98 protein-coding genes, 3 tRNA genes and 2 pseudogenes (2 of these 103 only partly in view) are annotated in these 115,343 nt (G+C 59.4%); 22 read left to right on the forward strand and 81 right to left on the reverse strand.

What is annotated here, in order from left to right:
- From RHM62_RS15050 to RHM62_RS15145, 20 genes and pseudogenes are all read right to left on the reverse strand, one after another.
- Window positions 1-244, reverse strand: partial view of an alpha/beta hydrolase gene (locus tag RHM62_RS15050; RefSeq protein ID WP_322122885.1) — the beginning only. The gene continues 710 nt to the left of window position 1, outside the view; only the first 244 of its 954 coding nucleotides appear in the window; its start codon is at window positions 242-244; the stop codon falls past the left edge of the window.
- A gap of 101 nt (window positions 245-345) precedes the next feature.
- Window positions 346-1,560 carry an EAL and HDOD domain-containing protein gene (locus tag RHM62_RS15055; protein ID WP_322122886.1) on the reverse strand — a complete coding sequence of 405 codons (1,215 nt, stop codon included), beginning with the start codon at window positions 1,558-1,560 and terminating at the stop codon, window positions 346-348.
- 75 nt (window positions 1,561-1,635) lie between these two features.
- On the reverse strand, window positions 1,636-2,274 hold the full coding sequence (gene cheZ / locus RHM62_RS15060; protein ID WP_322125421.1) for a protein phosphatase CheZ: 639 nt from the start codon (window positions 2,272-2,274) through the stop codon (window positions 1,636-1,638).
- 16 nt (window positions 2,275-2,290) lie between these two features.
- Window positions 2,291-2,689 (reverse strand): chemotaxis response regulator CheY, encoded by a 399-nt coding sequence (cheY, locus tag RHM62_RS15065; protein WP_322122887.1) that lies wholly within the window; start codon window positions 2,687-2,689, stop codon window positions 2,291-2,293.
- Window positions 2,690-2,788: 99 nt separating this feature from the next.
- Window positions 2,789-3,865, reverse strand: a complete 1,077-nt coding sequence (locus tag RHM62_RS15070; RefSeq protein WP_322122888.1) for a chemotaxis response regulator protein-glutamate methylesterase — start codon at window positions 3,863-3,865, stop codon at window positions 2,789-2,791.
- 28 nt (window positions 3,866-3,893) lie between these two features.
- On the reverse strand, window positions 3,894-4,502 hold the full coding sequence (cheD, locus tag RHM62_RS15075; protein ID WP_322122889.1) for a chemoreceptor glutamine deamidase CheD: 609 nt from the start codon (window positions 4,500-4,502) through the stop codon (window positions 3,894-3,896).
- A 6-nt stretch (window positions 4,503-4,508) separates the two neighbouring features.
- A complete protein-coding gene (locus RHM62_RS15080) occupies window positions 4,509-5,390 on the reverse strand; it encodes a CheR family methyltransferase (protein WP_322122890.1) in 882 nt (293 codons plus the stop codon).
- Between the two features lie 20 nt (window positions 5,391-5,410).
- Entirely contained in the window at window positions 5,411-6,967 is a 1,557-nt protein-coding gene (locus RHM62_RS15085; protein WP_322122891.1) for a methyl-accepting chemotaxis protein, read from the reverse strand.
- 28 nt (window positions 6,968-6,995) lie between these two features.
- Entirely contained in the window at window positions 6,996-8,669 is a 1,674-nt protein-coding gene (locus RHM62_RS15090) for a methyl-accepting chemotaxis protein (protein ID WP_322122892.1), read from the reverse strand.
- A gap of 37 nt (window positions 8,670-8,706) precedes the next feature.
- Complete coding sequence (locus tag RHM62_RS15095; protein WP_322122893.1) at window positions 8,707-10,374, reverse strand: methyl-accepting chemotaxis protein; 1,668 nt, start codon at window positions 10,372-10,374, stop codon at window positions 8,707-8,709.
- A 67-nt stretch (window positions 10,375-10,441) separates the two neighbouring features.
- Window positions 10,442-10,954, reverse strand: a complete 513-nt coding sequence (locus RHM62_RS15100) for a chemotaxis protein CheW (RefSeq protein WP_009665203.1) — start codon at window positions 10,952-10,954, stop codon at window positions 10,442-10,444.
- Window positions 10,955-10,965: 11 nt separating this feature from the next.
- Window positions 10,966-13,134, reverse strand: a complete 2,169-nt coding sequence (gene cheA / locus RHM62_RS15105) for a chemotaxis protein CheA (RefSeq protein ID WP_322122894.1) — start codon at window positions 13,132-13,134, stop codon at window positions 10,966-10,968.
- 79 nt (window positions 13,135-13,213) lie between these two features.
- Window positions 13,214-13,579: a response regulator gene (locus RHM62_RS15110; protein ID WP_040725988.1), complete on the reverse strand. Its 366-nt coding sequence runs from the start codon at window positions 13,577-13,579 to the stop codon at window positions 13,214-13,216.
- Between the two features lie 77 nt (window positions 13,580-13,656).
- Window positions 13,657-14,241 (reverse strand): chemotaxis protein, encoded by a 585-nt coding sequence (locus tag RHM62_RS15115; RefSeq protein WP_322122895.1) that lies wholly within the window; start codon window positions 14,239-14,241, stop codon window positions 13,657-13,659.
- Window positions 14,238-15,256: pseudogene (gene motB, locus RHM62_RS15120) on the reverse strand (flagellar motor protein MotB). The gene RHM62_RS15115 and the pseudogene motB overlap by 4 nt, the downstream one beginning before the upstream one ends.
- Window positions 15,257-15,292: 36 nt before the next feature.
- Window positions 15,293-16,153 carry a flagellar motor stator protein MotA gene (gene motA, locus RHM62_RS15125; protein WP_322122896.1) on the reverse strand — a complete coding sequence of 287 codons (861 nt, stop codon included), beginning with the start codon at window positions 16,151-16,153 and terminating at the stop codon, window positions 15,293-15,295.
- A gap of 303 nt (window positions 16,154-16,456) precedes the next feature.
- Window positions 16,457-17,101: a class I SAM-dependent methyltransferase gene (locus RHM62_RS15130; RefSeq protein ID WP_416172333.1), complete on the reverse strand. Its 645-nt coding sequence runs from the start codon at window positions 17,099-17,101 to the stop codon at window positions 16,457-16,459.
- A gap of 189 nt (window positions 17,102-17,290) precedes the next feature.
- Window positions 17,291-17,845 carry a flagellar transcriptional regulator FlhC gene (gene flhC, locus RHM62_RS15135; protein WP_322122898.1) on the reverse strand — a complete coding sequence of 185 codons (555 nt, stop codon included), beginning with the start codon at window positions 17,843-17,845 and terminating at the stop codon, window positions 17,291-17,293.
- 61 nt (window positions 17,846-17,906) lie between these two features.
- Window positions 17,907-18,224, reverse strand: a complete 318-nt coding sequence (gene flhD / locus RHM62_RS15140; RefSeq protein ID WP_322122899.1) for a flagellar transcriptional regulator FlhD — start codon at window positions 18,222-18,224, stop codon at window positions 17,907-17,909.
- A 573-nt stretch (window positions 18,225-18,797) separates the two neighbouring features.
- Window positions 18,798-19,382, reverse strand: coding sequence for a hypothetical protein (locus tag RHM62_RS15145; RefSeq protein WP_322122900.1), 585 nt, complete (start codon window positions 19,380-19,382; stop codon window positions 18,798-18,800).
- A gap of 184 nt (window positions 19,383-19,566) precedes the next feature.
- Between RHM62_RS15145 and RHM62_RS15150 the strand changes: the two genes are divergently transcribed.
- Window positions 19,567-19,797: a hypothetical protein gene (locus tag RHM62_RS15150; protein WP_322122901.1), complete on the forward strand. Its 231-nt coding sequence runs from the start codon at window positions 19,567-19,569 to the stop codon at window positions 19,795-19,797.
- Between the two features lie 14 nt (window positions 19,798-19,811).
- Here RHM62_RS15150 and RHM62_RS15155 read toward each other — a convergent pair whose 3' ends face one another.
- From RHM62_RS15155 to cysS, 9 genes and pseudogenes are all read right to left on the reverse strand, one after another.
- Window positions 19,812-20,663, reverse strand: a complete 852-nt coding sequence (locus RHM62_RS15155; protein WP_322122902.1) for a PA4780 family RIO1-like protein kinase — start codon at window positions 20,661-20,663, stop codon at window positions 19,812-19,814.
- A gap of 312 nt (window positions 20,664-20,975) precedes the next feature.
- Window positions 20,976-22,676: pseudogene (locus RHM62_RS15165) on the reverse strand (methyl-accepting chemotaxis protein).
- 226 nt (window positions 22,677-22,902) lie between these two features.
- Window positions 22,903-22,995: transfer RNA gene (locus RHM62_RS15170), tRNA-Ser, on the reverse strand.
- Window positions 22,996-23,074: 79 nt separating this feature from the next.
- Window positions 23,075-24,325, reverse strand: a complete 1,251-nt coding sequence (locus RHM62_RS15175; protein ID WP_322122905.1) for an aspartate kinase — start codon at window positions 24,323-24,325, stop codon at window positions 23,075-23,077.
- A 100-nt stretch (window positions 24,326-24,425) separates the two neighbouring features.
- Window positions 24,426-25,649, reverse strand: coding sequence for a tRNA lysidine(34) synthetase TilS (gene tilS / locus RHM62_RS15180; protein ID WP_416172334.1), 1,224 nt, complete (start codon window positions 25,647-25,649; stop codon window positions 24,426-24,428).
- Window positions 25,553-25,828, reverse strand: a complete 276-nt coding sequence (locus RHM62_RS19095) for a hypothetical protein (RefSeq protein ID WP_416172267.1) — start codon at window positions 25,826-25,828, stop codon at window positions 25,553-25,555. The genes tilS and RHM62_RS19095 overlap by 97 nt, the downstream gene beginning before the upstream one ends.
- Before the next feature lie 14 nt (window positions 25,829-25,842).
- Complete coding sequence (locus RHM62_RS15185; protein WP_322122906.1) at window positions 25,843-26,817, reverse strand: acetyl-CoA carboxylase carboxyltransferase subunit alpha; 975 nt, start codon at window positions 26,815-26,817, stop codon at window positions 25,843-25,845.
- A 52-nt stretch (window positions 26,818-26,869) separates the two neighbouring features.
- Entirely contained in the window at window positions 26,870-27,520 is a 651-nt protein-coding gene (locus RHM62_RS15190; protein ID WP_322122907.1) for a DNA-3-methyladenine glycosylase, read from the reverse strand.
- A 5-nt stretch (window positions 27,521-27,525) separates the two neighbouring features.
- Window positions 27,526-28,920, reverse strand: a complete 1,395-nt coding sequence (cysS, locus tag RHM62_RS15195) for a cysteine--tRNA ligase (RefSeq protein WP_322122908.1) — start codon at window positions 28,918-28,920, stop codon at window positions 27,526-27,528.
- A gap of 285 nt (window positions 28,921-29,205) precedes the next feature.
- On the opposite strand from cysS, the gene RHM62_RS15200 reads away from it, so the two are divergent.
- The 5 genes from RHM62_RS15200 to RHM62_RS15220 are packed head-to-tail and all read left to right on the forward strand — an operon-like array spanning window position 29,206 to window position 33,407.
- Window positions 29,206-30,228 (forward strand): tetratricopeptide repeat protein, encoded by a 1,023-nt coding sequence (locus tag RHM62_RS15200; RefSeq protein WP_322122909.1) that lies wholly within the window; start codon window positions 29,206-29,208, stop codon window positions 30,226-30,228.
- An 11-nt stretch (window positions 30,229-30,239) separates the two neighbouring features.
- Window positions 30,240-31,478, forward strand: coding sequence for a L,D-transpeptidase family protein (locus tag RHM62_RS15205; protein WP_322122910.1), 1,239 nt, complete (start codon window positions 30,240-30,242; stop codon window positions 31,476-31,478).
- A 10-nt stretch (window positions 31,479-31,488) separates the two neighbouring features.
- On the forward strand, window positions 31,489-32,067 hold the full coding sequence (locus RHM62_RS15210) for a peptidylprolyl isomerase (RefSeq protein ID WP_322122911.1): 579 nt from the start codon (window positions 31,489-31,491) through the stop codon (window positions 32,065-32,067).
- A gap of 46 nt (window positions 32,068-32,113) precedes the next feature.
- On the forward strand, window positions 32,114-32,602 hold the full coding sequence (locus RHM62_RS15215) for a peptidylprolyl isomerase (RefSeq protein WP_009666103.1): 489 nt from the start codon (window positions 32,114-32,116) through the stop codon (window positions 32,600-32,602).
- Window positions 32,603-32,618: 16 nt separating this feature from the next.
- On the forward strand, window positions 32,619-33,407 hold the full coding sequence (locus RHM62_RS15220) for a UDP-2,3-diacylglucosamine diphosphatase (protein WP_322122912.1): 789 nt from the start codon (window positions 32,619-32,621) through the stop codon (window positions 33,405-33,407).
- On the opposite strand, the gene RHM62_RS15225 is transcribed toward RHM62_RS15220, so the two are convergent.
- From RHM62_RS15225 to rnr, 4 genes are read right to left on the reverse strand one after another with little or no spacing between them, the layout of a single operon-like run.
- Window positions 33,404-34,060, reverse strand: coding sequence for a YceH family protein (locus tag RHM62_RS15225; protein ID WP_322122913.1), 657 nt, complete (start codon window positions 34,058-34,060; stop codon window positions 33,404-33,406). The two genes, RHM62_RS15220 and RHM62_RS15225, sit on opposite strands and share 4 nt — an antisense overlap.
- 11 nt (window positions 34,061-34,071) lie before the next feature.
- Entirely contained in the window at window positions 34,072-34,866 is a 795-nt protein-coding gene (gene cysE / locus RHM62_RS15230) for a serine O-acetyltransferase (RefSeq protein ID WP_322122914.1), read from the reverse strand.
- 57 nt (window positions 34,867-34,923) lie between these two features.
- Entirely contained in the window at window positions 34,924-35,652 is a 729-nt protein-coding gene (rlmB, locus tag RHM62_RS15235; RefSeq protein ID WP_009667889.1) for a 23S rRNA (guanosine(2251)-2'-O)-methyltransferase RlmB, read from the reverse strand.
- Between the two features lie 14 nt (window positions 35,653-35,666).
- The gene (gene rnr, locus RHM62_RS15240; RefSeq protein ID WP_322122915.1) at window positions 35,667-38,039 is read right to left on the reverse strand and encodes a ribonuclease R; all 2,373 of its coding nucleotides are present in this window, start codon (window positions 38,037-38,039) and stop codon (window positions 35,667-35,669) included.
- 268 nt (window positions 38,040-38,307) lie between these two features.
- Between rnr and RHM62_RS15245 the strand changes: the two genes are divergently transcribed.
- A tRNA-Leu gene (locus RHM62_RS15245) sits at window positions 38,308-38,392 on the forward strand.
- A 140-nt stretch (window positions 38,393-38,532) separates the two neighbouring features.
- On the opposite strand, the gene RHM62_RS15250 is transcribed toward RHM62_RS15245, so the two are convergent.
- The 16 genes from RHM62_RS15250 to ndk all read right to left on the reverse strand — a co-directional run bounded on the left by RHM62_RS15250 (window position 38,533) and on the right by ndk (window position 54,983).
- On the reverse strand, window positions 38,533-39,075 hold the full coding sequence (locus tag RHM62_RS15250; protein WP_322122916.1) for a phosphoribosyltransferase: 543 nt from the start codon (window positions 39,073-39,075) through the stop codon (window positions 38,533-38,535).
- 14 nt (window positions 39,076-39,089) lie between these two features.
- A complete protein-coding gene (locus tag RHM62_RS15255) occupies window positions 39,090-40,403 on the reverse strand; it encodes an adenylosuccinate synthase (RefSeq protein ID WP_322122917.1) in 1,314 nt (437 codons plus the stop codon).
- A 3-nt stretch (window positions 40,404-40,406) separates the two neighbouring features.
- Window positions 40,407-41,558 (reverse strand): ATP phosphoribosyltransferase regulatory subunit, encoded by a 1,152-nt coding sequence (locus tag RHM62_RS15260; protein ID WP_322122918.1) that lies wholly within the window; start codon window positions 41,556-41,558, stop codon window positions 40,407-40,409.
- 175 nt (window positions 41,559-41,733) lie between these two features.
- Window positions 41,734-42,624, reverse strand: coding sequence for a protease modulator HflC (gene hflC / locus RHM62_RS15265; RefSeq protein ID WP_322122919.1), 891 nt, complete (start codon window positions 42,622-42,624; stop codon window positions 41,734-41,736).
- On the reverse strand, window positions 42,624-43,910 hold the full coding sequence (gene hflK, locus RHM62_RS15270) for an FtsH protease activity modulator HflK (RefSeq protein WP_322122920.1): 1,287 nt from the start codon (window positions 43,908-43,910) through the stop codon (window positions 42,624-42,626). The genes hflC and hflK overlap by 1 nt, the downstream gene beginning before the upstream one ends.
- Before the next feature lie 59 nt (window positions 43,911-43,969).
- Window positions 43,970-45,091: a GTPase HflX gene (gene hflX / locus RHM62_RS15275; protein WP_322122921.1), complete on the reverse strand. Its 1,122-nt coding sequence runs from the start codon at window positions 45,089-45,091 to the stop codon at window positions 43,970-43,972.
- A 38-nt stretch (window positions 45,092-45,129) separates the two neighbouring features.
- Window positions 45,130-45,366 (reverse strand): RNA chaperone Hfq, encoded by a 237-nt coding sequence (gene hfq / locus RHM62_RS15280; protein WP_009665448.1) that lies wholly within the window; start codon window positions 45,364-45,366, stop codon window positions 45,130-45,132.
- A gap of 178 nt (window positions 45,367-45,544) precedes the next feature.
- Window positions 45,545-46,888, reverse strand: a complete 1,344-nt coding sequence (gene der, locus RHM62_RS15285) for a ribosome biogenesis GTPase Der (protein WP_322122922.1) — start codon at window positions 46,886-46,888, stop codon at window positions 45,545-45,547.
- Window positions 46,889-46,897: 9 nt separating this feature from the next.
- On the reverse strand, window positions 46,898-48,043 hold the full coding sequence (bamB, locus tag RHM62_RS15290; protein WP_322122923.1) for an outer membrane protein assembly factor BamB: 1,146 nt from the start codon (window positions 48,041-48,043) through the stop codon (window positions 46,898-46,900).
- Window positions 48,044-48,093: 50 nt separating this feature from the next.
- Window positions 48,094-48,744 carry a tetratricopeptide repeat protein gene (locus RHM62_RS15295; protein WP_322122924.1) on the reverse strand — a complete coding sequence of 217 codons (651 nt, stop codon included), beginning with the start codon at window positions 48,742-48,744 and terminating at the stop codon, window positions 48,094-48,096.
- Window positions 48,745-48,789: 45 nt separating this feature from the next.
- Window positions 48,790-50,184, reverse strand: a complete 1,395-nt coding sequence (gene hisS, locus RHM62_RS15300; protein ID WP_322122925.1) for a histidine--tRNA ligase — start codon at window positions 50,182-50,184, stop codon at window positions 48,790-48,792.
- Between the two features lie 23 nt (window positions 50,185-50,207).
- Window positions 50,208-51,512, reverse strand: a complete 1,305-nt coding sequence (gene ispG / locus RHM62_RS15305) for a flavodoxin-dependent (E)-4-hydroxy-3-methylbut-2-enyl-diphosphate synthase (RefSeq protein ID WP_322122926.1) — start codon at window positions 51,510-51,512, stop codon at window positions 50,208-50,210.
- A gap of 3 nt (window positions 51,513-51,515) precedes the next feature.
- A complete protein-coding gene (locus RHM62_RS15310; protein ID WP_322122927.1) occupies window positions 51,516-52,529 on the reverse strand; it encodes a RodZ domain-containing protein in 1,014 nt (337 codons plus the stop codon).
- Between the two features lie 16 nt (window positions 52,530-52,545).
- Window positions 52,546-53,346, reverse strand: coding sequence for a type IV pilus biogenesis/stability protein PilW (gene pilW / locus RHM62_RS15315; protein ID WP_322122928.1), 801 nt, complete (start codon window positions 53,344-53,346; stop codon window positions 52,546-52,548).
- The gene (rlmN, locus tag RHM62_RS15320; RefSeq protein ID WP_009667472.1) at window positions 53,343-54,509 is read right to left on the reverse strand and encodes a 23S rRNA (adenine(2503)-C(2))-methyltransferase RlmN; all 1,167 of its coding nucleotides are present in this window, start codon (window positions 54,507-54,509) and stop codon (window positions 53,343-53,345) included. The genes pilW and rlmN overlap by 4 nt, the downstream gene beginning before the upstream one ends.
- Window positions 54,510-54,557: 48 nt before the next feature.
- Window positions 54,558-54,983, reverse strand: coding sequence for a nucleoside-diphosphate kinase (gene ndk, locus RHM62_RS15325; RefSeq protein ID WP_322122929.1), 426 nt, complete (start codon window positions 54,981-54,983; stop codon window positions 54,558-54,560).
- A 148-nt stretch (window positions 54,984-55,131) separates the two neighbouring features.
- Between ndk and RHM62_RS15330 the strand changes: the two genes are divergently transcribed.
- Complete coding sequence (locus RHM62_RS15330; RefSeq protein ID WP_322122930.1) at window positions 55,132-55,824, forward strand: Bax inhibitor-1/YccA family protein; 693 nt, start codon at window positions 55,132-55,134, stop codon at window positions 55,822-55,824.
- A 178-nt stretch (window positions 55,825-56,002) separates the two neighbouring features.
- On the opposite strand, the gene rlmD is transcribed toward RHM62_RS15330, so the two are convergent.
- Genes rlmD through surE form a run of 5 tightly spaced genes read right to left on the reverse strand, consistent with a single transcriptional unit; the run spans window position 56,003 to window position 60,890 of the window.
- The gene (gene rlmD, locus RHM62_RS15335; RefSeq protein ID WP_322122931.1) at window positions 56,003-57,343 is read right to left on the reverse strand and encodes a 23S rRNA (uracil(1939)-C(5))-methyltransferase RlmD; all 1,341 of its coding nucleotides are present in this window, start codon (window positions 57,341-57,343) and stop codon (window positions 56,003-56,005) included.
- A gap of 51 nt (window positions 57,344-57,394) precedes the next feature.
- Window positions 57,395-58,399, reverse strand: a complete 1,005-nt coding sequence (gene rpoS / locus RHM62_RS15340) for an RNA polymerase sigma factor RpoS (RefSeq protein ID WP_322122932.1) — start codon at window positions 58,397-58,399, stop codon at window positions 57,395-57,397.
- Complete coding sequence (locus RHM62_RS15345) at window positions 58,400-59,281, reverse strand: peptidoglycan DD-metalloendopeptidase family protein (RefSeq protein ID WP_322122933.1); 882 nt, start codon at window positions 59,279-59,281, stop codon at window positions 58,400-58,402.
- 38 nt (window positions 59,282-59,319) lie between these two features.
- Entirely contained in the window at window positions 59,320-60,156 is an 837-nt protein-coding gene (locus RHM62_RS15350) for a protein-L-isoaspartate(D-aspartate) O-methyltransferase (RefSeq protein ID WP_322122934.1), read from the reverse strand.
- On the reverse strand, window positions 60,153-60,890 hold the full coding sequence (gene surE, locus RHM62_RS15355) for a 5'/3'-nucleotidase SurE (RefSeq protein WP_322122935.1): 738 nt from the start codon (window positions 60,888-60,890) through the stop codon (window positions 60,153-60,155). The genes RHM62_RS15350 and surE overlap by 4 nt, the downstream gene beginning before the upstream one ends.
- A 123-nt stretch (window positions 60,891-61,013) precedes the next feature.
- Here surE and RHM62_RS15360 point away from each other — a divergent pair, with 123 nt between their 5' ends.
- The gene (locus tag RHM62_RS15360; RefSeq protein ID WP_009664908.1) at window positions 61,014-61,994 is read left to right on the forward strand and encodes an NADPH:quinone oxidoreductase family protein; all 981 of its coding nucleotides are present in this window, start codon (window positions 61,014-61,016) and stop codon (window positions 61,992-61,994) included.
- Between the two features lie 76 nt (window positions 61,995-62,070).
- On the opposite strand, the gene yjjJ is transcribed toward RHM62_RS15360, so the two are convergent.
- A complete protein-coding gene (yjjJ, locus tag RHM62_RS15365) occupies window positions 62,071-63,429 on the reverse strand; it encodes a type II toxin-antitoxin system HipA family toxin YjjJ (protein WP_322122936.1) in 1,359 nt (452 codons plus the stop codon).
- Window positions 63,430-63,757: 328 nt separating this feature from the next.
- Between yjjJ and RHM62_RS15370 the strand changes: the two genes are divergently transcribed.
- The gene (locus RHM62_RS15370) at window positions 63,758-64,360 is read left to right on the forward strand and encodes a hypothetical protein (RefSeq protein ID WP_322122937.1); all 603 of its coding nucleotides are present in this window, start codon (window positions 63,758-63,760) and stop codon (window positions 64,358-64,360) included.
- Between the two features lie 73 nt (window positions 64,361-64,433).
- On the opposite strand, the gene pelG is transcribed toward RHM62_RS15370, so the two are convergent.
- The 10 genes from pelG to RHM62_RS15420 all read right to left on the reverse strand — a co-directional run bounded on the left by pelG (window position 64,434) and on the right by RHM62_RS15420 (window position 80,905).
- Complete coding sequence (gene pelG / locus RHM62_RS15375) at window positions 64,434-65,804, reverse strand: exopolysaccharide Pel transporter PelG (protein WP_322122938.1); 1,371 nt, start codon at window positions 65,802-65,804, stop codon at window positions 64,434-64,436.
- A gap of 13 nt (window positions 65,805-65,817) precedes the next feature.
- Complete coding sequence (gene pelF / locus RHM62_RS15380; RefSeq protein ID WP_322125422.1) at window positions 65,818-67,377, reverse strand: GT4 family glycosyltransferase PelF; 1,560 nt, start codon at window positions 67,375-67,377, stop codon at window positions 65,818-65,820.
- Window positions 67,378-67,421: 44 nt separating this feature from the next.
- Window positions 67,422-68,459, reverse strand: coding sequence for a hypothetical protein (locus RHM62_RS15385; protein WP_322122939.1), 1,038 nt, complete (start codon window positions 68,457-68,459; stop codon window positions 67,422-67,424).
- The gene (locus RHM62_RS15390; protein ID WP_322122940.1) at window positions 68,449-69,864 is read right to left on the reverse strand and encodes a PelD GGDEF domain-containing protein; all 1,416 of its coding nucleotides are present in this window, start codon (window positions 69,862-69,864) and stop codon (window positions 68,449-68,451) included. The genes RHM62_RS15385 and RHM62_RS15390 overlap by 11 nt, the downstream gene beginning before the upstream one ends.
- A 3-nt stretch (window positions 69,865-69,867) precedes the next feature.
- On the reverse strand, window positions 69,868-70,413 hold the full coding sequence (locus tag RHM62_RS15395; protein WP_322122941.1) for a penicillin-binding protein activator LpoB: 546 nt from the start codon (window positions 70,411-70,413) through the stop codon (window positions 69,868-69,870).
- Window positions 70,414-70,421: 8 nt separating this feature from the next.
- Window positions 70,422-74,411, reverse strand: coding sequence for a tetratricopeptide repeat protein (locus tag RHM62_RS15400; protein WP_322122942.1), 3,990 nt, complete (start codon window positions 74,409-74,411; stop codon window positions 70,422-70,424).
- Window positions 74,408-77,197, reverse strand: a complete 2,790-nt coding sequence (locus RHM62_RS15405; RefSeq protein WP_322122943.1) for a bifunctional glycoside hydrolase 114/ polysaccharide deacetylase family protein — start codon at window positions 77,195-77,197, stop codon at window positions 74,408-74,410. The genes RHM62_RS15400 and RHM62_RS15405 overlap by 4 nt, the downstream gene beginning before the upstream one ends.
- A gap of 392 nt (window positions 77,198-77,589) precedes the next feature.
- Window positions 77,590-78,510: a flagellar brake protein gene (locus tag RHM62_RS15410; protein ID WP_322122944.1), complete on the reverse strand. Its 921-nt coding sequence runs from the start codon at window positions 78,508-78,510 to the stop codon at window positions 77,590-77,592.
- A gap of 138 nt (window positions 78,511-78,648) precedes the next feature.
- Window positions 78,649-80,670 (reverse strand): ATP-dependent DNA helicase, encoded by a 2,022-nt coding sequence (locus RHM62_RS15415; RefSeq protein WP_322122945.1) that lies wholly within the window; start codon window positions 80,668-80,670, stop codon window positions 78,649-78,651.
- Between the two features lie 28 nt (window positions 80,671-80,698).
- A complete protein-coding gene (locus RHM62_RS15420) occupies window positions 80,699-80,905 on the reverse strand; it encodes a YdcH family protein (protein ID WP_322122946.1) in 207 nt (68 codons plus the stop codon).
- Between the two features lie 149 nt (window positions 80,906-81,054).
- On the opposite strand from RHM62_RS15420, the gene RHM62_RS15425 reads away from it, so the two are divergent.
- Entirely contained in the window at window positions 81,055-81,813 is a 759-nt protein-coding gene (locus tag RHM62_RS15425; RefSeq protein ID WP_322122947.1) for a PP2C family protein-serine/threonine phosphatase, read from the forward strand.
- A gap of 78 nt (window positions 81,814-81,891) precedes the next feature.
- Here RHM62_RS15425 and RHM62_RS15430 read toward each other — a convergent pair whose 3' ends face one another.
- The 6 genes from RHM62_RS15430 to RHM62_RS15455 form a co-directional block, all read right to left on the reverse strand.
- Window positions 81,892-82,695 (reverse strand): hypothetical protein, encoded by an 804-nt coding sequence (locus tag RHM62_RS15430; RefSeq protein WP_322122948.1) that lies wholly within the window; start codon window positions 82,693-82,695, stop codon window positions 81,892-81,894.
- 19 nt (window positions 82,696-82,714) lie between these two features.
- Window positions 82,715-83,812 carry a cell division protein ZapE gene (gene zapE, locus RHM62_RS15435; RefSeq protein WP_322125423.1) on the reverse strand — a complete coding sequence of 366 codons (1,098 nt, stop codon included), beginning with the start codon at window positions 83,810-83,812 and terminating at the stop codon, window positions 82,715-82,717.
- A gap of 216 nt (window positions 83,813-84,028) precedes the next feature.
- A complete protein-coding gene (lpdA, locus tag RHM62_RS15440) occupies window positions 84,029-85,456 on the reverse strand; it encodes a dihydrolipoyl dehydrogenase (protein WP_322122949.1) in 1,428 nt (475 codons plus the stop codon).
- A gap of 77 nt (window positions 85,457-85,533) precedes the next feature.
- The gene (gene odhB / locus RHM62_RS15445) at window positions 85,534-86,829 is read right to left on the reverse strand and encodes a 2-oxoglutarate dehydrogenase complex dihydrolipoyllysine-residue succinyltransferase (RefSeq protein WP_322122950.1); all 1,296 of its coding nucleotides are present in this window, start codon (window positions 86,827-86,829) and stop codon (window positions 85,534-85,536) included.
- Window positions 86,830-86,890: 61 nt separating this feature from the next.
- Window positions 86,891-89,746 carry a 2-oxoglutarate dehydrogenase E1 component gene (locus RHM62_RS15450; RefSeq protein WP_322122951.1) on the reverse strand — a complete coding sequence of 952 codons (2,856 nt, stop codon included), beginning with the start codon at window positions 89,744-89,746 and terminating at the stop codon, window positions 86,891-86,893.
- Window positions 89,747-89,972: 226 nt separating this feature from the next.
- Window positions 89,973-91,100, reverse strand: a complete 1,128-nt coding sequence (locus tag RHM62_RS15455; RefSeq protein WP_322122952.1) for a mechanosensitive ion channel family protein — start codon at window positions 91,098-91,100, stop codon at window positions 89,973-89,975.
- A gap of 137 nt (window positions 91,101-91,237) precedes the next feature.
- Here RHM62_RS15455 and RHM62_RS15460 point away from each other — a divergent pair, with 137 nt between their 5' ends.
- Window positions 91,238-92,038, forward strand: coding sequence for an alpha/beta hydrolase (locus RHM62_RS15460; protein WP_322122953.1), 801 nt, complete (start codon window positions 91,238-91,240; stop codon window positions 92,036-92,038).
- Window positions 92,039-92,119: 81 nt separating this feature from the next.
- On the opposite strand, the gene gltA is transcribed toward RHM62_RS15460, so the two are convergent.
- From gltA to RHM62_RS15495, 7 genes are all read right to left on the reverse strand, one after another.
- Window positions 92,120-93,424, reverse strand: coding sequence for a citrate synthase (gene gltA, locus RHM62_RS15465; protein WP_322122954.1), 1,305 nt, complete (start codon window positions 93,422-93,424; stop codon window positions 92,120-92,122).
- A 75-nt stretch (window positions 93,425-93,499) separates the two neighbouring features.
- Window positions 93,500-93,769, reverse strand: a complete 270-nt coding sequence (locus tag RHM62_RS15470) for a succinate dehydrogenase assembly factor 2 (protein ID WP_009665251.1) — start codon at window positions 93,767-93,769, stop codon at window positions 93,500-93,502.
- A 74-nt stretch (window positions 93,770-93,843) separates the two neighbouring features.
- Window positions 93,844-94,554, reverse strand: a complete 711-nt coding sequence (locus RHM62_RS15475; protein WP_009665250.1) for a succinate dehydrogenase iron-sulfur subunit — start codon at window positions 94,552-94,554, stop codon at window positions 93,844-93,846.
- A 108-nt stretch (window positions 94,555-94,662) separates the two neighbouring features.
- Window positions 94,663-96,441 (reverse strand): succinate dehydrogenase flavoprotein subunit, encoded by a 1,779-nt coding sequence (sdhA, locus tag RHM62_RS15480; RefSeq protein ID WP_322122955.1) that lies wholly within the window; start codon window positions 96,439-96,441, stop codon window positions 94,663-94,665.
- Between the two features lie 2 nt (window positions 96,442-96,443).
- Entirely contained in the window at window positions 96,444-96,809 is a 366-nt protein-coding gene (gene sdhD, locus RHM62_RS15485; protein WP_322122956.1) for a succinate dehydrogenase, hydrophobic membrane anchor protein, read from the reverse strand.
- Window positions 96,809-97,219 carry a succinate dehydrogenase, cytochrome b556 subunit gene (sdhC, locus tag RHM62_RS15490; protein ID WP_322122957.1) on the reverse strand — a complete coding sequence of 137 codons (411 nt, stop codon included), beginning with the start codon at window positions 97,217-97,219 and terminating at the stop codon, window positions 96,809-96,811. Before sdhC ends, sdhD begins: the two co-directional genes overlap by 1 nt.
- 123 nt (window positions 97,220-97,342) lie before the next feature.
- The gene (locus RHM62_RS15495; RefSeq protein WP_322122958.1) at window positions 97,343-98,107 is read right to left on the reverse strand and encodes a GntR family transcriptional regulator; all 765 of its coding nucleotides are present in this window, start codon (window positions 98,105-98,107) and stop codon (window positions 97,343-97,345) included.
- Between the two features lie 313 nt (window positions 98,108-98,420).
- Here RHM62_RS15495 and RHM62_RS15500 point away from each other — a divergent pair, with 313 nt between their 5' ends.
- The 8 genes from RHM62_RS15500 to RHM62_RS15535 all read left to right on the forward strand — a co-directional run bounded on the left by RHM62_RS15500 (window position 98,421) and on the right by RHM62_RS15535 (window position 110,685).
- Entirely contained in the window at window positions 98,421-99,410 is a 990-nt protein-coding gene (locus tag RHM62_RS15500) for a malate dehydrogenase (RefSeq protein WP_040723083.1), read from the forward strand.
- A 100-nt stretch (window positions 99,411-99,510) separates the two neighbouring features.
- A complete protein-coding gene (locus RHM62_RS15505; RefSeq protein WP_322125424.1) occupies window positions 99,511-100,488 on the forward strand; it encodes a CoA ester lyase in 978 nt (325 codons plus the stop codon).
- A gap of 16 nt (window positions 100,489-100,504) precedes the next feature.
- Entirely contained in the window at window positions 100,505-101,020 is a 516-nt protein-coding gene (locus tag RHM62_RS15510) for a hypothetical protein (RefSeq protein ID WP_322122959.1), read from the forward strand.
- 86 nt (window positions 101,021-101,106) lie between these two features.
- Window positions 101,107-103,818, forward strand: coding sequence for an aconitate hydratase AcnA (acnA, locus tag RHM62_RS15515; RefSeq protein WP_322122960.1), 2,712 nt, complete (start codon window positions 101,107-101,109; stop codon window positions 103,816-103,818).
- A gap of 224 nt (window positions 103,819-104,042) precedes the next feature.
- The gene (locus tag RHM62_RS15520; RefSeq protein WP_322122961.1) at window positions 104,043-105,290 is read left to right on the forward strand and encodes a DUF2863 family protein; all 1,248 of its coding nucleotides are present in this window, start codon (window positions 104,043-104,045) and stop codon (window positions 105,288-105,290) included.
- A gap of 30 nt (window positions 105,291-105,320) precedes the next feature.
- Window positions 105,321-107,747 (forward strand): DUF1631 family protein, encoded by a 2,427-nt coding sequence (locus RHM62_RS15525; RefSeq protein WP_322122962.1) that lies wholly within the window; start codon window positions 105,321-105,323, stop codon window positions 107,745-107,747.
- A gap of 111 nt (window positions 107,748-107,858) precedes the next feature.
- On the forward strand, window positions 107,859-109,466 hold the full coding sequence (locus RHM62_RS15530; RefSeq protein ID WP_322122963.1) for a methyl-accepting chemotaxis protein: 1,608 nt from the start codon (window positions 107,859-107,861) through the stop codon (window positions 109,464-109,466).
- 205 nt (window positions 109,467-109,671) lie between these two features.
- Window positions 109,672-110,685, forward strand: coding sequence for a J domain-containing protein (locus RHM62_RS15535; RefSeq protein WP_322122964.1), 1,014 nt, complete (start codon window positions 109,672-109,674; stop codon window positions 110,683-110,685).
- Window positions 110,686-110,712: 27 nt separating this feature from the next.
- Here the strand turns inward: RHM62_RS15535 and RHM62_RS15540 are convergent, their stop codons facing one another.
- Entirely contained in the window at window positions 110,713-111,831 is a 1,119-nt protein-coding gene (locus tag RHM62_RS15540; protein WP_322122965.1) for a M14-type cytosolic carboxypeptidase, read from the reverse strand.
- A 172-nt stretch (window positions 111,832-112,003) separates the two neighbouring features.
- Between RHM62_RS15540 and RHM62_RS15545 the strand changes: the two genes are divergently transcribed.
- A tRNA-Pro gene (locus RHM62_RS15545) sits at window positions 112,004-112,080 on the forward strand.
- A 592-nt stretch (window positions 112,081-112,672) separates the two neighbouring features.
- A complete protein-coding gene (locus RHM62_RS15550) occupies window positions 112,673-113,470 on the forward strand; it encodes an HNH endonuclease signature motif containing protein (RefSeq protein ID WP_322122966.1) in 798 nt (265 codons plus the stop codon).
- A gap of 171 nt (window positions 113,471-113,641) precedes the next feature.
- On the opposite strand, the gene RHM62_RS15555 is transcribed toward RHM62_RS15550, so the two are convergent.
- Complete coding sequence (locus RHM62_RS15555; RefSeq protein ID WP_416172268.1) at window positions 113,642-114,202, reverse strand: response regulator transcription factor; 561 nt, start codon at window positions 114,200-114,202, stop codon at window positions 113,642-113,644.
- Window positions 114,195-115,343, reverse strand: the 3' portion of a protein-coding gene (locus RHM62_RS15560) for an ATP-binding protein (protein WP_322122967.1). It continues 177 nt past the right edge of the window; only the last 1,149 of its 1,326 coding nucleotides appear in the window; its start codon lies off the right edge, out of view — the gene reads right to left on this strand; its stop codon occupies window positions 114,195-114,197. Before RHM62_RS15560 ends, RHM62_RS15555 begins: the two co-directional genes overlap by 8 nt.

Below are 115,343 nucleotides of genomic sequence, written 5' to 3' on the forward strand. Positions count from 1 at the left end.
ATAGCAGGCACGGCAGCTGCGCGTCGACTCCGGTGCCGCTACCGCGATAGATCCGTAGCACCAGTCCATCGGGCAAAGTCACATCACGCACTACGGCAACATCCTCGGCCGGCAACTGCATCACGTCGCGATTACCGGTGTACGCAATGCGGGCTGCCTCGGGGGTCATGGTCTGGAAGGGCTGACGACCGGTTTTGCGGATCATGTCGAGCAGATGGATGACTTGCGGATCGAGCTCGGGCATGCGAAACATCCTTGCGTAGAGGCGGATAAAACTTGAGGGAAAATGTCCGGCGGCCACGCGCGGGCGCGGTGAGACCGTGCCCACCTGCCCCACACGGTCTTCTACAACTTCAGACTTTGCGCCCAGACCAGCGCCGACAAATGCGCTTCGTTGACCTGGCTCGCACTGATGAACAGCGACTCGGCCAGCGCACCCACGGTGCCGTTATCCTTTTCGCAGGCTTCTGCCAGCGCCAGGAACGGACCGAAGATGCCTTCGCGTGTCAGCAGCGCCTGGGTCACTGCTTCGGACAGCTGGATGCTGTCGAGGACTTCGGCCATCGGAATACCGAGCAGCCGGTCGAGCAGTGAAAACATGCCTGCAACGAACAGATTCTCGGCTTCGGCACGCGGTAAAAAACTTTGCCCGAGCAGTTCTGCAAAGCGGCCACGTACGATCGCGGTCTGCATCAGCACCGGCGATTGCGTGCCACTGCCGGCTGCAGCCAGCAACACCGACAGCCAGCGATACAGCGGCGAATAACCCAACATCGTCACCGCATGACGCAGCGACTGGATTTCGGTACCCAACCCGAAACCGGCCGAGTTGATGTAACGCAGCAACTTGTACGACAAGGCTGCATCGCGCTTGAGCACGCCCTCGAGCTGGCGCACGTCGGCGTTCTTGCGCACCATATCCATTAATTGCAGGATCATCGCTTGCGCCGGATTGAGCTTGCCGATGACCGCACCGGGACGTTCACTTAGGCAGAGGCTGCCAACGAAGGCGTCCATGCCAAGCGACGAGCTGGCCTGGAAATCCGACCAGGTGCGCACGCCGCGCGCCACCATGCGGATCGACGATTGCTTGAGCGACGCATACAGCCGCGCCTGCGCCGGAAAATCCGGACTGCCAAAACGGATTTCGATATGCGTCACCAGCGGCAGAAAATTCCTGTCCTGGCCAGCCAGGTCGACATTGCACAACATGATGCCGAAGCCGGCCACGCGCGCCGCTTTGATGTCATCAAGCGCCGATGCGTCACCCAGGTCGACCCGGTCGATCATCAATATTGTGTCTTTCGGTGACAGCGAGCTCAGCACGCCGGAACGCAAGGTTTCGGGTGTGGCCTCCAGGAACAGCAAAGAACCGGCCATCAGATAACCGCGTTCCGCATGCGTGAAGCGCTCGCCGGCAAATGCCGCCAGCGCCTGCAGATCGGGCTCGCCAGGTTGCGACAGATAGCCGTCCGGCCCCTGCCAGCTCAACGCATAACCGAGCACCTTCAGGGTCGGATCGAGCAATGGTTCACGGACGATGAAATTGACGTCTTGCATGGAATGGCTTCAAGGGTAAAGAACAGCTACATGAACAATAAAAACCGGCATCGAGCGGACCGCAAGCGCAATCCGTCAGAAGCCGAGACTGTCGAGCAAATCATCCACCTGGCTCTGATCGGCCACGACATCATGACCGACGGGATTGATCTGCGGACCATTGAGTAGACTGTTGTCGGCATCGCGTTTGACATCGGCGGGTGAATAATCGACCAGCAATTGCACCAGTTGCTGCTCCAATCCATGCGCCAGTTCAGTGACTTTCTTGATCACCTGTCCGGTCAGATCCTGAAAATCCTGCGCCATCATGATCTCGAGCAGATGCGCATGCGTTGTGGTGGTGGCGATCTGCGTAGCAGCCAGGTACGCCATCGTTCGGGCTGCCTCTTCGCGATAACGGATCTCCGAAAAAGGCGCGTCCAGCGTGGCTTGCCACTGTACAGCCAGACCCTTGGCACCATCACCGATCTGGTCTTGCAGCGGATTGGCCGCATCGGTTGCATTGAGTACTTTTTGCGCCGCCTGTTCGGTCATCCGGGCGACGTAATCGAGCCGGTCGCGGGCGTCCGGAATGTCGTGCGTGGCACGCTCCATCAGCTTGTCGAAACCCAGTCCGCGCAGGCTGTCATGCAGACTGCGCGTCATCTGGCCGACACGCATCAGCACTTCATCGTGCTGGATTGCCGTCGTTGCTGTTGATACGGGTGCCTGCATGTCGGGCGCGCTCAAATCAGGCTCCTACCTTTTCAAGCTTTTCGAAAATTTTCTTGAGTTTTTCATCCAGGGTCGCCGCCGTGAATGGCTTGACGACATAGCCGTTGGCACCGGCCTGGGCTGCAGCAATGATGTTTTCTTTTTTAGCTTCGGCTGTGACCATCAGGACCGGCAGTTTTGCGAGGGCCGGATCAGCGCGAATACTCTGCAGCATCGTCAGGCCATCCATGACCGGCATGTTCCAGTCCGAGACCACAAAATCGAACTGCCCGGCACGCAGTTTGGCCAGTGCCATCGCGCCATCTTCGGCTTCATCGACATTGGTATAGCCAAGTTCCTTGAGGAGATTGCGCACGATGCGGCGCATGGTGGAAAAATCGTCGACGACGAGAAATCGGGTATTGGGACCGGCCATAAGTTACTCCATCAATTCTTGTCTATGTTGGGATCCGTGACTGACCCTAGCGTGCATTATGCACGGATCCATCTTGGCTTTCACCTGCGAACTGCACTATCAGACCCGTAATGCACGGCTACTGTGGGTTGCCAGATAACCCAGCACTTTGGCCGGCAACTCCAGCAACGGCGCGACCTCGTCGGCAGCGCCGACGGCAATGGCTTCGCGCGGCATGCCGAAGACCACGCAACTGGCTTCATCCTGCGCAAAATTGTGCGCGCCCGCCTGCTTCATCTCCAGCATGCCGAGCGCGCCATCCTTGCCCATGCCGGTGAGGATCACACCGACGGCGTTCTTGCCGGCACCGGTGGCCGCCGACCGGAACAAAACATCAACCGATGGCCGGTGGCGGTTCACCGGTGGACCCTGGTCCAGTTTGGTCATGTAATTGGCCCCGCTGCGCGCCAGCGACAGATGCGAATGGCCCGGTGCGATGTAGGCATGGCCAGGCAGGATCCGCTCGCCGCCGGCGGCTTCGACGACCGAGATTTTGCACAGGCCATCGAGCCGCTGCGCGAACGAACGCGTGAATCCTTCGGGCATGTGCTGTGTGATCAGGATGCCGGGACAATCCGAAGGCATGCGCAACAGGAATTCCTTGATCGCTTCGGTGCCGCCGGTGGAGGCACCGATGATGATCAGTTTTTCGCTACTGATGAAGGTATTACCGACCTGCGGCAGCGGCCGCCCGGCCTGGCTCTCGGCGCCGGCCACCGGCACTACGCGCGCCTTGATGCGGGCTTTCGAGGCAGCACGAATCTTATCGGCAATCATCTCGGTGTAATCCCGCATGCCGTCGAGGATGGCCAGCTTGGGCTTGGTGACAAAATCGACTGCACCCAATTCAAGTGCACGCAAGGTAATCTCAGAACCGCGCTCGGTCAGCGACGACACCATCAGTACCGGCATCGGTCGCAAACGCATCAGCTTTTCGAGGAAGTCGAGGCCATCCATGCGCGGCATTTCGACGTCCAGCGTGAGCACGTCCGGATTGGTCTGCTTGATCAGGTCGCGCGCGACGATCGGGTCGGGCGCGACGCCGACGACTTCCATGTCCGGCTGGCTATTGATGATTTCTTTCATGACGCTGCGTATCAATGCCGAATCATCGACGATCAGTACCTTGATTTTCATATTGTCCCTTTCGGTCTGCACTGTTCAATTAAAACAAATCGACATCCCCCGACACCGGCGCGGATTGCAACCGGGTGGCGTAGTCCTGTTCACGATTGACCAACGTATTGTTATTGAGCTGCTTGAGCTTCTTGACCAGCACCTTGCCGCTGCGCGGAAAGTAGTAGACCTTGCGCGGATGGATGTCGTTGAGGTCTTCGGCGAGGACGCGGATGTTTTCCATCTTCAGATACTCACGTACGAATTGCGCATTGCGCTCGCCGACATTGATGGCAATGAAGCCGCGCAGCACGTTGCCGCCGCCGAATACCTTGGCCTCCAGATTTTCGCGTCGCGCCCCGGCCTTGAGCAATTCATTGATCAGCACTTCCATCGCGTAGGTGCCATAGCGCATCGAGGCCGACACCGGACTGTCGATATCGGTGCCGCCATACGGCAGCATGAAATGGTTCATGCCGCCGATGCCGCTGACGCGGTCGCGGATGCAGGCCGACACGCATGAACCGAGCACGGTCACGATCAGCATGTCCTTGGGAGTAAAAAAATACTCCCCCGGCAGAATCTTTGCCGCATCGCAGTCGAAGGTGCGGTCGTAATACACATTGGTCGCGAATTGCTCTTCGTTGACTTTTGCCATGGGATTTTACGCGTGGCGCAGGGCGCTGCGTCCTTTCAGTCCGGGTTGGTCATCAAGTTCATAGACGGTTTTACCGCGCAGCTTGAACGCATCCGACACGTACAGGAAGTTTTCCGAGTGACCGGCAAACAGCAAGGCATCCGGTTTCATCAGCGGCGCGAAGCGGGTCAGTATTTTGCCTTGCGTCGGCTTATCAAAATAGATCATCACGTTGCGGCAGAAAATCGCATCGAAGGGCCCGGACAACGCCCAGTCGGCCGCCAGCAAATTGAGCTTCTTGAACGTCACCAGCTGGCGCAATTCCTGGCGCACCCGTACCAGGCCGTCCTGCTCGCCCTTGCCACGCTGAAAAAAACGCCTGGCCCGCTCGGGTGACATCTTGTCGAGCCGGTCAGCGGTGTACACCCCGCTGGCAGCCGTGTTCAGCACATTCGTGTCGATGTCGGTGGCGACGATGCGTACCGGCGGCGTCAGGGTATTGAACACTTCGCACGCCGTCATCGCCATCGAGTAAGGCTCTTCGCCGGTCGAACTGGCCGAACACCACAGGTCGATCTGGCCACTGCGCCCTTTCAGGTGATCGGCCAGGATCGGAAAGTGATGCGCCTCACGGAAAAACGAGGTCAGGTTGGTTGTCAGCGCATTCGTGAAGGCTTCCCACTCGTCGGTATCGCGGCCCGATTCGAGGCCATCCAGATAGGCCGCAAACGACGTGATACCGGTCGCCCGCAGACGACGGGCGAGCCGGCTATAGACCATTTCCTGCTTGCTCTCGGCCAGCGCAATGCCGGCCTTCTGATAAATCAGCGCGCGCACGCGTTCAAAATCACGGGCCGTGAAATCGAATTCCTTGCTGGAGTCTTGCCTGCTTCCCGGAGCGGTTTTCAATGGAATTTTTTCCGTTAATTTTAGTTATTCTGGTCCGACCGGTAACCGATCCGGAAGCCACCCCAATGCTTGCCGCCCACCAGAATGGGCACCGACAAGTCGTGCATGACTTCGCCGGTATCACGCTTATAGGTCTGCAACAGGAAGGCACTGGTGCTGGCACCGCAACGCTTGCCGGTACGGTCGGTAAAGATGCGCTTGGTACGATTGTTGACCAGGTCGACGTCGTAGTCGCCCGTCAGGGCTTGCGAAAATTTCTTGTTGTGGGTCGGGAAGTAGCCGCTGGTATCGACGGCCCCGGCATAGGCCAGCTGCGGCATCGCTTGCAGCAATGCTTCCTGGATGGCCGGAAAAGCGCGGTCGGTATAGGTATCAAAAGCGCTGCTGTGTTTGGGCGGATTGGTGCGCGCGATGGCGACATAGCGGCGATCGAACAGCGCTTCGCGCGTGATCTGTCCCTGCGCAATGGCGTTGTCCATCAAGGCACCGATCTGGCCGGCGGCAATTTGTGCGGCTTCGCGGATCGCGTCATGCCGGGTCACCGCCTGCGACTGCGACAGCGCATCGAAAATGGATTCGCCACGTTCCGACAAACGCATCGCTGCCGCTGCGGCTGCCGGCAAATCGGTCTCGGTTGCCATCATGCTGTCACGGATGTCGGCGATCGCGCTGCTGACTTCGCGGCTGGTACCGACCTGTTCGCGCGAAGCCGCCGCGATCTGCCGTACTTCTTCTTCGGCGGTGGTGGCGGCACGTTCAATATTGACCAGCGACAGCTTGACCACGTCGACCTCGCTGGCGGCACCGCTGACGCGCCGGTTCAGCGCGGTCATGCCGTTGGCAGCTAATAGCGCCTGCTGATTAATCTCGCGCACCATGGTGCCGATTTCACCGGTGGCCAGATGGGTGCGCTGCGCCAGCTGCCGGACCTCGCCGGCGACTACCGCAAAACCGCGCCCGTGCTCACCCGCGCGGGCGGCTTCGATGGCGGCATTGAGCGCCAGCAAATTGGTCTGAGCGGCGATCTGGTTGATGACTTCGGTGATGGTCGAAATCTGGCTGGATTTTTTTTGCAGGATGGCCATCAGTTCGGAAGCCGCCAGCGCATCGTTTTCAGCGCGGTGGATTTCGAGCAGCACTTTCTCGGTGGCGGCGCGGGCCAGCACGCTTTCGCCATGCACTTCGCCGGCGACCTGAAAAGCCCGCTCGGCATTGGCGGCAATCTGTTCGGTGGCACTGGCGCTCTGGCCTGCGCTGACGGCAATCGCATCGGTGCTGGCGACATCGGCATCGATTTTTTTCTTGATCGATTCAATGAAAAACGCGGCCTCGGCAGCACCGATCATGATGTGGTCGATCTCGTCGCCCACACGCTGCGAAAATAACCCGCTGCTGTCGCGCTGAACGCCCATCACCGCCACCACGGCAACCCCGATTGCCGCGGCCAACACCGCCACAACAACCGGGCCCAGCAACGCACCGGCCAGCCATTGCAACAGCCATGCCGTGGCTCCGCTCACTACCAGCGCGACGGCCAGTCCTACCGACAGGGCGCGGACTTGCATAGGGGTCATCATGACAATTCCTTGTTAGGCGCTGAATGGATCAAAACTGTTCCCACTGGTCGTCTGTTGCGGTCCTGCTCCTGCCCGGTAAAGCGGCCACAGCACGCGGACGCGCCGGCACGGACAAAGGCCGCAATGTCGGCTGCATGGCCGGCGGGCTGTCACCTTTCGTCAGACGAAACAGTGCGACGGCCTGCATCAGTTCGACCGATTGCTGCTGCATGCTTTCGGCGGCTGCCGCTGCTTGCTCGACCAGGGCCGAGTTTTGCTGCGTCATCTCATCCATCTGCGAGATAGCCTGATTGACTTCAGCAATACCGGCGCTCTGCTCCTGACTGGCCGACGTAATCTCGGCCATGATATCGGCCACCTGCCGCACCGAGCCGACGATCTGCTGCATCGATTGGCCAGCCTCATCGACCAGCCGGCTGCCGGCTTCGACCTTGCCGACCGAGTCGCCGATGAGGCTCTTGATTTCTTTTGCGGCTGCCGCCGAGCGCTGTGCCAGGCTGCGCACTTCCGACGCGACCACGGCAAATCCGCGTCCCTGCTCGCCGGCCCGGGCAGCTTCGACGGCGGCATTCAAGGCCAGGATATTGGTCTGGAAAGCGATGCCATCAATGACGCCGATGATGTCGACGATCTTGCGCGAACTCTCCGTAATCGAACCCATCGTAGCGACCACCTGACCAACCACGCTGCCACCGTTGAGTGCGAAATCAGACGCAGCGATGACGAGCTGGTTAGCCTGGCGCGCATTGTCGGCATTCTGGCGCACGGTCGAGGTCAGCGTTTCCATGGATGCTGCGGTCTGCTCCAGCGAACTGGCTTGCGATTCGGTGCGGGCGGACAAGTCGGCATTACCCGAGGCGATCTCGCGCGAGGCGAGCGTGATGGTGTCGGTGCCCTGCTTGATGCGGTTGACGGTATCGATCAGGCGCGACTGCATCGTGCGCAGCGAATTGATCAGCTGGCCGGCTTCGTCCGGGCCACCGGCTGCGATCACGGCACTGAGGTCACCGGCGGCGATGGTGTCGGCGATCTGGCCGGCACGCTGCATCGGCCGCGTGATGCTGCGCGTGATCAGCACCGCAATCCCGGCACCGAGCAACAGCGTGATGATGCCGATGGCAAGCATGCCGATACGGGCGCGGTTGTAATTATCCTGCGAGGCGGCGATAGATTGACGCAGATCAGCCTGCTCGGCCTCGACCAGCCGCGACAGACCGGCACTCCATTTGTCATGCAGCGGCATCAGGTCGGTTTTCAGCAGCGCCGAACCGTCATAGTAATTGCCGGCACCGATCAGTTCGCGCGCTTTCGCAATGAGCGGCAGGATAGGTGCTTTGAGCAACAGGATCTGCTGCTGCTCGGCCTTGCTGGCTGCACTGGACGAGACGGTAGCGAGCAATTTCTCTGCGGTGGCATAGGTCGCGAGGATGGTGGTGGCGCGCTGGCTTTCGCGCTCGCCCTCGTTGCGGTCGGTCGGGGTGGCAACCTTGCGCAAGGCCAGCGCAAGACTGGCACTGGCTTCGCGCATACCGATCGCGCTGGTCAGGCTGACCACTTTGGTATCGACCACAGCGACCGCCTCGGCACGCAGTTCACCCATGCGCCACAGCCCCAATGCCAGCAGTGCCAGCGCACCCAGCAGTACCAGTCCGAAGCCCAGCGCCAGCCGGGACCCTATCCGCAAATTCGTCATTACTGCCATCAGTTATTTCCTTACTTGGTGTGTTAGCTCAGTGAAGTTAAAACGCTTCCCAGTCATCGCCGCCGGCAGCGCTCTTTTGCGCTGGTAGCCGTTGGGGGGCGACTGTTACCGGTCTTGTCCTGCGCGGCGCAATCATCAGGTCGGAAGCGTGGCCATCGTGCCCGAGCTTAAATTGGGCAACCGCTTCCAGCAGTACGACTGCCTGCTGCTGCATGCTCTCGGCCGCCGCCGAGGCTTGCTCGACGAGGGCCGAATTCTGCTGCGTCATTTCGTCCATCTGTGCAATCGCCTGATTGACTTCGGCAATACCGGCGCTCTGCTCCTGGCTCGCGGCGGTGATCTCGCCCATGATGCTGGCGACATGCTGGACCGAACTGACGATGTCCTGCATGGTCCGGCCGGCTTCATCGGCCAGCCGGCTGCCGGCCTCGACCTTGCCGACCGAGTCGCCGATCAGGCTCTTGATTTCTTTTGCCGCTGCCGCCGAACGCTGCGCCAGGCTGCGCACTTCCGATGCGACCACGGCGAACCCGCGCCCCTGCTCGCCGGCGCGGGCGGCTTCGACCGCGGCATTCAAAGCGAGGATATTGGTTTGGAATGCGATGCCATCGATGACGCCGATGATGTCGACGATCTTGCGCGAGCTGTCGGTAATCGAGCTCATCGTGCTGACCACTTGCCCGACTACGGTGCCGCCACGCCGTGCCACGGTCGACGCCGACATCACCAGTTCGTTAGCCTGTTGCGCATTGTTGGCATTCTGGCGCACGGTCCCGGTGAGCGCTTCCATCGAGGATGCGGTCTGTTCGAGCGAACTGGCTTGCGACTCGGTGCGCGAGGACAGGTCGGCATTGCCCGAGGCGATTTCACGCGAGGCGACCCCGATGGTTTCGGTGCCGCTGCGCACCTGTGCGACGATGCGCAGCAGGTTGCTGCTCATCGCCTGCAGCGCCTGCAGCAGATCGGTAATTTCATCCCGTCCGGTCAGGCTGACGTGCCCGGAATCGAGCTCGCCATCGGCCACCCGACGGGCAATCATCACCGCTTGCTGCAAGGGTGCGGTAATGCTGCGGGTAATAAGCCATGCCAGCAGCACGCCGATGGCTAGCGCAATGGCACCGCTGAGAAGCTGTAATTGCAGCAGGCGCGTGTCGCCAATGACGGCATCAGCCATGACCTGGCGCGTGGCGTTTTGCTGCAGCTCGACCAGCTTGTTGATCTCGACCAGCGTGCGACGGTTGATCGGATCGATGCTGCCGTTGATGACCTTGATCGCTTCTTCGCTGTTGAATGCCATTGCCTGACGCAAGACTGTCTTCAGCGGCGCATCGAGTTCGGCATCAATGCGGGCGATATCGGCAACCAGTTTGTTCTCGACCCCGGTCAGGCCCAGTGCCGACAGCCCATCCCGCGCCTGCGCATAGCGCTGGCGCCCGTCCTTGACCGCCTGGCTATCTTTTTGCATCGCGGCCAGGTCTGACTGCAAACCGATGTCGCGCATCGCGATGCCACCTTCGAGCAGCGCGTTCTTCATCGCTCCCGCCAGCTCCAGCTTATGATTGGCCGTGGCCAAACCCTCAACGAGTTGTCGCTTGTTGCTCGCATTTACGATACTGCCCGATACCAGGGCCAGCGCAAGAATCATCAGAATGCTACCGAAGCCAATCCCTAACCGGCTTCCGATCCGCAAGTTGCGCAAGTTCATTTCACGACTCCGGTTCAAGGTTGCCGTGCAGCGACGGGGTCACCGCGCTGCACTGGCGGGGTGCTGATCAGGCAGCGATTTTTTCGATCAGACCCATTTCGGCCGACGACATCAGCTTGTCGATATCGATCAGGATCAGCATCCGCTCATCGAGCGTACCGAGACCGATCAGGTAATCCGTGTTGAACGCGGTGCCCATCTCGGGGGCCGGCTTGATCTGCTCGGCCGACAGCGTGATCACATCCGACACGCTATCGACGACCATGCCCATGACGCGGCCACCGATGTTGAGAATGATGACGACGGTGAACTGGTCATAGGTCGGCTCGCCCAAGTTGAACTTGATGCGCATGTCGACAATCGGCACGATGATGCCGCGCAGATTGACGACGCCCTTCACAAATTCAGGCGCGTTGGCGATGCGGGTGACGGCTTCGTAGCCGCGGATTTCCTGCACTTTCAGGATATCGATGCCGTACTCTTCCTTGCCCAGCGTGAAGGCGAGGAATTCGTTACCGGCGATCTCGGCAGTGGCTTTTGCGCCGAGGACCTGGGCGTTGATTTGGGCGGCTTCTGACATGGTGGTGTCCTTTAAGAAAAAATGGTTTCGTCGATACTCTGACGGCTGGAACGTAACAGGGCGGCGACATCAACGATCAGCGATACGCCGCCGTCGCCCAGGATGGTGGCTCCTGAAATGCCTGCCACCTTGCGGTAATTTGATTCGAGATTCTTGACAACGACTTGCTGCTGACCGACCAGATCATCAACAAACAACCCGGCCTTGCGACCTTCCGATTCGAGGATGACGACGATGCCTTCGGACGGATGGGTGTAACGCGGCGCGATGCCGAACATCTGGTGCAAGGGAATGAGCGGCAGATATTCGCCGCGGACCTTGATGACCTGGCCCTGACCGCTGATCTCTTTGACGTCGGCCAGTCGCGGCTGCAACGATTCGACCACGTATCCGAGCGGCAGAATGTAGACCTCGTCGCCGACCCGGATTGACATGCCATCAAGGATGGCCAGCGTCAGCGGCAGCGCAATCGAAATCGTGGTGCCGAAACCCTTGGCTGAACGGATGTCGACCACGCCGCCCATCGCCGTGATGTTGCGCTTGACGACATCCATGCCGACGCCACGACCGGACACATCGGTGACGATGTCGGCAGTCGAAAAGCCCGGTGCAAAAATGAGTTGCCAGACTTCCGGATCGGTCATGTCGTCCGACACGACCAGACCGTTTTCGGCGGCCTTTTGCAAAATGCGTTCGCGATTCAGACCACCGCCGTCGTCGCTGACTTCGATGACAATGTTGCCGCCCTGATGACCGGCCGAGAGCGACAAGCGACCGGTTTCATTCTTGCCGCCAGCCAGCCGGATAGCCGGTGTCTCGATGCCATGGTCGATGCTGTTGCGAACCAGATGCGTGAGCGGATCGACGATGCGTTCGATCAGCCCTTTGTCGAGTTCGGTGGCAGCGCCGACAGTGACGAAGTCAACTTTTTTGCCGAGCTTGGTTGCCAGGTCGCGCACCATGCGCGGAAAACGGGCAAACACGTAGTCCATCTGCATCATGCGGATCGACATCACGGCTTCCTGCAGATCGCGGGTATTACGGGTCAGTTGCGAGACGCTGTCGAGCAGGCGCTCATGCTTCATCGGGTCTAGCGTATCGGTGCGCTGCTCGATCATGGCCTGCGTGATCACGAGTTCGCCCACCAGATTGATCAGCTGGTCGACTTTTTCGATACTGACGCGGATTGAACTGGCTTCGGCCGATGCGGCCTTGTCGGTCTCGCGGCGCTGATGCGCACGCTTGTCGGCCTCGCCGGCCCCATGCGCGGCACCCGCATCCAGATGCGATTCGGTCACTGCCAGCGCGGCCGCCTCGTGTTCGATAGCAACTTCCGGCGGTGCATCAGTTTTACCCAGAGGTACAAACGGGGCGAAGAAGCCATAGCCCTGTTGTGTTTCCTGATCCTGTTCCTGCCGGGTGCCGGCCGCAGCCGGTGTCAGATTGCCGAACCGGCTGTCGGTCGGCTCGAAAAAGCCATAGCCGAGTGCGGCATCACTAGCGCTGGCCGGTGCCGGCAGCAAGGTGATGATCAGTGCATCGGGATCGAGCACAAAGGAACACAGCGCAATGATGTCGGCAGCCGATTCATTGGTGGCCAGTTCGAAGACGGCGCGCTGGTCGGGCAGGCGCGAACGCACGATGGTGCCGAGCAAACCGAGCTCGCTGGCCAGCGCATCGATATCGCTTTCGCTGGTCACCGGCAATTCGATATGAAAGCGATGCGCGAAGACGCCACCGTCGGCCGGACTCTCCGGCGCAACCGCGACCACCGCTACCGGCATCGGCACATGCGCTTCCGACAGCGACTGCAACAGCATGCGGATATCACCGACCTCTTCCAGGTCGACCGCGGTGCCGAGACGATGACCGTCGAGCTGCATCTTGAGCACATCTTTAGCCGCCAGGAAGGCTTCGACATGGTCTGCCGTGAGTGCGGTTTCGCCCTTGCGGATGCGGTCGAGCAAGGTTTCGAGGACGTGCGTGACTTCTCCCAGGTCCGTGATGCCGAAGGTCGAGGAGCCACCCTTGATCGAATGTGCGGCGCGGAAAATTGCGTTCAGGTCTTCCGGATCCGGATTGCTCACGTCGACCGCGAGCAACAACTTTTCCATTTCCGCCAGCAGTTCTTCCGTCTCTTCGAAGAACACCTGGAAAAATTGACTCATGTCGATCGTCATTGCAGTGCTCCGTAAAACCGTGATGTTTGCGCCAGCGGCATGACTGCCCACCCGCGCCACTGTGAGGACAACGGCATGGTCAGCCGATCACCTTCTTGACCACTTCGGTGAGGCGTTGCGGATCGAATGGTTTGACCAGCCAGCCGTTGGCACCTGCGGCCCGACCCTTGGCTTTCATTTCATCGCTGGCTTCGGTAGTGAGCATCAGGATGGGTACGCGCTGGTAACTCGGCAGCGCGCGCAGCGAGCGGATCAAGGTCAGGCCATCCATGCGCGGCATGTTCTGATCGGTCAGCACCAGGTCGAAGGCTTGCAGCCGCGCCTTGTCGAGTCCGTCCTGGCCATCAACCGCTTCAGTCACCAAATACCCGGCGGCCTTGAGACTGAACACCACCATTTGCCTGAGTGAACCTGAGTCGTCCACCGCGAGTATCGATTTTGCCATGTGTGCTCCGCTATGCTGTTGATCTGTTCGTTGTTCGAAATGTCGCTACGCCACCGTCTACCGGAAGGTCAGCGTGCTTAAAATAATTCGATATCGCCTGATTCCATATGCGTCTGACTGACGGCCTTGCTTGACTGCGCGCCGTCGAGTAGAACGCGGCTACTGGCTATCCCGCCGCTGGCAAGCGCCAGTTGCGCGACCACCTGATCAACAGGAGCATCCGGACCGATCGCTGCAGCCGTCGTACCGAGCACCTGGATCATGCCGCGCAGGCTGTCGACATGGCCCAGCGAGCGTTGCAGCAACTGGCTCGTCATATCCTGGAACTGCAAACCGGTCATGGCCGCATTGACGTGCCGGTCGATGTCGTGTTTCATCACTTGCCAATGCGCACGTTGATCCTTGTCAGCCGCCTCCCCTTCCAGCAAGCGCGCGATGGCCTCCTGCTGAGCGCTGATAACCGCATGGATGGACATGAAACTCGCACCCAGTTTGTCGATTGCTTCAGTCAGCAGCAACGCGGTTTGGGTGAGGTCAGTTTCGACTTCGGCAAGGTGACTGGTGCCCTGCCCGGCCACCGCGCCAAACAGCTGGCGGATATGGCATGCCAGCGGATTGTCCGGCGACATCAGGGGATCCGTTCCGGATTCGAGCGGGTTCATCGCGGCACCGCGACGGCGGGGACGGGGGCGCGCACTGGTGCCGCTGCCGGTGCCGGTGCGGGTGTACCGGTCACGCTGGCGGGACCCACGCTTACTTCGGCACCGTCTTCGTCGCCGGTGACGATATTGACCGCACGCGCGCCTTCGCGCGACGCGGCGTCCTCGGCTTTCTTGTTCATGACGATAATGCTGATGCGACGATTAACCGGGTTGTACGGATTTTCCTTGTCATACAACACCGCCGAGGCAAGCCCGACCACGCGCAAAACCTTACTTTCGTTCATGCCGCCATAGATCAGTTCCTTGCGCGACGCATTGGCCCGGTCGGCCGATAGTTCCCAGTTGCTGTAGCCCTTTTCACCGCTCGAATAAGCCGAGGCATCGGTGTGGCCGGACAGGCTGATCTTGTTGGGCACGTCGTTGAGTGAGAAGCCGATTTCGCGCAGGATATCTTTGGTGTAAGGCTGCAACTCGGCCTTGGCTGAAGCGAACATGGGCCGGTTCTGCTCGTCGATGATCTGAATGCGCAAGCCTTCACTGGTGATATCGAGCAGTAGCTGATTCTTGAATTTATGGAGCGTCGGATTCGATTCGATCAAGGCCTCGATCTTCACTTTCAGCGCTTTGAGCTGACCGGCCTCGGCTTTCTCCAATGCTTTCTCAAGGTCAGACTGCGATGCCTTGATGTTGTAAGTTTTTTCGGCGCAACGGTCTCACCGCGCTTGACCTGGCCATCTTTGCGCGTCAGATCCTGACCGCCGCCTTGAATAACACTAGAACTATCGCCGGAACCCGAACCACCGCCCATCGCCACTAGCAACGGCGTTTGAAAGTATTCGGCGATACCACTGAGGCTACCCTTCGCCGTCGATCCCAGCAGCCACATCAGCAGGAAGAAGGCCATCATTGCGGTGACGAAGTCGGCGTACGCAATTTTCCAGGCTCCGCCGTGATGTCCGCCGGCGACCTTCTTGATGCGTTTGACAATGATGGGGCGGGTGCCTTCGTCAGCCATGATGTGCCCTGCTACGTGGTTTCATTGCTCGCCCGATTACTTGGATTTTGATTGCTTGATGTGTTCTTCGAGCTCGCCAAAGGTCGGCCGCTCCGTCGAGAACAACACTTTGCGGCCGAACTCGATCGCCAGCGCCGGAGCATAGCCGTTCAAGCTAGCTAGCAAAGTCACCTTGATACATTGGTAAATCTTGGTGGATTCGTCGAGCTTTTGCTCGAGCAGACTAGCCAGCGGGCCGACGAAACCATAGGCCAGCAAGATGCCAAGAAAGGTTCCCACCAGCGCATTGGCGATAAGAATGCCGAGCTCAGCGGGTGGCAGCCCGACCGATGCCATGGTATGCACCACGCCCATTACTGCCGCGACAATACCGAACGCCGGCAAGCCATCACCAAGCTTGGCGATGCAATGGACAGGAACCTCACCTTCGTGATGATGCGTTTCGATTTCATTGTCCATCAGGTTCTCGATCTGGAATGCGTCCATGTTTCCGGACACCATCAAGCGCAAATAATCGGTAATAAATTCGACGACGTGATGGTCGTGCATGATGCTCGGGTACTTGCTGAAAATCGGACTTTCTTCCGGTTTCTCCACATCACCCTCGATCGACATCAATCCTTCTTTACGCACTTTTGTCAGGATCTCGAACATCAACGACATCAAATCCATATAAAGCGACTTGGTGAATTTCGACCCCTTCAACAAAGTTGGCAAGGCCTGCATTGTTGCCTTCATCGCCTTGCCGTTATTGCCGACAAAAAAAGCGCCTAGCGCGCCGCCGCCAATCATCAATAGCTCAATTGGTTGCCATAGCGAAGCAAGATGGCCGCCCGCCATGGCGAAACCGCCAAACACCGACAACATGACAACGATATATCCAATGATGACTAACAAGCAGTTACTCCGGTCAACACCGACGGCAGCCGCCGTCCGGCGGTTAAAAATTCACTCTTGGTAATCCGTGCAGCCTTTCTTGGCGGCATCAAATCACGAAAAAAATGATCGCGCATTTACCCTTTGGTCCCGAACCAAAATCCCAATATAGCGCCTGTGGAATTTACCACAGGTAACACTTTAGCTGAAAGAAGGTGCTCGATTTTAAGTGCTAAATGGCAGAAACAAAATGGATTGTTAATTGAATGTTATTGAAGTGGGGCTCTCAGGACACAAACCCGGCTATTTGTCTTTCAGGCGAAATCAGTGCTTGTGCCAGACATACAAATACGGCCCTTCCTTGATCGGCTGATGGATTTCATCGGCAGGCTGCCCTTCAATGGCGAACTCATAGCTCACCAGCAGCGCACCGACGGGCATTTCATTCTGAAACTTGGCCCAGAGCGGTGGCATGGCCACCGGCGACAAGTAAGCAAACACCACATCAAAGCCCGAAAAGTCCAGTGCCTGGTAATCACCGCGTAAAAAACAGGCGGAACTGCCATGCACGCGTGCGCGCAGCCAGCTGAACAGCCACGGTAACGGTGCCAGTTCGATGCCAAAAAAATGGCTGTCGGGCCGGCGGTCAGCCAGATCGAGCACCAGACCACCCAGCCCGCTGCCGATGTCGATCCCACGTAATGGTCGCACCGGCAGCAATTGGTTCACCGTATGCCAGACACGCGGACCGGACAAGTACAAGGGAACCTGCGTGCGATAAGTACTCCAGTAGAGTCCCAGCATCAACAAAAAAGCCAACAAAAAAATCCAGGAAGGCAGTTGCCATCCGAATACCAGCACCAGCGCCGGCGCAAATAGCAACTGGATTGGTAGCCACCAGCTGGCCATCGCCCGCCAACGCGTCAGTGCCGCGGCGATGCATCCTTGCAGGACCGCGAGCAGCCACAGAGGCAGGACTTGGCCGGCAGCTCTCCAGAATACGAGCACACCAGCGACCACGATGACAAAGGAAAGTAATTGCAGCAGAAGCGCACGGACTGCAGGCGATTTCAAGGAAACAGGAAGAGGGAGCGACAGGAATGGCACGGCAAGGACTCTTTAACGGAACATGCAGGCTGCGACATCATGCCCACTTGATCATGTGCTGGCAACTGCTGCCTGTGCTGCTTCCTTCGCTTTGCGGGTTTTACCGGCGCGTGACGGCATGTGGCACAAGCCGCAGACATAACCGTTGTTGAGGTCGAGCTGGTGCACGACGAAATGGCCGTTACATTCGGTACAACAAGCTGTGCTCAGCATCTTGCTGTCAAAAAAACGCACCATCGTCCAGGCGCGAGTCAGTGACAGGACTGGCTCTTCATCGCCTTCCGGGCCCATTTGTTCCAGATACAACTTGTAGGCCTTGACCACCGCCACGATGCCGGTGATGTGGGCGTGTTCTTGCAGAAATTTATAAATATTGATGAACAGTGACGAGTGCACGTTCGGTTGCCACGTAATAAACCAGTCGGTCGAAAACGGCAACATGCCCTTCGGTGGCGAGACACCCTTGAGTTCCTTGTACAACTTCAGCAAGCGCTCTCGTGACAACGAGGTTTCCGACTCCAGCAACTGCAACCGGGCTCCCAGCTTGATCAACTCGATCGCCAGCTGGATTTCATGGGATTCTGTAACGACACTTTTTTTAGCCATGATGTCACCTCGATTTGCTGCTTGTTTGATGTACTGCGCGGAATCGCCTGCGATGAATGGATTAAACGATTTCTTCGACGCCCTGGCTGGCCATCAGGATAGCGGCATGGGACTGCGACAAGGCGCGATCCTTGTTGTAGTTGGTCAGCATGCCGAGGATGGCGCCGTCTTCAAAGCGGAAGCGGGCCAGCATCATGCTAGTACCGGATAATTTTAGAATCTGGGCGTTATTGAGGCCGGCGATCAGGTCGGCGATTTCGCTACTGACACCAAGCCTGTAAATCGCAGTCGCCTTGTCGGCACGAATCATTTGCTGCGCAAGCATTAGATAACCCAGATTTGCATCACGGATCTCAGCCATCATCCCAGTCGTATCCATTGTTTTGCCCCTCAGCATGTGGTCCGGTAAGCGTTTTGCTCAGCCAGTGAATGCATTCTGATCGGACGGACATAGGGGGGGAATAGGCACTAACCGGTATTTCTTGACGGAAATTAGGAGGGCTTGCATGACGGAGTTTGACCTACACGGGCGACGCGCTATCTTGCACGCTCTGTTTTAAAGAGGTGCCAAGTGGCTCTGGGCCTTGATCCAGCGACATTTTCTTAAAAATTGACGCACTGAACATGGGCCTGATATGACATAACTTTGGGCAACTTTTTGAACGAAACCAATTCAATTAATTAACCAATTTCGACTCAATAATTAAATTTGTTGCTCAATCACATCATCTGCTTATCATTAACGGCAACGAAATCGTGAACTTTAGGGCTGAGGGGCAAATAAGTCCGATGTGTTAATTACCTTGCTTGAATGTAGTTATCGGCAGAGCAGCGACAAACTTTAGGGCGAGTAAGGACTTTATTTTTATTCGATCGACATTGCCCGCCGCTGAAGGCCAGACCACAAGAGCACGCAAGCGGGAGGAAGGCAGACAGCCTTCAGCGGGGAAAGTTAGTTGATATAGTCAGACGGAGCACGGCGCTCGTGCATCTCGATACAAAATGGCAAGTTGAGACGCTCAGATTTTTCGCACTCGTAGGCCTCGCAAATACCGCGACTAATGAAATTGGGCCGATCAGCACAAACTTGTTGCGGCGATTTTTGCTCGGCTGCGGTGGCTTTCTGCTGGCGGGTTAATTCATCCTGACGCTGGCGCAGCTCGGCCTCTTCGGTGCGCGCCCGGTCCTGGGCCTGGCGCACGTCATCAGGCGCTTTGCGGCGGGCATCATGATCGGCTTGCTTGTGGTTGTTGGCATCAGGTTGCAACTGAAGTCGTTCGTCCATTTGCGCCCGCCCGGCTTTGCGCCTGGCGAGCAACTCGGGCGGCGTCGCAAAGGAAGCGCCACTGACCGACGGCGAAAACTCTGTTGCGACGGGCTCCGATGGCGGCACCAGCATCGCTCCCGTGGCCGGCGCAGGTAGCTTACTCACCAAAGATTCCGATGCTGTCGGCCTGACTTCGCGCGCAATTTGCCAGAACACCGCGAGAGCCAGCAACGTGGCTCCTACGACGACCCCGTAATGACGATGCTTCAATCACTTCTCCTTGATAGGCCTGCAGCTTGATAGTTTTCTGCATGATGATCTGCCAACGGATTATGCCCGTTACGAATACCAAAACCAACCTCGCACCGACAGTCGCGAACATATCGGCAGGACTCGCGTTGCAGTAATATCAATGCCTTGATACCGCGACGCTCCTGACCACTACGGATTGACCATGGCTACTCTGATCGTGCACCACACCATACGCATCCTCACACTGGATTCAGAAGAAGCTCTATCGGGCCAGGGCCGCGAGGGCGATATCGTGCTTCAAGAATTGGCAGATGGCTGGTGGGTTCATTTTATTGGCGAGGACAGTGTTATCGATAGCTATGACGCGCCGTTTGCCAGTTACCGGCAAGCACTGGGCACGGCCAGGGCCGCAGCCGAGTTTTCCGCAGAATAGCCGACACCGGCGAATCAGGATTGTGATTCGGCCAGGCGACGTTGCCGCTCTTCTTCCTCCTCGCGTGCCAGCGCAATTTCGCGGATTACTGCGCCGACGTCGGCGTCGTGTACCGGCGCGGCGACTACACCGGTCAACGGCGTATCCGGGGTCAGCAAGCCATCTTTGTACAGATTCCAAATTTCCTTACCGTACTGACTGCTGAGCAACTCCGGTACGACAACACCAAAAAAATTGGCCAGATTGGTCACGTCGCGATCGAGCATGTCAGCCGCGACGCTACTGCCGGCAGCATCAATGGCTTGCGGCAAGTCGATGATGACCGGACCTTGCGCATCCACCAGAATGTTGTATTCGGACAGATCGCCATGAATCACTCCGGCGCACAGCATCAGTACAACCTGATGCAACAGCACGGCATGGTATTGAAGTGCCAGTTCACGGGTCAGCTCGACATCATTGAGCCGCGGCGCGGCATTGCCGTCCGCTGCGGTAACCAGTTCCATCAGCAGCACACCTTCAAAGCAGATGTAAGGCACCGGCACGCGCACGCCTGCGGCGGCTAGCTTGTAGAGCGCGTCGACTTCAGCGTTTTGCCAGACTTCCTCAGCCATCTTGCGGCCGTAGCGGGTTCCTTTTTCCATCGCACGGGCCTGGCGGCTGTTTTTGACGCGACGACCTTCCTGATAGGCAACCGCCTGATGAAAGCTGCGCTCGTTGGCCTCCTTGTAGACTTTTGCGCAGCGCACATCGTCGCCGCAACGCACTACGTAGACGGTGGCTTCCTTGCCGCTCATCAGCTGACGCATCACTTCATCGATCAGGCCTTCTTCAACCAGTGGCTGGATTCTTTTTGGGGTTTTCATGGGTAGTGCCGAATGGGATGTTGGCCCGCGTATCACCTCGCGCAGGCAAAGAATCGGCTAACAGCATCGGCGGATCCCGTCGGCAAATAACGGCTGCTGCGACACTACAACGGGAGGTGGTGCGCTGATGGGCTATACGGTTTATCCAGCAACAACATGCTGTGATTTGCCCGCAGTGTACCCTGCCCGCTCGCGCCAGCGGGACTTCAGGTGAGTAAATAGTAATAACGATACTAAGCAAACCTGTAGGCCGCCGGGATTTATCCGATCGGCCCCGAATCCGCCGACAACGATTCTGCCCGTTGTTATGGATTAGAATTCTTGCCAACCGGCATTGGCACCACCTTCTGCCACCGAGACAAGTTTTTTCGGCGCAATTTTCTTTACAGCGTTGGGCTTGGCGATGCTCCTTGCGGGCGCTGCCGGCCGGGATACTGACTGACGGTTCGCAACTCGGCTCGACTGGACTGTCATCGCTGCCGCGCCTGCGAACTTGAAGTGCCCGACCACGACGGCCAGCATGGCGGCCTGATCCTGCAGCGATTCAGCTGCGGCAGAGGCTTCTTCGACTAGCGCCGAGTTCTGTTGGGTGACGCTATCCATCTAGATGATGGCCTGATTGATCTGCTCGATGCCAACGGTCTGCTCCTGACTGGCAGCCATAATTTCGGCCATGATGTCGGTCACATGCCGGGCGCTGCTGACAACCTCGTCCATCGTGCTGCCGGCCTGCCCGGCCAACCGCGAACCGGCATCGACTTTTTCGGCGGAATCGTTGATCAAAGCCTTGATTTCTTTTGCCGCGCTGGCTGAGCGCTGCGCCAGATTACGCACTTCACTGGCGACTACCGCAAAACCACGCCCCTGCTCGCCGGCACGGGCGGCTTCCACCGCCGCGTTCAGCGCCAGGATATTGGTCTGGAAGGCGATACCGTCGATGACGCTGATGATGTCGGCAATTTTCTTGGATGAATCGTTGATCGAATTCATCGTCTCGACCACTTGCGCCACGACGCTACTGCCCTTGCTGGCGATATCAGACGCCGACGAGGCAAGGCTATTTGCCTGACGCGCGTTATCGGCATTTTGCCGTACGGTCGATGTCAATTCTTCCATCGACGAGGCAGTTTCTTCGAGGGATGCAGCTTGCTCTTCAGTACGACTGGATAAATCATGATTGCCACTGGCGATCTGGCCCGATGCCGTCGCCACGGTCTCGGTGCCGGCACGGACTTGACCGACAATATCCGTCAGGCTGTCGTTCATCGACTTAAGCGCAATCAGCAATTGGCCAATTTCATCTTTCGACCGTATATCGATTTCCGAGGTCAGGTCGCCGGCAGCGACGGTCTGCGCAATCCGTATCGCTTGTGCAAATGACTGCGACAGTTTCCTCACCAGCAGTAATCCAGTAACCGCCGTGGCCAAGCTCACCAGAGTAGCGATCAAGATCAACTGCCAGGTTGCGTGTGATACCAGCGATGCGGCCTCGTCTGCCCCCTTTTTACCAAGCGCAGCGTTATACGCAAGGTGGGCCTCAAATCCTTTTTGAACCGACACGTACAGACCTTGATTGGCCAATGCCAGATCACGCGCTTCCTCGTTTTTATCGTCATTAGCCAGCGCGATTGCTTTTAGGCGCATGGTTTCGTAAGTAAGCACATGGGCAAGACTTGCTTGCAACAACTGACGATCTTTGTCATCAGAAATAAAGTCTCGTTCATAAGTAGCAAAAGCATCAGCTGCTTTGGCATGAAGTCCGGTCATACGCGCTGCCATTTCATTGCGCTGAACGGGATCCCTCAGAGCAAGATATTGCCAAAACTTCGTTCGCAACTCCGATACGTCCACATAAGCAGAATCGATCAGCCTGAAGCTCGGTATCGTATTGACGTTGGAATAATTGGCTGCCGTATAGACGCTCTGTAGCTGATAGAGACCAACACAGCTAATTCCCACCAGGCCAGCGACGGCGCCAAAAATCAATGCATACAAACGTTGTGCGATAGACATTTGATCTCCTGTTATTCAAAGAAGCAAGTCATACGAATACGGACTGCACGCCTTAGATACTACCAACCACTTTAACGAATAACATATTATTTTTATTAAAAATAATATTCACTATATTTCATATATAAAAATACTATTATCGAATAATCTACTACTATTTGATGGTGTCAGAGAAATCAGCACGCAAAAAAAAGCCCTTGTTTCCAAGGGCTTTTTCTTTTCAATCTGGCGGAGACGGTGAGATTCGAACTCACGATACAGGTATAAGCCGTATGCATCCTTAGCAGGGATGTGCCTTCGGCCACTCGGCCACGTCTCCACGCTTTAACAAGTCGCATGACTCATTTCAGCAAGCCTCGAATCATAGCTATTCGAGCCTGCTTGGTCAATCAAACATTTCAGGCGCTTTCGAGTTCGAAGGCCTTGTGGAGCGCACGTACGGCAAGCTCCATGTATTTTTCATCGATCAGTACCGAGATCTTGATTTCAGACGTCGAGATCATCAGGATATTGATGCCCTCTTCCGACAAGGTCCGGAACATTTGGGAGGCAATACCAACATGACTGCGCATGCCGACGCCAACTACCGATACTTTCGAAACTTTGGCATCGCCAGCGATACTACCGGCACCGATATGTTCCTTGACGCTGCCGTTGAGCACTTCCATCGAACGCTGGTATTCGCCGCGCGCCACGGTGAACGTGAAGTCGGTCTTGCCGGCGACCGACTGGTTCTGGATGATCATGTCGACTTCGATGTTCGCATCGGCAACAGGACCTAGGATCTGGTAGGCAATACCCGGACGATCCGGGACACCCAGCACGGTGATCTTGGCTTCGTCGCGGTTGAAGGCGATACCGGTGATGGCGGCGTGTTCCATATTTGTGTCTTCCTCAAACGAAATCAGGGTGCCGGAGCGGGCTTCGATCTCCAGCGGCAGCATCGGGTCAGTCATCGACGACAGTACCCGGGTTGGCATCTTGTAATTACCGGCAAATTCGACCGATCGGATCTGTAATACCTTCGATCCTAGCGAGGCCATTTCCAGCATCTCTTCGAAAGTTACGGTCTTGAGCCGGCGCGCGTCAGTAACAACGCGCGGATCGGTCGTATAAACCCCATCGACATCCGTAAAAATCAAGCACTCTTCCGCTTTCATGGCCACCGCCACCGCGACCGCCGACGTGTCCGAACCACCGCGACCCAAGGTGGCGATATTGCCGTCGGCATCGACGCCCTGAAAGCCGGTGATGATCACGATACGACCGGCATCAAGATCATTGCGTACCTTGGCATCATCGATCGACTGGATGCGGGCCTTGGTGAAGGCCGAGTCGGTCTTGATCGCGACTTGCCAGCCGGCATACGAGACAGCGTCCTTGCCGATGGCCTTCAAGGCCATCGCCAGCAACGCTACCGATACCTGCTCGCCAGTCGACGCGAGCATATCCATTTCGCGCGGATCAGGTTGCGCCATCAGCTCTTTGGCCATGCCCAGCAAACGATTGGTTTCGCCGGACATTGCCGACGGAACCACGACGATCTGGTAACCCGCGTCATGCCATTTGGCAACTCGTAAGGCTACATTCTTGATGCGCTCGGTCGAGCCCATCGATGTGCCACCGTATTTATGAACGATCAAAGCCATAGGAATAGTAGAAAAAACTGCTTGCGTTAAAAAAACAAACCAAAAAACGAGTCGCCGACTGTACCCGCTACGAGGTGAAATGACAAGCCTTGCAGCGGCATCAATCTGCTGCGAAGACCCAGCGCAAGGCAATACGCGGCCCGTCAGCGCTACTGAAATGGTGGCAGTCCATGCCGACGCCGGCTGCGAACAGCAGCTTTTTTCCGACCCGTACGACCGGCAATCGCTCGCGCTCCCAGGCCGGAACATTGCCCGCCTGATAGTGATATTTCAGGGCACGGGTCGAGCGGTTCGGTGCCGGCTTGAGTCGCTCGCCGCCGCTGCGCAAACTGATCGCCAGGGCCTGCCCGGTCAACCAGTCCGACGCGACGCCCTGCTCTGCAGCATCGAACATCAGCGAACCATTTAGAGCAGGAAAATCCAGCTGCGCCTCGCCGCTCCAGCGAAAGCCGATCACCGGCAATTCCTCGGGATCGAACTCGATCCGGTGCGGGGTGATGAAGACGTGATCACGATGACGCCGGATATGACAATCGGCGTGCGTGACGCACAGTTGCGCGTCAGGCTTGGCCTCGAACAACTGGGTGCGCATCTCATGCAACCACGATGTCGACGGCATGCGCACACCGCGCGAACCGAACCAGTAACGCAGCAGATTGTCTGCCCGATCGGGACTGAGCAGGCGCAGGCAGCTGATGTCGAGCGCCTCTCCGGCAGCGCACAACGCGAGATCCTGCGTGGCCAACTCAATAAGCAGCCGTTGCGCTGATTGCGCATGGTTGGCGGTCCGCGCCAGCCGATGCTGAAAACCCGGAAAAAATCTTGCCAGCGCCGGCATCACTTCGTGACGCAGGGCATTGCGGGCGTAGCGCGTGTCGAGATTGGAAGCGTCATCGACATGCGTGATGCCTTCTTTGGCGACGAGCGCAGCGAGCTGCATCCGCGACAACGACAGCAGCGGACGCGCCATGACCAGCTCCGCATCGCCGAGCAGATCAGGCGCACAGTTGGCAGTATCCATGCCCGACAAGCCAGCAACGCCGGAACCGCGCAGCAACTGCAGCAAGACGGTTTCGGCCTGGTCATCCTGATGATGGGCTGTGAGCAATAACGGCAAATCGTGATCGCGACACATCTTGCCCAGCGCGGCGTAGCGACTGCTACGGGCGGCGGCCTCGATGCCACTGGCACCTGCATCGGCAAGTTGCACGCGCTGTGCGGCAAACGTCACGTCGAGACGCGCGCACTCGCTGGCGCAATGCTGGAGCCAGTCATCGGCGTCAGCACTGAGACCATGATGGACGTGGAAGGCGAAGAGACGGATGCCGTTTTTTTTGCATGCCGGTGCGCCAGATACAGCAGCGCCGATGAGTCAAGGCCGCCGCTGTACGCGATCGCCAGTGCCCCACCGGCCGCCGGTACAGAGACGGCTATGCGCTCCCGGATTACGGCGAGGGCACGGTCAAAGACATCATCGATGCCAGGTGTTTGCTGATTTTTCAAGACGAATTACACCCTCATTCCGGCGCAGCGATTTCCTTGAACTTGCCATAGCTCATCAACTTGTCATGGCGCGCCGCGATCAGGTCCTTGGTTTTGATCCCGGTGAACTGGCGCAATGTATCGGCCAGTGCGCGCTTGAGCATCGACGCCATCAGCTTCGGATCACGATGTGCACCGCCCAGAGGTTCGTTGACAATCTTGTCGATCAAGTTGATGGCTTTGAGGCGATGTGCGGTCAGCCCAAGTGCTTCGGCAGCATCGGACGCCCGCTCGGCCGTCTTCCATAAAATCGACGCACAGCCTTCGGGCGAAATCACCGAATACGTCGCATATTGCAACATCAGCACCGCATCGCCAACGGCAATTGCCAGCGCGCCGCCGGAGCCGCCTTCGCCAATGATGGTAGCAATCAGTGGCACTTTCAGCTCGGCCATCGCGTACAGGTTGTGGCCGATCGCTTCGGATTGGCCACGCTCTTCTGCATCGATACCGGGAAACGCACCTGGCGTGTCAACGAAGGTAAAGATCGGCAGGCCAAATTTCTCGGCGACTTTCATCAGACGCAGCGCCTTGCGATAACCCTCGGGCTTCGGCATTCCGAAGTTACGCAGCGCGCGCTCCTTGGTGTCACGGCCCTTCTGATGACCAATCACCATGCAGGCCTGCCCATTGAAACGGGCCAGACCACCCACAATCGACAGGTCATCGGCGTAGCTGCGATCGCCATGCAGTTCATGGAAGTCGGTGAAGATTTCATTAACGTAGTCCATCGTGTACGGTCGCTGCGGATGGCGGGCGATCTGTGACACTTGCCATGGCGTCAGCTTGGCGTAGATATCCTTGGTCAGTTGCTGGCTCTTCTTGGCCAGACGGTCGATTTCTTCTGAAATATCGACAGCAGAATCATCCTGCACGAAACGCAGTTCGTCGATCTTCGAATCCAGTTCGGCGATCGGTGTTTCAAATGACAGGAAAGTTGTTTTTGTCATCGTGCTCCCCTTTTATTACGGCATGCAGAAAATTGGAAAATCCAGCGAAGCATTAGTAGACGACCGGCACCGGTTCGAGGCTGCGCCACAAGTACCAGGTAGCGACCGTGCGCCACGGCTCCCAGTTGGCTGACACCTCACGAGCGTCGCTGCGCGACACGGGTTCTCCGGAAAAATAATTCAGGCTGATACCGTTGAGCAAGCCAACGTCATCCAGCGGCAGGATATTGGGGCGCAGCAGGTTAAAGATCAAGAACATTTCGGCCGTCCAGCGACCGATGCCGCGGATCTGGATCAGTTCGGCGATAACTGCCTCGTCGTCCATTTCAGCCCATTTGTCGGCGTGGACACGCTTGGCCTTGAAGTGTTCGGCGAGATCGAGAATATAGTCAGCCTTGCGCTTGGACAAGCCGCACCCGGCCAAGTCCGCAGCGCCGGCTTTGACCACCTGAGCCGGCGTCGACTTCGGACACACCAGCAGGAAGCGCTGCCATGCTGCTTCGGCCGACTTGACCGAAATCTGCTGGCCGATGATAGAGCGCGCCAGTGTGACGAACGGCTCGCCGCGTCCGGTCAGATGCACGTCGCCGAATTGCGGAATCAATCTACGCATGATGCGGTCACGCTTCATCAGCTCGATCTTGGCGTCTTCCCAATAGCTTGGCGCGCCAAGCTGGCCGACCATTTCCATCAAATTTGCCATGCCGCTTAAGCCCTTCGCCATTCGGTAATGTTGCCCGGTTTATCTTCCAGCAGGATACCGGCAGCCAGCAGTTCATCGCGCAAACGATCCGCCGTTGCGTAGTCCCGGGCAATCTTGGCAGCAATACGCGCGGCAATTTTTTCTGCGATCAGCGCGTTGTCTTCGTCACTGGCGCCAGTACCGTGGGCACCCTGGAGGAATTCCATCGGGCTGCGTTCGAGCAAACCCAGCACTGCAGCCAGGGCGCGCAATTGCGCAGCCAGCGCAGGGTCGCGACTGCGATTAATGTCAGTGGCCAGATCGAACAGAACAGCCAGCGCCAGCGGCGTATTGAAGTCATCATCCATCGCTTCGGCAAAACGCTGCGGATAAGGCGATGCCCAATCCAGCGCATCCGGCGACGGCGCAACATCCTTAAGCGCGGTGTACAAGCGGGTCAGTGCCACACGGGCATCATCAAGATGCGTATCGGAGTAGTTCAACGGACTGCGGTAGTGTGCGCGCAGGATAAAGAAGCGCAAGACTTCAGCATCGTATTTGGCCAGCACGTCACGGATCAGGAAGAAGTTATCCAGCGACTTCGACATTTTTTCATTGTCGATACGCACATGACCGTTATGCAACCAATAATTGGCAAATGGTTTTTCGTTCGCGCCCTCGGATTGGGCGATTTCGTTTTCGTGGTGAGGAAATTGCAGGTCGGTACCACCGCCATGAATGTCGAATTGCTCGCCTAACAAGGCGCACGCCATTGCCGAGCATTCGATATGCCAACCGGGACGGCCGCGGCCCCACGGTGAGGCCCATTTGGCATCGTCGGGCTCGCTATCCTTGGCCGCTTTCCAGAGTACGAAATCAAGCGGATCGCGCTTACCCGTATTGACATCCACCCGCTCGCCGGCGCGCAGATCGTCTAGCGACTTGCCGGATAATTTCCCGTAGCCGGGGAAATCGCGAACCGAATAATTGACGTCGCCATCGTCACCCTGGTAGGCCAGACCTTTTTCCTGCAAACGCGTAATCATATTCAGCATCTGCGGCACGTAGTGGGTAGCGCGTGGTGCATGCGTGGGCGGCAGAATCCCGAGCGCGCCGGTGTCATCGGCCATCGCGTCGATGAAACGATCAGTCAGCGACGAAATCGATTCGTTATTTTGGACCGCACGACGGATGATTTTGTCGTCGATATCGGTGATATTGCGCACATAGGTCACGCTATAGCCGGACACCTGCAACCAGCGGTAGACCACATCGAACGCCATCATCATGCGGCCGTGGCCGATGTGGCAGTAGTCGTAGATGGTCATGCCGCAGACATACATCCGCGCCTCGCCAGGCACCATCGGCGTAAACAACTGCTTTTCACGCGCGAGCGTGTTGTAGATTTTCAGGGAAGTCATAGGGAATTTCAGGGTTCGGAAGCACAGGTTGCATGGCGAACGTCGGTTCAACAATCGAGCCGATAACGTTGCTCGAGATGAATAAACAACGCGCTCACCAAAACCCTTTTAGTTGGCTAATTTTGATAGTATGTTGCTTTCCGCCGAAGTATATCACCTAAAAAAACCATGCCACTCACGCCCCGACAGTACTTTCCGCCGCGCCTGACCTCATGCTTCGGCAAAATCCTAGCCGCCTCAGCACTTTCTGCAGCACTCTTCGCCCCCCCTGCTTTTGCCGACAACATGGCCGATATCAGCACCCTCATCCGGGCTGGACAGTTCGGCGAGGCGCTCACCAAAGTGGACGCCGCGTTGATACAAACACCGCGAGACAAACAGTTGCGCTTCATGAAGGGTGTGATCCTGACGGAGCAAAACAAACCCGGCGAAGCCATTGTCATATTTACCAAACTAACTGAAGATTTCCCGGAACTGCCGGAGCCGTATAACAACCTTGCCGTCCTGTTTGCTGCCGGCGGGCAATACGACAAGGCACGTGCCTCGCTGGAAATGGCGATTCGCACCAATCCGACCTACTCTACCGCCCACGAAAACCTGGGGGATGTCTATGCCAAGCTGGCCAGCCAGGCCTACGACAAGGCATTGCAACTCGATTCCGCCAACACCACGGCAAAGACCAAACTGACCATGGTCCGCACGCTGGTAGGCAACAACACCGGCGGCACGAATCCGAAAACCGGCGTCGCAGTTGCCGCTCCGGTGCCAACTGCCACAGTTGTGACGAAACCGGCACCTGCACCCGTTGTTGTTGCCAAACTCGAGCCCAAGCCCGAACCCAAAATAGACGCCAAGCCGGAGCCGAAGCCAGCGCCGAAAGTGGAAGTCGCCAAGGTTGAAGTAGCGAAAGTCGAGCCAAAGCCAAAACCTGAACCCAAACCAGTCGCCAAGGCACCCGTTGTCAGTGCTGACCAGGAAGAAATTACCAACGTGATCACTAGCTGGGCCAAGGCTTGGGCAGCCGAGGATGTCCAGGCATACCTTGGCTATTACGCCAGTGATTTCGAGCCGGCCAATGGGCTGTCGCGCAAAGCCTGGGTCCAGCAACGCCAGGATCGCATCAAAGGCAATGACAACATCACCATCAAGATCGAGACCCCGAAAGTGACTGTCAACGGATCGACGGCAACCGCAAAGTTCCAGCAGGCCTACACCTCGAAGCAGGTCCGTTCGAATGCGCCAAAAACGATGGTCATGACAAAGCAAGGCGGCAAATGGCTGATCAAGCAGGAGCGCACAGGTAGCTGATGGTTGGTTCGATGAACTACGTGAATGTACTGAAGAATCTGCTTAGCCGTTCCCTGATCCCCGCGCTGATGGCGACACTGTGTCTGGCAGCCGTGCCGGTTGCACAGGCAGCAGCGCGCGTGCCAGACCTGCTGCAACCGGCGGGCAAGCCCGACCCCGATTCGCAGCTGATTGCCATCTATAAAGACCTGAGTGCCAATAACTTGCGCCAGGCTCAGCTCAGGGCCGATGCGCTGGTCACCGCCTATCCCAATTTCCTGTTGGCGCAGCTGGTACGTGGCGATTTGCTGATGATGCACACGCGCCCGGTTACCGGTCTGGGGACACTCTCCAAAGGCGATCACGACAAGCTCAATGACTTGCGTGAAGAAGCGATGGTGCGGCTGAACTCGCTGCGCGAGCGCCCCGATCCGGAACTGGTGCCCCGAGCGTTACTGAAGCTGCGCGACGACCAGCGCTTTGCCTTTGTCGTCGACACCAAACGCTCCCGGCTTTACGTGTATCAAAACACGCGGGGCCAACTCAAGCTGCTATCCGATTACTACATCACGCAAGGCAAGCTGGGCAGCAACAAGCTCACGGAAGGCGACCAGAAAACGCCGCTCGGGGTTTATTACATTACCGGCCGATTGGGCCGCAACCGCCTGCCCGATTTCTACGGTGCCGGCGCGCTCCCGATCAATTACCCAAACGAGTGGGACCGCATGAAAGGCCGCAGTGGCTCCGGCATCTGGTTGCATGGCACGCCATCAACTAGCTACAGCCGGCCACCGCTGGCGTCGGACGGTTGCGTGGTGCTGACCAACCCCGACCTCGAAAAGCTGTTTCGCTCGGTCGAACCGGGCAAGACGCCTGTCGTCATCAGCGAACAGGTAGAATTCGTCAGCAGAAAAGCGCTCACGGTAGAACGCGACAGTGCCGATGGCTTGCTGGACGAATGGCGGCGCGATCTCGAAAGCCTGAACACCACACGATTCATGAATAATTATTCGGCGCAATTCAAGTCAGCGCTAGGTGAAGATTTAGCCGTTTGGTCGGGCAAGCATTTGCAAGCAATGGCAGGCATCAAGGACATGACCATCAAGCTGCAGGATGTGACGATGTTCGCGTATCCGGGCCACAAGGATCTGATTGTCAGCACCTTTACGCAAGCGTCCACGTCGGGCAAGCGGCATACCTCGCAACGTAAGCGCCAGTACTGGGCCAAGGAAGGCCGTCACTGGAAAATCGTCTATGAAGGCATACTTTAAGGGAGTCCCGATGCACAATACACGCAGGCAATTGACCGGCCTGATCGCCGCACTGGTGCTAAGTACCGGCACATTGATAGCCCACGCTGCCGAAGCACCGCGGGTCATACTCAAAACCAGCATGGGCGACATCGTGCTCGAGCTCAATGCCGAGAAAGCGCCGGTGTCAGTCGATAACTTCCTGAAATACGTCAAGAACGGCCACTACAAGGGCACGATTTTTCATCGTGTCATTGATGGCTTCATGATTCAGGGTGGTGGCTTCGACAAGAGCATGAATCAGAAGCAGACCAGCGCGCCGATCAAGAACGAAGGCAGCAATGGCTTGAAAAACGAAGCCTACACGGTAGCAATGGCACGCACCGGTGACCCGGATTCGGCGACTGCGCAATTTTTTATCAATGTAAGCAACAATGGCATGCTCGATTACCCGGGCCGTGACGGTTACGGCTATGCGGTCTTCGGCAAGGTCGTTGCAGGCCAGGACGTGGTCGACAAGATCCGTCGCGTGCCGACCAAAGATGCGGCGATGTACCAGAACGTGCCGCAAACACCCATCGTGATCGAAAGTGCGACGCTTGCCAAATAAGCGCACTGATCTCCACCCACCCATTCAGACCACAAAGAGGTAATCCATGGCAGTCATCATCACCACCAACCACGGCGACATCAAGCTGGAACTCGATGCAGAGAAAGCACCGAAGACCGTCGAGAATTTCCTCGCCTACGTCAACGCAGGCCATTACTCGAACACAATTTTCCATCGCGTCATCGATGGCTTCATGATCCAGGGCGGCGGTTTCGAGCCAGGCATGAAACAGAAATCGACCAATGCACCGGTCGAGAACGAAGCCAAGAATGGCTTGAAAAATGTCGAGTACAGCGTCGCGATGGCACGTACCTCAGACCCGCATTCCGCATCAGCGCAGTTCTTCATCAACATCAAGAACAATAGCTTCCTCGACTATCCAGGCCAGGACGGCTGGGGTTATTGCGTCTTCGGCAAAGTCGTTGAAGGTGCCGATGTCGTCGACAAGATCAAGGCCGTCAAGACCAGCCGCTCAGGCATGTCTGCCGACGTCCCTGTTGAAGACGTCGTGATCGAAAAAGTCACCGTGGTCTGATGCGCCATTGCAAAGCGTGACCACCACTGACACAGTGAACAAGGCGCAACCGGAAACGGTTGCGCTTTTTGTTTCCGACATCCATTTGCAAGAGACAATGCCAGCGACGGTGACGGCATTCATCGACTTCCTGCAGCGCCACGCGTCACAAGCCCGCCGGCTCTATCTGCTGGGTGATCTGTTCGAATATTGGGCGGGGGATGATGACATCGCCTCGCCGCTGCACCAACGCATTGTCACCGAACTGCGGGCTCTCAGCGATGGTGGCACCGCGCTGTTCTGGATGGCGGGCAACCGCGATTTCCTGGTCGGTCCCGGATTTGCCAGCGCCACCGGCATGACCTTGCTGCCTGACGGTACCGTCATCAACGTCGCCGGAAAATCGATCGTGCTGGCACACGGTGATGCCCAGTGCACGGACGACATCGATTACATCGCATTTCGTCATCAAGTCCGGCAACCGCAGTGGCAACAGGACTTCCTGGCGATGCCGCTGGCGCGCCGCAAGGCCATCATTACCGGCATGCGTACTCAAAGCCGTGATGCACAGAGCACCAAAAGTGCCGAGATCATGGATGTCAATCCGGCAGCCATTGACGCGCTCTTTGAGGCGACAAGTACGACGCTGATGATTCACGGTCACACGCACCGTCCTGCCGCGCATCTGGATGCGCAAGGACGGACAAGACACGTGCTGCCTGACTGGGATGTGGATGCCGAACCAGCGCGCGGTGGCTGGATGGGTATTGATACAACAGGTGAACTGAGCCGTTACGACACCGCCGGCAACACTATCCGGCGTTAATCGAACTGCTGCTTGAACAGCGCAAACTGCGCCGACAAGTCATCGAACCCGGCACGCAACTGAAGCACCTCGGCTTCCAGTTGTGCAAGCCGGTCGACGCCGCTATCTGCCCTGACCTTGCCCGAAAAAGTACCGGCAATTTCCTGCTGCTCGACGAAAGACTCGCCGGCCAGCAACTGGGCAAAACGTCCGCGTGCCAGCCTCGCCACCAGCGGTGGATATTTATCGATCAGAAATTGCAGGCACACCTCGACCTGTTCGATAGACCCGAACGCATGTAGGCGTTCACAGCGCGCGCGCAGTTCGCCAGCGGTCTGAAATCCGCGCAGCATCAGCACCGTCAGCACCGCCAGCTTGTCCGGTTCCAGCGTCCACTTGATCCGCATCCGGTGCTCGAACTTGGCGACGCGCGCCCCGGCCTGACTGACTTCGGCCACCAGTTTGCGCTGCATCAGTCGCTGCAACACGTCATGAACGCCCGCATCAGTCAGCGTCATCACCGGATCACGGCTAGACAATTGATTACAGCCGTTCGTCAGCGCATTGAGCGAGAGCGGATAAGCGTCCGGCGTCGTTGCTTCCTTTTCGGCCAGCACCGCCAGCACGCGGATTTCGAGCTGGTCGAGGATGTCCGGATTGTCTTCGGTAGTCATCAGGTGATGCCTTATTCGACCATGCGGTTGAGCGATGCGGGATCGAACTTATCGAGCTCGGGCATGGTTTCGCAGCCGATGCCGGCACATTTGAGCGCGGCGAGAATCTTGCTGATCTGGTGCTCCTGGGTGGCGGCGTTATCGATCAGGCCATGCAACGCCTTGGAAAGCGGATCGTCACCGTTGGGCGAGACGCCGTAAGCGGCAAACATGCGCGCCGCGGCGTCTTCCTGTGGACTGCGCGCCTGCTTGAGGATGATGCGCGCCGGATTGCCGACCGCAGTCGCGCCGGCCGGCACTTCCTTGACCACGACCGCATTTGATCCGACCTTGGCACCCGCCCCGACCGTGAAGCCGCCCAGCACTTGCGCTCCGGCCCCGACAATGACGCCCGCCTCCAGTGTCGGATGCCGCTTGGCACCCTTGTTGAGGGACGTGCCGCCCAACGTCACGCCTTGATAGATGGTGCAATCGTCACCCACGTCGGCCGTCTCGCCGATGACGACGCCGAAGCCATGATCGATGAATACCCGCCGGCCTATCGATGCGCCGGGATGGATTTCAATGCCAGTGAGTATGCGTGCCAGATAGGCAATGAAGCGACCAAACCACTTGAGTCCATGCCACCAGCACCAACCGGCAGCACGATGCAACATGATCGCGTGCAGACCCGGATAACAAGTCAGCACCTCCCACGCATTGCGCGCGGCAGGGTCACGATCGATGATGCTGGCGATGTCTTCACGGAGGCGGTTGAACATGGATGGCTTGTGCTGTTGAAAAGGACGCCTATGGTAACCGCTCAAGCAGCTTCGGGTAGTCGTGGCCGAACCGCACCAGTGAGCACACCCGTACAGGAATGGCTACCCTTTGACCAGACGCTGGCGACGCGCTTCGAACAGGCACACGCCCGAGGCGACCGACACGTTCAGGCTCTCGACCGCACCGAACATCGGGATGTGCACGAGGAAGTCGCACGTCTCGGTGGTCAGGCGACGCATGCCCTCGCCTTCCGAGCCCATGATCAGCGCAGTCGGTCCGGTGAAGTCACCCTGATACAGCGTTTGCTCGGCGTCTTCAGTAGTACCGATGAGCCAGATGCCGCGGTCTTTCAGGTCACGCAAGGTGCGCGCCAGATTGGTCACGGTGATGTAGGGCACGCTTTCGGCGGCGCCACTGGCGACCTTGGCGGCCGTCGCATTGAGGCCAACTGCGCGGTCCTTCGGCGCAATCACGGCATGCGCACCGGCACCGTCGGCCACGCGCAGGCAGGCACCGAGGTTATGCGGATCAGTGATGCCATCGAGGACCAGCAACAGCGGCGGTCCATCGATTGCATCGAGCAATTCATCGAGGTTGCGGGCCAGCGAGACTTCACCGGCCTTGGCCACCACACCCTGATGGCGGCGTGTACCAACCATGTTCGACAGGCGCTGGTCGTCGGCCTGAATGACGCGTACCTTGACAGCCGCGGCGGCTTTGAGCATGTCTTTCATGCGCTGGTCGTGGCGCGCCGTATCGACATAGATTTCTTCGACGGTCGAGGCTTCGTGGCGCAAGCGCGCGGTCACGGCATGGAAGCCGAATATCATTTTGCTCATAGTTCTTATCGTTTCTTCTTGCCTGCTTTCGGAGACGCTTTTTGCGCACCCGAACGGTCTGCTGGTGAGGTGGAGGAATTGCGGCGACCGGATGGATCGCGCTCCTGATGTTCTTCGTCGGCGCGGCGCGCCTCGTTCTTGAGCAGGGTCTTGATACCCGGCTCGGTCACCAGTTTCAGGTCGATCTTGCGCGCATCGAGATCGACGCGTGCGACCTGCACCGTGACCCGATCGGTCAGCTGGTAGCGCATGCCGCTGCGCTCGCCGCGCAACTCATGCCGTGCTTCATCGAACTGGAAGTAATCGGCACCCAGGTCCGTGACATGTACCAGACCTTCGATAAACAACGAGTCGAGCTGCACGAAAATGCCGAAGGTGGCGACGCCGCAAATGGTACCGGTGAATTCTTCGCCGAGCTTGTCGCGGATGAAGTAACACTTCAGCCAGGCTTCGACATCGCGCGAGGCTTCATCAGCACGCCGCTCGTTAGCCGAACAATGCACGCCCAGCGCATCCCAGATGGTCAGGTCGGCGGCGTTCTTTTGCTTGCCATCGGCCTTGTCCTTGACAGCTTGCTTGCGCGCCGCGTTCGACACCGTCGTATTGAGCACGGTCGTGTCGATGCCCTTCGGGTCATAGCGCTTGCCGAGCAAAATGGCCTTGATCGCACGGTGTGTCAGCAGATCGGGATAGCGCCGGATCGGGCTGGTGAAATGGGCATAGGCTTCGTACGACAGGCCGAAGTGGCCGATGTTTTCCGGGCTGTAGACTGCTTGCTGCATCGAGCGCAACAGCATCGTTTGCAACAGTGCTGCATCGGGCCGTGCCTTAATCTTCGGCATCAGCTCGGCATAGTCGGATGCTGATGGCTTGTCGCCGCCACCGAGGTTCAAACCGACCTGCTTGAGGAAGGTGCGGACCTGGTTGAGCTTTTCCTTGGTCGGTGTCGCATGGATGCGGTACAAGCTGGGCTGCTTGTGGCGCTCGAGGATATCGGCGGCGCAGACGTTGGCTGCCAGCATGCACTCTTCGATCAGCCTGTGCGCATCGTTGCGGGTGCGCGGCAGGATCGATTCGATCTTGCCGTTGGCATTGGAAACGATATAGGTTTCGGTGGTCTCGAAATCGATTGCGCCACGCAGATGGCGCGCTTTCAGCAACGCGTGATAAACCGCATGCAGGTTCAGCAAATGCGGCACCAGCGCCGGCCGCTTGGCCGCATCCGTGCCCTTGGTATTGGCAAGGATAACCGCGACTTCGTCGTAAGTCAGGCGCGCTGCCGAATGGATCACGGCCGGATAAAACTGGTAGGCCTTGATCTCGCCTTTAGCGGTAATCACCGCATCGCACACCAGCGTCAGCCGGTCGACACCCGGGTTCAAGGAACACAAACCGTTCGAGAGTTTTTCCGGCAGCATCGGAATTACCCGGCGCGGGAAATACACCGACGTGCTGCGCTCGAGCGCATCGACATCAAGCGGCTCGTTGGGCTTGACGTAATGGCTGACATCGGCGATCGCCACGATCAGGCGGAAACCATCAGCGCGGCCGATCTTGATCGGCTCGCAATACACCGCGTCATCGAAATCGCGGGCATCGGCACCATCGATGGTCACCAGCGGCACATCGCGCAAATCGACGCGATCGGTCAGGTCGCTCTCGCGCACTTCACTTGGCAATTTGGCGGCAGCTTTTTGGGCTGCGTCGGAAAAAATATGCGGCACACCGAACTTGCGCACGGCAATTTCGATTTCCATGCCGGGATCATCGATCTCGCCGAGCACTTCGACGATACGGCCGACCGGTTGTTTGAAGCGCGATGGCTGTTCGGTCAGTTCGACACTGACGACCTGGCCGGTCTTGGCGTGGCCCGGGGACCCGGACAACGCAATATCCTGACCGATGCGCTGGTCTTCAGGAGCGACCAGCCAGACGCCGTTTTCATTGAGCAAGCGACCGATGACATGGGTATTGGCACGTGACACGACTTCGACGATAGTGCCTTCCGGACGACCGCGACGGTCGGTGCCGATGATGCGGGCCTTGACGCGGTCGCCGTGCAAGACTTTCTGCATTTCTTTTTCGGACAGGAACAGGTCGTCGCCGCCGTCATCCGGGACCAGAAAACCGAAGCCCTCACGATGACTGCTGACGCGGCCATCGATGAAACCGGTACTACTGGAAAGATGATAGAGACCTTCGGCGTCGGGCTTGAGCTGGCCATCACGCTCCATCGCGTTCAGACGGCGCATCAGCACTTCGAATTCGTCACCGTGGACGTTGAGAGCAGCGGCGATTGCCTCTACGTTGAGCGCGTCGGTTGACGTGCGCAGGATGCCGAGAATTTCCTCGCGGCTGGGAATTGTGTATTGGCTCAAATGTGGGTCAGTTAGTTGTTATTGGTAAGAATTCGGAAAAACCGGAAAACATCTTGGCGCGTTCGCGGCGAGTTGATCAGCGTGCGGCCATGATGGTCGACTTGCTTCGGACTCGGCAGGCTCTGCAACAGCAACTTCGCGAAACTGCGCGCCCGCGTAGTGTAACGGACTGCGCGAGTTTAACCTATCACACCAGTTATTTGCAGACCGGCATGAAACGCTATTTGACAGGGGGAGGTTTTCCTTTATACTTCGGTTTCTTTGGAAGGCCCACGTGGCGGAATTGGTAGACGCGCATGGTTCAGGTCCATGTGTCTTCGGATGTGGGGGTTCGAGTCCCTCCGTGGGCACCAAGCCTTTCATTAAAAAACCCATTGTTTCGACAGTGGGTTTTTTTTCGCCTGCCGATTCATTACCGGTAAGCACGACCCCCTTCACAACCACGTCGACGTCAATAAAAAAGCCACGCATCGCATGGCTTTTTTAAACGCTGTTACTGCGGCTCGCCCTTCTTAAGCCACGCATGCAACTGATGGGCACGCAGGCCGTCGTATTCTTCGAACGGCTGATGAATCCACGGATTCGATTCCAGATAATCCAGATAGAAATCCGGCCGGATCGACGAGCAGGCCTTGCACCAGATCACCGCCGATTTGACTTCGGTCACGGCGGGGAAATTGGTCTTCAGGTGATGCTGGACTTTTTCCAGCGTCACGCCCGAATCGACCAGATCATCGAGCAGCAGCACGCGCCCGCCCAACGAGCCGCGTGTCATCGTGATGAATTTGCCGATGTCGAGGTCGCCGCGCTTGGTGCCGGTTTCCTCGCGATACGAACTGGTCGACAGGATCGCCAGTGGCACATCAAAAATGCGAGAAAAAACATCGCCCGGCCGCAAACCACCGCGCGCCAGGCACAACACCTGGTCGAACTTCCAGCCGGAATCATGGACCATCATCGCCAGGCGTTCGATCGCCCGATGATAGTCATCCCACGAGACCCAGAGATCTTTGTCATTCGATGCAGGTAGCGACATGATGAGCCCGATCCTTACTTGAACGGATGACGCAGGACGATGGTTTCTTCGCGGTCGGGACCGGTCGAGACCATGTCGATCGGCACGCCGACCAGCTCTTCGATGCGCTTGATGTAGGCGCGCGCATTGGCTGGCAACGCCGCCATCGACTTCGCACCGACGGTGGTGTCCGTCCAGCCAGGCATTTCTTCGTAGACCGGTTCGCAACGACCGGCATCTTCGGCGCCGACCGGAAAAATATCGACGTGCTTGCCATCGATCAGATAACCGGTACACAGTTTGAGTGACTCAAGACCATCGAGCACATCGAGCTTGGTCAGGCACATGCCCGAGACGCCATTGATCTGCACCGAGCGACGCAGCAACGCCGCATCGAACCAGCCGCACCGGCGCGGACGACCGGTGACGGTACCGAACTCGTGACCGACGCTCGACAGATGCAAGCCAACGCCGGCATCGGTGGGCAGTTCGGACGGAAACGGACCACTGCCGACACGGGTCGTGTAAGCCTTCGTGATACCGAGGATGTAATGCAGCATGTTCGGACCAACACCACTGCCGGCGGCGGCATTACCGGCCACGCAGTTGCTGGAAGTGACGAACGGATAGGTACCGTGATCGACGTCGAGCAAACTGCCCTGTGCGCCTTCGAACAGCAGATTCGCGCCGCCTTTGTAGGCCGCGTGCAGGGCGCTGGAGACATCACTTGCCATCGGTGCCAGGCGCGGCACGTCGGCCAGCGCGTTGTCAAAGGTTTGCTGGAAATCGACCGCCGGTGCTTTCAGATATTCGGTCAGCACGAAGTTATGGAAGTCGAGATTCTCGCGCAGCTTTTCGCCGAAGCGTTTTTCATTGAGCAGGTCGGCAACACGAATGGCGCGACGCGCAACCTTGTCTTCGTAGGCCGGGCCGATGCCCTTGCCGGTGGTACCGATCTTGGCCGCGCCACGGGCCGCTTCACGCGCGCCATCAAGGGCGGTGTGATACGGCAGGATGATCGGGCAGGCTTCCGATACTTTCAGGCGCGATTCGACTTCGACGCCCACCGCTTGCAGCTTGTCGATTTCACGCAGCAGATCAGGGACCGACAGCACGACGCCGTTGCCGATGTAGCAGGCCACGCCGGCGCGCATGATGCCTGACGGAATCAGCTGCAACGCGGTTTTCTTGCCACCGATGACCAGCGTATGGCCGGCATTGTGGCCACCCTGAAAACGCACCACGCCTTGCGCGTGATCGGTCAGCCAATCGACGATCTTGCCCTTGCCTTCATCGCCCCACTGGGTCCCGATTACCACCACGTTTTTTGCCATCTTTGTCTGAGTCATCACTTAACCTAAATTTTTGAGTTGCCAATTGCCATTGTCGAGAACCAGTGCGCGATCGCAGTCGAACTCTTCCTGATCATTTTCGTGGCCAGGCAGATTTTGAATTACCACCTCACCGGCTTGCCGCAAGACGGCGATTTCTGCGCGCAATGTCGCGTCGGTGCCCCACGGTGCACGAATCGCACTAAGCCGTTGTGCTGCCGGCAGCAAACGCGCCAGCTCACGCAAATCCATCGAAAAACCTGTCGCCGGCCTTGCCCGACCGAAGGCTTCGCCGACATGGTCATAGCGGCCACCGCGCGCCACCGGATTCGGCAAGCCTGGCACGTAGGCCGCAAACGTCGCCCCGCTTTCATAGTGATAACCGCGCAGGTCAGCCAGATCGATGATGATCTGCGCAGCACCCGCCAGCTGCACGAGGGCGTCGAGATCGTCGAGCGCCGCCGCAATACCCGGCAATGCGGGCAGCACCGCACGGGCGCGCACCAGCGTGGTGGCATCGCCGTACAAATCCGGTAATGCGAGGATCGCATCACGCGCGATGGCGCCGAAACCAGCGGTCAGCAAACGCAGGCCAGGCGCATCCTTGGCCTTGAGCAGCGCGAACAGAGCGGCTTCATTGGCACGCGCTACCGCATCCTGCGCCATGATCGCGCGCACGATGCCAACGTGGCACAGATCCAGTCGTACGGTACGGATACCCGCCAGTGCCAGCGACGCCAGTACCAGTTGCTGGATCTCTGCATCGGCTTCGAGGCCGGCATGACCGTAAATTTCAGCACCGATCTGGAATGGCTCGCGAGTAGCGTGCAAGCCGGACGGTCGGGTGTGCAGCACGCTGCCGGCATAGCACAAGCGCGTCACGGATGACCGGTTAAGCAGGTGTGCGTCGATGCGCGCCACCTGGGTCGTCATGTCGGAACGCACGCCCATGGTTCGACCGGATAGCTGGTCGACCAGCTTGAAGGTGCGCAAATCGGTATCGGCACCGGCACCGGTAAGCAACGACTCGAGATACTCGAGCATGGGCGGCATCACCAGTTCATAGCCGTAGTGACGGAAATTATCCAGCAGTTGACGGCGCAACTCTTCGATCTTGCGTGCCTCGGAAGGCAGCACATCGGCAATATTTTCAGGGAGTAGCCAGTTGGGCATGACAGGAGCAGTGTGGGTAAAAAAAAGGCAAGTCGCGTCGCAAGCTCACGCAACTGAGCGCCGCAGCGGCTGTTCCGGTTGAACTATCCAACGGGACAACAGCAGGCACGGCGCCATTATGGGGAAGAGCACACGCCGGACGCAGAATACGCTGCAACCGGCCCTGCCCGCAATGTTATTTCTTCGGGCTGGCGGCAGTCGCGCCGGGGCTCTTGAAATATTTGAAGAACTCCGAGCTTGGATCGAGCACCATCAGGTCACTGCGGCTCTTGAAGCTGCTGCGATAGGCTTCCAGGCTACGATAAAACTTGTAGAACTCGGGGCTCTTGCCAAAGGCTTCGGCATAAATCTGGGAAGCCTTGGCGTCGCCTTCACCGCGCAGCATTTCGGCATCGCGGTAGGCATCCGCCAGCAACACGGTACGCTGACGATCTGCATCGGCACGGATTTTTTCGGATTCGGCGGCGCCGGTTGAACGCAGCTCATTGGCCACGCGGGTCCGTTCTGCCTTCATCCGTTCGTAGACCGAGATGTTGATCTGCTCGACGTAGTCGACCCGCTTCAGGCGCACATCGACGATTTCGACACCGATCTCCTTGGCTTCATCAGCGACCTTTTTCTGGATCGCATCCATCACGCTGCCACGCTCGCCGGAAATCACTTCCCGCACGGTGCGCTTGGTGATTTCTTCGTTCAGTGCGGCCTTGACGATTTGTGCCATCCGGTCCAGTGCACGTCGCTCGTCACCGCCAAAGCTGACGAAGTACAAGGTCGGGGCAATGATGCGCCATTTGACGAATGCATCGACCAGGATGTTTTTCTTTTCGGCCGTGATGAAACGGTCGGCATCCGGTGTGTCGAGGGTCAAAATGCGCTTGTCAAGGAACAGCACATTTTGAAACGGCTGCGGCAGTTTGAAATGCAAGCCGGGTTCACTGATGACCTGCTTGACCTCACCGAGGGCAAACACGATCGCGTATTGACGCTGGTTGACCACGAAGATCGACGAGGTCAGCAGGTATAAGGCAATCAGCGCGAGTACGACAGCAGAAACAATGCGGTTCATTAGCGCACCTCCCGATCACGACCACGCGATTCGCGTTGTCGTTGCAACTCGACGGACTCGGCCGGAGCCGCTGCGGCCGGTGTCATTGCCGGCGTTACCGCCTTGGCTGCCGGATCGCTCGCTACCGATTGCGAAATCAGCTTGTCGAGTGGCAGATACAGTAGGTTGCTGCCGGATTTAGCGTCAACCATCACCTTGCTGGTGTTCGTGAATATTTGTTGCATGGTTTCCAGATAGATTCGATCGCGGGTAACCGCAGGAGCTTTCTCGTATTCGACCAGTACTTGCTTGAAGCGCGACGCATCACCTTCGGAGGTCGACACAACACGCGACTTGTAGCCTTCGGCTTCCTGCAGCAAGCGCGACACCGCACCACGGGCTTTCGGAATCACGTCATTGGCGTAAGCCTGACCTTCGTTCTTGGCACGTTCGCGGTCCTGACCTGCCTTGACGGCGTCATCGAACGCGGCTTGCACTTGCTCCGGCGGCTGCACACCCTGCATCGTGACGTTGGCAACTTGCACGCCCGATTTGTAGCGATCGAGAATCTGCTGCATGAGTTGGCCAACATCGAGGGCGACTTTTTCGCGCCCTTCGTACAGGACGAAGTCCATCTTGCTGTGACCGACAACTTCACGAATCGAACTCTCGGCAACCATCTTGATCATCTCTTCCTGGTCGCGATTATTGAACAGCCAGTCCGCTGCATTCTTCAGCCGGTATTGCACGGCGAATTGAATGTCGATGATGTTTTCATCTTCGGTCAACATCAATGACTCTTGTAATTGCTTGTTCTTGGCGTTGCCGCGGTAGCCGACCTCGACCGTACGCACCGACGAGACATTGACGATTTCATGCGATTGAATCGGTGCTGGCCAGCGCCAGTTGAAACCGGCCGGCGTCATGTGACTGACCTTACCGAAGGTCATGACCACGGCGGTCTGACCTTCCTGAACAATGAAAAATCCGCTGATAAGCCAAAGGAACGCCGCAATCACTGCGACAACAGCAGCACCGACGCCGGCACCGCGCATGTCGGGATTGAAACCACCACCGCCGTTGCCGCCGGAGTCCGATCCGCCACCGCCTTTTTTTCCGCCGAGAAGGCGGTTCAGGCGGACATTGAAGTCGCGCCAGAGTTGTTCGAGATCAGGTGGCCCGTCGGGTGGCCGGCGGCCATCCTGATTGCCATTCTGGCTTTGTTTGTCGTCTTGCGAACCTCGACCCCAACGCGGGTCGTTCAGCGAAAACTTCAAACCAAATTTTTTGAGAAGAGAAACGAGCATTCGATCGCAATCAGGCTGAAGTGATGGTTAAAGGGAGTGTCGCTACTGCATACATGCCGTCAAACCGGCGCATCGCAAGGGAGAACGACCGGGCTTTCACCTGACGTCGCTACCCTGCTTGATTTTGCAATTTCACCGATCGCGCTTCGCAGCAAATCAACACCAAGGCCGCTTTGAGCGCTCACAAAAACGCGTCGAATTTTATCATATTCGTCGCGTTCCAAAGCGGGCTCAAGGCCAGCTGCATCGATCTTGTTCCAGACCAGTATCTGTGGAATCTGATCTGCACCGATTTCCTTGAGGACATTATTGACTTGCTCGATCTGCTCCATCCGGTTCGGGCTGGCGGCGTCGACAACATGCAGCAACAGATCGGCGTGGACGGTTTCTTCGAGGGTGGCACGAAACGCGGCTACCAGTTGATGCGGTAGTTCGCGAATGAAACCGACGGTATCCGACAACACCACGTTGCCAGCATCGCCCATGTAGACGCGACGCGATGTCGTATCCAGCGTCGCAAACAACTGATCAGCTGCATAGACGCGCGCCTTGCACATCGTATTGAACAAAGTCGATTTACCGGCATTGGTGTAGCCGACCAGCGAGACGGAGAACACTTGCCCGCGACCACGCGCACGCCGCTGAGTCGCGTGCTGCTGCTGTAATTTATCGAGCTTGGCCCGCAATGCCTTGACCCGTTCACCCAGCAAACGGCGATCGGTCTCGAGTTGCGTTTCGCCGGGACCGCGCAAACCAATACCGCCTTTTTGGCGTTCAAGGTGAGTCCAACCACGAATCAGCCGCGTGGCCAAGTGCTGCAATTGCGCCAGTTCGACCTGCACCTTGCCAACATGGCTTTGGGCCCGTTGCGCAAAGATGTCGAGGATAAGACTGGTGCGATCGATGACACGCACCTTCATGTGGCGTTCGAGATTACGTTGCTGTGCCGGTGTCAGCGCATGATTAAAGATGACCAGTTCAAGTTCGTCATCGATGACCGCGTCACCGATCTCGCTGGCCTTGCCCGACCCGACAAAAAAGGCCGCGTCGGGGCTGCTGCGCTTGCAGGTGATGCGAGTCACTGGAACCGCGCCGGCGGACTTTGCCAGTAGCGAGAGTTCTTCGAGACTGGCGGCAAATTCACCTTTGCCGAAGTCGACGCCGACCAATGCGGCGCGCATGCTAATTGCGCCCCATTGGCGCGGGAATCGGCATCCGCTTAGTCTGCTTCAGGTTCGAGATTGAGGGTCACTGCACGGGCCGGCACGACGGTAGAAATGGCGTGCTTGTAGACCATCTGGGTCACGGTGTTACGGAGCAAAACAACGTACTGGTCGAACGATTCGATATGGCCTTGCAGCTTGATGCCATTGACCAGATAAATAGAGACGGGAACGTGCTCTTTACGCAAAGCGTTAAGGAAGGGGTCTTGTAACATTTGCCCTTTGTTGCTCATGGAAACTCCGATATGTTGTTGTGTTGTAGTGGCGTGTTTAGGAGTTGGTGACAGCTCGCGGACTTTTCAAGGGCTACACGGCGCCTTTTGAAAATGTAATTGATTTCCGGCGTTGTCGCCATCTCTGCCACAAAGCAAACTGTCGGGCCGGCACGAGCGTACGCCGACCCGTTGTTTTTTATTTCTCGTGCCGCGAGAACGGATTCTTGCCCGACCTGAACTCGATGCGCAACGGCGTACCGACCAGCGCAAACGTTTCGCGGAAATGCTTTTCCAGGAAGCGCTTGTAATTGTCATCGATCGCATCGAGCGAGTTACCGTGAATGACGACGATAGGCGGGTTCATGCCGCCCTGATGCGCATAGCGCAGCTTCGGACGAATGGACCCCTTGCGACGCGGTTGCTGGTGCTCCACGGCTTCGATCAGTGCACGCGTCAGCTTCGGTGTCGACAGGTCGCTCATCGCTGCCGCGTAGGCCGAATTGATCGACTTCATCAACTGGTCGACACCAGTCGCCTTGAGCGCCGAGATGTAATGAAACTTGGCGAACGACAGGAAATCGAGCTTGCGGTCGAGGTCGATCTTGATCTCGTCGCGACGGCTGCTGGTCAGGCCATCCCACTTGTTGACACCGACGACCAGCGCACGGCCGGATTCAAGAATGAAGCCGGCGATATGTGCGTCCTGCTCCGAGATATCCTGCTGCGCATCAAGCAGCAGCAAGACCACGTTGGCTTCCGAAATCGATTGCAGCGTTTTCACGACCGAGAATTTTTCGATCGCCTCGAACACCTTGCCGCGCCGGCGGATACCGGCCGTGTCGATCAGCGTGTATTGCTGGCCGCTGCGTTCGAACGGAATTTCGATCGAGTCACGCGTGGTGCCCGGCATGTCGAATGCGATCACGCGCTCTTCGCCCAGCAGCGTGTTGACCATGGTCGACTTGCCCACGTTCGGACGGCCGACGATGGCAATGCGGATCGCTTTGCCGAGGTCGACGGCGACTTCTTCATCGACCGGCTTTTGTGCCAGCGCCAGGGTCAGTGCTTCTTCGACCAGGTCCATCACGCCATCGCCATGGGCGGCCGAAATCACGTATGGATCACCCATGCCGAGTTCGTAGAAATCGGCCGTCACCGCGCTGTAGCGCATGCCTTCGGCCTTGTTCACGACCAGCATGACCTGCCGGCCGGACTTGCGCAGAAAATCAGTGATGGTCTTGTCGTGCGGCGTCATGCCTTGCCGGCCATCGACGATGAAAATCACCATGTCGGCTTCAGCGACCGCTTGACGGGTCTGCTTGGCCATTTCGTGCATGATGCCTTCCTTGGCGACCGGCTCGAAACCACCGGTGTCAATGACCAGGAAGGGGCGCTCACCCATGCGACCTTCACCATAGTGGCGGTCGCGGGTCAGGCCCGGCATATCGGCGACGATGGCATCCCGCGAGCGGGTCAGTCGGTTGAATAAGGTGGATTTGCCGACGTTCGGTCGGCCCACGAGTGCAATTACCGGCTTCATTAAATAGTTTTACTCGGCCGCCAACGCGACCAATGCCCCTGCTTGAGTTTGAAAGATCACGCGATCACCAGCCACTACCGGCGTGGCCACAATCGGGCTGCCGTCAGTGGCAACACGGGCCAGGAAAGCGCCGTCATCGCGTGCAAGAAAATGGATGTAACCCTGACCATCACCGATTGCTACCGACCGGCCGAAAGACACTGGCGCAGACAACCTGCGATACCCGAGTTTGTCGTTGCGCCAGACGTTGGTTCCGGTATCACGCGCGAAGGCCGACACGGCACCGACATCATTGGCAGCAAAAATGAAGCGCTCGTCGGCACCCACGCCGACATCGCTGGACCAGTCTTTCGACCAGCGCACCGTGCCACCAGCCAGGTCGAAGCAACCGACACGGCCCTGATAAGCGACCGCGCAGATTTCGCGGCCGATGATGACCGGGTTGCCCGAGGTATCGGAAACCCGTTCGAGTTCGGTCGCACCACGCGGATCACCGACGGCAACCTCCCACAGCGGTGCGCCATTGTTGAGTGTCATCGCCAGCAAGCGACCGCCCGGCATCGCGGCATACGCGGCAGTATCGTTGGTGACAATTCCCGGCGCGGAACGCAATGTCAGCGCCGGCGTCGTACGCTGCAGGAACCAGCGACGCGTACCGGTGGCGACATCGAATGCGGCGATACGGTTATCCACACTGCGTACGATGACCAGGTCGGCAGTGACCGCCGGTGCCGACAGCACTTCACTGGTGGTCTGTGCTTTCCAGCGCAATTTGCCGTCGCCGTCGAACGCGTAGATCATGCCTTTTGCCGCGGATACAGCGACCGTGTTGCCGTCACTGCCGACACCGGCAGTCAGTGCTGCGCCGGCATTGATGCGCCAGACTACCGCACCGGTAGCCACATCAAAACGGGCGATGGTACCGTCCGCCGCAGCAGCAAAAACATTGCTGCCGACGACTGCCGGCGACAGGTCGAAACCATTCGACTTGCCGACCGCGACGGTCCATGCGGTACGCACAGCCATCGTCGGCTTGAACTCGACCAGCGCGACTGGCGGATTGCGTTGCGGCGGCTTGCTGAACGGATTGAGCGAAGCGCATCCAGCCAGCGTCACCAGAATCATCGCTCCTGCCAATTTGACTGCACTATGCATTTTTTTCCTTTAACCGAAGAAGATTGACCGCACCGTTCGCGCAGTCAGTTTTATGCTGCAGCCTTGGCAGCAGCGCCGCCGATGGCATCGAGCTTCAATTGAATCAACTGACGTCCGGGATTTTTTTGTTCTGCCTTGTCGAGTGCGAGTTGATAGGCCGTGCGTGCTTCGGGCAACTTGTCCTGGGCGACCAGCAAGTCGCCCTTGCGGTCGGCGACGTCTGCGGCAAACGCGGCCGGGAAGTCACCCGCCAGCAGCGCCAGACCGGCGTCGTAAGCTTTTTCGTCGAGCAGCACACCAGCGAGGCGAATGCGGGCAATCGCCTTGTATTCGGTATCGGCACCCTTGTCGATGATCCATTGCAGCTGGGCTTTAGCCAGCGGCACATCGTTGGCGTCGACCGCTGCCTTGGCAGCAACCAGCGCACTCATCTGGGCATAGGCTGTCCGTACATAGCGGTCTTGCAGATCGGTCGCCGCGCGCTGGATACGGGCGTTATCCTTGGCGGTGACCGCATTCTGTAATTCGTTGTACAGCATGGATGCCTGCGTCGATTGCGTGCGCTGATAGTAATTCCAGCCGGACCATGCCGCATACCCGGCCAGCACAATGGTCAGCGCCCAGGTCAGCAGATTGCCGTACTGGCTCCACCAGGCCTTGATGCTGGCCATTTGCTCTTGTTCTTCGTGATCGTATGCCATGTTAACTTTGTCTCAATCGTGAATTGTCATCGGTGGATGAGAGGATTAGTGATGCGTGTGATCATGCGCGGCATGGTCGTGGTCCGCGTGGCTGTCATCGCCAATAATCTGGTCCACCAGATAATCGGCCACGCTGTCGAACGGCACCAGGGCTTGCTGATGCTGGTGTGTCTCTCCATCAGTGGCACGCAATGCCTTGACGGTCGCCATGTCGCCGGCGACTTCATCTTCTCCGAGAATGACGGCATAAGCAGCGCCACTGGCATCAGCGCGTTTCATTTGTGCCTTGACACTGCTGCTCGAAGCCGACGCGCAATGTAGCACAACGTCGAGGCCGGCATCGCGTAAACGCTCCGCGACGACCGAGGCTTTGAGCTGCGCGGCCTCACCCTGATGGACGACATAGACGTCGCACTGGCTGCCGGCATACTTTTCGCCGCCGGCTTTCATCAGCTCCAGCAGGCGTTCTATGCCCATCGCGAAACCGCACGATGGCGTTGGCTTGCCGCCGAACATGTCGAATAGTGTGTCGTAACGACCGCCCGCGCAGACCGTACCTTGCGAACCGAGTTCGTCGGTGACCCACTCGAACACGGTGCGGTTGTAATAGTCCATGCCGCGCACCAGGCGCGGGTTGATCGTGAACGGCACGTTGTTATGGCGCAGGATGTTTTGCACGCCGTCGAAATGGGTTTGCGATTCCTCGCCCAGATATGCCAGCAATTGCGGCGCGGCATTGACCATCGCTTGCATCGCCGGGTTCTTGGTATCGAGAATGCGCAGCGGATTGGTGTGCAGGCGCCGTTTGGCTTCTTCGTCCATCACGTCCAGATGCTGCTCGAAATACGCGATCAGGTCGATCCGGTGGCGATTGCGCTCTTCGGCATTGCCGATCGAATTGAGTTCAAGCCGGATGTTATCAAGGCCGAGGTCATCCCACAGGCGCTGGCATAACATCATCAGTTCGGCATCAATATCCGGACCGGAAAACCCGAGCGCTTCCGCACCGACCTGATGAAACTGGCGATAGCGTCCCCGCTGCGGCCGCTCGTGCCGGAACATCGGACCGGTATACCAGAGCCGCTTCGGACCTTCGTAGGTCAGATTGTGTTCGATCGCCGCACGCACGACGCCGGCAGTGGCCTCCGGACGCAAGGTCAGCAGGTCGCCATTCATCGAATCGGCGAATGAATACATTTCCTTCTCGACGATATCGGTGACAGTGCCGAGGCCGCGCGCGAACAGGGAGGTCGATTCGACGATAGGCGTGCGGATCTGCTGGAAGCCGTAGCTTTTGAGTACGGTCTGCACGGTGTTATCGAACAATTCCCACAGGCCGGTGTCGGCCGGCAGAATATCGTTCATGCCTTTTACAGCGGTGATCTTGTCGGCTTTTTTAGGGGCCGTTTTTTTATCTGACTTATCTGACATATCTGACATAAGGGTGTGTTTCCGCTATCAATTCATGCCACTGGCGTGGTCTTGCCGTAATGGCTTTGTACATACTCCAGCACGATGGCCTGGAATTCTTCCGAGATGCGCTCGCCGCGCAGCGTGACGGTTTTTTCGCCATCGACAAACACCGGCGCGGCCGGCGTCTCGCCGGTACCTGGCAAGCTGATACCGATGTTGGCATGGCGCGATTCGCCGGGACCGTTGACGATGCAACCCATGACCGCGACATTCATTGCCTCGACGCCGGGGTAATCGATTTTCCAGACCGGCATCTGGTCACGCAAGTAGGTTTGGATGCTGTCGGCCAGCGACTGGAATGTGGTCGATGTCGTACGGCCGCAGCCCGGGCAAGCGATGACCATCGGCGTGAACTTGCGCAAGCCCATCGTCTGCAGGATTTCCTGGCCGACGATGACTTCGCGGGTGCGGTCGCCGCCCGGCTCGGGCGTGAGCGAAATACGCACCGTGTCGCCGATGCCCTCTTGCAGCAGCACCGACAGTGCCGCCGTCGAGGCGACGATGCCCTTGCTGCCCATGCCGGCTTCGGTCAGGCCGAGGTGCAGCGGATAGTCGCACCGATTGGCCAGTTCACGGTAGACGGCGATCAGGTCCTGCACACCGGAGACCTTGCAGGACAGGATGATCTTGTCGCGCGCCAGACCGAGTTCTTCGGCGCGCAAGGCGTTGTCGACCGCCGAAGTAATCAGTGCTTCGTACATCACGGCCTGCGCGGTCCAAGGCACGGCGCGCCTGGCGTTTTCATCCATGATGCGTGCCAGCAGCGCCTGGTCCAGACTGCCCCAGTTGACACCGATGCGCACCGGCTTGTCGTACTTGCAGGCGGCTTCGATCATCTGGGCAAACTGGGTATCGCGCTTGGCCCCCTGCCCGACATTGCCGGGATTGATGCGGTACTTCGACAGCGCACGGGCGCAATCGGGATAGTCGTTGAGCAGCGTGTGGCCGTTGTAATGGAAGTCGCCCACCAGCGGCACATTGACACCCATGCGATCGAGCTGTTCACGGATCGCCGGCACGGCAGCAGCGGCTTCGGCATTGTTGACCGTGATGCGGACCAGCTCGGAACCGGCGCGGGCCAGCTCCTTGATCTGGATGGCGGTACCGATCGCATCGGCGGTATCGGTGTTGGTCATCGATTGCACGACGACAGGCGCATCGCCACCGACCAGAATCACGTGATCGCCATGACGAATGGCGACCTGGCGCACCATGCGGCGCAATGCCGGACCGGACGGAATCGGCAGGCAATAAAGTGGATCAGAAGAAGGCAGATCTGAAGAAAGCAGGCTCATGGTCTATTTCAGGTTGATGCGGGCAACATTATTGTTCGACGCGGACGTTAGCGGCAGGGGCGCACCACGCAAGGTAGCATCGACGCCCGCCGCGTTGCCGACCACCAGTGTGACCGGCCCGGCGATGTCGAAGGTGCCAACGCTGCCGGCGCGGTAAAGTTTCGACGCGACGGCTGTCGTGCCGCTGCCGCGAATTTCTATCCACGAATCGCTGCGCACAGTGAGCACTAACTGGTTATTGGTCGATGCTGCCGGTGGCGCAACCAGCGCCAGGTCCACTGGCGGAATTGCGGCCGTAACAGGCACCTTCGCTTCGGCAGCCGGTGCGGCAACCGGTGCTGCAACCGGTGCTGCAACCGGTGCTGCAACGACTATGTCAGCCGCTACGGGGACAGCCAGCGCAGGCGTGGTTCCGATCGGCATGTCCGGCGTAATTTCGACATGCCCGGGAGAAGGTTCGGGACCGGTACCGGCCGGCTCGACGGTATCGCCGCGCAACACGCTCAGGCCGGACGACACCTTGGCCGAAGCGGTTTCGAAGTCATGTGGCAACCAGCCGTAATGCTGCGCCACCGAACTGATCGCAACCACGGCCACGACCACCAGCAAAGCGGAGTACCACTTCGACGACGCCCGGTGTCCGCTCGCAGAAGTCAGCCGATTATCAGAAAAATTGGTCGGTGACATCCTGCGTCGGGCGTGTGCAGGGACGGTCCCGCTCAAATCCTCGACCGGCAGGATCAGGTTGACCATCAGCGGGGTTGCGTCGATACCCAATAATTTTGCATAGGCGCGAATGAAGCCGCGCGTCACCGCAATGCCGGGCAAGGCGGCATGGTTGTCGTCTTCCATTGCCTGGATCTGACGTGGCGCCAGGTTCAGGTGCGAGCCCACCTCCGAAATACTCCAGCCGCGCGCAACCCGCTGGCGCGCCATTTGCGCACCTGGCGACAAGGTCGATTGGCCTGGTTGGGTGGCTTGTTCCGGCTGGCCGGGTGTTGCTGGTTCAAATGGCACTGGATTGGATCCGTCTTCACTCATCAAAAGCCCCGCGTTGGTAGGCTGCGAATTCGTTCGACGCCGGGTAGCGCCTCCGCAGTTGGGTAACCAGGCTGTTTTCGGCAGTCCGGTTCCCTAGTTTGTGTTCGGTCCGGATCGCCAGCCACAGCACCTCGACGCTCAACACATCCGCCTTCAGCAGACGCCCGGTGTAAAACTGGGCACGCTCGTATTCGCGTCGGTTGTAGTGCATGTTCGCCAGACTGAGCATGGCAGACGCATTGTTCGGATCGAACTGGAAAGCTTGCTTGAAGTACCGCTCCGCGGCAGCTTCGTCATTGAGTTTCAGGCTGCACAGGCCGGCGTTATTGAGCGCCTTTGACGGCTCCTGATAGGTGCGGCTTTTGAGTGTCGCCTCGAAGTACGCGATCGATTCGGCCGCGCGTCCGTTCTGGCACAGGTACCAGCCGTAGTTACTGGTCAGCTCGGGATTGTTCGGTGCCAGCCGGATTGCCGTGCGAAAGTTATCGTCGGCCAGCTTGATCTCGCCCATGTTCATGTAGATCAGTGCCCGCACGCTGTATGCATCGGACAGATTCGGGTCGGACAGCAATGCCTGCTTGAGTTCGTCGAGGGCCACCGGAAGCTGGCCCTGCTGGTAATAATTGATCGCCAGTTCCAACCGGATTTGTGCACGGCGCTGGTTGTCAGTGCGGTCCGATGCGGTGGCCAGCTCGGCCTGCCCGCTGCTGCCCGGCGCACCGGGACCGGTGACAACACAACCAGCTAGCGTGACCAGCAACGAAACTAACAACAAACTGACGGTATTTTTCAAGAAGTCACCTCGACCAGACGCCCAAAATCCTTGCCGAATTTTTGCTGGTACTCGGCCATTTTCTGCATGCGTTCCTGCACCTTGGTGCGGTCCTGCACCTCACCGGCGAGCTGGCCGCAGGCGGCATCGATGTCATCACCGCGGGTCTTGCGGATGGTCGTCACGATGCCGGCATCCATCAGCACTTGCGCGAACAACTTGATCTGCGGATTGTTCGAGCGGGTCAGGCCGGATTCGGGGAAGGGATTGAATGGAATCAGGTTGAACTTGCACGGCACCAGTTGCGCGCCGTGGCGCACCAGCGCTACCAGTTCACGCGCATGCTGCTCGGTGTCATTGACGCCGTCGAGCATGCAGTATTCGAAGGTCACAAAATCGCGCGGCGCGAATTCCAGGTAGCGCACGCAGGCCGCCATCAATTCCTTGAGCGGATATTTTTTGTTCAGTGGTACCAGGCTGTCGCGCAGTGCATCGTTGGACGCATGCAGCGAGACCGCCAGCGCGACCGGGCAATCCTGGCCGAGCTTGTCGATGTTCGGCACGACGCCACTGGTCGACAAGGTCACGCGCCGGCGCGACAGGCCGTAGGCGTTATCGTCAAGCATCAGCTTGAGCGCGGTGACGGTCGGTTCGTAATTGAGCAGCGGCTCGCCCATGCCCATCATCACGACATTGGTGATCTGGCGCTCGCCTTTCGGGCCGGGCTCGATGCCTTTGGTCTTACGTAATTCGAATTCGGCCATCCACAACTGGCCGATGATTTCACCGACCGTCAGGTTGCGGTTGAAGCCTTGCTTGCCGGTCGAACAGAACCGGCAATTGACTGCGCAGCCCGCTTGCGTCGAGATGCATAGCGTGCCGCGATTTTCTTCCGGAATGAACACGGTTTCGACTGCATTGCCCTGCCCTACATCGAGCAGCCACTTGCGTGTACCGTCGGTCGAGGTGTGATCACTGATCACCGCAGGAGACTGCACCACTGCGCGGGTCGCGAGCTTGTCGCGCAGTGATTTGGCCAGATCCGTCATTGCCGTGAAATCACTGGCTCCGAACTGGTGGATCCAGCGCTGCAATTGCTTGGCGCGGAACGGCTTCTCACCCAGTTCGCCGCAATAAGCAACGAGCTGCGCGGGATCGAGGTCCAGCAAATTGGTGAGAGCCATGGCGTCCTAACAATGTGGCCGCAATATCGCTGCGGCCGGATTTAAAAATTAACGGGAATAAATATTCAGTGCTGGGAAGAAATACGCGATTTCGACTTGTGCGGTATCGACGGCATCCGAACCATGGACAGCGTTGGCATCGATCGAGTCAGCGAAGTCAGCACGGATCGTACCTTTGTCGGCTTTTTTCGGATCGGTGGCGCCGAGCAGGTCGCGGTGCTTGGCAATGGCGTTTTCGCCTTCGAGGGCCTGAACCACAACAGGACCGGAGATCATGAAGTCAACCAGATCCTTGAAGAAAGGACGGGCGCTGTGCACGGCGTAAAAGCCTTCGGCTTCGGTGCGTGACAGATGCATCATGCGCGAAGCGATGATTTTCAAACCAGCGTTTTCAAAACGGGTGTAAATTTGGCCAATGACATTTTTTGCGACGGCGTCCGGCTTGATAATTGACAGGGTGCGTTCGATAGACATCTGTAAAAACTCCAATGAAATTAAAGGGTTAAGTGTTGAATTTGATCCACCAACGAACGCGGGATTTTAGCATGAAAGCCCCTCGATTAAACCAAAACCATGACGATAGCCGACGCATGACCCCCTATTCTACTTACCCGGAGCCCGCATGAACCAGCACTACGACCAGACCTACTCTTCCCCGGCGACGACCCGCAGCGCCGGCCACCGCGTGATGCGCAACACCTACTGGCTGCTTGCGCTGTCAATGATTCCCTCAGTCCTTGGTGCCTGGCTGGGCGTCAAAATGAACTTCTCGCTCTTCGCCGGCAGCCCGTTCATCGGCTTCATGCTGTTCATGGGGATTGCCTACGGCTTCTTTTATGCGATCGAAAAAACCAAGGAAACCGGCATGGGCGTGGTGGTCCTGCTGGGCTTTACCTTCTTCATGGGCCTGATGCTGTCGCGCCTGATTGCACATACGCTCGGTTACGCCAATGGCAGCACGCTGGTGATGACAGCCTTCGGCGGCACCGCCACGATCATGGGCGTGATGGCCACGATTGCGACGGTCTCGAAGCGCGATTTTTCAGGCATGGGGCGCTGGTTGTTTGTCGGCATGCTGGTCATCCTGGTCGCGGCAGTGGCCAATATTTTTCTGCAAATGCCGGCGCTCTACCTGGCAGTCTCGGTGCTGGCAATCGGTATTTTTTCGGCGTACATCCTGCATGACGTGCAACAGGTCATCAATGGTGGCGAGACCAACTACATCACGGCAACGTTGCACATCTATCTGGATGTCTACAATATTTTTGCCAACCTACTGGCACTGCTCGGCATTTTCGGCGGACAGCGGGACTGACATTGCGAGCATAAGAGTACCGCAGAATGCAGGGTGCAATAACCGAAGGGCATTGCACCGCCAGCGGAGCATTTGGTGCAATGCCCTGCGGTTATTGCACCCTACGATTGCGGCCAGGATGATGCCTTAGTAAAAAAAGCCGACCGGCAGGCCGGCTTTTTTTACGCGCTCGTTATCTTCATGCCAGATCGAAGACCGCCATCGATTCGACATGCGCGGTGTGCGGGAACATGTTGACCACGCCGGCTTGCGACAGCACATACCCTCCCGCCACCAGCAACTGGGCATCCCTTGCCAGCGTCGCCGGATTGCACGAGACATACACAATGCGTCGCGGCTTCTGCACCGGCTGCAGTTCGGCCAGCGCTTCGCAGAGCGCCATCGCGCCATCGCGCGGCGGATCGATCAGCAGGCGATCGAAGTAACCCAGCGCGACCAGATCCGCGCCCGTGATGTCGAACAGGTTGCGGCACTCGAAACTGGTCTTGTCCTGCACACCATTAAAGCGTGCGTTGTCCATCGCCCGCTGCGTCAGCGCGGCACTGCCTTCGATGCCCACCACCGCGCGCACCTGCGTGGCGATCGGCAACGTGAAATTGCCCAGACCGCAAAACAGGTCGGCGATGCGCTCCTCCGGTTGCGCATCCAGCAAGCGCAACGCACGGGCGACCAGCACCCGGTTGATCTGATGATTGACCTGCGTGAAATCGGTTGGCTTGAACGGCATCGTGATACCGAATTCCGGCAATGAGTACTGCAGCGACTGGTTGGCCGGGTAGTACGGCACGGCACTCTCCGGACCGGCCGCCTGCAGCCACCAGACGATCCGGTGCAGATCGGCAAAGGCCTTGAGCAATACTTCATCGGCACGACTGAGCGGCGCCATGATGCGCAACACCAGTACCGTGACCACGCCGTCATTGCCCTCGCCGACAGCCAGTTCGATCTGCGGTACCTGTTCGACAATCGACAAGGCAGCGATCAGTTCGCGCAGCGGCACCAGCAATGCCGAGACCTTGGGCGGCAGGATGTCGCAGCTGGTCATGTCGGTCAGGTAGGAGGATTTTTTTTCAATGAAGCCGACCAGCACGCCGCCCTTGCGCGGTACGTTGCGCACCGACAGACGGGCGCGATAGCGGTAACCCCAGGTCGGGCCGTAGATCGGTCGCAGCATCAGGCGCGGCCGCACCTTGCCGATATGCCAGAGATTGTCTTCAAGCACGCGCTGCTTGATGGCAACCTGTGCGGCAGCATCGAGGTGCTGCATCGCGCAACCGCCGCAAGTGCCGAAGTACGCACATTGCGGCGTGACCCGCATCGCCGATTCACGCACCAGTGCCGTCATACGGGCGGCTTCCCATTTCGATTTCTTGCGAAATGACAGGAAGCGCACCTGTTCGCCCGGCAGCGCGCCTTCGACAAAAATGACCTTGCCGTGACTGCCGTCTTCGTTGACGAGGTTACCGACACCGCGCGCTTCCATGTCGAGGGATCGGATTTCCAGAATAGTGTGCGGCATAGGAGTGACCAGAGACTGACGGCAAGGCCGTCGAGGTAAATAGAAAAAGGATTAGAGCAAGGAGTCGCGGTCAACGCCGCGTGCCACCAGAGCGCGCTTGAGCTTGATCAGCGCTTCCTGCTGCACCTGGCGCACCCGCTCGCGCGTCACGCCGATCTCGGCGGCCAGCGCTTCGAGCGTGGCCGGGTCGTCGTCTCCCAGTCCGAAGCGACGCGTGATGACCAGGCGCTGTTTGTCGCTCAGGCGGGCCAGCCAGTCGCGCACCAGCAAGGCGGTTTCATGTTGCTCGGCACGTGCCTCCGGTCCGTCGCCGGGATCGCCCGGCAGCAGGTCCATCAGACTGCTGTGCGGATCGGCGTCGAGCGGCGCGTCCAGCGAGGCCGCGTGCTCGGACAACGACAGGATATCCTGCACGTCTTCGGCGCTGCGCCCCGTCAGGTGCGCGACATCATCGATGGACGCATCCTTGCCGTCGTGATGCAGGGCCTCGAGATGGTATTTGGCGCGCAGTACCTGGTTGAGCTCGCGGATCACGTGCACCGGCAAGCGTACGGTGCGTGCCTGGTTCATGATGGCGCGCTCTATGCTCTGGCGTATCCACCAGGTCGCGTAGGTCGAGAAGCGGAAACCGCGTTCCGGCTCGAATTTATCGATGGCCCGCATCAGGCCGAGATTGCCTTCCTCGATCAGATCGAGCAATACGACGCCGCGGTTGATGTAGTGCTTGGCAATCGATACCACCAGCCGCAAGTTGTGCTCGATCATGACCTGGCGCGCCGGGAAATCGCCGGCCTTGGCCAACGTGGCGTAATGCACTTCCTGCGCGACTGTCAGCAAGGCGCGCGCGCCGATCTGGTTCAGGTACAGCTGGGTCGTGTCGGTGGACAGTTCCGATGCGAGCACCTTGCGGATGTCATCGATCGACTTGACCAGCACGGTGACGCCAGGGGAATCATTGTCCGCATCACCGTCGCTCCGTGCATCCAGCCCGTCCTCATTGGACGCGGCGTCACCGGCTTCATCTTCATCGGGCAACGCATCATGAACATGGCTCATTTATCGGCCGGGAAGAAACTTCGCAGGATCGACCGGCTTGCCTTGCTGGCGGATTTCGAAATGCAGCTTGACGCTATCGGAGTCGGAATTCCCCATCTCGGCAATTTTTTCGCCACGGGTCACCGTCTGGCCTTCCTTGACCAGAATCGATTTGTTGTGGGCGTAGGCCGACAGCAAATTGCTGGTGTGCTTGACGATGACCAGGTTGCCGTAGCCGCGGATGCCGCTACCGGCATACATGACCTTGCCTGCACCGGAGGCAATCACCGCCTGGCCACTCTTGCCGGCGATATCGATACCTTTTTTGCCGGCATCAAAAGAACCCACTACCTTGCCCTCGGTTGGCCAGATGAAGCCGACATTTTCTTCTTCGGGTGACGACGGATCGGCTTTTTTCTCGACGGCTTTCGGTGCCTCGGCGCGTGGTGGTGGCGTCACTACCGCAGGTGTGCCGTCCGGCTTCTGCATTTCGGCCAGCGTCGCTTCGGAATACGGCCGCTTGTCGCCGCGCGGGCCGGTTTTTGCCGGCGTTGCGCCGGTACCGTTGAGGGGGCGCACATCGACACCGGAACCGGCGGCAACGCTACCGGTCTGCGCGGTGCCGGCTGGCGGCAGCACGCGCAAGACCTGGTCGACCTGGATATCGTTCGGGTTGGTCAGGTTGTTCCACATCACGATGTCACGGGTATTCTGACCAAATTCCTGCGCAATGCGGTTGAGCATGTCGCCTTTCCTGACCGTATAGAAGCCCGGCGCATCCGGTGCGCGGACACCGCTGACTGGCGTTGCCATGTCGACCACGGGTGCGGGGCGACGCGGTGTCGCGCAACCGGCCAGGACGGCGCTGACCAAAAGGAAAATAGCTAAGTGGGGTTTATTCATTCTGGGTGATGTGTTTTGTATTGATGCTGTTGAGGCTGTCATACCGTGCCTGCATGCAATGGCACGAAATGACAATCTTCCAGCGTGGTGTGGGTCCAGTCGAATTTGCCGACGCGTACGATCAGTTGCAGCACCTGATGACGGGCTCCGACCGGGGCTACCAGCCTGCCGCCTATTGTCATCTGGTCCAGCAGTGCTTGTGGAACTTCCAGCCCTGCCGCCGCCAGAATGATGCCGTCGAACGGCGCTGCCTGCGAGAGGCCGAGCATACCATCTCCGTACTGCAAACGGACATTTGCGATCCGCATGGGCCGCAGGTTCGTGCGCGCCAGCTCATGCAACGGACGAATCCGTTCGATCGAGTACACCTCCTTGGCGACCAGCGACAACACGGCAGCCTGATAACCGCAACCGGTGCCGATTTCGAGCACGCGATTGAGCGGACCGCCGTCGCGCAGCACTTCGATCATGCGCGCGACGATATACGGCTGGGAGATGGTCTGGTGATAACCGATAGGGATGGACGCATCCACATACGCCTGCGCGACCAGGCCAGGCTCGATGAACAGATGGCGCTGGACCGCTTCCATGGCGGCCAGCACCGTGGTGTCCTTGATGCCTTGCGCCGACAATCGCATCACCATGGCGCGCCGCACGCTGTCCGACACCAGCGGTTGCTGGCGCTGCGGCAGCGCGCTGGCACGGCGCTCCTGCGCCTCGGCAGGACGCACCACCGCAGCGACATGTCCTGCCGCGTTGCGCGTGGCGGTTTGTGGCGTGGCAACGCGGGGAGGCACGTAGCCGGTACTGCCGCGGGCAGGCTTGTCGACCAGGGAGGACAGCGTCAATGGAAAGCGCTTGCCCTTGTCGGTCATCGCAGACTTTTCTTGAGGCTGTCGAGCTGGGTGTTATGGGTCAGGTCGATCTGCAGTGGCGTGATCGAAATCCTGCCGTGCGCAACCGCATGAAAGTCGGTGCCTTCACCGGCTTCGCGGGCCTGGCCAGCCGGGCCGATCCAGAAGATCTCGCGTCCGTGCGGATCGATGGCGCGGATAACTGCCTCCGATTGGTGCCGCTTGCCGAGTCGCGTGGCGACGATCTCGCCAAGCTCGTCGTAGGGCAGGTTCGGAATGTTGACATTGAGCAGATACGGCTTGTCCAGCGTATCGAACTTGCGCAGCACGATCTCGCGTGCCACCCGCGCTGCCGCCGCCAGTTCGCCCCAGCCTTTGTCGACTTGCGAGAACGCAATCGACGGGATACCGAACAGATAGCCTTCGGTCGCGGCCGCGACAGTGCCGGAATACAGCGTGTCGTCGCCCATGTTCTGGCCCTGGTTGATGCCCGAGACAATCAGGTCAGGCCGGAACGACAGCACACCCGTGAGCGCCACATGCACGCAATCGGACGGCGTGCCATTGACAAAATGAAAGCCGTTAGCCGCCTTGTAGACGGATAACGGCCGGTCGAGCGTCAGGGAATTGGAAGAACCGGAACGGTTGCTGTCCGGTGCCACCACAACGATCTCGGCGATCGAAGCCAGTGCATCGGCCAGCGCCACGATACCGGGCGCAAGGTAACCATCGTCATTGCTGATTAAGATTTTCATGCGGCTGATTTTACCCGAAGCGCTCTGCAGAATAGGTCGGCGCGGCAAGAATATGCGGCATAATCAAAAACTCAAAAAATCAAACGACCGTTCTATTAATTCACATGCCATGAGGAGACACCCATGAAAGCCATCGTCTGCAATGCCTGGGGCCTGCCCGACACGCTGGTCATCGAAGAGCTGCCTGATGCCGTCCCCGGCCCGGGCGAGATCGCCATCGAGATACGCGCCGCCGGCGTGAATTTTCCCGACGTGCTGATCATCCAGAACAAATACCAGTTCAAGCCTGCCCTGCCCTTCACGCCCGGCAGCGAACTGGCCGGCGTCGTGCTGGCCGTCGGCGAAGGCGTGACCCGCTACAAGGCGGGCGACTCCGTCATCGCCTTCAGTGCCCAAGGCGCGTTCGCGCAGCAGATCGTGGTCGCCGCCAATGCCGTGATGCCGATGCCCGCCGGCATGGACTTCGATATCGCCGCCGCCATCACGCTGACGTACGGCACCTCGCATCATGCGGTGGTCGACCGGGCCCAACTGAAAGCCGGCGAAACCATGCTGGTGTTGGGTGCCGCCGGCGGTGTCGGACTGGCCGCCATCGAAATCGGCAAGGCGCTCGGTGCCCGCGTGATCGCCGCCGCCTCGTCCGATGAAAAACTTGCGGTCTGCCGCGAGCACGGTGCCGACCTGACCATCAACTACAGCACCGAAGATTTGCGCGGCGCGATCAAGGCCGCCACCGATGGCAAGGGACCGGACGTGATCTACGACCCGGTCGGCGGCATCTATGCCGAGCCGGCGTTCCGCTCGATCGGCTGGCGCGGCCGTTACCTGGTGGTCGGTTTTGCCAACGGTGAAATTCCAGCTCTCCCGCTGAACCTGATGCTGCTCAAGGGTGCCTCGCTGGTCGGCGTGTTCTGGGGCGAGTTCGCCAAACGCGAACCGAAAGCCAATCAGGCCGCGATGCAGCAACTGATGGGCTGGCTGGCCGACGGCACCATCAAGCCGCGGATTTCCGGACGCTATGCGTTGGCGGAGACCGCGCAGGCCTTGAATGACATGGCGGCGCGCAAGGTAATGGGGAAAGTGGTGATCAAGCCCTGGGCTTGACGGAGCGGGTACGCTGTCCCGGCTGGACGTTGCGACGCCAGCCGGTGACGGCGCGGCAGCACAACATGCCGGCGTCCTAAGTCATCATCGGCGCCGCATCGTCCAGATGCCGTGCCGCGACCGTTTTGAAGTCATCCGAAATACGCTTATCCGCCAGCACGGCGGTCCAGAATTGGCCGGCCAGCATCGCGGCTCGCGGCAACTGCCGCAGATCCAGCTTGTCCATTGCATCCAGAGACAGCCGTCGATCGATCACCTCACCTTGCATGTTCGGCCGATACAGCATCGGCAGCATGTCGTAGCACGGCAGCAAAGTGAATTGCTGCCCCGGTACCCAGCTCAGCGACAGATTTCCCTGATGCCTGTCGGTGTTGCCGATGAGCGCGCCATACAAGTCCAGCAGCTCGATAACCGTGTAATCAGGCAGCGTTAATTGGCGCTGGTTAAACAGCAGGTTTGCCACGGTAGACCAGGATTGTTCGAGCGCGCCGGTTTCTCCTGCCAGGCCTGCCAATGACAGCATCGGCAACCGGCCTTGCAGTCCGCGCCGGTCAAATCGGGTAGATTCCAGGAAGACCCGATTCTGCGCTATCAGGATGTCGGACTTCGCTGCGGCAATGCCGTTGCGTGCCAGGGTTTGCAAAGCATGGTGCTCGGCAATCAGCAGGTCGCCCCATCGCCGGCCGCCAGGCGTGTCCATGCCCGCTGAAAATTTCACGATGACATGACAACCCGGCCGGTCAGCTTCATCGCTTGATATGGTCGCAAGAAACTTTGGTTGCTCGCCGCCTGCGGAAGACCCGATCACCTCGCCTGACAAGGCGCGCGCGGCAAGTTCCGGGTAGCGCTGGTATCGGCCCGCCCCGGCAATGACGTTCTGCGCTCCCTCCGCCCTTTCTTGCCGGTACCGGCGGTAGGATTCATTCCCGACGATCAAATCGCCCGTGCTGTTCTCGCCGCGACGCGCAAGGTAATACAGCACGTCATCATCACTCCACTGCAGCACATCCGCGAGCAAGTCCAGATCAGCATGTTCTTTCGGCACCGTCTTGCCCAAAAAACCTTGCGGCCGCAGATCCTGGAGAAAATACGGCAAGCCTTCACACAGCTTGACTGCGGCACTGCCGTTGAGCTGGTACGCATACCAGTGCCCGACGAGGACGATCAAGTCACAAAAATGAGCAGTTTCTCCCGAGGTATCGACACGATAGACCCGCAGTTTGCTGCCAAGGTCGCGCAAATCACGGCGCAATCCATATACCGTAGACCGTGCAGCGCCAAGAACGCAGACGTCATTGCCGGCCGCCGGCCAGAGCCGCGAGAAGGTCGGCTGGCTGATTCCCAATGCTGACGACAGGGTTCCGGCATCCGCCGGCTGGCGCGACAAGAGGCGTCGGAGCGCCGCTATCTGGTCGCCTTTTTTGGGATTTATCATAGAGTATGAATAGATAAAATAATGGTCGTCTGCATAGCAGAGAGAAGACCTATTTAATCACAATTGAATTGAATTTGAATAGATACTTTTGAATCATTGACGATGGTCTTCAAGGTAATCCTGCAGCCTACGAACCGTGCTGACAAGGAACCTTAGCGCTGATGGCAGCCATCTCCACCCCCACAAAAAAGACCTGAGCACATCCTGATTAGTGGTTGCTTACAATTGGTATCACTGGTTACTCTTTGAGTGAAACCGTGCCGATAGCGGTCGCGTTTCGTGCCTTCAGGGCGAAACTCTTTCGCCCTATCACCCGAAAGGAAAGAGCATGTTCAAGCCCAAAACGATTCCCCTAGTCATGCTGGCAATGGTCACCATGATATCCACCAGCGCATTCGCCCAGCGCGCCCTGCCTGATCCGACAGGTACCACCACCGTCCAGCGCGACGTCAATCAGCAAACCCGCATTGAAGAGGGTTTAAAGTCCGGTCAACTGACCACCCGGGAAGCCGCCGGCCTCGAGCGCAAGGAGGCCCGCATCGACCGCATGGAAGCTAATGCACTCAAAGACGGCACGCTCACCCCCGCCGAACAAACGCGCATCAATCGTCAGCAAAACAAGGTCAGCCGCAATATCTACACAGAGAAACATGATGCGCAGACTGGCAACCCGAACTCGGCATCGAGCCAACGCATGCAAGCCGACGTGCAACGCAATGTGAACCAGGAACAGCGCATCCGGAACGGGCTCAAGGATGGATCGCTGACCAAGGAGGAAGCAGCGCGACTCGAGCGTGGTCAGGCCCGGGAAAGCCGACTGCAAGCCAGGGCCGGTGCTGACGGACACGTCGGGGCAGCCGAGCAGCGACATGTTCAACGCACTGAAAATCGCCAGTCACGCAGAATCTTCAACGAGCGTCACGATCAGTAAGTCGACAGTTGATTGTGCTGTCAGCGCCCGGGGGCATCCTCCACCGGTCGCTGCAGAAGAACAACTGCCCCGCCTACTGCAACATAAACGTCTCGTACTCCAGCACCCCCAGCGTCCGCGATAACATCCCCAACCCAGCCAGCACCACCACCAGCAAGGCCAGTGCAAATCCGTACCCGAAAAACGCCGGGCCGAGCTGCACCGACACCAGCGTCAGCACCAGGTTCAGCACGACAAACGCAGCGCACAGCGCCAGCACGATGCGCCGCTTGTCCAGGTAAAAGAACACGTTCAGGATACCCAGCAACACCACCTGCAAACCGGCCGCAATCACGTCGATGTATAGCAGCGGCAAATACAGCGTCGATATCCCCAACCACTTAAGTACCGCTTCGCCGATCACGATCAGCAGCAGCGTCGCGATAGTCTGGATCTTGATAATTTCGAAGATGCCGAGGCGGATGGTTTCGACCATGCCGTTGCGGGCTTCCTCGATCGCTTCGAGCGAACCGCCGCTGCGCACGGCCTGATAAAACTTGTCGTAGTACTCGACAAAATCGGTCTCCATGCGTAACAGAAAAATCGCCATCCCCGGAATGATCGACAGGTAGGCCAGAAACACCGGCAAGTCGTAAATTACCGACGCGCGTAACGGACCGATGATGGCCTGACTGGTATCGGCAGTGAACCAGAATACGAACTTGTCGACCCAGACGCCGAGGTTGTACAGCAAGCCGATGCACAGCAGCGCCGGATACATCAGCTTGCGTTCAAAGAACTCGAACGAAATAAACTTCTGCGCCGGATAATTGCGCAGGATCAGAATCGTCATCCCCATCAGCAACAAAGCCTGACCAATCACGAAACCCGCCATCAATCCTTCCAGCCCGAACGGCCGCATCGCTAGTGCCGCGAGCACCGTGATCGCATAGCCGCCCAGGTACATCCAGACGATTTCCTTGTACTGCTTCATGCCGGACAAAAAGATCGTCGCGATCCAGATATTGGACATGATCACGAAGGCCGCCAGCAGCAGCAGCCGGTACATCACGCTTTGCTCCGGAAACAGGAACAGCACGCACAGCAATCCGGCAATCCCGCCGACCACCGTCACGGCCAGCGTCACCGCATGGAAATTGGTCAGGATGACGTCGTTGTTCTTCTCGAACAAGCGGTCGGCCGTGAAGCGCGTGAAGGCCAGCTGGAACGGCCCGGTAAAAATCAGCGACGCGGCAATCACATAGGTAATGCTGACCTGGAACTGCACGATCAGCAGGTTCGGCAGCACGATCGCGTAACTGAGCACACCGATGATCAGGATGCCGACGATCGACAGCACCCACGGTCCCGAGCTGATCACGGCGGCATAGGTGTAGGCCTGCATCAGCGACATCAGATTGTCGCGTTTGAGGATCTTGCGTAATTCGAATCCGATACCGGCCATGACGTCTCAGTTCCTAGTGACTTTGTTGCGCCGATGGCGGGCGCATCGGGCAGCTTGCCGCACGCACCGTTGGCGCATCGGCCTGCTGCAGCGATTTGTCGTACAGACGGCTGTATTCGGCGAACATCAGGTCTTGTGTGTAATAGCGCTCGACCCGCGCCATGCCGGCCGCCTGGGCCGCCTGCCAGCGCTCGTGGTCGGTCAGCAATGCCACTGCTGCACGCGCCAGTGCCTGCGGTTCGGCAATGCTGACGATGGCACCGGCAGCGCCCAGCGCCCGGTCTTCGTCGTCCAGCCCATGAATCAGCTGGCGGCACGAGCCGACATCGGTCGCCACAGCCGGCACGCCGGCGGCAAAACCCTCCAGCAGCACCAGCGGCAAGGCTTCGCTAATACTCGACAAGATCACCAGTCCGATCTGCGGCAACAGTGCATCGACTTTCTGGAAACCCAGAAACTTGATTCTGTCCTGCAGGTCCAGTCCTTCGGCGATGCTATGGCACTCCTCGGCGTATCCGGGATCCTCGTCTTCCGGACCGGCAATCCAGCCCTGCGCATCGGGCATCAGGTTGATCACCGTGCGCATCGCACGGATGAAGGTCTTGACGTCCTTGATCGGCACCACGCGTCCGATCAGGCACAGCACCGGCGGCGGCGTAGCCGGGCGCAAGGCGCGCAAGGCGGCAAAGCGCGGCAGGTCGATACCGTTCGGGATATTGCGGGTGCGCCCGGCCAGCGCGCCGTCATGGATCTGACGCAGCCGGTTGGTGTCGTACAACGCGACGATGTCGCCGGCGGCTTCGTAGCACATCCGCCCCAGCGCCTCGAAGAAACGGATCCACAGGTCGCGGAAGTACGACAGCTGCGACGCATCCTTCTCGAATACGCCGCGGTTGTCGTGGATCCATTCGCTCTGGAACAGGTCGATCTTGCGTTCCTTGGTGTAGATCCCGTGCTCGGACAAGATCAGCGGGCGGCCGGTTTGCTGCGTCAACAGCGCACCCAGAAACCCCGCGTAACCGGTCGATACGCTGTGATAAACGCGCGCCGGAATCAGCTTGCGGGCCACCCGCGCCAGCGTCCAGACCGGCGTATGCATGATGCGCACGGTCCAGAAATAATCGACGAACGACGGATCGGTGCAATGGGTGCGGTAATTTTCGGCGATGCTCTGCCACGACAGTTGGCTGTACAGGAACGACGCCTCGTCGAGCGCGCCGCCATCCTGCATCAGCGGCAACAGCGCATGCAGCGATGCCGAAATCGCCCCCTGCGGCATATCGGCCCGCACCGGCGCGCGTAATTGCTGGTGCAGTGCGTCCATCTGCGCATACGCAGCAGCGTCGCCATCCTGCGGCAGCACCAGCGGTGCGGCATGGCGCTCGTGCAGGTAATGCGCTTCGAAGTGCACGACGTTGTCCGGCAGCGCATATTTCGGATCGCCGTAATCGTCACGCCGGCTGCCGATGAAGCAGATGCCGAAGCGGATTTGCGGAAAGCCGCGAATGAGTTGGTTGACCCAGCTCGAGACACCGCCGCTGACATACGGGAAGGTGCCTTCGAGCAGCAGCATCACATCGCAATCGGCGGCACGGCGGTTGATCGTGGCATCAGGTTTCAAGTGCGGTCACCTTCGGGTAAGAGGAGGATAGTCGCAGCCGACAACTCGGGACGCCAGTAGCGCCGGCTCTGCGCCAGTGCCGGCACGCCGGGCTGATCGCCCAGTTCGTCGAACAGTGCGCGCACTTCGTCGTAGCGGCGCTGCAAAAAACGCAATTCGGCCAGATAGGGCAGCAGCCGCTCGCGCGCAAAGTTGTTCTTGCGCGCTTCGGCCAGCGCCCGCCCGGCCGCCTCGACATCGCCACTGAACAGTTCGAGCCGGGTCAGCAAAAACCAGACGCCGGCATCATCGTCACGTAACTGCAAAGCCTGTACCGCGTACTTGCGTACCTGGCCGGCAGAAAAACTGCGCATGTCACCCTGCACCAGATCCTGATAAATCAATTCCCAGTACAGCTCGGCGACCAGCTTGCTCAGGCCGAACCGCTCGGCCGGCGGGCCGGACTGATCGAGCCGGCGCCGGCTCTCGAGGATGCGATTGCTGATCTGTTTTTCTTTGCCATCAAGAATGCCGTAAGCCAGCAGCCGCATGTCATCAGCCGGGTCGGCCAACAGTGTGCGCAACAGGCTGCCGGTGGCCCGCGCCGGCGTGTTCTGCACCGCCACCAGTGCTTTCAGGCGCTGGTCCAGCGGGGTCTGGTTGTTGCCCAGTTGCGCCCGCACCTGACCGCCGCGAAACCCGGTGCCCTCGTGATTGCGATGGGTCGTGAAGCGCAATTGGCCGGCGGTCTCGAACGGCTCCTTGCCGGACGTACGCGGCAACCAGAAGCCCAGCAGCAAGCCACCCGTTACGCACACCAGCCCGACAATGGGCATGAAGAAATTGAACGCAAAGAGGTAGCCCAGCACCCAGCTGCGCGGACGCCGGTAGCGCGCCGGAATCAGCAGGATCAGCACCAGCGCCAGCAGCGCGCAACCTAGCGCATGCAGCAACAGGTAACTGCCGATCAGCGCGGCACTGTGGCTGCCGGCGAACAGCAATCCGATCGCGCTGAACTCGAACGACAGGCCGAGAAAGAGCAGCTTATACAGCACAGCGACGCACCAGTCCGAGCAAGGTTTCGCCGGCATCGGCATGGCCCAGCCGCGCCGTATGGGTAGTGATCTGGCTGCTGACAAAGCCACCGCCGAACTGCTGATGCAAGGCCGATTCGATGCGCAACAGATAGCCATCGACCGCCGCAACCGAGGCCAGCGGCAGCAGGGTAATCAGCGCCACATGGCTGGTGCCGGTCAGTTCCCACGACAGGTCGACCCCGCGCTTGAGGCGCTTGACCTGCTCGAAGCGGTCCAGTGATGCCTCATCCTTGCCGAACACCAGCGCCACCAGCGAGGTTTCGATACCGGCTTCGACGCGAATGCGCTGCAAGCGCATCAGGTCCAGCGCCATGTCTGCAGGACAGTCCGGCACCGTCGCCAGCACCGCGCGCACCGCATGACCGAGCCGCACGCCATCGGCGTAATAACCGATCAGCACCGACAGCAATTGCAGCGCATCGTCATTGAGCGCAAAAAAAGGCAGTTTCTCGACCACCAGCAAGCCGACCGGCGCGCTACCCGACGGCAGCAGTGGCGCGCAGATCAGATAGCGGCTGGCGCTGCGATCGGCCGGCGTGATATCGGTCGTCTGGACATGCGCCAGCCGTCCCTGCGCAATGCAGTAGCGCACCAGCGGATCGTCCTGGTCCAGCGTACCCGGTTCGCCCAGAACGGCGGTCGGCATGCCCGCATAGCGGTCGGTACCGGTGACACCATGCAGCGCAGCGATTTCGAGCTGGCAGCTCTGGCCGAGCAGCTGGATGAACTCGCGCGCGCCGGGCAGTTCGACAGGATCGGCCGCTTGCTGACCGGCTGTCAGCTCGCGCAAGCGGGCCAGCGTTTCGCGCAGTGTCAGCGGCTTGGCCAGCAAATCCTGTTCGAGCCGTTCATGTGATAGCCGCAACAGGAAATGGTTTTTGGTCAGCGTATTGAGGCGCTCGTCCAGGTAGGCATTAACTGCCCGCAGGCGCCGCGTGCGGGCCGACCAGATATCCGAAAACTGGCCGCAGACCAGCGTCAGTACCAGCCCGCCCAAAAAAAACGCTTTTGGAAATTCCTGCCCCGCCAGACTCGTCGCCGACACCAGCAGCGCGCGCGACCACGGCAGGTAAGCGGCCAGTTCCGGCAACAGCAGACAGAGGGCGATGAAGGTCACCACTGCCGTCACGCCGATGGCGGTGCCATAGCGCATCGCCAGCAGCGCCGGCACGATCCACAACCACGGGAATTGCGCGCCCAGTCCGAGCGGATCCTGCGGCGCGATCCAGCAGCTCAGCGCGAACGCCAGTACACACAGGAAGATCGCTTCCAGTGCGGCCAGGCTCCAGGCCCAGACCGGTGTTGCGCCGGCTTGAGACGGTGGCAACACGCGCCGGCTCAGGTCGCGCCAGGAGACTGCCATCGCTCAGCGCGCCGCAACCAGCAGCGGACGCAGCAGCTTGGCGAGCAGTTTCTGCGCCACGCCCGAGAGCGACTCGCGGCTCCAGCCGGTGCTGCCACCGGCCGCGGCCCACAGCACCTGGCCGCTTTGCACGTCGATCAGTTGCAGCGTCACGCCGGCGGCCGGTTCGCCATCGATGCCGACCTTATAACGCCATTCATCGACGCTGCCGGTCAGTGCGTAGCGGATATTTTCACCGCGCGCCCACGCCAGCGCGGCATCGAACTGTTTGCGGTCCATCGGTTCGAACAGCGTCTCGGTATTGAGCGCGGCCGGATAGCGGCGCAGGTTGCTGATGCCATCGACACGCAACAGGCTCTCGGCGATCGACTCGGCACGCAGGCCTGCCTGCGGTGTTTCGGTCTGGTTCACGAAGGGCAGGATGGCCCACTTGGCCCCGGCCTCAAGCGTCGGCGCGCTGCCGACATGCAGCGTGGAACAGGCACCCAGCAGGCCGATGACGGCGGCCAGAACGAGTGAGCGGAACAGGTGACGGAAGTGTTGTTTCATAGTGCCCTCTAAAAAAACCATTTGTAATCCAGTCCAATTTCCTGGCTGCCTTGCGGCGACGCCGCGCTGCTGCTGGAACGCAGCCCCCGCAAAGTCATCAGGTCCTGGCCCAGCACGCTGCCGGCAATCCCGGCGCGCAGGTTGACGCCGCTACCGGTGACATCACTGCGGGTCAGTCCGAGCTCGGCGAACGGTCGCCAGGCGCGGGTGTAACGGGTATCGATCACGGTGCCCAGCCCGAGGCTGATACCGACCAGCCTTTCGTTGACCGGCAGTGCGCGGATCTGGGTCAGGTCAGTACCGGCCGGCAGCAGGTTGCCGACCAGCGCATCGATCTGGTTGCGGTCGCGATAGGCCGAGCCGGAGGCAAAGGCGCGCAGCGTGATATTCGGATATTCAAGGCGCAGATGGGTGCCGGCTTCGACATTCCAGTTGCCGCCGCTACCGAGGACATTACCGGCCTGCGACGCATAGCGATGCCAGGCCAGACCGAGGCGCAGGTATTCGGCGCGACTGAGCGCGTAGGTCACGGTCGATTCGACACCATCACGCATCGCCGCGACCCGCAACAGCGCCGACTCGGTAGCCAGCTGGCGCACGCCGACGCTACCGGCCACGCTGACCGGCGGCGACAGCGTCAGGCTGTAATCGAGGCGCAGGCCGGTATTGCTGCCGGCACCCTGGCGCTGCTGTACCGTGGCCGAGACATAGCCGCCGTCGAGCTGCTTACGCAAGCTCAGTTCAAGCTGGCGATCCGAGCCGGGCAGGTTCACCAGCGCGGTGTCGTCGAGGCTGCGGTACTGCCGGTCGATCAGCGCGACGGTGAGCCGCAGGCCGGGCGTGAGGTAGACGCTGGTCTGCAATTCGGTTTCGCGGGCCGATAGCGGCGACACCGTCATCTGGTTCACCGTCGCCGAAAAACCGGCCGGCTGTTCGGTGGTCATCGTGGTCAACCGCAGATGCAGGTCTTCATCGGTAGGCAACAGCGCCAGCTGGTCGAATGCCATCGTTTGCGCCAGCCCCGGCCGACCGGCGCGCTGCGCTGCTTCGATGCGGTCGTACATCGGCAGCCAGTCCGGCACATCGTCGAGCAAGCGATTTAATTGCGCGCGATCTTCCGAGGCCAGCAGCAGGGACAGTTCGCCCCACAGCGGTTTTTCCAGCTGGGCGGCAAAACGGCTGGCGAACCACGCGGCGGCGAGGTCGTTGGCATTGCGGTTCAAGGCATAGGCCAGCGCCAGTTCGCGGGCCGTGGCGGTCAGTCGCACATCATCCTGTGGCCGGCCGGCCGCCGGGGCCGGGGCCAGCAACGCGTCCATCGGGGCACTGCTGCGCTGCGCGGCGCGCTGCTTGTCGCGCTGCTGCAGCAAGGGCAGCTGCGCAGTGTCAGGCTGATCGAGCCGGGCCAGCATTTCGCGGCCGGTGCGCGGCGGTGCTTGTGGTGGCACGAACGCCACCAGCGTGCTGATATCGGCGCGCAGCAAAGCCCGCATCACGCGATCGGCCCCATCGCCGTTCATGAACAGCGGTGCCACCGCAACCAGCCGGTCGCGCAGCGCACCTAACTGTTCCGGATTGGCCTTGCGCAGCACATCGGGATTGCGCAGGTCAAGCCAGACATGGCGGCGAATGCGCCAGGCCTGTTCTTTTTGCGAGACCGCATCGAGCACCTCGGCATAACTCATCAGCCACAGATAATCGTCGTTACGAAAGCCGCCCTTGCGGAACCAGTGCAGGGCCCGGTCCTGCCGGTTCAGCGACATGTTCGCGGCCGCATACGGATCCCACAGCACGGCATTGTTTTCGGCGTCAGCAGCCCAGAGCGACAAGGCTTTTTTGAGATCGGCGGTGTCGCGCTTGGCCACCAGTATCCAGAGCAAGGCGGCACGCAATTCCATCTCGGCGGGGCGCAAGGCCAATGCCGCGCGCATGTCGCGCGCGGCACCGTCGAGGTCGTTACTGGATTGTGCAATCGAGGCGCGCAGGCTCAGGAAAGCCGGGTCCTGTTCGAGCAAGCGGCGCTGTTCCGGCGTCAGCCGTGCCAGCATGGCGCGCGCGCCGGCCCAGTCAGCGATGCGCGCGCGCAGGTTCAGCGCCTGCAGCGCGGTGCGCGGATTGCCTTTGCTGGCATAGGCAAATTCGGCCAGCCGGGCGGCGGCCAGCGGTTGCGCCGCTTCCAGCAAGCCGATCAGGTTGGTCAGATCATTGTCGCCATGGACCTCACCGGCCAGCAGGCTGCGCAAGCCGGTGCGGGCAGCGGCATCGTTTTGCAGCAGCATCGCCAGTTCGGCATAGGCGCGCCAGAAATCGCCATCGGTGACCGGCGCGACCGCACCGGCGCGTTCCAGGGCGGCGAAGGCGGCGCCCGGTTGGTTGGCGCGGTACAGGTTGTTGGCGATGCGTAGCGCCACCGTGCTGTCGGTGCCGAACTCGGCTTGCAGCCGGCGCAACGCGGTCAGCGATTCGTCGTCATGGCCGGTGCGCTCGGCCAGCGTGGCCAGCAAGTCCAGTTCGCGCCGGCGCAGGGCAGGCGCTGACTTGTACGACAGGCGGGTACGCAGCAGCGCCAGTGCGCGCTCGGGCTGGCCACTGGCTTCGAACACTTGCAACAGGCGTTCCAGCCAGACCACGCTGGTCGGTTCACGTTCGACCTTGTGGGCAATCGCAGCGACCTGGGCATCGATATCGGCCAGGCCGCTGCCGAGCTGCAGTACCGTGTCCCAGGCCGCTTCGTCGCCGCTCAGTCTTGCGTACGCCAGCCATTGCGGCAACGCCGCTTCGGGCGCGGTATTCCATTGGTTGATCTGCGCCAGCCGCTTGCGCCAGCCGGCATCGGCGGGCCGCTGCAACACGGCTGATTCGGCCACGCGACGGGCATCGTTGAGGTTACGGTTAGCCAGAAAAATCGTATAGCTCAGCGTGTAGGCGTCGTCATCGAACGGCAGTCCGGGCGCACTGGTATCGGCGATCCGCACGAAGCGTAATGGCCCGGCATCGACACGATCGAGTCCGGCATAGAACTGCGCCGGACTTTGCCAGCCGGCCAGCTGCCTGCCCTGCCAGCGCTCCAGCAGCGATAACTTCAGCAGTTGTTTTGCATACCGCTCGGCCGCATCGAGGCGGTTGGCCGACTGCGCCAGCCGGGCCAGAAATTTCAGGGTGGCGGTGTCGTCGATGAGCATGCCGACATGCTCATCGGCGCTGGCGATCAGGTCGCCGGCATCACCGCTGGCTTGCAGCGTGCGCATTCCCGCAAAAAAATAATCCCGTCGCTTGTCGATCACGCGGGTGTAGACCATCGCGCGAAAGTACAAGTTGGCAGCGACCCGGTAATTACCCAGAGCGAGTGCGGCGCGCGCGGCTTCGGCGTAAATTTCAGGCGCGAGGATTTCCGGTCGCGCGGCAATTTTCTGATAGGCCAGCGCTGCCACGTCAACCGCGCCGGCCGCCAGCGCGGTACGCGCCAGCACCAGCAGGCGTTGCGAATCCTGCTGCGGCAAACCCACCAGCACGCGCAGCTGTGCACGTACGCGTTGCATCGCGACTTCACGCGCCGGTGTGCTCACCGACAAGGCATACGCTTCGCCTTCCAGCATGCTCAGCTCCAGCCATTCGGCGTCGCGCTGGATGGCCGGATCACTGGCTAGCTGCAAGGGCCGCATCGCTTCGCGGGCTTCGGCGTAGGAACCCAGTCGCACCAGCTGGCCGACCAGGGCACGACGCAGCGCCAGCGCATTCGGCTCGGCTTTCAAAAATACTTTCAGGTACTCGACGGTCAGCCGGTCCGGCTTGCTGTTGAGTTCGCTCGAGGCCAGCTTCTGTTCGAGCGTGCGATACGGATACACCAGCAGCAGACCCAGCCCGACCGCCAGCCCGAAACCGGCGATGGTCCAGGGCGAAAACAGCGCCATACGCTCATAGTTGGTGTCGCGCGAGTACCAGGACCCGTGGCGCTGGTTGGCCGGACGCGGGCGCGAGGCATCAGGCTTGACCATCATGCTGCGCAGCGCACGGTAATGACGCGGCGCTGCGGCATTGCATCGCCGCCATCGAGCACGTAACGCGCATCGCTGCCGCTGGCGGCGACCGGCTTGCCATCGGCACTGACACGGCAACCGGCGGCTTGCGCCAGCGTCAGCGTGATCGCCTCGTTGGCGGTGGCCGTGAAGCGCAATTGTTCGCCCGCCCCTTCCCGCGTGCGCGTGAAGTCGCTGATGCCGCCGTTGATCTGATCGACCCGCACACCGCCCTGGTCGGGACGCGCCGACAGGCGCACCTGAGCCGAGCTCAGTGTCAGGTAATCGCCCGACGGGCCGGTCGCCACACCGGCCACGCCACTGCTATCGCGCAGCGATGGCACCGCAGCACCGGGCGGCATGCGCAAGGTGCGCAGGCTGGCACCGGTACGCACCAGCAGATCCTCCGAGGCCAGTTCGCGCGCGATGCTGGTGGCTTCAAAATCGAGCACCTTGCGCACGTACTGCGACGGGAAAACCCGCGTGAACGGTTGCGCGACAGCCCAGCCGTACACCTTGTGCAATGCCGCTATCGAAGCCGGCTTGGTGGCCGAATACACGTGGTAATAAATGTCGACCGGCTTGAAGCGATACGGCGCGCCGGTCAGCTGATAGGTTTCGATGACGCGCTCGAAACCGTAGTACGGACCGGTCCAGTTGTTGGTGTAGACGTTTTCATTCTGGTTAGGTGCGAACACCTGATACCAGCCGCCCTTGCGCACCCCTTGAGCGGCAATCGCGGTCCATGAGTTGTTGCTCGCGGTGATGCGGGTGTCGCCGCCGTTCATGTTCAGGAATCCGTCCTTGACGGTTTCGGCAATCGCGCTGGCCAGCGGCACGCAATTACCGGTCCACAGGAATAATTCGGCTTTCTTGTTGGGCGGCATCAGGCGCGTGTTGATGTAATCCATCGATCCCTGCACTTCGCGCTTGAGGTCGAAGCGGTAGCCCGGCAAGGGCAAACCATACGATTTATCGACGGCAATGATTTCATCGCGCGGGCTGATCACGCCCATCGCGCGGGCCCATGAAAACGGATGTGAATACGAATGGCTGGCTGCTTCGACATACGGCAGCGCGAAGATCTTGCGGGCCAGCGGTTCGAGCTCGGCGGACAGGGCGGGATACACGCCTTGCGGGCTGATTTCGGCTTCGATTACCGATACGGCTGTGGGCAAGCGGTAGCGCGACAGGATCTGCTTTTGCAGTACTTCGGGCGCCAGCGGCCGGCCCGGCAGTTCGGCGCGCGACGGAAAACCATCGGCATCGATATGCACCATCAGCATGCGCCGGCCGCCCTCGGTGGTGACATCCGGCACCGGCAGATCGGGCAGTTGCAGGGCTGCCTGCAGGAAGCGGATCGGTTGCAATATCCAACGATCCTGGTCCAGCGCCGACAGCGACCGCGTCGTGAACGGACTGAGCGCAAAGCCGCCCCAGGCGGTCAGTGCGACCGCATCAAACGTATTGCCGGTGCCGTCCTGCAGGCTGAGCAGGCTGCGCCCTTGCTGCGGCAGTAATTGCAGCGGTTCAAGCTGGGACCGGTCGGGCAAGGCGGCGACCTCGAAATCGAGTAGCGCGGTGTCGCGGGCATGCACCGTCAGTCGTTCGGGACGCGGCACCGCCAGCCGGCGTACGCCAAGCGCCGCGGCGTTTTTCCCTTCGACGACAAAGCCGAAGGTATCAAAGACTGCGATGCGCACGCCACTGGCGATCTGTTGTCGCATCCAGTTGGCCAGCGTCGGGTGATCGACACCCGGATTGAGCCAGCTGACGATACCGGCGTAGCGGCCGGCGAGGATGCCGGCCGGCAGCGGCTGCGTCGCCAGATCGAGGAATTCATAGCGCAGGCCCAGATAATTGAGCGGCATCCCGAGGAAGCGCTGCGCCGAGGTGTAATGAAAATCGAGGTCGAGGTTATCGACCAGCACCAGCACCGTGCGCGGCAGGACTTCGATATTGCCGACGCCCAGCGACACCAGCCCGCCATCGGCGACCCACGGAATGAAACCATCGCTGGCGAGCTGGCGTGCCGTGCTGCGTGCCAGCGCGCGCGCGCCGGGAACGGACGGATCAACATAATCGATCGCAATGACCGGCAATTGGTAGCGCTCGCGCACGGTCTGCATCTGCGCCATCAGCCAGGTCCGGTCGGCCGCCGGCACCGGTCCGTATTGCTTGCGGGCCGCATCGTAACCCTGATACAGCGACTCGGCGGCGACCGCGAAGACCAGCGGTGCGACCTCGGGCAGCAACTCGAAACCCCGGTTGAGGATCAGCCGCGCGTCGGGATAACGGCGCTTGAATTCACGCAGCAGAGCCACCATCGCCTCCTGCTGGCGGGTCCGCTCGGCATCGGTGGTGGCGAACAGCTGATAGGAGTCGAGCGTGTCGAGGAAGAAGCCGCGCCAGCCTTGTTGCCACAACGGAGCAATCACACTGGTCAGAAAAAATTCATTCCAGCCGGGTGCCGCCTGATCGATGACCTTGCTGCCCCAGGCGGCATTATCGCCGCGCAGCGCACCTGCTGGCAGCGCCTGGTAGTAAGAACGGGACGGCTGCACCTCCCCCAGCGAGACATACGCAAACAGCGCATGTGCGCCATCGGATGTCGGGCGGGTCCGGCTGGCAGGATTACTGACAAAGTCAGGCTCGACCACGGCGATATCGAAGGCTTGCAAATCAGCCAGTGGCGCTTGCGCACCGTAGTAAAACGCCACGGACGGCGGCGCCGCCAGCGCCAGCGCCGGCAGGAACAAGACAATCAAGCAGAGTTTGCCAGTCCAACGGGCGACACCTTGCAAGACGCCGCGAAGGCAATGATCAGACAACAGCGATTCTCCCGGGGGTGGTCGGCACATACCGTTATGTTGGGCTTCATTTGGCTTCAACCAGCGCACGCCCGCACGACGATGGCGCGACCTTGCTGCAGGTCAAAACTTTATTTTTGGACACTTTACCCGAGACTTTGAGAGAGAGCGAAAGGAAATTTCTCCCATCTGCCGACAATTGTTTCTAAAATGAAACCACCTTTTTTTAGTATTGACTGTCAATAACTCAGGCCGGAAAACCTGCAGGTAACAAGCACCTGACGACAGGCGCAGATGAAAAAAAACGCCCTTCCGGGCGCTCGATGCTGGTGGCCCGACGCGAACGTCTTTCAGCTGTCGGTCTCGACCAGTGTCTGATGCACGTACGCAGTCAGCACCAGCCTATCCTGCACCGACACCTCAACGAACTCGAATCCATGCCGGAAGCCCTCGCCCGTATCGGCTGGTGCAATCGAACGCAACACAGTCTGCAGGTTCAGGAACAGGTCCTGTCCGGCGACATGGACTTTGAGCTTGATGCGGCCGGTCTCGCCTTTGACGCCAAGGATTTCCCTGGCAATTGCCGACGCCCCGCCCATGCTCAGGTCGGTGATGGTGGCGGCCGAACTGCGCTCCGGCTCGCCCAGCGAGACCGCCGCAATCAGCCGCACGGCAACGCGCGCGGTCTGGCGCACCACGGTGCAGCGCAGTTGTTTTGGATAAGACAGATGCAGGTAAGGATGCGGGGTATGCACCGACCGCACTGCGGCAGCAATGAAGGCATAGGCCTTCTTGCCGGAGAACGCGCGCACCACAAAACTCTGGCCGTCGCGGATCAGTTCGAACTTGCCATCCATCGTCGGCGCGGTCACATAGACAGTCTTGCCTTTGACGAACCCGATCAGCTTGACGGTGTAGCGGATCGATGGCTTGTCCTGCATCTGCAGGATCATCGTTTCGCCGATGTTCCAGCGCACATCCTGCATGTTGACGGCGATTTCACGTTCGGCAGCTTCCGGCTTCGGTGCGGCAGTCGCTTCGACCAGCCGCTTGATATTCTGGTCTGCCGGAATCGGGCCGGCGGGACGCTCCCAGCCACCTTCGTGGAAGTAGCCGTTTTCGAGTACGCCGGCCATCTGGCTCGCGTTGTCGATGACGAATCCGGACGCCAGTAACAGGTTGCCGTGGTAGTCATAAACAGAGCGCGTGAGCGCCTTGCCGACGATGATTTCGGATGCACGGACAGGAACCAACGCGACAGACTCGGGCATGCACATCCTTTGAGGATCAGGCGCGGCACAGGCCGGACAGTTTGTCTGGCCGGTGCCGCATTGCTTTAAAAAAAGATGACTAAGTATAACGAATATTGCTTGCGAGTCACTTTTTAAAACGCCAACCTGGTGCAGGAGTTACTTCGGTACCTCTGCAAAAAAATCCAGGACCGCATCGCGTTCGCGGGTGCGCTTGAAAGCCGGCAGGCTTTGCCAGATGCGCTTGCCATAGGGTTTGGAGAGCAGGCGCGGATCGCACAGCATCAGCACACCGCGATCGCTTTCATCGCGGATCAGTCGACCGGCACCCTGCTTGAGATTGATGATGGCCTCCGGCAGCTGGTGATGGATGAAGCCGTTGCGCCCCTTGCGTTCGAGCGCGGCAATGCGCGCCGCCAGCACCGGATCATCCGGTGGCGAAAACGGCAGCTTGTCGATGATGACCAGCGACAGCGCGTCGCCGCGGACATCAACACCTTCCCAGAAACTCTGGCTACCGATCAGTACCGCATTGCCCGCCGCGCGGAAGCGATCGAGCAATTCGTTGCGGCCGGCCTCGCCCTGCACCATCAGTGGAAACGGCAGGTTGCGCCGGGCGAACTCGTCGCGCAAGCGCTCTGCCGCGCGGCTGACTGCGCGCAAGGTCGTGCACAGCAAAAAGGTGCGGCCACCGGCGGCTTCGATGATGGGCAGCGCGGCATCAATGACCGCATCGGTGTAGTCGGGCGAATTCGGTTGCGGCATATTGTGCGGCACGTACAGCAAGCCCTGCTGCTCGTAATCGAACGGGCTTGGCCAAGAACGTGCCGTCACATCAGCCAGCCCCATCTGGTCAGTAAAATGATGAAAATCATTTTTGACTGCCAGCGTCGCCGACGTGAAAATCCAGGCGCGCGGCGAGCCTTCACGCTGCTTGCTGAAGATGGGCGCAATCGACAGCGGTGTCTGGTGCAATTGCAGCGAACTCGAAAACGCCTCGACCCACAGGACGTTTTCCTGGTCGGTATCGGGCACGGTAGCAGCCGCATCGGTTGCCACGACCCAGGCCGCCAGCTGATTGCCGAGTTCGATCGTGCGTACGCGACAGAGCTCGATGGTTTCGGCGCGCTCTGCCTGTTTTTCGAGCACGGCCACCATGGCCTGCAACTCGGTTTGCAGCGTCACCAGCGCCGGGAAAAAGGCACTCGATGGCGCGATCTGGCTGACTGCCAACCGCATCACATCCTGCGGAAAAGCCAGCCGCAAATCACGTGCGGCGCGGTCGACCGGCGCCACCACACGGGCCCAGTCAGCACCATCACGCGCATGCGACAAACCTTCGGCCTGCACGTCGCGGCACAACTCGATGATCTGCGAGGTCGAGATGGTCTCGCCGAAGAACAGCGTCGCGGTATCCGGCAACTGGTGCGCTTCATCGAAAATGATCGTGTTGGCCGACGGCAGCAATTCAGCCATGCCGGTTTCCTTGAGCGCCACATCGGCAAAAAACAGGTGATGGTTGACCACCACCACGTCAGCTTGCTGCGCTTCCTTGCGCGCCTTCATAACAAAGCAATCCTGGTAGTACTGGCATTCGGCACCCATGCAGGTATCGCGGGTCGACGTCACCAGATTCCAGATCATCGCGTTTTCGGGCACGCGCGACAGCTCGGACTTGTCACCGGTGGTGGTGGTCTTCATGAAGCGCGATATTTCACGCAGGTTGCCGATGTCGTCGCGCGAGGTCATGCGCCCGTTCTGTTGCGTGCGTTCCAGATGGAAATGACACAGGTAATTCGAGCGGCCTTTGAGCAGGGCGACCGATACCGGCGCATTGAGCGCCTTGCGCACCGTCGGGATATCGCGCGAAAACAGCTGGTCCTGCAGGTTCTTGGTGCCAGTCGAAATGATCACCTTGCCGCCCCACAGCAAGGCCGGCACCAGATAGGCAAAGGTCTTGCCGGTACCGGTGCCGGCTTCGGCGATCAGGGTTTCCTGGCCGGCGATGGCATTGCCGATGGCCTTGGCCATGTCGGTTTGCGCATGGCGCGAGCGAAAGCCGCGCACGGCCTGGCTGAGCGCGCCGCCTTCGCCGAACAGCCGTTCGACATCGGCATCATGGACACCGGGAGGAGTAGGAGCGACGGTCGCCAGAGCGCCGTCCGGAAGATCTTCAGTCAAGGAATCAGTCAGTGTGCGGCCTGCAGCATCAGGCCGGAATGTCGGGAATGAGCTGCATTTTCAGCAGCGTGATGTGGTCCTTGAGTTGCAGCTTGCGTTTCTTGAGGCGGCGCAGTTGCAGTTCTTCGTGGCGGGTGTCGCGGATCAGCGTATCGATGACCGCATCAAGATCGCGGTGTTCGACTTCGAGCTCGATGATGCGTCGACGCACGTCAGCCGATGGCAGATTACTCATGATCGACCCGACTCGCTGCCGCGCTCGCGCAGACCTGCGACGCACAGGGCGATGGAAAAAAAGAAAGATTTCATTTGGCTCCAGGTTTTGCCGTGCAATTATTCCGTACAATCAAAAAATCTCCAGCGCAGTTTAATCTACCCCGGTCCATGAGCCAATACAAGATAGAAGCAGGAACCGGTCAGCACCCCGGCGACCGTCAGGAACAGCAGGATCGCGTCGCACTGTTCGGTGCCGCCAAAGCCCCCGGTTTCATGATGGCGGTACTTGCCGACGGTATGGGCGGACGCACCGGCGGCGCGATGGCAGCCGAGCAGGTGATCCGCACCGCGCGCCAATTGTTCGACGAATTTTCTCCGCTGACCGGCGACATCGACGCGATGTTACACACTATCGCCATCGAAGCGCACACCATCATCAAGCTCAGCGGACTGACTGTCGAAAAGGAACCGCACAGCACGCTGGTGGTGCTGGTCCTGACCCCGTCCGGCAGCGCGCACTGGGCCCATGCCGGGGATTCACGGCTCTATCGCTATCGCGGCGCGGCCTTTGCGGAACGCACCATCGACCACTCGTTTGTAGAACGCCTGATCGAACAGGGCCGGCTCCGGCCGGAAGAAGCCGCCAATCATCGCTTGTCGAACATCCTCGTCAACGTGCTCGGCAGCCTGCGCGAAGAACCCTACATTACGCTGGGTCGGCATGACGGACTGCAAGCTGGTGATGCGTTCCTGCTGTGCTCGGATGGACTCTGGCATTACTTCAGCGACGAAGAAATGGGCGCAGCGATTGCGGCAAACTCGCCGCGACAACTCTCCGAATTGCTGATCGGGCAGGCCCGCCAGCGGGCTGCCGGTAACAAGGCAGACAACTGCACGATGGCGGTGGTGAAGCTGACGGCGCTTTAGCGGATTCTTTTATGGATACCCGGCCGGCGCGATGCACTGGTCGCGTGCACCAGACACATCCTTCACCACCAACCGCACCTACTGCTTCGCCGCCGCAGCCGCCGCATCTGCCGCCGCTTTCTCTTTAGACGCTTTCAATGCAGCGGCTTTTTCCTCTTCCCCGGCGAGCTTCGCGTCTTTTCGCTCGGCCACCTGTTTCTGGCGTGCCGCGGCATCGGCTTGTTTCTTGTCGAAGGCGCGCATATTGGCGGCACGTTGTGCTTGTCTGGCCTGCTCGCTGGCCTGCTGTTGCGCAGCCTTCGCATCGAAAGCACGCTGGCGTGCCTGCGGATCGACGGTGGCATCGCGCAGTTGCGATCCTTGTGCTTTCAAGGTGCTTGCCGCACGGTCTTCGGCTTTGATAGCGGCGGCTTTTTCGCGATCACGCATGTCCTGCAAACGCTGTGGCGCAGCGGCCTGCTCTTGCGCAGTGCGGATCTCCAGCGCCTTGTCGCGCTGATCAGCGCGGTCGCGCCGGTTGATGTAATTGGCTTCGACCTCGACCGCGCGGACTTCGGCCAGCGCAATGCGTCGCTGCTCTTTGCCGCGATCATTGCACGCGGTCATGAAGAACTTGTCGAAGCAGACCGCTTGCGCCCGCAGATCGGCTTGCTCGATCGTGACGCGCCGCGCCGCTGCATCATTCAATGCCTGTGTGGCGAGCTCGACCGTGACGATCGAGCCGGACGGCCAGTTCAGTCGCAAGCCGGACGGCGGTAATGGTGCCTCGACAGACGCCGCCGGATAGAAGACGGAACAGGCGCTGGCCAGACCGGCGCCGGCCACCAGAAGCGCCAGTCGCAGCGCTCGGCGCAGGGAAAAACTATTGAGCAGGACAATCATGATTCGACATCTTTCAGGTTCAGACCGCAAGGTCGATGGCATTGCGGCGCGGTGCTTCCATGTACTCGCGCGATTGCATTTCGATGATACGCGAGACGGTCCGGTGGAATTCATTGGACAGCGTGCCCTGCGTGTACAACTCTTCCGGCACGACCGCAGCCGACATCACCAGCTTGATCTTGTGATCGTAGAACACGTCGATCAGCCAGGTAAAACGACGGGCCTCCGAGGACATCGACGCCGACATTTCGGGCACCGCCGACAGCAGCACCGTATGGAACCGGCTGGCGATTTCGAGATAATCATTTTGCGAACGCGGACCACCGCACAGCGTCGCAAAATCAAACCAGATCGCACCGCCGGCACGCCGCAAGGCGCGGATTTCGCGTGCCTCGATGCGCACCCGCGGGTCTTCGTCGGCGGTGTCGGCGACGCTGGCAAAGGCGTCGCGCAAGGCCTTGTCGGACATCGCATTGAGCGGCGTGTGATACGCCTCGACCTGCTCCAGCGCACGCTTGCGGTAGTCATTGCCGGCATCGACATTCATCACATCAAGATGCTGCTTGAGCAGTGCGATGGTCGGCAACATGCGGTCGCGGTGCAATCCGTCCGGGTACAGCGTATCGGGTGCGTAGTTCGAGGTAATGACAAATGACACGCCATTGGCAAACAGCGCGCGCATCAGGTTGTACAGGATCATCGCGTCGGCGATGTCGGAGACGTGGAATTCATCGAAGCAGATCAACCGGTATTTTTTGGCGATCTGGCGCGCCACGACATCGAGCGGATCGGCGACTTTTTTCAGTGCATCGAGCTGGCGATGCACGTCACGCATGAACTCGTGGAAGTGCACGCGGGTCTTGCGCACTACCGGCACCACCGAATAAAAACTGTCCATCAAAAACGATTTGCCGCGGCCGACACCACCCCAGAAATACACGCCCCGAGGGACGTCGGGCCGGTTGATCAATCGCTTGAAACTGCTCGAGCGCTGCGACTTGAAGGCGATCCAGTCGTCATAACCTTGCTGCAATCGCTCGACGGCGGCACGCTGCGCCGGATCGGCATTGAACCCGCGCTCGGCAAGCGCGTGTTCGTAAAATTCCATGACGGTCATCGGCTTCGGGTTCACGCGGGTTCTTTCGGGATGAATAGTGTCGGGTCAATTCGGGTAGAACAGAAGCCGTTCGACCTGAGCTTGTCGAAGGCGCACCGGCTTGTGCGCCTTCGACAAGCTCAGGCCGAACGGTTTCTATACAGGCTAATCAGACGCACGCGTACTGCAGTAGCCGTATGGTGGGCACGGCATCACCGTGCCCGCGCGCGCATTACATCAGAAATTCAATGCCCGCTTGTCCACCGCCAACGCCGCTTCCTTGGTCGCTTCGGACAACGACGGATGCGCATGGCAGATCCGCGCGATGTCTTCGGCCGACGCGCGGAATTCCATCGCCACGACGGCTTCCGAAATCAGCTCGGACGCCGATGGGCCGATGATGTGCACGCCGAGAATTTCGTCGGTCTTGGCATCCGCCAGGAACTTGACCATGCCGTTGGTATCGCCCAGCGCACGCGCGCGGCCGTTAGCCAGGAACGGGAATGAGCCGGACTTGTAAGCCACGCCGGCGGCTTTCAATTCCTGTTCGTTCTTGCCGACCCACGCGATTTCCGGCGCGGTGTAAATCACCCATGGCACGGTGTTGAAGTTGACGTGTCCATGCTGGCCGGCGATACGCTCGGCGACGGCCACGCCTTCTTCTTCGGCCTTGTGTGCGAGCATCGGTCCGCGCACCACATCACCGACTGCCCATACATTAGCGACACTCGATTTGCAATCGTCATCGACCACTACAAAACCACGCTCGTCGAGCTTCAGGCCAATCGCTTCGGCGTTCAGGCCGATGGTGTTCGGGGTGCGGCCGATCGAGATGATCAGCTTGTCGAAGACGGCTTTCTGCGCCTCGCCCTTGGCATCGACATACTCGACGGTGACGTCTTTCTTGCCGGTCGTGATGGTGCCGATCTTGACGCCCAGCTGGATGCCCAGGCCCTGTTTGGTGAACAACTTGAACGCCTCCTTGGCGATCTGTTCGTCGACCGCGCCGAGGAATGTCGGCAAACCTTCGAGCACTGTGACGGCTGATCCGAGACGACGCCAGACGCTGCCCATTTCGAGGCCGATGACGCCGGCACCGATGACGCCGAGACGTTTCGGGACTGCGCCGATGGCGAGTGCACCGGTGTTCGACAAAATCATTTTTTCATCGAACGGTGTGCCTGGCAGCGACCGCGCATTCGAACCGGTGGCGATGACGACATGCCTGGCGATCAGTGATTCATTGGTCTTGCCGGTGACTGATACTTCGGTACCGCTGGCGTCATTCTTGACGAACGCGCCGCGGCCGTGAAAGAAGGTAATTTTGTTTTTCTTGAACAGGTACAGGATGCCGTCGTTGTTCTGCTTGACGACGGTGTCCTTGCGCGATTGCATTTGCGGCAGGTTCAGGGAGAGGCCCTTGATATCAATCCCGTGGTCGGCAAATGCATGGCCGGCGTGTTCGAAATGCTCGGACGATTGCAGCAGCGCCTTCGAGGGAATGCAGCCGACGTTGGTGCAGGTGCCGCCCGGTGCGGGACCGCCGGCAGCGTTTTTCCACTCATCGATACAGGCCACCGAGAAGCCCAGTTGCGCAGCACGAATCGCCGCAATGTAGCCACCGGGACCACCGCCGATGACGACGACATCAAAATTTTTCGACATGTTCTTTTCCTTGTTGACTTTACAGACGCCGGAGCGGCCGGCGCAATACTGCGCGGGCCGCTCCGGTGAACGACGGTTTACAGGTCCAGCAGCAGGCGTGCAGGATCTTCCAGCGCTTCCTTCATGGCGACCAGGCCGAGTACGGCTTCGCGACCATCGATGATCCGGTGATCGTAGGACAGCGCCAGATAGTTCATCGGACGGATTACGATCTGGCCGTTTTCGACGACAGCACGGTCCTTAGTGGCATGCACGCCGAGAATGGCGGATTGCGGCGGGTTGATGATAGGCGTCGACAGCATCGAACCGAAGGTGCCGCCGTTCGAAATCGAGAACGTGCCGCCGGTCAGGTCATCCATGGTCAGCTTGCCATCCTTGGCCTTGGCGCCGAATTCGCCGATCTTCTTTTCGATGTCGGCGATCGACATCTGGTCGGCATTGCGCAGTACCGGCACCACCAGACCGCGTGGCGAACCGACTGCGATACCGATGTCGAAATAGCCGTGGTAGACGATGTCATTGCCGTCGACCGACCCGTTGATGACCGGGTATTTTTTCAGGGCAGCGACGGCCGCCTTGACGAAGAAAGACATGAAGCCCAGCTTGACGCCGTGTTCTTTCTCGAACTTGTCCTTGTACTTGTTGCGCAGCTCCATGACCGGCGCCATGTTGACTTCGTTGAACGTGGTCAGGATGGCGTTGGTCTGCTGCGATTGCACCAGACGCTCGGCGATACGGGCACGCAGGCGGCTCATCGGCACGCGCTGTTCAGGACGCTCGCCCAGGTTCGGACCCGCGCCGGTCGCGACCTGCTGCAGCGCCGGTTTGGCCGCAACCACTGGCGCAGCCGGTGTCACTGCTGGTGCCGGTTTCTTTTCCAGCTGGTTGATCACGTCGCCCTTGGTGACGCGGCCATCCTTGCCGGTGCCATCGACTTGCGCGGTGGTCATGTTGTTCTCGGCCAGCATTTTGGCAGCCGCTGGCATGGCCACATTCGCGGCGGCTTTGGAGCCGAGCATGTTGATGGCGGCAGCGACGGGGTCGGTGGTCGTGCTGGCTGAAACGACTGAATCAGGATGCGGTTGCGGAACCGGCAGTGCCGAGATTTCCAGCGGACTGACCTTGGCCGAACCATCGGTATCGATCAGGGCAATGACTTGCCCTGCGACGACCGTTGCGCCATCGGGTTGCATCAGTTGCGTGATGATGCCGTCGGCCGGGGCCGGCAATTCGAGCACGACCTTGTCGGTCTCGATGTCGATCATGTTTTCATCGCGGCTGACTGGCTCGCCGACTTTTTTATGCCATTGCAACAGGGTCGCTTCTGCGACGGATTCTGATAACTGGGGGACTTTGACTTCGAGGATTGCCATGTAAAACTCCGATTCGGTGTGTTCTGGCGGCGCCCCGGCTTCCGGTGCGCCGTCGCATCAATTATTTGGTAAGGACAAAGCCCTTGAGTTTCGAGAACGCGGTGTCGATCAGCGTCTTTTGCTGTGCGTAATGCTTGTCGTAATAACCAACCGCCGGGGAGGCGCTGGCAGGACGACCGGCATAGGCCAGCTTCTGACCATCGACGAGATTCTCGAAGATGTTGTGCTGGATCTGGAACCATGGTCCCTGATTCTGTGGCTCGTCTTGCGTCCACACCAATTCCGTAAAGTTCGGGAATTTTTTCAGTTCGGCAGCCAGTGTCTTGTGCGGGAACGGATACAGCTGCTCGATACGGAAGATCGCCGTATCGACTTGTCCGCGTTCCTTGCGCGCATTGACCAGGTCGTAATAGACCTTGCCGGAACAGGCGATGATGCGCTTGACTTTTTTGGCGTCGATCTTGTCATCGACTTCACCGATAACGGTCTTGAAGCTGCCGGTGGCGAGGTCGGACAACGGCGAGCCGGCATCCTTGTTCCGCAACAGCGACTTCGGCGTCATGATCACCAGCGGTTTGCGGAACAGCCGAATCATCTGACGGCGCAGCAGATGGAAAATCTGCGCTGACGTGGTCGGCTGTACGACTTGCATGTTGTTGTCGGCGCACAGTTGCAGGAAGCGCTCGGGACGTGCGGACGAGTGCTCCGGACCCTGGCCTTCGTAACCGTGCGGCAGCATCATGACCAGGCCGGAAGCCCGGCCCCATTTCACTTCGCCGGAGCTGATGAACTGGTCGATCACAACTTGCGCGCCATTGGCGAAATCGCCGAACTGGGCTTCCCAGATTGTCAGCGTGTTTGGCTCGGCAGTCGAATAACCGTATTCGAAGGCCAGTACGGCTTCTTCGGACAGGACCGAGTCGATCACCTTGAACGGTGCTTGCTGCTCCGAGATGTTTTGCAGCGGAATGTAGCTGCCGGCATCCCAGCGCTCGCGGTTCTGGTCATGCAATACCGCATGACGATGAACGAAGGTACCGCGACCGCTATCCTGGCCGGTCAGACGAATTGCGTAGCCGGACGAGACCAGCGTCGCGTAGGCCAGATGTTCGCCCATGCCCCAGTCGAGGTTGAGTTCGCCACGGCCCATGCTGGCGCGATCGTTCAGGACTTTCTCGACCAGCGGGTGAACCTTGAAGTTGTCCGGCACGGTGGTCACACGCAACGACAGGCGTTTCAGTTCAGCCAGTGGCACGGCGGTGTCAGCTGCGTCGGTCCATTTGCGGTTCAGGAACGGCATCCAGTCGACCGCGTACTTGCTCTTGAAGTTAGAGATGACCGGGTCAACCGTATGGTGGCCGGCATCCATCGCATCGCGGAAGGCTTTGACCATCAGGTCGCCTTCATCGGCGGCAATCGTGCCCTGCGCGACGAGCTTGTCGGCGTACAGTTTGCGGGTGCCCGGATGCTGGCCGATTTTCTTGTACATCAGCGGCTGCGTAAGCGCTGGCGTGTCCTGCTCGTTGTGACCCAGTTTGCGGTAGCAAATGATGTCGACGACGATGTCTTTCTTGAACTCGATGCGGTAGTCCATCGCGATTTGCGTGGCAAAGACGACGGCTTCGGGATCGTCACCGTTCACATGCAGCACCGGCGCTTCGATCATCTTGACGACGTCCGAGCAATACAGCGTCGAACGCGAATCGCGTGGATCCGAGGTCGTGAAACCGATCTGGTTGTTGATCACGATGTGCACCGTGCCGCCCGTGCCGTAGCCGCGGGTCTGGGCCAGGTTCAGTGTTTCCATGACCACGCCCTGGCCGGCAAACGCCGCATCGCCATGGACCAAAATAGGCAGCACTTGCGAGCCGTCCTTGTCGCCGCGTCTGTCCATCCGTGCCTTGACCGAACCCTCGACGACCGGGTTGACGATTTCGAGATGCGACGGGTTGAACGCAAGTGACAGGTGGACCGGACCGCCCGGCGACGTGATGTCGGACGAGAAGCCCTGGTGGTATTTGACATCGCCGGCCGGCAGGTCGTCGGCATGTTTGCCTTCGAATTCCGAGAACAGTTCCTGCGGTGTCTTGCCGAGAATATTGACCAGCACATTGAGGCGACCGCGATGGGCCATGCCGATAACGATTTCCTGGACGCCGCTTTCGCCGGCGCGCTGGATGGTTTCGTCGAGCGAGGCGATGAAGCTTTCGCTGCCTTCGAGCGAGAAACGCTTCTGGCCGACATAGCGGGTATGCAGATAGCGCTCGAGACCTTCGGCGGCGGTCAGGCGGTCGAGGATGTGCTTTTTCTTTTCGTTGCTGAAATTGGCTGACGCGCGGGTCGACTCAAGACGCTCCTGCAACCAGCGCTTTTCGCCCGGGTCGCTGATGTACATGAATTCGGCACCGATCGCGCGGCAGTAGGTGTCGCGCAGCGCATTGAGGATATCGCGCAGGGTCGAGGTTTCGCCGCCGAAGTAGGTATTGCTGATGTTGAACACGATGTCCATGTCGGCATCGGAGAAACTGTAAAAGCTCGGTTCCAGCTCAGGAATGGTCGGACGTTCCTGGCGCTGCAGCGGATCGAGGTTGGCCCAATGGCTCCCCAGAAAACGATAGGCAGCGATCAACTGGGTGACAGCGACACGCTTGCGACCCATTTCGACATCGACAGACGCGACGATAGTACGGATAGGCCCTTGCTTGGCGCGCTCGGCAAACGAGGCGACAACAGGTGCGTGGGCAACATCGGGTTTGTCGGAACCGTCGACTGCCGGGACATTTTGCATCGCATCGAAGTACGAACGCCAGTTGTCAGGCACGGAACCAGGATTGTCGAGGTAGGACTCGTACAGGTCTTCGATGTACGGGGCATTCCCTCCGGACAGATAGGAGTTGGAACGGAACTGCTGCATCATATTGCGCACCTTTCTTCGCGTTTCGCGAGATTAGCGGGTTAGCTTAACCTTCCGCGACACGGCCTGACCGGTTAGCGGATTGCACATCAAGTTGTGGGGAAGGGCGGGATATTCGGGTATTTTTTGAAGCAGCCGACACAATAGCACGTTGGGCGCGGAGCATGATGGACGGCCGCAATCATTCTCGCGCCGGATCATCATCGCAGCGGCATACGCGCTTGTGCGCTCAACCCGGCACCGGCACCGGCGGCCCGCTCATCGCCACGCGATGATCCTGCAGGTTCACGGTGTGTGCCGGCAAAGCCAGCTCGGCCCTGTGCCGCGTGATGATGCCGGCAATCTGCAGCATCACGTCCTGCTTGATTTCATGGAACGGGATCCACTCCGTGGTGCGGGTAAAGGTATAGACCAGGATGTCGATCGACGACACGCTGAACTGCAGCAGATTAACGATGGTCGGCTGATTCTGGTCAATCTCGACATTTGCTGAAAGCAAAGCTTTGATGTCACTCACGATCGCGGCCACCTTGTCGATGTCATCCAGACGAACACGAACCGTTTCGTAGATACGGCGATTGGTCATGCGCGATGCATTCTCGACCGCGATGGTGTTGAACAGGCCGTTCGGCACGTACAACGGCCGCATGTCGAAGGTACGGATGCGGGTCAGGCGCCAGCCAATGTCCTCGACGGTACCCTCGATTTCCTTGTCCGGGGACCGGATCCAGTCACCGACTTCGAAAGGACGATCCCAGTACACCATCAAGCCACCGAAAAAATTCGCCAGCAAATCCTTGGCTGCAAAACCCACCGCGATACCGCCCACGCCACCGAAAGCCAGCACGCCCGAGATCGAGAACCCCAGACTCTGCAGCATCACCAGCGCCGCCGTGATGAGTACCGACACGCGCAGCAGCTTGCCGACCGCGTCGACGGTCGTGCGATCCGACGGCTGGTTGCGCGCGGTGCGATGGGCGATGACGCCATCCTGAACGTTTTGGACCAGACGCAGCAGGAACCAGGTCAGGCAGCTGATGACGCCGATCTTGCGCGCCGGTGCGACCAGCTCGAACAGCGTCGCATCGGTTTCGGCATCAATCAGATGGCCGACGAAGGCCAGCCCGAGGATCCAGGCCAGTACGGTTAGCGGTTTGCGCAGCGCCGACACCAGCGCAAAGTCCCACGGCGTATCGGTCAGGCGGGTACGCGCTTCCAGTCCGGCCAGCAGCCGACGCAAGAAAAAATTGGTCACGACGACCAGTAGCACAATGATAAAAATTTGCAGTACCAGGGCGATCATGGTGTCGCCACGGGTCACGCGCAACAGCCAGGCTTGCAGGAAATCTACGGACATCGGGGGTCAGTACAAGAGGTGAATGGAAAGCGCGGGGCCATTCTAACGCCTGCACCACATCATCGCCGGCGATGCAGACGTGCCGCTGCAGCCAACTACCGGCGACAATGAGCACCCTTCCCTGCCAACTGACCGCCATGAACCAAATTATTCGCACACTGTCGCTGCTACTGTGGATGGCGCTGCCGTCATCACCCGCTCTCGCCCGATCGCCGGATAGTGTCATCGACATCCCGGTTCGCCAGCAAGCCAGCGTGCCGGTGTTCTGGATGCCACGACCGGACGCGGTCGCTACTGTCATTGTGCTGCCGGGCGGTGGCGGGAGCTTCGGCAAGCTGGTCGATGGCGTGCCCACAGGCGGCAACTTTCTGGTCCGTAGCCGCGATGATTTTGCCGCGCGCAAGCTCAACGTCGCGGTGGTCGGGCGGCCATCGGACAGCGCCGATCTGGATTACGCCTACCGGGCCGGCAGCGAGCACACCGGCGACCTCCAAAAAGTTGTTGCCACCATCAGGCAGCTGTCCGGACAACGGCCCTGGCTGATCGGCACCAGCCGTGGCACGGTATCGGCCACCGCTGCCGCAATCGCTTTCGGCAATGAGCAGCTGGCCGGCATCGTGCTTTCGTCGAGCATCGTCAATGTCGCCAAACCCGGCAACGTCCCCGCGCAGGATCTGTCTGCCCTCCGCATTCCGGTGCTGGTGCTGCATCACGCCAGGGACGCCTGCCGCCAATGCGATCCGGCCCAGGCTCATCGCATCATCGATGGGCTGGTCCATGTCGCTGCGTCAGACAAGCAATTGATGATGGTCGATGGCGGCAGCAACCCGAGCGGCGACACTTGTGGCGCGCAGCATTGGCACGGCTACATCGGCATGGAAAAAGAAGCAGTCGACATGATCGCCGACTGGATCAACGCGCACGGCAGCAAGCCATGAAAAAGCCCCGCGGACAGCAACTGCCGGCGGGGCTTCTGATGAGGCTGGCAGCCCGGCCCGAGAGCCGGACCGGAGTGGCAATTAACGGTCGGCGATAGGCGTCACGTTACGGGCAGTTTCACCGACGAACAGCTGGCGCGGACGGCCGATTTTCTGTTCCGGATCCGAGATCATTTCATTCCATTGAGCGATCCAACCGACGGTACGGGCCATCGCGAAGATACCGGTAAATAGCGAGACCGGGATACCCAGTGCCGATTGCACGATGCCCGAGTAGAAGTCGACGTTCGGATACAGCTTGCGGGTCACGAAGTACTCGTCTTCCAGCGCGATTTTTTCGAGTGCCATGGCGAGCTTGAACAGCGGGTCGTCTTGCAAGCCAAGCTCTTCCAGCACTTCGTAGCAGGTCTCGCGCATCAGCTTGGCACGCGGATCAAAGTTCTTGTAGACGCGGTGTCCGAAGCCCATCAGTTTGACGCCGGAGTTCTTGTCCTTGACCTTGGCAATGAACTCGGGAATCTTGTCGACGCTACCGATGTCCTTGAGCATATTCAGGGCAGCTTCGTTGGCACCACCGTGCGCAGGACCCCACAGACAGGCGATGCCGGCAGCGATACAGGCGAACGGATTGGCACCGCTCGAACCGGCCAGACGTACTGTCGAGGTCGAGGCATTTTGTTCGTGGTCAGCGTGCAGGATCAGGATGCGGTCGAGCGCGCGTACCAGCACGTCGTTGACCTTGTACTCTTCGCACGGGTTCGAGAACATCATCCGCATAAAGTTGGCGCTGTACGACAGGTCGTTGCGCGGGTACACGAAGGGCTGGCCGACGTTGTATTTGTAAGCCATCGCAACCAGCGTCGGCAGCTTGGCGATCAGCCGGATGGCCGACACTTCACGGTGATGCGGATCCGTGATGTCGAGCGAGTCATGATAGAACGACGACAGCGCGCCGACGGTACCGACCAGCACGGCCATCGGATGCGCATCGCGACGGAAACCACGGAAGAAAAACTGCATCTGGTCGTGGATCATCGTGTGCTGCGTGACGGTGTCGACGAACTTGCTGCGCTCTTCGACGGTCGGCAGTTCGCCGTTCAGCAGCAGATAGCAGGTTTCCAGAAAATCACAATTCACCGCCAGCTGTTCGATCGGGTAACCGCGGTACAGCAGCTCGCCCTTGTCGCCATCGATGTACGTGATGGCCGAATTACAGGCCGCGGTCGACATGAAACCCGGGTCATACGTGAACTTGCCGGTAGCACCGTAGAGCTTGCGGATATCGATGACATCCGGTCCGACAGTACCTTTGTAGATCGGCATTTCCAACGACGGGCTGCCGTCGGAAAACGACAGGGTTGCGGTTGTATCAGCGGTTTGGGACATGGCTGTTCCTTCTCTTGAACGGTGAGTCGGTGAATGGGTAAAAGCGGGACATAAGGGAAACGGGAAACAGGTGCTTCAGGCTGCCCGCAAGCGCGTCAGCAAGGCATGGACACGCGGCAGATCATCGACACCATCGGGCTCTTTGCGCGCGAGGATCAGGTCCATCAGGTCATTGTCGGAGACATCCAGGATACGGGTCAGCGCGTCGACTTCATCGTCGGTCAGGCCGGCTTCGTGCGCATCCAGAAAACGGGTGAGGATCAGGTCATTTTCCAGCAGGCCACGGCGGGCACGCCAGCGCAGGCGGGCTCGGTTGGCGGGATCGGACTGATGCGTGGTGGACATGGGCTACGGTCATTCTTGTCAGATGCCCCGCGACGCTTGCGCGGCCGCAGGGCAGTTCGGTAAAGCAGCCTGACTCAGACTGCGCGACGCACCATCATCTCTTTGATCTTGCCGATGGCCTTGTTCGGGTTCAAGCCCTTCGGACAGACATCAACGCAATTCATGATCGAATGGCAGCGGAACAAACGGTACGGATCTTCGAGGTTGTCGAGTCGCTCGGCCGTGGCTTCGTCGCGCGTGTCGGCGATGAAACGATAGGCTTGCAACAGGCCGGCCGGGCCGACGAACTTGTCCGGATTCCACCAGAACGACGGGCACGATGTCGAGCAGCACGCGCACAGGATGCACTCGTACAGGCCATCGAGTTCTTCGCGTTCGGTCGGCGATTGCAGACGTTCTTTTTCCGGCGGGATCGTCGTGTTGATCAGGAACGGCTTGATCGAGTTGTATTGCTTGAAGAACTGCGTCATGTCGACGATCAGGTCGCGGATGACAGGCAAGCCCGGCAGCGGACGCAAGACAATCGGCTGTTTCAGTTCTTTCAGGTTGGTGGTGCAGGCCAGACCGTTCTTGCCGTTGATGTTCATCGCGTCGGAACCGCAGACGCCTTCACGGCATGAGCGGCGCAGCGCCAGCGAGTCATCGACATCGGCCTTGATGCGTTGCAGCGCATCGAGCAGCATCTTGTCGGTATCCTGCAATTCGACGGTCAGCTTCTGCATGTACGGCTTGGCATCCTTGTCCGGATCGTAGCGGTAGATTTCAAAATTCAGAGTGCGTGGCATAAGTACCTTTTTTGCGGAACCGGGTCGCGCACTGCGCGGCACAGCTCTCAACATTCAATCGGTAGGCGACATCGGGACTGGCAGTGCCAGACCCGGTTCGCCGGTTTGTTAGAACGTACGGGCTTTCGGCTGGAAGGTCTCGACGGTCAGCGGCTTGGTCACTACCGGTTTGTAGTCAAGGCGATTTCCTTCCGAATACCACAGCGAATGCTTCATCCAGTTGGCATCGTCACGCGTTTCGTAGTCACTTTGCGCATGCGCGCCACGTGATTCCTTGCGTGCCAGTGCCGACGAGATGGTTGCCTTGGCGGCTTCGATCATGTTGTCCAGTTCGAGGGCTTCGACACGGGCGGTGTTAAAGACCTTCGACTTATCCTTGAACGAGACATGCTTGCGCCGCTCATCGAGTTCCATGATCGCGTTGTAGCCGCCCTGCAGCAGTGCATCGGTGCGGAATACGCCGCAATACCGTTGCATCGCTGCCCGGATGTCGTTGGCAACGTGCTGCACTTTTTCGCTGCCGGTCGAGGTTTCGAGCTTGTTCAGGCGATCCATCGCGAAGTCCGACGCGTCCGCTGGCAACGCCTTGTTGCTGCGCTCCTTGAGACCGCTGGCGACCACGTGATTACCAGCTGCACGACCAAATACCAGCAAGTCGAGCAAGGAGTTCGTTCCAAGGCGATTGGCGCCGTGGACCGACACGCAGGCGCACTCGCCGATGGCATACAAGCCATTGACCACGGCGTTCGGATTACCGTTTTTAGGCGCAACGACCTGACCGTGGATATTGGTCGGGATACCACCCATCTGGTAGTGAATCGTCGGCACGACCGGAATCGGCTCTTTGGTGGCATCGACGTTGGCAAACTTGTGACCGATTTCAAGAATCGATGGCAAGCGCTTCTGAATCGTCTCGGCGCCGATGTGACGCAAATCCAGCAGCACGTGGTCCTTGTTCGGACCGCAACCGCGACCTTCCTTGATTTCCTGGTCCATCGAACGGGACACGAAGTCGCGCGGTGCCAGATCCTTCAGGGTAGGCGCGTAACGTTCCATGAAACGCTCGCCCTCGCTGTTGATCAGGATGCCGCCTTCGCCGCGCACGCCTTCGGTGATCAGCACGCCCGCGCCGGCCACGCCGGTCGGGTGGAACTGCCAGAATTCCATGTCTTCGAGTGGCAGGCCGGCACGTGCTGCCATGCCCATGCCGTCACCGGTGTTGATGAAGGCGTTGGTCGATGCGGCCCAGATACGTCCCGCACCGCCGGTTGCCATGATGGTGGTCTTGGCTTCGAGGATCATGCATTCGCCGGTTTCCATCTCGAGCGCAACCACGCCGATGACATCGCCGTCAGCATCGCGAATCAAATCCAGTGCCATCCATTCGACGAAGAAATGCGTCTTGGCGCGCACATTGCGCTGATACAGCGTGTGCAGCATCGCATGACCGGTACGGTCAGCGGCGGCGCAGGCGCGCTGGACTGGCTTCTCGCCGAAGTTGGCGGTGTGGCCGCCAAACGGACGCTGATAAATCGTGCCGTCCGGATTACGGTCAAACGGCATGCCGAAGTGTTCGAGTTCGTAGACCACTTTCGGGGCTTCGCGACACATGAATTCGATGGCGTCCTGGTCACCCAGATAATCGCCACCCTTGACGGTGTCGAACATGTGCCAGAACCAGCTGTCCTCGGACATGTTGCCAAGGGAAGCGCCGATGCCGCCCTGGGCAGCGACAGTATGCGAACGGGTAGGAAATACTTTTGACAGAACGGCGACGTTCAGACCGGCTTCGGCAAGTTGCAGTGAAGCACGCATGCCCGAACCGCCTGCACCGATGATCACGGCATCAAAGCGGCGCGAGGGAAGGGCTGATTTGATAGCTGACACGATTAAGCTCTCCAGATAATTTGTGCCGTCCATCCGGCACAAGCGATCAGCCACAGGATAGTGGCGACTTGCAAAGAAATACGAATAGAAACTGGTTTGACGTAGTCCATCCAGATGTCGCGCATGCCAACCCAGGCGTGATAGAACAATGCGAGGAAGGTGACAAAGGTCGCGATCTTGAACCACTGCTGGGCGAACATCCCTGCCCAGCCGGCGTAACTGAAGTTTTGGGCCTTGAAGAAAGCAACCAGCAGGATCACGGTATAGACCGCCATCACGGCAGCGGTAATGCGCTGTGCCAACCAGTCCTTGAGACCGTAGTGCGCCCCGACAACCAGGCGGTTTGGTCCGATGTTGTTATTGGCCATTAAAATGCTCCGAACAGTTTCAGTGCTACCAGACCGGCTAGCGGCAAGCTGACGGCAAACACAATGACGGCTGATTTGCGGGCGGAATCCTTTTCGATACCGATGTGGTTATCCATGAACAGATGACGGATACCGGCGCAAAAGTGATGAATGAAAGCCCAGGACACAGCCAGCAGGACCAGCTTGACGAACCAGTTGGACGTAATACCCTTGAAGTACTCGAACGTCCCTTCGGACAGCAAGCTCTGGTCTAGCAGGTACAGGATAGCGGGCAACAGTGCGAACATCAGAAAACCGCTGATGCGATGGAGAATCGAGATCAATCCGGCCAGCGGAAGGCGGTAGTTTGCCAGCTGCGTGACATGAATGTTCCGAAATTCCGGCCTGTTTGTTTTTGTTACTTCAGACATGCGAACATCTCCCAGACTTGATAATTTCGTAATTTTACCGATTTTGTGCGCCACACCAAAGTTAATCGGCGCGCCCCGACAATATAGCCCTTTACCGCCAGGCTTGCTCGGCGTGATATTGCATTAAATCAACTCGCTCTGATAATGGTGGCTATCGGTACGGTACAAACCACGTCGGACTTCGACCGGCTTGTCGCCATAGGTAAACGACACCCGCTCGACGCTCAGCAGCGGCGTATCGGTGACCACCTGCAGCCAGCCACAAGCGACATGATCAGCATGCACGGCGCGGATTTTTTCGGTGGCGCGGATCATACGGGTACCGAATTCGGTCTCGAACAAGCCGTACATCGGGCCCTTATATTCCACCAGCCGCTCGGCGGTCAATCCCTTGAAAATGGTCCCCGGCAGCCATAACTCTTCGAGGATCGCCGGTGCCCCATCGAATGACTGCACCCGCTTGATAAAGATCACCGCGTCGGCCGGCTTGATGTCGAGCAGACGAGCCACGTCAGCAGGTGCGCGCTGACGCTTGACTTCGATGATCACGTTATCAGCCTGATGGGCCACGCCGGCGTCCGGCATCAGCCGCAGGAAGCGGAACTGTGCGCGCACTTCATGGTGCGTCGCAACGAAAGTGCCCTTGCCCTGGCGGCGCACCACCAGATTTTCGGACGACAGTTCATCGATGGCCTTGCGCACCGTACCTTGGCTGACCTTGAAGCGACCGGCCAGTTCGACCTCGCTCGGGATCAATTCACCGGGCTTCCATTCACCGGCCTGCAGACTGGCCGTGATCAGCGCCTTGATTTGCTGATACAGCGGACTGAACGTAGGTGCAGCGCCGGCGCTGGCGGGCGCGGCTGCTGGGGTGACGGAAGAAGGCATCGAATTACTCATAGGTCAGGATTTCATCACGAAAACACCCCGCCCGTCCAGCAAAAAGTATGTTGTGATATGTCTTATATAAGACATAAGATTAAGATTGACAGCTATCCTTTGCGCGCCTACACTCGCGCTCAATTTTGATGCACGACCAGTTAATGCCGGATGCCACGCGCCCATGCGATTTGTCATCCGGCGCTTCACCGGTTTGCGAAGTCTGGCTGACCTGCCAGATTTTCAGCGGTATCATTGCGAGCTGTCGGAAACCGGCATACCGGTTTCCTGCATTGTTTTTCTACCCACTTGGAGATTCATCATGGCAAAAGCCCCAATGCGTGTTGCAGTGACCGGCGCTGCCGGCCAGATCGGTTATTCATTGTTGTTCCGCATCGCCAACGGCGACATGCTCGGCAAGGACCAGCCGGTCATCCTGCAATTGCTTGAAATCCCCGACGAAAAAGCCCAGAAGGCCCTCAAGGGCGTGATGATGGAAATCGATGACTGCGCCTTCCCGCTGCTGGCCGGCATGTCGGCACACAGCGATCCGATGACGGCGTTCAAGGATATCGATGTCGCACTGCTGGTTGGTGCCCGCCCACGCGGCCCCGGCATGGAACGCAAGGATCTGCTGGAAGCCAACGCGCAAATCTTTACGGTGCAAGGCAAGGCGCTCGACGCCGTTGCGTCGCGCAATGTCAAGGTTCTGGTCGTCGGCAACCCTGCCAACACCAATGCCTACATCGCCATGAAATCGGCACCCAACCTGCCCGCCAAAAACTTCACCGCAATGCTGCGCCTGGATCACAACCGCGCCCTGTCGCAAATCGCGGCCAAGACCGGCAAGCCAGTCGCCTCGATCGAAAAACTGTGCGTCTGGGGTAACCACTCGCCGACCATGTACGCCGATTACCGCTTCGCGACCATCGACGGCCAGTCGGTCAAGGACATGATCAACGACGCCGCATGGAACAAGGACACCTTCCTGCCGACAGTCGGCAAGCGCGGTGGTGCAATCATCGAAGCACGCGGCCTGTCGTCAGCGGCATCAGCGGCCAACGCCGCCATCGATCACGTGCATGACTGGGTACTCGGTACCGGCGGCAAGTGGACCACGATGGGTATCGCGTCGGACGGTTCGTACGACATCCCAGAAGGCACAATCTTCGGCTTCCCGGTCACCACCGAGAATGGCGAATACAAGATTGTCGCCGGCCTGGCCATCGACGAATTCTCGCGCGAGCGCATCAACGTCACGCTCAACGAATTGCTGGAAGAGCGCGAAGGCGTCAAGCATCTGGTCGGCTAAGCCAGCCGGGATGTTCTGATATCGGCCACCGCAGCTTGCAACACCGTTGCAGCAGCGGTGGTCTTCCGGATTTTTACAGCAGTCTTTTTTACTTATGCTTATGCATCCATCCGAGGTCTTATTCCAGGGCAAACGTCCACCGGTATCACTACCGGTCTGTGATCATTACGCCGGCTCCGATAAGCTGATGCGCAAGTCGATTGCCCTGCAACAAGAGCTTGGCCCGGTTTTTGACATCACCTTCGATTGCGAAGACGGTGCCGCCGCCGGCGACGAACAGGCCCACGCCGAACGGGTCGCTGCGCTGATCGCCAGCGATGCCAATCAGTTCGGTCGTATCGGTGCCCGCGTGCACGACGTACACAGTGAATTCTTTGCTCAGGACGTCGCCATTATTTGTCAGGGCGCGGCCCGACAGCTGGCTTATCTGGTCATCCCGAAAGTCGAGAGCGTGGCCGAAGTCATCGCCGCCATCGACCTCATCAACCATCATGCGCGCCACGCCGGCCGCGAAGCATTGCCGATCCATGTGCTGATCGAGACGCACGGCGCGTTGGCTGACGTGTTTGCCATCGCCGCGCTGGAACAAGTCGAGTGCCTGTCCTTCGGCATCATGGATTTTGTCTCGGCCCATTACGGCGCGATTCCGGCCAGCGCGATGCGCACGCCCGGCCAGTTCACCCATCCGCTGGTCATGCGCGCCAAGCTTGCTATTTCGGCCGCCTGCCATGCCCACGGCAAGGTTCCATCGCACAACGTCACGACCGACATCAAAGACAGCGGTATCGCAGCCAATGATGCCAGCCGCGCCGGAAGTGATTGCGGCTACACCCGGATGTGGAGTATCCATCCGGACCAGATCAAGCCGATCGTCAAGTCCTTCATGCCACGCAGTTCCGAAGTGGCAGAAGCCGCACAAATTCTCACTGATGCCCAGGCCGCCTCGTGGGGGCCGATCAAACATAATGGTCGCTTGCATGATCGCGCCAGTTATCGCTATTACTGGACTATCCTGCAACGTGCGCGGTCCAGCGGCTTGCCGCTCCCCGACAGCGTCATCCATTTGTTACCCACCTGATTCCGGAGATGTATCCATGACCAAACTGTTTTCCGCCCTGCTGACCGGCCTGCTTGTGTCCGGCCTTGCACTGACTGCCCCGGGGGTCCTCGCTGCCACCGAAACCGGTGCTCCTGCCGTCAAGAAAGACGTCAAGAAAAAAACCCACACCAAAAAAGCCGCCCCCGCTGCCCCGGCTGCGTACGAACTGGCCGCACCCGATGACGACGATACCGGCGCACCGATTGATGCCTCGATTGCGCCCGCCACCGAATACAAATGCGAACTCGGTAACACGCTGACCATCTTCCGCAACGACGGCGACGACAACTACATCGCGCTGCGCTGGCACAAGGTACTGACCCGCATGAAGCGCGTGGCCACCACCACCGGCGCGCATCGTTTCGAAAACAAGCGCTCCGGCCTGGTCTGGATCGGCATTCCTGCAAAAGGCCTGCTGCTCGACTCGCGCAAGGGTCAGCAACTGGCCAACGAATGCAAGGATCCGACCCAGATGGCGCTGGCAACGGCCGCTGGCAACGCCAATAGCTAAGCACCCGAACACCCTGCCGGCGCGGAGCAAAAGACTCCGCCCGGAACCCGTATTTCACTTGTCACCCAGCAATCATAGGAGAGGTCATGGCCCGCAACACGCTCAATACGCTCAAGGAATTCAAGCTGCCTGATTCCAAAAAGGGCAAGTTCTACTCGCTGCCAGCACTACAAAAAAAACTCGGCGTCGATATTTCACGCCTGCCGGTCTCGATCCGTATCGTGCTCGAATCCGTCCTGCGTAATTGCGATGGCAAAAAAGTCACCGAAGCGCACATCCACGAACTGGCCAACTGGGGTGCCAATGCAGCCCGGATCAATGAAATCCCGTTCGTCGTCTCGCGCGTCGTACTGCAGGATTTCACGGGTGTGCCACTGCTGGCCGACCTGGCCGCAATGCGCAACGTCGCTGCCAAGATGGGCATCAAGGCCAAGAACATTGAGCCATTGGTGCCGGTCGACCTGGTTGTTGATCACTCGATCCAGATCGACCATTTCCGCGAAAAAAATGCGCTCGACCTGAATATGAAGCTGGAGTTCTCCCGTAACAAAGAGCGCTATCAGTTCATGAAATGGGGCATGCAGGCATTCGACACGTTCGGCGTCGTGCCACCGGGCTTCGGCATCGTCCACCAGGTCAACCTGGAATATCTGGCGCGCGGCGTCCACAAGACCGAAGACAAAGTCTATTACCCGGACACGCTGGTCGGTACCGACTCGCACACCACGATGATCAACGGCATCGGCGTGGTCGGCTGGGGCGTTGGCGGCATTGAAGCCGAAGCCGGCATGCTGGGCCAGCCGGTCTATTTCCTGACACCTGACGTGGTTGGTGTGAACCTGACCGGCATGCTGCGCGAAGGCGTCACCGCGACCGATCTGGTGCTGACGATTACCGAAATGCTGCGCAAAGAAAAAGTCGTCGGCAAGTTCGTCGAGTTCTTCGGCGAAGGCACCGAAACCCTGTCGCTGACCGACCGCGCCACCATCGCCAACATGGCCCCTGAATACGGCGCCACGATGGGCTTCTTCCCGGTCGACGAGCAGACCATCGAGTACTTCAAGGGTACCGGCCGCAGCAAGGCAGAGATCGCTTCGTTCGAAGCCTACTTCCGCGCGCAAGGCCTGTTCGGCATTCCGAAAGCCGGCGACATCGATTACACCAACGTCGTCAGCCTCGACCTGGGCAAGGTCGCGCCATCGCTGGCCGGCCCGAAGCGCCCGCAAGACCGTATCGAAATCGGTGCCGTCAAGTCGACCTTCGCCGACCTGTTCTCGAAGTCGGTCTCCGACAACGGCTTCAACAAGAAAGCCGCTGACCTCGACGCCGTCTACACCAACACCGATGGCGTGAACCTGATGAACGGAGACGTGCTGATCGCCGCCATCACTTCGTGCACCAACACCTCGAACCCGAGCGTGATGATCGCCGCCGGCCTGCTGGCCAAGAAAGCGGTCGAAGCCGGTCTGGTCGTGTCACCACACATCAAGACCTCGCTGGCACCAGGCTCGCGCGTCGTCACCAAGTACCTCGAAGCAGCCGGCCTGTTGCCCTACCTCGAAAAGCTCGGCTTCGGCGTCACCGCCTACGGCTGCACCACCTGTATCGGCAACGCCGGCGACCTCACGCCAGCGATGAACGAAGCCATCGTCAAGCATGACGTTGTCGCCTCCGCGATCCTGTCGGGCAACCGCAACTTCGAAGCCCGGATCCATCCGAACATCCGCTCGAACTTCCTGGCCTCGCCACCGCTGGTCGTCGCCTACGCCATCGCCGGCAACATGACGCGCGACCTGATGACCGAGCCGGTCGGCACCGTCAACGGCAAGGACATCTTCCTGGGCGACATCTGGCCGACCTCGAAAGAGATCGCCAAGCTGATGAAGCACGCGATGAACGCGAAGACCTTCAAGGAGAACTACGCTGCCGTCAAGGGCGCGCCGGGCAAGCTGTGGGAAGACATCAAGGATGCCGCCAAGGGTGAAGTCTACAACTGGCCAACCTCGACCTACATCGCCGAGCCGCCGTTCTTTGCAGACTTCACGATGGAGCCGAAAGCGGCTGCCACCGGCATCACCGGCGCGCGCGCACTGGGCGTGTTCGGCGATTCGATCACCACCGACCATATCTCGCCAGCTGGCGCGATCAAGGAATCTAGCCCGGCCGGCAAATGGCTCAAGGCCAACGGCGTCTTGCTGGCGGACTTCAACTCGTACGGCTCGCGTCGCGGCAATCATGAAATCATGATGCGCGGCACCTTCGCCAACGTGCGGATCAAGAATCTGATGATCCCTGCCAAAGCCGATGGTTCGCTGGTTGAAGGCGGCATCACCCGCTTCCAGCCGAACGGCACCGAAATGTCGATCTACGACGCCGCCATGGCGTATGTCGAGGCAGGCACGCCGACGATGGTCTTCGCCGGTGAAGAGTACGGCACCGGCTCGTCGCGGGACTGGGCTGCCAAGGGTACGCAACTGCTCGGCGTGAAAGCCGTGTTCGCGCGTTCGTTCGAGCGTATCCATCGCTCGAACCTGGTCGGCATGGGCGTCTTGCCGCTGCAATTCCTGGGCACCGATAGCACGGTTACGCTGGGCATCACCGGCAATGAAACCTTCGATCTGACCGGGATCGAAAGTGACATCAAACCGCAACAGGAAGCCACGCTGGTAATCCATCGCGCCGATGGCACTTCGCAAAACGTCAAAGTGCTGCTGCGTATCGACACCCCGATCGAAGTCGATTACTACAAGCACGGCGGGATCCTGCCATTCGTCTTGCGCCAACTGCTGGCTGCGTAATTCGTTTCAGGTTCATGCGCTGCAAAACGCCGGGTTCGCCCGGCGTTTTTTTTCGTCCGGCGCGCGCTGTAAAAAACGTTCGCGCTGAGCTTGTCGACAAGTTCAGCGCGAACGGCCGCCAGCACATCACCCTCAGCACCAAAGCAACATCCCCAACCCCTCCCTATGAGCCACCCGAATCCTCTACAATGCAGGATTCCGTTTCATTCACCACATCTGCCCCCATGCGTCGTCAAAACAAACCCGGTTCCCACAAACTTTCCGCCGACGGTCAGCGTCTGGCCACCTTTGCCTCTGCAGTCGTGCTGTCATCGAGCCGCATCGAAGAGCGCGGCTGGGAAAGCCAGATCGATGCCTTGCTGCAAAAGCTCCTGAAAGCTGATCATCAGGACACCATTGATGGCGCACTCGACCTGCTGTTCCAGTCCGATGCAATCGCCTACGACGTGCTGATGGAAGCGGCCGAAGCCAATAGCGAATCGGCTGTCCTCGAACACGATGACCAGCTCTATGACGCGTTACTGCTGGCGGTGCCAGTGCTGGCATGGACCCGTTTTTCGATTGCTTCCGGCCCGATTCCGGCTGATCTGGTCCTGACACTGAGCGCCCATCTGCAGGCCCATGTACTGGCACCTGACGCGAAGATCGCCATGGCACCCACCCTGTTTGCGATCGACCAGTTGCCACGCTCGCATGTCGAAACCTGGACCGTGACCCAGCGTCTGGCCCAGGCCGCGCTCAAGCACACTGCCTTACGTACCCCTACCGGCGTACCGGACACCGCGCCCTTCCTGGCCGACACGCGCTACCTGCTGGTCGCCGTCGTGGTGCCGGCCGGTGCACCACTAATGCGCTGGCAAGCCTCGTTCGATCTGGCCGACCGCGATCTCGCGCTGGCACAGTGGCAAGCCCAGGCATTGCCGAACATTACCCGGCTGCTGCCCGGCTGCGGCATCGAACTGTTGTTGCCCGAAGCGTATTACGTCGCCTGCCGCGAAGGCGACCGCCAGATCCGTCCGGCCTCAATCAGCGCTGCCGTGCATTTTCTGCATCACACGCTGGCCATCGAAGCACGCGACCTGCAAGCCAGCATCGGCAGCTTCGGCGAAGACACCATCGATGGCCATGCCGACGAATACCGGATCGGTTTCAGTACCGGCAAGGACGGCGATGTCGTCTATGGCGTGGTCTGGCCGCTGTATGGCGAAGAAGACGAAGAAGATGCCGGCGATCCGGCCGCCCTGCCCCTGCAGCGACTGGCCGCCGGCGAAGTGCCGCATCCGACGCCGCTCGAAGAAATCACGGCGCTGTTGCGTGATGCCGGTATTACCCGCATCACCCGGCATCCGGATCGCTTCCCGCTGGAATTTTGCGATGACTGCGGTGCGCCGTTATTCCCGGATCCGGATGCCGAACTGGTGCATGCCGAGATGCCCGAGGATGTACCGCAAGGCACAACGCATTTCCACTAACTTCATCGAGTAAGGCTAACCGGGGAATCCATGGATCGTGATGCACTGCTAACGACTACCCGGGAAGAATTCCTGCGCGCTTTCACGCTGGCCATCGACAGGACGTTGCCGCGCTCAGCGGCCACCTTGTTGCGCAGTGCCGAAGCCACGTTTTCGGCGGCAGACCAGCGCCGTCTGCTGGGGGCCTACGGTCTGATCCGCGAACGCGAGGCTGACCTGGATCGCCACATGCGCCACAGCATGGACCAGCTGCTCAATCGCAGTTTCCAGACCACCTACAGCACGTTTCGTCCGTCGTTCACCGACAGCTATGGCAGCGGCGGACTGACGTTGCTTGACACCAGTGTTCATGAAGACCTGCTGCGCATCAATGACGTCACCGCCCGCTTCCGGCATGCCGCTGATGATCAGTTGCGCGACCTCAATATCCGCATCGCGATCCTGTTCGAACAGGATCGCATCAATGAACGCGAAAACCCGTTCCGGCCGTTTCTGCTGTCGCGCGCCATGGCGACGGCCATCGACAGTCTTGGACAGCTGGTCGACATCAACAGCACGCTATTCGACCGCCTGGCCGAAGACATGCGCAGTGAGGTCACGACGATCTACGATACCCTCAACGTCCACCTCGCCAACCATGGCATCGCGGCCCAGCTTCAGCTCAAAATACAAAAGACCAGCGAGACCGCCGAAGCAGGTGCCGCGCGGGACACCGGCGAACCGGCCGCCAGGGCAATCGATCCGGTGCGGGTCGATACCGGTGCGCGTGCACTGTCCAGCGACAGCCCGCGCAGCCGGGTCGAGCAACTGGTCGACCTCGTGCGCCAAATCACGCGTCCGTTCACGGCAAGCGCTGGCAGTAATGAAAGCGTACACAAGCAAGACCCCCACGACCCGGCCGGCAACAGCTGGCCGGAGTCACAAGGACTGGTCGCCTCGCTGCAAAAACTGTTCTCCGGCGCAGCTGCCCCGATGACGCTCGACGGTGCCGCAGTGCCGTCCGGCGAGCCGGTCATGGCACCGGCCAACCGGCCCGTCAGTGCCCCGCTGCGCGAGTCGCTCGACGGGCTGATGAGCGATGCCGTACCGGATGCCGGACAGATGGCGCTGGCGGGCGGCGATGTACGCAACCTGATTTTCGAGCAACGCGAAGCACTCAGCGCTGCCGCCGCCGACGGCCACGAACAGATGACCATCGATGTCGTCGCAATGCTGTTCGAATTCATCCTGCGCGATCCGCAAATCCCGGCCGAAGTGCGGGCCCAGCTGGGCCGCTTGCAATTCCTGGTGCTCAAGGTCGCCTTGCGCGAAAGCACGCTGCTGACCCACAAGAGTCATCCGGCGCGGCTGCTGGTAAACCGGATCGGATCGATCTCGATCGGCCTCAAGCAGATCGATCCCGGTGGCGCGCGCGTCAGCGCCGAAATCTGCCGCATCGTCGAAACCCTGCTGGCCGACCGCAGCGACAATGCCGACCTGTTCACCGTCATGCTGGACCAGTTCGATGCCTTCATTGCGCAGGAACTATGCGGCAATGACAGCCCGGTCGATCACGCCATCGAGGCCCTCGAAAAAGCCCGCAGCCGCACGCTGCGCTTTGCCCACCTCGGTGCCAGTCTCGCCGAGATACTGTCCGGCCTCGACATTGATCCATTCCTGCGCGACTTCCTGAGCACGACCTGGGTGCGGGTCATTGAACGTGCCGAACGTCAGCACGGCACCACCCGCTTCCGCCGGCTGGTGCCGGACCTGCTGTGGAGTATCGTGCCAAAAAACACGGCGGCACAACGCAGCAAGCTGATCGCCATGTTGCCCGCGCTGGTCGGCACGCTGCGCGAAGGCATGCTGCAAGAAAACCTGAGCGGCATCGACCGGCTGGCGGTGCTGAACTGGCTGGTCGATGTCCATAGCCTGGCCCTGCGCGGGTCCGACACCGATGCGGCCGACCTGCCACTGGAAGTGATGCAGCTGCGCTTCGCGCTTTTCACGGCCGGTCCGGAAGCTGCGACCGGCACCCCGCAGGAATCCGCCGAAGCCGCAGCCAAGGCCGGCAGCGACCCGCATCACGAAGGCTTTCTTGCCGAAGCGCTGCAGGAAACCGACGTCGCACTGGAGTTGCTCGATCCGCAGTTCGACCACGAAGCGGGCACAGCAACACCGGAGCGCACGCAACCCGAGACCGACGAGGTACTCGCACGGCTGCGCAGCGGCGTCGCCATCGACATCACACTGGGCACGATTCCCGGCACCGGCCGGCTGCACTGGATCGACCCGGCCAGCACGACGCTGGTGCTGCAAATGGATGGCCACCCTGCGCCATCGATGATGAGCGTGCGGATGTTCCTGCGCCTGCTTGGCCTGGGTCGGGTCGGCTTCAGCGAAACCGCACCGCTGTTCGAACGGGCCGTGCATGCGCTGATGCTGTCGGCGCAGCAGATGGAAAAAATACCGGCCTGAGAACGGGCAAAGCCTTCCTCGCTTCTTATTTTCATTTCCTCCAAAGCATCACTCCCTTTCCGACGACCCGTCGCTATAGAATAACGACCGTCCTTCTATCCGGAAAAAAACATGATTCCTCAATTCATCCGCGACCTGACCATCGGCAAACGCCTCGGTCTTGGCTTTGCTGTCTTGCTGATGCTATCGATGGCGACCACCGCTATTGGTATTAGCCGCCTCAATGCTGTGGCCAGTGCCACCCGCGAACTGCTGAAAGACCCACTCGCCACCGAGCGCCTGGTGAGTGACTGGAATCGTAATATCAGCGCCGGCGTGCGCCGCACCTCGGCCATCGCCCGCAGCAGCGACCCGTCGCTGGCTGCCTTCTTCGCCGAAGACCAGGCCAGCTCGACAACAAATTCCAGCCAATTGCAGTCGGCCATCGGTAAGCGCATGCGTACCGACCGCGAAAAAGCCGTGTTCGCCGAAGTCGGTGAACTGCGTAAGGTCTACCTGTCCAGCCGGGATCAGATCGTCGCCTTAAAAAAAGAAGGCAAGCTCGACGAGGCCAACCAACTGCTGGACCAGACATTCACGCCGGCCGCCAAAAATTATCTGATCAAGATCGATGAATTACAAGGCGAAGAGCGCCGCCAGATCGACCAGGCCACCGTCGATATCGAAACCAATTACGAGGCCGGCCGCAACCTGATGCTGATACTCGCGGTCGTGATGCTGATCCAGGGCGTGCTGGTGTCGTGGCTGCTGAGCCGCTCGATCACCGGACCGCTGGCCAATGCCGTGCGCTTCGCACGGGAAGTCGCCAGTGGCAACCTGACAGCCACCATCCACAGTGATCGCCGCGACGAAAGCGGCCAGTTGATCGATGCCTTGCAAGCGATGGTGACGAACCTGTCGACACTGGTGACCGGCGTGCGTGTTGCGACCGACAACATCAGCGTCTCCGCGCAGCAAATCGCCTCCGGCAACGCCGATCTGTCCACCCGCACCGAATCGCAAGCCAGCTCACTCGAAGAAACCGCCAGCTCGATGGAAGAGCTGACCAGTACCGTGCGGCAAAATGCCGATCACGCGCAGCAGGCAACCCGGCTTGCGGTGTCCGCCAGCGATGTCGCAGTCAGGGGCGGCGCCGTGGTGCGCCAGGTGGTCACGACGATGGCTGCCATCAACGACAGTTCGCGCAAGATCGTCGACATCATCGCTGTCATCGACGGCATCGCGTTCCAGACCAACATCCTCGCGCTCAATGCCGCCGTCGAAGCTGCCCGCGCCGGCGAACAGGGCCGCGGCTTTGCCGTCGTTGCGGCCGAAGTGCGCAACCTGGCACAGCGCAGTGCCAGTGCCGCCAAAGAAATCAAGACGCTGATCAGCGACTCGGTCAACCAGGTCGAGCAAGGCAACCGTCAGGTCGACGAAGCCGGCAAGACAATGAATGACGTCGTCACCAGTGTTGGTCAGGTCGCCGGCATCATGCAGGAGATCACCGTCGCCAGCCAGGAGCAGCGCGCCGGCATCGAGCAAATCAATCAGGCCATCACCCAGATGGATGACATGACCCAGCAGAACGCGGCGCTGGTCGAACAGGCCGCCGCCGCCGCCGAAAGCATGCGCAACCAGGCGGTGATGCTGCTCGACGAAGTGCGCGCTTTTACGATCGCCGACGGCACGCCGGTGGCATCACCACAGACTTACCATCCGCTGAGTCTGGCGCACTGATCCGTTGCGGGTCTGTTGTGGAACGGGCTGGACCGCCCGCGATTTCCTGGTTTGCAGCGTGGAATCAAAACCGATTTGCGCCAGAACAAACCCTGCGCCCTGAGCGCAGGTAGATTGGCTTGGTAACACAGCACACCATCTGGCGTGACTGGCGACGACTAGCCAGCCAGTGTCAGTGCCGAACCGAGCCATCGCAGGAAAACCCATGCCATCCATGCAATCCGGCGTCATGCATGTCGCCCGCTCCCGCGGGTCGGACAAACCGACGCTCGCACAAAAAACATTCACCCGCCTGATCCGCAAGATCAATGACCAGCGCAGGCTGTTAGATGCCTGGCAAGCCATCATTGCGCAGTACCGGCAGCAGTACGACAGCACTTTCGTTCCGCTGCGTGACAGCTTCGCGCAGTGCCGGATGCAAATGGCACAGTTGCTGGACCGGGCGCATGATTCGCCAGGCATGACCAAGCCCGCCAAATCCAAGCTCAGGCGCATGATCTTCGACATGGTCGACGACGTCATCACCGGAGACAGCGAGACCGCACTGAAATTGCTCCATCAAAAATACCGCACGACGGATGTCAATGACGACATTGCGGTGGCAGACGCGGCCGCGCAGCAGATGCAGGCGCTGATGGCCGAACTGCTCGCTACCATGTCGGATGGACCCACGCCGCCGCAAATCGACGGCGGATATGCCGAGGCGCAGGACGCCAGCCAGTCGATCCGGGATCTGTATCGCAAACTGGTCAGCGCACTGCACCCCGACCGCGAACAGGATCCGGCCGAATATGTACGCAAGACCGGGCTGATGCAGCAGGTTAATGTGGCGTACCGGAACCGGGATGTCTTCCAGCTGCTGGAGCTGCAACTTGACGCCGGACATCGCGGCCAGCACAGGCTGGACACCCTTTCCGACAAACGACTGGCTCACTACAATGCCGTACTCACCGGTCAGTCGCTGAAGATGGAAGACGACATCACCTGCCTGAAGGTCGACTTCATGATGCGCTGCGATTTGCCGCCCGGGCAACTTCACCGCCTGCGGCCGGACAACCTGCTGCAGCACCTGAGACTCGATATCAGCGCCATGCAGCAATGCATCGCCCGGATCGAGAAAGACCTGATCGACTTCGCCGACCTCCGGCAGCTCAAGGCCTACCTGAAGACCTTGCGCCTGCCGCGACAACCGGTATTCGACGCCGACCTGTCCTGGTAAAAGAGCGCTGCCATCGGCCGCTACGACTTACATCGCATCAAGCACCGGCACCAACATCGCGGCACCGAGTTGCGCACTGCGGTCGCCATCCCAGCCGATGCGCGGATCCGGCTGGATCGCATTGTCCTTGAACGGCATTTCCAGCGTCAGCGACACGCACTTGAAGTTGTGCGCGACATACTTCGACGCCAGCTTCAGGACGTCAGCCCGGTACTTGCCGGTGCCGTAACCGAACTTGGTCTGGAAGTCAGGACTGGCCTGCACGAAGCAATCGATAAACCGCTGCTGCGCACTGGCCTGCTCCGCACTGAACTCTTCCAGCATTTCGCTACCGGCCACGAAGACATACGGCAAGGCTTCGTCACCATGGACATCAAGGAACAGATCGCAACCGGTTTCGTGGATCTTCGCCCTGACGGCCAGCACTTCCGGACTGCTCTCCGGCGACGGCGTCATCCATTCGCGATTGAGGTTGGCACCGGCGGCGTTGGTGCGCAAGTTACCCCGCACCGAGCCATCCGGATTCATGTTCGGCACGATGTACAGCACGGCCTTGTCGAGCAAGGCCACGGCGACCGGATTGTCCGGGTCGAGCAAGGCCCCCACCATACCTTCGACAAACCATTCAGCCATCGTCTCGCCGGGATGCTGGCGCGCGATGACCCAGATTTTTTTACTGGCAGCCGGGTTGCCGATGACGATGGCATTGAGGTCACGACCATCAAGCGTGGTGCCCAGATCGATGATGCGCGCCAGCGGCGAAGCCTCGGCGTCGCCCAGCAATTGCAAATGGCGCTCCCATGAATACGGCTCGAAATACGCGTAGTAGACGCTGTCGCGTTCGGGTGTATGCGCGATTGTCAGCACCTGACCATCGAAGCTGGTCGGCACGCGGAACCAGCTCTCGCGGTCATAGCTGGCAACCGCCTGGTAGTTTTCCCATCCCCCCGGGAAAGTACTCTGACCGGCATTCAACAAGCGCAGCTGGCAGGCTTCGCCACGCGCGCCCTGCAAGCGGAAATAAAACCATTGCGCGAAGTCGGCATGGCTATCCTTGCGAATGTTTAGGTCAATCTGTTGGGGGTTAGTCGCGGCGATGATCTCGATGGCGCCGGCATCGAACTGATGGCTGATCTTGATGGACATGGGGATCGATTCTTGAAAGGAAGGGGCGGAGACAGCGGCGGCTTTCGAAAACGCCCGTACCGGCTGTCGGGTGATGGTCATCATAAAGGATTTTGCGCGACAGGCCGGCGACACAAAATCGCGCATCGGCATGGCGGCATCGCAACTTGCTCTGCTATACTTCGCAGCTCGTCGGGGCGTAGCGCAGCCTGGTAGCGTACGTGCATGGGGTGCACGGGGTCGAGTGTTCGAATCACTCCGTCCCGACCAGTTTTATCAAGAGGTTACAAGTTTAGGCTTGTAGCCTTTTTTGTTTTTGGGCGTTTGGTTTCTACGTTGGCTCCTACGCCGATTGCGAATATAGGTAGGTGGGCACAGCCTCATCGTGCCCACGCGGTGCAATTGCCAAACCGGCTGCATCGCCAACCCGGCTTGCATTTTCGCTGTGGTCGCAAACCTCCGTATCGTCACGTCGTAGGGTGCAATAACCGAAGAGCATTGCACCGAATGCACTGCTTGCGGTTGAGAAATTGCCTGTACTCCGCCACTACCAAGCCGGGAGCGGCCCAGCTGCCGGGCCGACCCCGACTAGGTCATGACGGAGCACAGGCCATTCGGTGCAATGCCCTGCGGTTATTGCACCGTACGACGCTGTCAGCGCTTAATCGTTTGTAGTCGCGTTTATAGTTTTGACGGATCACGTACCGTCCTCGGCACTTTTGGCACAGAGATCGAACCCGCCTCATCCTTCAGCGGAAATTAGTTCCCCTCCCTAGCATTAGCGTAAAGAAATAATTCCAGTAGTCATGATTGGACAACCTACCGTAATATCCAAAATACAACAAACTTTGGGATTTTACATATGGCAGGCGACTGGAGTGACGATGAAATCGCAGCATCGGTAGCGGTGTACAACGAAATGCTGGTGCATGAAAAAAACCAGACCTCCTACAACAAAAAGCAAATGTATCGGGACCTCGCAGCCCAGTTCGGCAGAACAGAAAAAGCGTTCGAGTACAGAATGCAAAACATTTCCCACGTACTCCATTTGATGGAAAAACCGTGGGTAAAAGGGCTAAGGCCGGCTAAAAATGTTGGTAGCCGTATCACTAGCAGGATCGAAAAGCAGTTGCTATTAGCAAAAGGCCGCACCCCCAACAATGAACCACAGATATTTATCGAAACCGCGCTGTTAAAGGATTTCGACCGCGACAAAAATGGTGTACTTGAGTGGCCATTTCCGACTGGCGCTGATGTAGACGACCGCGAGTACACAACTGCAGATCTAGCCGAATGGGATCGGCAATATCGTAGTAGCGACGTGCACAATTCGAATCCCCCAACCGGGGCAGAGCAGCCAACGACTACCGCCAGAACTCGCAACGAGTATGTGCGAAGCCTTGATGTCGTTAACTGGGTCATTCAGCGGTGCGCAGGAAACTGCGAGTGCTGCGAAAAGCCAGCACCTTTTAGCAGGCAGGATGGCAGCCCATTTTTAGAAGTGCACCATATCCGGCAACTGGCAAATGGGGGAAGCGATCGGGTATCGAATGCGATTGCAGTCTGTCCCAACTGCCACAGGGAACTACATTTCGGAAGCAAGTCAGTGGCACTGATTGAACAGCTGTATGGGAGGGTAAAAGAGATTCAGCCGGAGTAGGTTGCCCCACAGTCGTCATGGGGTAGCTATCTCGATACGTTTTCGGATCATTCGAATGCACATCAGTGCGACTCATATGAGAAGTGATAAGGAAAGTCATGTCGCAGGAATCTGCGCGAATGCTGGGCGTAAAGCGGACCGATTTGTCGATGCACAACGGCCAGCAAAACCCTACTTAACCCGCTGCTTCTCCAACTTCCGCGCCAACGTACGCCGATGCATCCCGAGCCGGCGCGCCGCTTCCGAAATATTGAAATTCGATTCGCGCAAGGCGTCGTGGATGTGTTCCCATTCCAGCGTCTTGATCGAGGTCGACCGGTTGGTCAGGCTGACGTCGGTCTTGCCGGCGATGTTGCCGAAGGCGGCTTCGATGTCGTCGGTGTTGGAGGGCTTGGCCAGGTACTGGCAGGCACCGAGCTTGATGGCTTCGACCACCGTGACGATGCTGGCAAAGCCGGTCAGTACCACCACCAGCATGGCCGGGTCGTGCTGGTGCAGCATGCGAACGCAGTCGAGTCCCGACGATATCCCGTCGAGCTTCAGATCCACTACCGCAAAGCCGAATGCGTGCTGCGCGATCAGCAAGCGCGCGCTGTCGAGCGTATGCGCTACGCATACCGTATAGCCACGCCGCTCGAACGAGCGCGCCAGCGTTTTTGCGAAGACTGCATCGTCTTCGATGATCAGCAACTGGCGCGCGGCAGGCAGCGCTTCGTCAATAAGATTATTCAAGGCTAATTGCCGCCAAAGGAAGAGTGACCTGAACCAGCGCACCGCCCTGTGCCAGGTTCCTGGCATGGACCACGCCGCCCAGTTTGCGCACTACGTTGACCGTAAAGAACAAGCCGAGACCGCCACCGGGACGCCCCTTGGTGGACTGGTAGGGCTTGCCGAAGTGCGTCAGCATGGGTGCCGGAAAACCATCGCCGGCGTCGGTGACGACCAGCCGCAGCACGCCCTCCTCGCGCATCGCTTCGAAGCGCACCCACACCGGTGACGCGTCGCAGGCATTGTCGAGCACGTTGCAGATCATTTGCTTGAGTGCGGAGTCGAACACCACCGGCATGTCCTGCTCGATGTGGTTGGTGTAATCGAGGATCACGGCCGGACGGGTGGCGCGCCATTCCAGTAACACCTCATCAAGAAAAGTGCAGATGGTGGTCTTGATCGACGACTCGCTGCGGGCTTCGCCGGCTGACATCAGCACACCGCTGACGATGGTCTTGCAGCGGGTGAGCTGCGCCTGCATTTCGCCGAGCTCATCGAGTAGCGCGGTGTTTTTACGGAACTCCGGCATGCGCCGCCAATCGCCGAGGATCACCGATAACGTTGCCAGCGGCGTACCGAGTTCATGGGCCGCACCGGAGGCCAGCATGCCCATCCGTACGATGTGTGCTTCTTCGGCAGCGTGCTGGCGCAGATCGGCCAGCTGGGCCGCACCGCTGCGCAGGTTGCTGTTGATGCGACTGACAAAGAAGACCAGCAGGCTGGCATTGAGCGCGAAGCACAACAGCAAACCTTCGATATACAGACTGCCCAGCCCGTTGGACGGGCCGGCGGTCAGGATCAGTGGCTTGGCATACAGCGACAGGCAGGCCAGGCAGGTGCTGGTGATCGCTACGAAGACCCAGGTCGACCAGACTTCCAGCAGCACCGCACCAAGGATAACCTGCAGCAGATACAGAAAAGCAAACGGGTTGGTGGTGCCACCGGTCAGGTAGAGCAAGCCGGTCAGTGCGGCGGCATCGACCAGCAAGGCAAGGAATAGTTCGCGATTGGTCACCACCCGCGAGGCACACCAGCGCAAATGACTGGCGATGTTGAACAGGACAAGACAAGCCAGCACTTTCAGCAAATCCGACAGCGGCAAGGC

This window comes from Actimicrobium sp. CCC2.4 (assembly GCF_034347385.1).
In the GTDB taxonomy this organism is placed as follows: Bacteria; Pseudomonadota; Gammaproteobacteria; order Burkholderiales; family Burkholderiaceae_D; genus Actimicrobium.

What these genes read in the sequence shown, in the direction of transcription:
- RHM62_RS15400 (WP_322122942.1), bottom strand. Translation starts at nt 74,411, where the DNA reads ATGATGGTCAAGCCTGATGCCTCGCGCCCGCGTCCGGCCAACCAGCGC.
- RHM62_RS15095 (WP_322122893.1), bottom strand. Translation starts at nt 10,374, where the DNA reads ATGAACTTGCGCAACTTGCGGATCGGAAGCCGGTTAGGGATTGGCTTC.
- RHM62_RS15150 (WP_322122901.1), top strand. Translation starts at nt 19,567, where the DNA reads ATGGCTACTCTGATCGTGCACCACACCATACGCATCCTCACACTGGAT.
- pelG (WP_322122938.1), bottom strand. Translation starts at nt 65,804, where the DNA reads ATGGCCGGTATCGGATTCGAATTACGCAAGATCCTCAAACGCGACAAT.
- RHM62_RS15205 (WP_322122910.1), top strand. Translation starts at nt 30,240, where the DNA reads ATGAACTACGTGAATGTACTGAAGAATCTGCTTAGCCGTTCCCTGATC.
- cysS (WP_322122908.1), bottom strand. Translation starts at nt 28,920, where the DNA reads ATGACTTCCCTGAAAATCTACAACACGCTCGCGCGTGAAAAGCAGTTG.
- RHM62_RS15250 (WP_322122916.1), bottom strand. Translation starts at nt 39,075, where the DNA reads ATGTCGCTACCTGCATCGAATGACAAAGATCTCTGGGTCTCGTGGGAT.
- acnA (WP_322122960.1), top strand. Translation starts at nt 101,107, where the DNA reads ATGGCCCGCAACACGCTCAATACGCTCAAGGAATTCAAGCTGCCTGAT.
- hflX (WP_322122921.1), bottom strand. Translation starts at nt 45,091, where the DNA reads ATGCGCGCCGCATTGGTCGGCGTCGACTTCGGCAAAGGTGAATTTGCC.
- yjjJ (WP_322122936.1), bottom strand. Translation starts at nt 63,429, where the DNA reads ATGATAAATCCCAAAAAAGGCGACCAGATAGCGGCGCTCCGACGCCTC.
- gltA (WP_322122954.1), bottom strand. Translation starts at nt 93,424, where the DNA reads ATGTCCCAAACCGCTGATACAACCGCAACCCTGTCGTTTTCCGACGGC.
- RHM62_RS15330 (WP_322122930.1), top strand. Translation starts at nt 55,132, where the DNA reads ATGAACCAGCACTACGACCAGACCTACTCTTCCCCGGCGACGACCCGC.
- RHM62_RS15460 (WP_322122953.1), top strand. Translation starts at nt 91,238, where the DNA reads ATGAACCAAATTATTCGCACACTGTCGCTGCTACTGTGGATGGCGCTG.
- rlmB (WP_009667889.1), bottom strand. Translation starts at nt 35,652, where the DNA reads ATGATATTCGGCTTCCATGCCGTGACCGCGCGCTTGCGCCACGAAGCC.
- RHM62_RS15215 (WP_009666103.1), top strand. Translation starts at nt 32,114, where the DNA reads ATGGCAGTCATCATCACCACCAACCACGGCGACATCAAGCTGGAACTC.
- RHM62_RS15260 (WP_322122918.1), bottom strand. Translation starts at nt 41,558, where the DNA reads ATGCCCAACTGGCTACTCCCTGAAAATATTGCCGATGTGCTGCCTTCC.
- RHM62_RS15535 (WP_322122964.1), top strand. Translation starts at nt 109,672, where the DNA reads ATGCCATCCATGCAATCCGGCGTCATGCATGTCGCCCGCTCCCGCGGG.
- sdhC (WP_322122957.1), bottom strand. Translation starts at nt 97,219, where the DNA reads ATGTCTGAAGTAACAAAAACAAACAGGCCGGAATTTCGGAACATTCAT.
- rpoS (WP_322122932.1), bottom strand. Translation starts at nt 58,399, where the DNA reads ATGAGCCATGTTCATGATGCGTTGCCCGATGAAGATGAAGCCGGTGAC.
- RHM62_RS15420 (WP_322122946.1), bottom strand. Translation starts at nt 80,905, where the DNA reads ATGAGTAATCTGCCATCGGCTGACGTGCGTCGACGCATCATCGAGCTC.
- hisS (WP_322122925.1), bottom strand. Translation starts at nt 50,184, where the DNA reads ATGTCAGATATGTCAGATAAGTCAGATAAAAAAACGGCCCCTAAAAAA.
- RHM62_RS15395 (WP_322122941.1), bottom strand. Translation starts at nt 70,413, where the DNA reads ATGAAACAACACTTCCGTCACCTGTTCCGCTCACTCGTTCTGGCCGCC.
- RHM62_RS15505 (WP_322125424.1), top strand. Translation starts at nt 99,511, where the DNA reads ATGCATCCATCCGAGGTCTTATTCCAGGGCAAACGTCCACCGGTATCA.
- RHM62_RS15175 (WP_322122905.1), bottom strand. Translation starts at nt 24,325, where the DNA reads ATGGCTTTGATCGTTCATAAATACGGTGGCACATCGATGGGCTCGACC.
- hflC (WP_322122919.1), bottom strand. Translation starts at nt 42,624, where the DNA reads ATGAACCGCATTGTTTCTGCTGTCGTACTCGCGCTGATTGCCTTATAC.
- RHM62_RS15410 (WP_322122944.1), bottom strand. Translation starts at nt 78,510, where the DNA reads ATGCCCGAGTCTGTCGCGTTGGTTCCTGTCCGTGCATCCGAAATCATC.
- RHM62_RS15155 (WP_322122902.1), bottom strand. Translation starts at nt 20,663, where the DNA reads ATGAAAACCCCAAAAAGAATCCAGCCACTGGTTGAAGAAGGCCTGATC.
- RHM62_RS15475 (WP_009665250.1), bottom strand. Translation starts at nt 94,554, where the DNA reads ATGCCACGCACTCTGAATTTTGAAATCTACCGCTACGATCCGGACAAG.
- bamB (WP_322122923.1), bottom strand. Translation starts at nt 48,043, where the DNA reads ATGCATAGTGCAGTCAAATTGGCAGGAGCGATGATTCTGGTGACGCTG.
- RHM62_RS15225 (WP_322122913.1), bottom strand. Translation starts at nt 34,060, where the DNA reads ATGACTACCGAAGACAATCCGGACATCCTCGACCAGCTCGAAATCCGC.
- RHM62_RS15455 (WP_322122952.1), bottom strand. Translation starts at nt 91,100, where the DNA reads ATGTCCGTAGATTTCCTGCAAGCCTGGCTGTTGCGCGTGACCCGTGGC.
- RHM62_RS15450 (WP_322122951.1), bottom strand. Translation starts at nt 89,746, where the DNA reads ATGATGCAGCAGTTCCGTTCCAACTCCTATCTGTCCGGAGGGAATGCC.
- RHM62_RS15070 (WP_322122888.1), bottom strand. Translation starts at nt 3,865, where the DNA reads ATGAAAATCAAGGTACTGATCGTCGATGATTCGGCATTGATACGCAGC.
- RHM62_RS15540 (WP_322122965.1), bottom strand. Translation starts at nt 111,831, where the DNA reads ATGTCCATCAAGATCAGCCATCAGTTCGATGCCGGCGCCATCGAGATC.
- ndk (WP_322122929.1), bottom strand. Translation starts at nt 54,983, where the DNA reads ATGTCTATCGAACGCACCCTGTCAATTATCAAGCCGGACGCCGTCGCA.
- RHM62_RS15100 (WP_009665203.1), bottom strand. Translation starts at nt 10,954, where the DNA reads ATGTCAGAAGCCGCCCAAATCAACGCCCAGGTCCTCGGCGCAAAAGCC.
- ispG (WP_322122926.1), bottom strand. Translation starts at nt 51,512, where the DNA reads ATGAGCCTGCTTTCTTCAGATCTGCCTTCTTCTGATCCACTTTATTGC.
- RHM62_RS15525 (WP_322122962.1), top strand. Translation starts at nt 105,321, where the DNA reads ATGGATCGTGATGCACTGCTAACGACTACCCGGGAAGAATTCCTGCGC.
- zapE (WP_322125423.1), bottom strand. Translation starts at nt 83,812, where the DNA reads ATGACCGTCATGGAATTTTACGAACACGCGCTTGCCGAGCGCGGGTTC.
- RHM62_RS15425 (WP_322122947.1), top strand. Translation starts at nt 81,055, where the DNA reads ATGAGCCAATACAAGATAGAAGCAGGAACCGGTCAGCACCCCGGCGAC.
- RHM62_RS15345 (WP_322122933.1), bottom strand. Translation starts at nt 59,281, where the DNA reads ATGAATAAACCCCACTTAGCTATTTTCCTTTTGGTCAGCGCCGTCCTG.
- RHM62_RS15370 (WP_322122937.1), top strand. Translation starts at nt 63,758, where the DNA reads ATGTTCAAGCCCAAAACGATTCCCCTAGTCATGCTGGCAATGGTCACC.
- RHM62_RS15470 (WP_009665251.1), bottom strand. Translation starts at nt 93,769, where the DNA reads ATGTCCACCACGCATCAGTCCGATCCCGCCAACCGAGCCCGCCTGCGC.
- RHM62_RS15110 (WP_040725988.1), bottom strand. Translation starts at nt 13,579, where the DNA reads ATGGCAAAATCGATACTCGCGGTGGACGACTCAGGTTCACTCAGGCAA.
- sdhD (WP_322122956.1), bottom strand. Translation starts at nt 96,809, where the DNA reads ATGGCCAATAACAACATCGGACCAAACCGCCTGGTTGTCGGGGCGCAC.
- hfq (WP_009665448.1), bottom strand. Translation starts at nt 45,366, where the DNA reads ATGAGCAACAAAGGGCAAATGTTACAAGACCCCTTCCTTAACGCTTTG.
- RHM62_RS15185 (WP_322122906.1), bottom strand. Translation starts at nt 26,817, where the DNA reads ATGACAAAAACAACTTTCCTGTCATTTGAAACACCGATCGCCGAACTG.
- RHM62_RS15200 (WP_322122909.1), top strand. Translation starts at nt 29,206, where the DNA reads ATGGCCGATATCAGCACCCTCATCCGGGCTGGACAGTTCGGCGAGGCG.
- RHM62_RS15510 (WP_322122959.1), top strand. Translation starts at nt 100,505, where the DNA reads ATGACCAAACTGTTTTCCGCCCTGCTGACCGGCCTGCTTGTGTCCGGC.
- surE (WP_322122935.1), bottom strand. Translation starts at nt 60,890, where the DNA reads ATGAAAATCTTAATCAGCAATGACGATGGTTACCTTGCGCCCGGTATC.
- pelF (WP_322125422.1), bottom strand. Translation starts at nt 67,377, where the DNA reads ATGCTGCTGCTCGAAGGCACCTTCCCGTATGTCAGCGGCGGTGTCTCG.
- RHM62_RS15360 (WP_009664908.1), top strand. Translation starts at nt 61,014, where the DNA reads ATGAAAGCCATCGTCTGCAATGCCTGGGGCCTGCCCGACACGCTGGTC.
- rlmN (WP_009667472.1), bottom strand. Translation starts at nt 54,509, where the DNA reads ATGGCTCTCACCAATTTGCTGGACCTCGATCCCGCGCAGCTCGTTGCT.
- RHM62_RS15295 (WP_322122924.1), bottom strand. Translation starts at nt 48,744, where the DNA reads ATGGCATACGATCACGAAGAACAAGAGCAAATGGCCAGCATCAAGGCC.
- hflK (WP_322122920.1), bottom strand. Translation starts at nt 43,910, where the DNA reads ATGCTCGTTTCTCTTCTCAAAAAATTTGGTTTGAAGTTTTCGCTGAAC.
- RHM62_RS15190 (WP_322122907.1), bottom strand. Translation starts at nt 27,520, where the DNA reads ATGGCAAATTTGATGGAAATGGTCGGCCAGCTTGGCGCGCCAAGCTAT.
- RHM62_RS15350 (WP_322122934.1), bottom strand. Translation starts at nt 60,156, where the DNA reads ATGACCGACAAGGGCAAGCGCTTTCCATTGACGCTGTCCTCCCTGGTC.
- cheY (WP_322122887.1), bottom strand. Translation starts at nt 2,689, where the DNA reads ATGGCCGGTCCCAATACCCGATTTCTCGTCGTCGACGATTTTTCCACC.
- lpdA (WP_322122949.1), bottom strand. Translation starts at nt 85,456, where the DNA reads ATGTCGAAAAATTTTGATGTCGTCGTCATCGGCGGTGGTCCCGGTGGC.
- RHM62_RS15520 (WP_322122961.1), top strand. Translation starts at nt 104,043, where the DNA reads ATGCGTCGTCAAAACAAACCCGGTTCCCACAAACTTTCCGCCGACGGT.
- RHM62_RS15550 (WP_322122966.1), top strand. Translation starts at nt 112,673, where the DNA reads ATGGCAGGCGACTGGAGTGACGATGAAATCGCAGCATCGGTAGCGGTG.
- cheZ (WP_322125421.1), bottom strand. Translation starts at nt 2,274, where the DNA reads ATGCAGGCACCCGTATCAACAGCAACGACGGCAATCCAGCACGATGAA.
- rlmD (WP_322122931.1), bottom strand. Translation starts at nt 57,343, where the DNA reads ATGCCGCACACTATTCTGGAAATCCGATCCCTCGACATGGAAGCGCGC.
- RHM62_RS15115 (WP_322122895.1), bottom strand. Translation starts at nt 14,241, where the DNA reads ATGAACCCGCTCGAATCCGGAACGGATCCCCTGATGTCGCCGGACAAT.
- RHM62_RS15390 (WP_322122940.1), bottom strand. Translation starts at nt 69,864, where the DNA reads ATGGCAGTCTCCTGGCGCGACCTGAGCCGGCGCGTGTTGCCACCGTCT.
- RHM62_RS15500 (WP_040723083.1), top strand. Translation starts at nt 98,421, where the DNA reads ATGGCAAAAGCCCCAATGCGTGTTGCAGTGACCGGCGCTGCCGGCCAG.
- RHM62_RS15090 (WP_322122892.1), bottom strand. Translation starts at nt 8,669, where the DNA reads ATGGCAGTAATGACGAATTTGCGGATAGGGTCCCGGCTGGCGCTGGGC.
- flhD (WP_322122899.1), bottom strand. Translation starts at nt 18,224, where the DNA reads ATGGATACGACTGGGATGATGGCTGAGATCCGTGATGCAAATCTGGGT.
- RHM62_RS15210 (WP_322122911.1), top strand. Translation starts at nt 31,489, where the DNA reads ATGCACAATACACGCAGGCAATTGACCGGCCTGATCGCCGCACTGGTG.
- odhB (WP_322122950.1), bottom strand. Translation starts at nt 86,829, where the DNA reads ATGGCAATCCTCGAAGTCAAAGTCCCCCAGTTATCAGAATCCGTCGCA.
- cheA (WP_322122894.1), bottom strand. Translation starts at nt 13,134, where the DNA reads ATGACGATCGACATGAGTCAATTTTTCCAGGTGTTCTTCGAAGAGACG.
- cheD (WP_322122889.1), bottom strand. Translation starts at nt 4,502, where the DNA reads ATGGCAAAAGTCAACGAAGAGCAATTCGCGACCAATGTGTATTACGAC.
- RHM62_RS15255 (WP_322122917.1), bottom strand. Translation starts at nt 40,403, where the DNA reads ATGACTCAGACAAAGATGGCAAAAAACGTGGTGGTAATCGGGACCCAG.
- RHM62_RS15495 (WP_322122958.1), bottom strand. Translation starts at nt 98,107, where the DNA reads ATGCCTTCTTCCGTCACCCCAGCAGCCGCGCCCGCCAGCGCCGGCGCT.
- flhC (WP_322122898.1), bottom strand. Translation starts at nt 17,845, where the DNA reads ATGGCTAAAAAAAGTGTCGTTACAGAATCCCATGAAATCCAGCTGGCG.
- RHM62_RS15530 (WP_322122963.1), top strand. Translation starts at nt 107,859, where the DNA reads ATGATTCCTCAATTCATCCGCGACCTGACCATCGGCAAACGCCTCGGT.
- RHM62_RS15085 (WP_322122891.1), bottom strand. Translation starts at nt 6,967, where the DNA reads ATGATGACCCCTATGCAAGTCCGCGCCCTGTCGGTAGGACTGGCCGTC.
- der (WP_322122922.1), bottom strand. Translation starts at nt 46,888, where the DNA reads ATGAAGCCGGTAATTGCACTCGTGGGCCGACCGAACGTCGGCAAATCC.
- RHM62_RS15430 (WP_322122948.1), bottom strand. Translation starts at nt 82,695, where the DNA reads ATGATTGTCCTGCTCAATAGTTTTTCCCTGCGCCGAGCGCTGCGACTG.
- RHM62_RS15055 (WP_322122886.1), bottom strand. Translation starts at nt 1,560, where the DNA reads ATGCAAGACGTCAATTTCATCGTCCGTGAACCATTGCTCGATCCGACC.